The sequence below is a fragment of the Exercitatus varius genome (assembly GCF_029577735.1).
GTDB classification, from domain to species: Bacteria; Pseudomonadota; Gammaproteobacteria; order Enterobacterales; family Pasteurellaceae; genus Exercitatus; species Exercitatus varius.
The window spans coordinates 57,672-164,361 of sequence record NZ_JARQTO010000003.1 but is presented as its reverse complement, the minus strand read 5'-3'; the positions used below and the strand labels follow the sequence as shown (position 1 = coordinate 164,361).

The following is a 106,690-nucleotide window of genomic DNA, read 5'->3' as shown; positions in this document are numbered from 1 at the left end:
TTTTAGCCGCCTTTGCAAGTGGTTTTTGTAAAAAAATGTCAAAAAAGATTCAACTGTTTATCTATTGTTCACTTTTGTTGTGATTTTAATCAATTTTCAATAATTCCAATTCATTAAATCCCCATCTTTTTAGCACTTGATGAAATTGTTGTTCAAAATTAAAGTGCTTCGTATAAAAAACACAATTATTCTTCTCTTTTTTCGACCGCACTTTACTGTTTTCTAACAATGATTTTACCCTTTTAGCAATAGCGCAACCCGGGTCTAAAAAATTTTTTACCTGCGGTAAGCACATTTGAATTTCTTCTTTAATTAGCGGGAAATGGGTGCATCCTAAAATCACGGTATCGAGATCATGCAGACTCTCCCAAGCTTGCAATTCCTTTTTTAACAATAATAAATCAACCGAGTTGCCCTTGATTTTTTGTTCGGCGATTTCGGGCAAAACAGTCGAACCTAATCGCTCCACCCGGCAGTTTGAGGCGTATTGCGCAATCAATATATCGACATACTCACGTTTAACCGTGCCCTTGGTTGCAAGCAACCCGATATGTTTGGTTTGTGAAACTGTCGCCGCCGGTTTAACGGCCGGTACCGTACCGACGATAGGAATAGAAAAGGTTTGACGTAGACTTGGTAACACTACGGTGCTTGCCGTATTACATGCAATAACGATGAGATCGAGCGGATAACGCCTATCGATTGTTGTACAAATTTTTAGTACCCGTTCAATTAACATTTCTTCGCTTCTTTCGGAATAAGGGAAAAATGCGTTATCAAAGCAATACAGATAATGGCAATCAGGCAGCAAGGATTTGACTTCGCTGTAAACACTAAATCCTCCAACGCCCGAATCAAAAAATAAGATGGTCGGCTTCATTTATTTGAGATCAAAAACAAAATTTTGTGAAGTATGCTACGCCTTAATTTTCTTGAATTCAAGTACAGGATTCTTGAATAAAATGCCGCAATTTACTGCGGCATTTCTAAAATTCATCCTTGATTACCAAGGATAGTGATGATATCGGTGACCATATCGCCCAATACCCACGCCCACCCCGATATGAGGTTGAACCCGGGCGGTTCCTTGTGAAACCCGCGGATATTTATCACTTTGATTAAGCGGATTATCTACGCGTTTAGGCGTTGTTACCCGCTGATCTTTCGGCACGGTATTGCCGGAATAAACTTTGTTATTGTATTCCTGCACGGCTTGCATATCTAGCGGCGCTTGCGGATGATTTTCAACCGGTGACGAACAGGCCGCACATAACCAAATCGCTCCCAAGATAAAATAATTACGCATAACTTTCTCCTTACTGACACACGATTTCAGATAAGACATCCGCACGTTCCCGTGCATTGATTTTCGCTTTATATTCACCGGTTTCCGCTTCATCCTGACGGAGCTTGTCTAAAATATCTTTCGCCTTAATATTAAAAACCGTCGTATATTGCATGCCTTTAATTTTATTTAAAATCGAAACGTTAGCCCGAATAATGATGGCATAGTATTCTTCGGGATCAGGAAGATAATAAGTGGTCGAATCCGTCAAATCCACGCCCGCCTGATTACGATATCCGCGACAAATACCGGCACCGGACTGATATACCGTATGGGAATAATAATCTTCATGTATATTATAGACTTCCAACTCGATACTCTCCGCCATTCGTTTCATATCTTCGGAACGCTTCGGGTCCAGCTTCTCCACGCTGCCTTTTGCAATGAAAGTACATTCCGTCGGATTAGTTTGGCCCATGCTCGACATAGGGAATAAAATTAACGAAGCAAGAATAATTTTTACACCCGACTTCATTTTCCATCCTTATTTTTTCTCTTCAGTTTGTTCTGCAATGGCATCTCGAGCGGAACGAATCGATTTTTCAATCAGCTCGCGACGCGTATCGTCTTCCGGCATCAGTTTAAGCATCATCGTCCATGTGACCGCCGCCATTTTGTAATCTTCCCTGGAGAAATAGTAAAAAGCCAGCAAACTCAGTGCCTGCATATTGGTATGATCACGGCGAATCACCTCTTTCAGTAATTCTTCCCCGCGCATTTTCTCATTCGTATCATCAGACATCATGAGAATTCTAGCATAAGAAAGCTTATATTCCGTATTTTCGGGTTCTAATTTTGCCGCTTTTCCGTAAGCGTCGAAAGCTAAATTGCCGTTATTCAAAGACATACCGATTTGTCCGAGTAGCCACCAGCTTTTCGCATCATTCGGCTCGTTCTGCAATTTTATCCGCAACGCCGTGGCAAATTGCTGTAATTCCTGATCCGTTAACGGATTATTATCTTCGTCTTTCACTCGCTCATAAAAATAAGGCAGTTTCTCATAAGTTTTAGCGAACATATCCTGCGCCTGCCAGGCTCCAATTTTAAAATAAATCGCGCCGGCAATAATCAGCAAACTCAAAAAACCTGAAACAAACCATAATTTGCCGTAAAATTTGTCCTCAAAATTGACCGCACTTTCCGGCGGAATATCTTCCAACAAATTTTTCTGCAATTCAATTTTAACCTGTTCGGGATCATCCACCAACCCTTGCTGCGCATCACGTTCGATTTCCCGTAAACGATCCAGGTAAAACGCTTTGTTCAGCGTATCACGTTTCGGCTGTGAAGTTCGGGTTGTTCTTCGCAGCAAAGGATAAAAACAAATCAGCGCAATCACCAACGTCAGCAATACGCCGCTCAGCCAAAAATTCATATTATTCCTTCCCGTTTAAAATAGATTGTAAACGCCGGCGTTCCGAATCATCCAAATTCTCCGGATTTTTGACCGCACTTTGCTGCACCGTTTTGCCCGTCGAACGGACTTTTTTCCGGCGCATTACAAACCATGCGCCCGATACCACAAACGCACAAGGCAATATCCAAAGCAACAGAGTTGCCGGCGTCAGCGGCGGGTTGTAAGTGACAAAATGACCGTAACGTTCCACCATGTAGTCTACTACGTCCCGTTTGGTTTTGCCTTCCTGTAAAAGCTCGAAAACCTTGGCGCGCATGTCCACGGCAATTTGCGCATTACTGTCGGCAATATTATTGTTCTGACATTGCGGGCAGCGCAATTCCTGCGTAAGCGTGTGATAATCCTCTTCCTGCCGAGCCGATTGAAAATTCAGCGCATCGATGGCGCCAAATCCCGTACAGGACAGCAAAAGTGCGGTCAAAAAAATCATTATTTTTTGCATTAGTTTTCTCCCGCCAATTTATCGTACAGAGGCTTTAAAGTCTGCGTCCAGACTTTCTCGTTAACATCGCCGGCATAACGATAATGAATCACTCCGTTGCCGTCCAGCACGAAGGTTTCCGGTGCGCCGTATACGCCGAGATCCAGCCCCAGTGCGCCTTTTTCGTCGTTAATCACAATCTGATAAGGATTGTTCAAATCTTTCAACCATTTAATGGCTTTATCGGATTGATCTTTATAATTGATGCCGATAATGGTTACATTCTGTTTCGCCAGTTCGTTCAGATACTGATGTTCCGCATAACAAGTCGGACACCAGGTGGCCCATACGTTAACTAAAATCGGTTTGCCCTGTTGGAATATTTCGCTGCCCAACGGTTTGTTATCAAATAAATCCGTCATTTGACGGAGCGGCATCGGTTTTCCCACCAGCGCACTTTCCAACGCTTTGGGATCGTCTCCCTGCGCATTACGCTGTAATTGCACCACAAAAGCGATAACCAGCCCCAGAAAAATAATGAGAGGTAAGAACAGTTTTTTATTCATTTGTTTTTTCTTTTACAATTTTTGAGAAACGGTAACGACGATCGCTCATGCAAAGCAATCCGCCCAAGGCCATAAACAGACCGCCGAACCAAATCCAGCGGACAAAAGGTTTGTAATACAAGCGCAATGCCCAGGAACCGTCTCCCAGACTTTCACCTAAGGCCACATAAAGATCGCGGGTAAATCCCCAATCAATCGCCGCTTCCGTCATCGTCATTTTGCTGACGGTATAAAAGCGTTTTTCGGCAAACAACGCGGCTTCCTGCTTATCGCCGACAAAAATATCCACTTGCGCTTTGCCGCCGGCATAGTTCGGACCGTTCGCTTCGGTAACGCCTTTGAATTCAAAACGATAATCTTCAATTTGCACGCTGTCTCCCACTTTCATGCGCACATCACGCTCAACGCTGTAATTCTGGCTGAAAGCAACGCCCCAGATAGTCATCGCCACGCCTAAATGAGCGGCGATCATTCCCCAGTGAGAGCGAGATAATTTGGTCAGCCCCGTCCAGAATCCGCAACGATGAGTCGCGCGTTGATGCAATTCATACAAACTGAGTAACACAATAATGACCGCCATCATCACGCCTAACACGGCGGAAACCGTTAATTTATGTTGCAGCAGTAACGGCAAACCGAAACCCAATAATGTCATGAGAATAACGCTGACAACCACCGGTATGCGAATAGCCGAGAACTGATCCCGTCGCCATTTCACCAGTGGACCGATTCCCAACAGCAACGCAAACGGCGTACAGATAATCAGGAACATTTGATCAAAAAACGGCGCGCCGATCGAAATGGTGCCTAATCCCAATTGCTTATGCACCAATGGCAATAACGTTCCTAGCAACACCACGGAAAGTGCGGTCATTAAAAGGATATTATTGAGTAACAACATGCTTTCGCGCGAATAACGTTCCGAATTATCGCGGGAGCGAATCCGATTGCCTTTAAACGCATATAAGGTTAACGAACCGCCGATCACCACCACGAGATAGGCCAAAATATACAGTCCGCGGGTCGGATCCGAAGCAAAGGCATGCACGGAAACCAAAATGCCGGAACGCACTAAAAACGTACCGAGCAAACAAAGGGAAAAAGCTAAAATCGCCAATAACACGGTCCACGCCTTGAAAGCGCCGCGTTTTTCCGTTACCGCCAGGCTGTGTAATAAGGCCGTTCCCGCCAACCAAGGCATCAGCGAGGCGTTTTCCACCGGATCCCAGAACCACCAGCCGCCCCAGCCGAGTTCGTAATACGCCCACCAGGAACCAAGCACGATACCTAAAGTTAAAAAGATCCAGGCCGCCATCGTCCACGGACGGGACCAGCGCGCCCAGGCGGTATCCAGTTTTCCCGTCATTAATGAGGCAATGGAAAAAGCAAAGGCCACAGAAAAGCCCACATAGCCCATATACAGCAAAGGCGGATGGAAAATTAATCCCACATCCTGCAGCAACGGATTCAACTCACGCCCGTCAACCGGAAAATCCGGAAAGGTTCGGGTAAACGGATTGGAAGTAAACAACACAAATAACAGGAAACCGATACTGATAAGTCCCATAATGCCCAATACCCGCGCCACCGCTTCCTGCGGCAACCGTTTACTGAACGACGCAACGGCGGCGCCCCATAAGGTCAGCATCCAAATCCAAAGTAACAATGAACCTTCGTGCGCCCCCCATACCGCGGACAAACGATATTGCAACGGTAAGTTGGAATTGGAGTTATTCACCACATATTGCACGCTGAAATCATTCACGGCGAACGCATAAAATAATGCGCCGAAAGCCACGCTAAGCGACAAAAACAAGCCGTATGTCATCGGACGCGCCAATGCCATAAATTGAACGTTGCCTCTCTCGGCTCCCCACAAAGGAAGAATCGCCAGGAAAACCGACACGGCTAAACTGAGCGCAAGCGCATAATTACCTAATTCCGCAATCATTATTGGTTCTCTTTTTGTTGTTGATCCCGCTCGCTTTCCCCTTTCAGGTCGGCACTGCTGACACCCATCGGCTTATGTACTTTTTCCATTTGTTCGCCCAATTCCGGCGGAACATAGTTTTCATCATGCTTAGCCAACACTTCGGAAGCCTGCAGAACCGTCGGTTCAATTAAGGTGCCTTGGGCAACAATACCCTGTCCTTCACGGAATAAATCCGGCAAAATGCCTTCATATTCCACGGTAATGGAAGGACCGATATCATTCACATCAAACCGCACTTTAAGGCTTTCCGCATCACGTTTCACCGTACCGGCAACCACCATACCGCCCACTCGGATACGCTGGCCGACTTCCGGTTTCTGACTTGCATCGTTTTGTTTGCCGTTCACCACTTCCGACGGCGTATAGAACAAATCGATATTCGAACGCAGCGCATACATCATCAATCCCGCGGCGACAGACACGCCGAGCAAAATAAACAATACGACTTTCAATCTGGATTTACGTCTCGGATTCATAGACCGCCTCTCGTTTTATTCGCCTGTAATCGTTGTTCGCGCGCCAGTTCGCGTTTCACTTCCGCAAGAATGTTTTTTTTGCCCCGATAACTCTGCACAATCAAGCCGACAATCGCCGCCAGCGACACCCCGTAGGACAGCCAAACGTAAAATCCGTAACCGCCCATATTTAAAAAATCACTCCAAGATTGGAAAAACATAGTTCTCTCCAAAAAACGTTTAAAATTTTATGCGTAATCGCCGGTGCGATTACTTATGGCTTCGCCACCGTTGGCAAAGCCAACGTTCAAAAAGCGTTGCTTTTTGTGACCGCACTTTTATTTCACCAGCGCGCGTACCCACGGACGTTTAATGTCTTCGCGCAATAAAGCGTTTCGATAACGCACCAATGTCAGCCAAACGGTTAACGCCATAAATCCGAAAATACTGAAAATCAACGGAATCAACATCGGCGTGGCAATAGAAGGCTTCTCAAATTTCGTAATGCTGGCGCCTTGATGCAAGGTGTTCCACCATTCTACCGAAAAATGAATAATCGGGATATTGATAACCCCGACAATACACAAAATAGCAGTGGCTTTCATGCCGGCGTTGCGATCCTGAAACGAAGAATACAGCGCCATAACGCCAAGATATAGAAAAAACAAAATCAATGAAGCGGTTAAACGCGCATCCCACACCCACCAAGTTCCCCACATCGGTTTCCCCCAAATTGAGCCGGTTGCCAGCGCCAAAAAGTTAAACACCGCGCCAATCGGGGCCATCGCTATAATGGACAGGTGTGCCTGTTTAATCTGCCAGACTAAACCGATCACGCCCGCCAGCGCCATGGCGACGTAAATACTCATCGACCAAATCGCCGACGGCACATGCACGTACATAATCCGGAAACTGTTACCCTGTTGATAATCGGCGGGCGCAAACGCCAGGCCCCATACCAGACCGATACCGAGCAGCAACGCGGTCAGAACCGCAAAAAACGGGCTCAGCTTGCCGCACAGGCGGTACTGAGTTTCAGGTTTCGCATAAGGATGTAACCATTTCCACATGAACATTTTTCCTTTTAATTATCTAAACTTACGCGTAACGCCGCCGCAACGGCAAAAGGCGCAAGCGTTAACGAAGCGACCGCCATCGCAGCGAGAATCGCAAGTTGTCCCCGATAAGGCAAATTTAACGTTGCGGCATCCAATACGGAGGCCGAAAAAATCAAAACCGGGATAAACAGCGGAACCACCAGCAGGCTTAACAATACGCCGCCCTTGCGTAATCCCACGGTTAATGCCACGCCGATCGCCCCGATACAACTCAGCACCGGCGTACCAACGAATAAAGTCAATGCCAACGCCCACCAAATATGCGCATCCAAAGACAGCAATAAAGCCGCAACCGGCGACAGCAAAATCAACGGAAATCCCGTCAACATCCAATGCGCCGCCACCTTTGCCAACGCCACCAGCGCCAGGGGCTGCGAAGTTAACATCAACTGTTCCAGCGAGCCGTCGATAAAATCGTCCCGAAACAAACGCTCAAAGGACAGCAAAGCGGAAAGCAATGCCGCCACCCAAGCCACGCCGCCCGCAATTTTGGCAAGCAAATTGGGATCCGGCCCGACAACCAGCGGAAACAAAGTAATCACGATCAAAAAAAACCATAACGGATTTAGAATTTCCGCCTGTTTCCGCATGGCTATACGCAGTTCCCGCTTGATAATTTCAGCAAATAGCATGGCTTATTCCAAAAACTTGTAAAAATCTAACCGCACTTTATCCAGTATCCGGCTCGGCACGTCCTGATGACTGGTTAAAATCACGATACCGCCGTTTTTCACATGCCGTTCAAAATGTTCCGTCAGCACAGTTACGCCGTGTTTATCAATGGCATTAAAAGGCTCGTCCAAAATCCACAACGGCGCTTGCGATAACCACAAACGGGCTAGCCCAATACGTTTTTGCTGCCCGGCGGAAAGCCGGCCGGCGGCAATATCTTCACGTCCCGCCAATCCCACCGTTTCCAGCGCCTGCCATAATGCCGATTCGCTTTGCTCACAGGCGGAAATTTTTTGGTAAAAGCGCAAATTTTCCCACGCGGTTAATTCGGGTTTCACACCGGAAAGATGACCTAAATACAATAAATCCGCGTGAAATTGTTCGCGACACAAAGAAATGTCCTCACCGTTCCATTGCACACGGCCCGTTAACGGCTGCGTCAATCCCGTAATTATGCGTAACAGACTGGTTTTACCAATTCCGTTATATCCTTCAATTTGCACGAAATCGCCCGATTTAAAGGTTAAAGACAAATCGGTAAATAAAACTTTATCGCCCCGTTGGCAAGCAATTTGTTCTAATTGAAGTTGATGAAGCATAAAAAATCCGATCATAAAATAATGATAGATTCTAACATAAGCTATTAGGAAGTCGTAGGAAATTGAGGCGGAAGAGTTTAACCATTTAGGGGTAATGAGCGCAAAAATTGCGTTAAATCAAAAAGATCGGACAAGCCGATCTTTAGGTTAATAACCGTCTTCACTCATATTCGGTAAGAAACTGGCTTGCTGAATACGGCGAACGTAGGTTTCAATTCGCCCGTCGCCGTGCAGAATAATTTCACGCCAGCCGGGTTGCAGCGTATCCAGCTCAAAATGATTGCTATCCGGCTTAAACTGAATACAGGTGGAAGGCGTCGACATCACGCGGTATCCGTTCCAAATACCGTCCACCGCCTGATGAATATGCCCGTAAACAATACCTTTCACATTGTTGAATTCCGCCAATATCTGCGCCAATTCATTGGCGTTGCGCAGGTTATGTTGATCCAACCAGGCGGAATGGGTTGAAAGCAAATGATGATGCAGCGCAATCAGCGCATAACGAGCCGGTTCCGCTTTCAGTTTATCGTGTAGCCAATCCAACTGATATTCCGTCAAACTGCCGTGCGGCACGCCGAAAACCTGACTGTCCAGTAACAGCACCTGCCATTTTTCACCTGCCAGAATCTGCTTTTTTGCGCAAATGTTACCGTGACTTTTATTCAGCAATTCATTCATTTTCGGCTGAAAATCATGATTACCCGGCAACCAGAAAACCGGTTTTCCCAGCGATTGCACCATCTCGCAAAAGCGCAAATAACCTTCGTCCGAACTGTCCTGCACCAAATCACCCGTTGCCAAAACCAGATCCGCCTGAAACGGCGAAGCCTGAATTTCCGTTAAGACCTGGTTAAAGCTGGCGCAAGTATTTATCCCCAATAACTCGCTGCCGGCGTCCTTAAATAAATGCGGATCGGTGATTTGTAGAATGCGTATCTCATCCGAATCCGTGTCATATTGATACGTGTTAATCATGGGATTCTCCTGTTCCCCATCCAATATCGCAATCGCAAGATTATCCGCTTCAAAAAAATTTGCACCTGTTAAAATGCTAAAATGTTACAGAGATCATATTTCTGTACAAAATTTTTGCTAAAAATGCCACATTCGTCACATTTTACAACCAAGCCTGTTGCAATTTTTTATAATTGAGTTGCAACCACAACAAGCCTAACACGGCAATGCTGTTATCCACTTTGCCCCGTTCAGCCCATTCATAAGCGGTTTCCCGGGCCACTACATGCACTTTAATGTCTTCGTGCTCTTCCGCTAATCCGTGCAAACCTTTAGCTTTCGAACTATCCACTTTGCCGGCAAACAAATGAATACGTTCCACCGTGCCTCCCGGACTGTCCCACACGCTCAAGGCATGGGTCAAATTCGTCACCTCGACGCCGGCCTCTTCCTGACTTTCACGCACGGCAACCTCTTGCGGCATTTCGCCTTCTTCCACCATACCGGCAATCAGCTCCAGCAACCAGGGCGAACCGGATAAAGCCGGATTATAGGCCCCGATACGAACCTGTTCTACTAAAATCACCGTGTCCCGCTCGGGATCATAAGCGATAACGGCAGAAGCGGCGCCTTTCACCAATAATTCACGAACCACTTCGCCGCTCATGCCGCCGGCAAACAGTTTATGGCGGAAATGCACCCGTTTTAATTGAAAAAAGCCATCATAAAGTGGCTTCTCATTAAGAATTTCAATATCATTCTGACTAAATTGTTGGATATCTGCCATGATTTTTCCTTATTTGAGAACGGTTCTAAGAATACTAAAAAATCGTGCGTATTTTGATAATTTTTATTGAAAAATTTGAGGTGCGTCACAAATTTTTTGCCTATTCGGTTAAAAATTGACTAAATATTCGACCGCACTTTTGAGCGAATACGAGCAAAGCCCCTGCGGCGACCAGTAAAAATATTGCGCCTCGTTTAATTCGTTTCCCGCGGCAAACGCTGCGAGGTAAAACGGCAGTTCTTCGAAAAAAAACAAGCGACCGGCAGGGCAATGCGCCGAACGGATTTGTAACCGCTCCGGCCAATGTTGCACTTCGCTCAGTTTCATAATGCCAACGCCCTGGGATTTCAACACCGCTTCGCGCAGGCACCAGCAACGATAAAATCCCGCGGCAACATCATTCTGTCGCGCCAGCCAACGCTGTTCCGCCGGCGGCGCGAAATGCGCCAAAAGTGCGGTAAAATTTCGTTCCGTTTTTGGCATTTCAATATCAATGCCCACTATCGGTTTGGCGGACGAAACCGATAATATCACCGCCACCCAATCGCCGGAATGAGAAATGTTAAAATCGACATGTTCCGACGGAAATTCAGGGCGACCGCTGTCGGTATAATAAATCTGCGGCAAAAATGCGGTATCGATTTGCGCCTGCCGGCATAACCGCCATAACAGAAAATGGGCGAGCCGGCGGCAGCGATGACGTTGCCGAACGCGCGCGTTTCCTTGGAGCGGATGCTCAACCGATTGACGCAAACGTTCGGGAATCAACTCCGGCGGCAGCAGTTGAAACGGGTAATCCTGCCGAATATTGCCCCAAGCGATGAAAGTTGCCATTATTTTACCTGATGACGCAAAGTCAATAAGCCGTTTTGGACGGCTTTGGCTTGCGTGTTTTGAATTTGAATCGGCATTTTATTCTTTGTCGTCGTCTGGCGGGCATGAACGCGACGGCGATTTTTTTCATCCCGAATATCCGTCATACGCTCATCCGTTTCCATGAAAAATTTTTGACATGCAAAAGGAAACGCCCGCGCATTTTTCATACGCAGCAACATAGCCGTCACACAGAAAAATTGCTTCATTAAATTACCCGTTCAAATCTAAAAAACATCGAAAAAAATGACCGCACTTTACTGCAAACAGCGGCAAAGTGCGGTCATATAATGCGCTAAATCTAGCCGGCAAGCAAGGTATTCACGCGTTTAATAAAGGCCGCCGGATTGTCCAACGTGCCGCGTTCCGACAACATGGCTTGTTCCAACAGCAATTCCACCCAGTTGGCGAAAGCGGATTCATCCGTCAATTCCGCCACTTTTTTCACTAAATCGTGATCCGGATTTAATTCAAAGGTGTATTTCACTTCCGGCACCGGCTGACCGCTCATCGCAAACAATTTCGCCATTTGCGTGGTCATTTGATCGTTATCCGTTGACACCACCGCCGGCGTATCGGTTAAACGATGGGTTAAACGCACATTTTTTACTCGTTCGCCCAGCAAGGTTTTCACCCGTTCTACAAAACCGCCTAAGGCTTCGTCCTGCGCTTTCTCTTTTTCTTCTTCGGCTTTATCCGCCAAATCGCCTAAATCCAAATCCGCTTTGGTAACGGATTGCAGCGGTTTGCCGTCGAATTCCGTTAAATAGCTCAACATCCATTCGTCGATACGATCGGAAAGCAGCAACACTTCAATGCCTTTTTTATTGAATAATTCCAGGTGCGGGCTGTTTTTCGCCGCCACATAACTGTCGGCGGTAATGTAATAAACGGCTTTTTGCCCTTCTTTCATGCGGGCGATGTAATCTTCCAGCGACACAGTTTGTTCGCTGCTGTCCGTATGCGTGGAAGCGAAGCGGAATAATTTGGCGATTTGTTCGCGGTTGGCAAAATCTTCGCCTACGCCTTCCTTCAAGACCAAACCGAATTCTTTCCAGAACAAAGCGTATTTTTCCGGTTCGTCTTTCGCCAGTTTTTCCAGCATTTGCAAAGCGCGTTTCGTCAAAGCTTTGCGCAACGCCGCCGTGGTTTTATTGTCCTGCAGAATTTCACGGGAAACGTTTAGCGGCAGATCATTGCTGTCTAACAAACCGCGCATAAAACGCAGATAATTCGGCATGAACACTTCCGCGTCATCCATGATAAAAACCCGTTGTACATAAAGCTTCAAACCGTGTTTTTGATCGCGGTTGAACAAATCCCACGGCGCTTTGGACGGCACATAAAGCAAGCTGGTATATTCCTGATTACCTTCCACTTTATTATGTTGCCACACCAAAGGATCGGCAAAATCGTGGCTGATATGTTTATAAAATTCTTTGTATTCCTCGTCGGAAATCTCGCCTTTTGCGCGCGTCCACAACGCCTGCGCCTTATTGATTTTTTCCCATTTTACGCCGGTTTCTTTGCCTTCGTCGTCGAGTTCTTTGGTCAGAATTTCCACCGGCAACCCGATGTGATCGGAATATTTTCCGATAATTTCACGCAAACGCCATTCGTTTAAAAATTCTTTTTCGTCTTCTCGCAAAAACAGCGTAATTTCCGTGCCGCGATCTTTTTTCTCAATATCTTCAACGGAATATTCGCCTTCGCCGGCTGAAGTCCAAAGTACACCCTGCTCCGCCGGCACGCCTGCGGCGCGGCTGCGCACTTCCACTTTATCCGCCACAATGAAAGCGGAATAAAAACCCACGCCAAACTGACCGATTAACTGGCTGTCTTTAGCCTGATCCTGCCCAAGTGCGGTCAAAAATTCCTTCGTTCCCGATTTCGCAATGGTGCCGAGATGTTCCATCGCCTGTTCGCGCGTCATACCGATACCGTTATCGCTTACGGTAAGCGTGCCTTTTTTCTCATCAAAACGAATGCGCACTTTTAAATCGCCGTCGCCTTCATACAATTCCGGCGCGGAAAGGGCTTTGAAGCGCAATTTATCCGCTGCGTCCGAAGCATTGGAAATCAATTCGCGTAAGAAAATTTCCTTGTTGGAATACAGGGAATGAATCATTAATTGCAGAAGCTGTTTCACTTCCGTTTGAAAACCAAGAGTTTGCTGATTATTGCTCATATTAGTTGTCCTATTCGTTCAAGGTCTTTAAATTGACTTTGTTGATATAGGCATTATTTCGCAAATTTCAACCGCACTTTGAGGAAAAATGTGAGGGTTTGGCTAAATTTCCGGCAAAAAAGAAAAAGTGCGGTCAAAAAAACTCACGTTTTTTTCCCGCACTTTACACAACAATTAAGATCGACGTTAAAACTTAGAATGTGTAACGTACACCGATTTTTGCACCGTATTGATTAAGTTTTACGTCGTCCACTTCGCCAAGACGGTTATATTCCGCGGCGACATTCAAATCCCAACTCGGCGCCAGATTATAAGTGACCCCGACCACGGCGCCGTAGCCGAATTCGGTATCCGAATCAGAATAGTGGAAATAATCGGAAACTTCGTTAAAGTCATCGTTAACTTTGATGTGGTTAGCCGAGAGACGTACGCCGACATAAGGTTTCAGGGCGGTATTCAGATCAAAATCATAATAAGCCGACACGCCGAAACCATAAGCTTTCACTTCGGTTTCTCCCGAACCGTAATTACCGCCTTCGGACCAACCGTAATTATCGTCGCCTTTACCGTAATAAGTGTAGTCTAAGGCAAAGCGCCAATCGTTGATTTTATAACCGACGGCAACGCTTGGAGAAAATGAGCCGTCACTGATTTCATCAAAATCCAAACCGGACGTTTTTAATCTGGAATAACCCGCATTACCTTCAACATACCAGTTCGCGCTGGCAACGCCGCTGAATAATAATGCGCCTAATGCCATGGCTAATGTTGTCTTTTTCATAAATCCCCCTTCGTTATTATGTTAAAAAGTTCAGCTAAATATAACACACCCCCGCTGAAATTTCACGGACAAATTTCATCCGCCGGTACCAATCGTCCTTGGCAGATCTGGCATAAATAAACCGCACGTTCCCGTTGAATTTTATTGTGGCGTCGCACGGAAAGCCGATGAATACGGCAGGCGCAACGGTAAGCGAAGGTTTTGCCCTGCACGGATGCGACATCAAACCGATGATAGGTTTCGGCGGGCAGCTGAAAGACTTTTGTCATCACCGATTGCCATTCTTCGCCGTGAGGCTTCACTCTGCCAAACAGTTGATACACAATCAAATGCGCCAATTCGTGCGGCACCACTTGATTCACAAATTCCGTCGGATTTTCCAACAGTAAAGTGCGGTTAAATTTTATCGTGTTTTTTTGCAGATACGCCACGCCCGCTTTCACACCGCGCACCTCATAACTCACCGTCGGCACGGCAAAAGTGCGGTCAAAAAATTGCTCGGATTTTTGTAAACAGTCGTTCAGTTTACGTTGAACCTGCATTTTCAAATGACGAAATCGGGTTTGTTGGTCCATGGAAAATATTTTAGTTTTACAGAAAACAAAGGCACGCGTTAAAAACGCGCGCCGTTCATTTATTTCGGTTGAAAATTAGAAGCTGTAACGCACACCCACTTTCGCACCGTATTGATTATATTTCACATCATCGTATTTCGCTAAACGGTTATATTCCGCCGCTACGTTTAAATCCCATTGTGGCGCAAAATTGTAGCTCACCCCCACAATCGCCCCATAACCGAATTTCGTGTCGGAATCCGAATAACTGCCGCTCTCTACCATATTACCGGTGTTGTCGGAATAAATAGCGTAATTTTGTTCGGTCTTAATATGATTAGTTGAAAGACGGACACCCACATAAGGTTTCAAAGCGGTATTAGTATTGAAATCATAATAAGCGGAAACCCCGAAACCGTATGCTTTGATTTCTTCATCCCCTACTTCATGCTCTTGGTAATACTGCCAGCGGTAGTCTTCATTGGCTTTACCGTAATAAGTATAATCTACGGCAAAACGCCAATCGTTAATTTTGTAACCAAGTGCAATGCTTGGTGAAAATGAATTGTCTTTGAGATCATAACCGTCACCACCTGATGTTTTCAGTCTGGAATAACCGGCATTCCCCTCAACATACCAATTTGCACTGGCAACACCACTGAAAACCAATGCCCCTAGTACCATAGCTAATGTTGTCTTTTTCATGGATTACTCCTTGTTATTTATGTTAAAAATCCGATGTCAATATATCACAATCCCACAAGGTTTTCACAAGTATTTATACACGACATTGCAAACAAAAAAGCACGCGCCTAAACACGTGCTTTTCATCAATTACGGTTAAATTTATAACCCGGCGGCCGCTCTTAATTCGGCGGCGCGATCGATTTTTTCCCACGGGAACTGTTCGCGGCCGAAGTGACCGTAAGCGGCGGTTTCGCGGTAAATCGGTTGAATTAAATTCAACATTTTGATTAAACCGTACGGACGTAAATCAAAGAATTCGCGTACCAGTTTCACCAATAATTCGTTTGCCACTTTTCCGGTTCCGAAGGTTTCCAACATAATGGACGTCGGCTCCGCTATGCCGATGGCATAAGAAAGCTGAATTTCACAGCGATCCGCCAGACCTGCCGCAACGATATTTTTCGCTACATAACGGGCGGCATAAGCGGCGGAACGGTCGACTTTTGACGGATCTTTACCGGAGAAAGCGCCGCCGCCGTGACGCGCCGCGCCGCCGTAAGTATCGACGATGATTTTACGTCCGGTTAAACCGCAGTCGCCCATTGGGCCGCCAATGACGAAACGCCCGGTAGGGTTGATAAAATATTTGGTGTCTTTATCCAACCATTTCGCCGGCAATACCGGTTTGATGATCTCTTCCATCACGCCTTCGTGCACTTCTTTTTGGCTGACGTATTCCGCGTGCTGAGTGGAAAGTACCACGGCGTCAATGCCCACAATTTTATTGTTTTCGTATTTGAAAGTGAGCTGACTTTTGGCATCCGGACGCAACCAGTCAAGCGTGCCGTCTTTACGCACTTTTGTCTGACGTTCCATCAGGCGGTGAGCGTAAGTGATCGGCGCAGGCATCAATACTTCGGTTTCATTGGTGGCGTAACCGAACATAATTCCCTGGTCGCCGGCGCCTTGCGCGAGCGGATCTTCACGATCCACCCCCTGATTAATATCGGAAGACTGTTTGCCGATACCGTTTAACACTGCGCAAGAATGCCCGTCGAATCCCATATCCGAATGTCGGTAACCGATGTCGCAAATAACCTGACGGGTAATATTTTCAATATCCACCCAGGCAGAGGTGGTAATTTCGCCGCCGACCAGCGCCATGCCGGTTTTTACGTAAGTTTCACAGGCGACACGCGCTTTCGGGTCCTGTTTGAGAATTTCGTCTAATACCGCGTCTGAAATTTGGTCCGCAATCTTATCCGGATGGCCTTCTGACACGGATTCGGAAGTAAATAAATAGGTTGACATGTTCTTTCCTTAAAAATGAGTTTAGCCGTTTAGACGGCTATAATACGCATTTTTACCTGAATTTCAATCTAAAAATAAAAAATCCCCCGGACAAGGTAGCCAAGGGATCATTTTCAGCCGTTTCTAGCGCCCGCAGATTTCGGTATCCACAAAAAAATAAGCGATTTCTCTGACCGCACTTTCTACGCTGTCCGAGCCGTGAACCGAGTTCCGCTGCCGGCTTTCGGCAAAATCTTTGCGAATCGTCCCTTCCGCCGCCTGCGCCGGATCGGTAGCGCCAATCAAAGTGCGGTAATCTTTTACCGCATTTTCTTTTTCCAGTACGGAAACCACCACCGGCGCCGACGTCATATATTCCACCAAGCCGTCAAAAAACGGTTTGCCCTGATGTTCCGCGTAAAAACCTTCCGCCTGCGGTTTGGTTAAATGCAACATTTTGATTGCCGCAATCCGAAAGCCGCTTTGTTCGAAACGGGCCAGAATTTGCCCGATTAAATGACGTTCCACCGCATCGGGTTTGATGATCGATAATGTTCTTTCTAATGCCATAATAAATTCCTATAAATTCGCTTTTGTCACTAATAAATTGGCCAGCGTTTGCACGCCGATTCCCGTAGCGCCCGCCGCCCACAAATCACCGGCGGATTTGCGGAAGGTGGCGGAACAATCGATGTGCAGCCAGTTTCGCTGATAATCTTTCACAAAATAAGATAAAAAGGCGGTGGCCGTACTCGCCCCCGCGCCGGATCCCGCCGGCACCGAACCCACGTTAGCAATATCGGCGAACTGCGAATTCACCTGCGAACGGTGGAAATCTTCAAACGGCAAACGCCAGAACGGTTCCCGCTCTTCTTTCGCCGCCTGAAACAAATCGGAAATTAAGTCTTCGTCCATAGACAACACGGAATGATAGTCGTTGCCCACCGCCACTTTCGCCGCACCGGTTAGGGTTGCCGCGTCGATGATGAATTCCGCCCGTTGCGCATCGGCGTCAATCAAACCGTCCGCCAACACCAGGCGTCCTTCCGCATCCGTATTCAGAATTTCAGCGCTGACGCCGTTGCGGTATGAAATAATATCACCCAGTTTCAAGGCGCGGCCGCTCACCATATTTTCCGCGCAGCATAAAAACAGTTTCACCCGCCGGTTCAAACCGTGAGCAATCGCCATGCCCAGCGCGCCGGTTAACAATGCTGCGCCGCCCATGTCCGAACGCATGGAATCCATGCTGTTGCTCGGTTTAATGCTGTAACCGCCGCTGTCGAAGGTGATACCTTTACCCACCAGACAAGCCAGCACCGGCGCCTCGGCATCGCCGGTCGGGTTAAAATCCAGCTGCAATAATGCAGGCGGATTCGCCGCGCCTTTGCCCACCTGCCAGATTCCCGCATAACCCTGTTCGCGCAAATCCTCCCCAAAAACGATGGAAAATTTGACCGCACTTTTCGCCGAATAAGCCTCCGCCTGAGCCTGAATAAACGCCGCGGCGCGGGTTGCCAGCTCCGTCGGCGTAATCACATCCGCCGGCAAATTGATGATTTCCCGCACAAAATCACCGCATTGAATACGCGCCAACAGCTCTTCGTGAGCCTCGCCCAATTCCGGAAATTCCACCGCCCAATCCTGTTTTGCGGTATAGAATCCCTGATAAAACGCCCAACAATTTTCCAGATTCCAGTTTTCGCCGCTCAACACCGCCTCTTTAATGCCCTGCCCGCGCAATTTACGCGCCGCTTTTTGCACTAAAGTGCGGTCAAAATTTTCATTGTTTTTTGACAAATGAATGACGGCCTGATTGTGGTTGAAACTGAGCGGCGCATTTTCGCCCCAAACATCGGGAGCGGGTTGCGCGGAAAGTAAAATATCCATGATTTTCTCCATAAAAAAACCGATATAGCTGCGTCACTATATCAGTTTTTCAGAATTTTGCATGCGTTTCGGCTGATTTCTGTTTGGCGCGCGTCGCCTAATCAAATAAAACGGCATCCGCCAGCAATTTTCCCGCCAAATCCTTGGCGGACAGATTCGGCTCGCCGGTCAGATTCCATTTGATGCCGATGTCGGGATCGTTCCAAAGCAAAGAATGTTCCGCTTTCGGATTGTAATAATCCGTGCATTTATAGGTAAATTCCGCCGTGTCCGTTAACACGTAAAAACCGTGAGCAAAACCTTCAGGAATCCATAACTGGCGCTTATTATCCGCCGATAAAATCTCGCCGATCCATTGCCCGAAGGTCGCCGAACTTTTACGCAAATCCACCGCCACATCAAACACTGCGCCTTGTACCACGCGCACCAGTTTACCTTGGGTGTTTTCCGTTTGATAGTGCAAACCGCGCAGCACGCCTTTCACGGATTCCGAATGATTTTCCTGCACAAAAGTGCGGTTTGCCACATTTCGGCGAAACCATTCATCACGAAAAGTTTCCATAAAGAAACCGCGTTCGTCGCCGAAAACCGTTGGCTCTAATAATTTTACTTCCGGAATTTTCGTATCGATAATTTTCATGATGAATACGCCTTAATGTTTTTGAGTGCTTTTCGCCAGTCGCTCGGTTCAATTCCAAATACCGCTTTGATTTTGCTTAAATCCAAACGGGAATTGGCGGGACGTTTGGCCGGCGTGGGATAATCGACGCTGGAAATTCGGTTTAAGTGCGGTCAGAATTTGCAAAGTTTTCTTAAATTTTGACTTCTCGTTACTTATGTATGCCCAGCCGCTCACGATTATAAGAACCATCCAACACACGGCTCCACCATTTTTTATTGGTCAAATACCATTCCACCGTTTTACGAATACCGCTTTCGAACGTTTCTTGCGGTTTCCAGCCGAGTTCGCGGCCAATTTTAGTTGCGTCAATGGCATAACGCACATCATGGCCCGGTCGGTCCGCCACATAAGTGATTAAATCTTCGTATTTTGTTATGCCTGCCGGTTTATTTGGCGCGAGTTCTTCTAATAAAGCGCAGATGATGCGAACTACCTCGATGTTCGATTTCTCATTGTGTCCGCCAATATTGTAAGTTTCACCAATTTTGCCTTCGGTTACGACTTTATAAAGTGCCCGGGCATGATCTTCAACAAAAAGCCAATCACGAATCTGCTGACCATTGCCATAAATCGGTAAAGGTTTGCCGTCCAAAGCATTCAGAATCATTAATGGAATGAGTTTTTCAGGAAAATGAAATGGACCATAATTATTAGAACAATTAGTCACAATCGTTGGCAAACCGTATGTACGTAGCCAAGCTCTGACCAAATGATCGCTTGATGCTTTTGAAGCCGAATAAGGACTAGAAGGTGCGTAAGGGGTAGTTTCCGTAAATAAATCATCGGTGCCTTCTAAATCACCATATACTTCATCCGTTGAAATATGATGAAAACGGAATTTTTTCTTTTTATCTTCCGGCAACCCATTCCAATAACTGCGCGCCGCTTCTAATAAAGTGTAAGTACCGATAATATTGGTTTCAATAAAATCAGCCGGACCGTCAATTGAACGGTCTACGTGACTTTCCGCCGCCAAATGCATAACGGCGTCAGGCTGATATTCGGTAAATACACGATCCAATTCCGCCCGATTGCAAATATCCACCCGTTCAAAAGCATAACGTGGACTATCGGAAACGGATTCGAGAGATTCAAGATTTCCCGCATAAGTGAGTTTATCCACATTCACCACGCTGTCCGGGGTATTGCGGATAATATGACGAATAACGGCAGACCCGATAAAACCGGCTCCACCGGTGATGAGGATGGTTTTAGGAGTTGTATTAAAGCGCTTACTGTTTAAATGAATATCCATTTGTTTCAATTAATCTATTTCTTTTTCTTTCTGCTACCGCCACAAATACTTTCACATGGAATGCCGTCATTATCTCTATCTAATCTAGACAAACCGCATTGTTCTAGATGATAACGAGCCTCAGAACAGCTATCCATTTCTTTACACGTTCTCTTAGAACAATCAAATTCTTTCGCCGAACTAAAGGAACACAAAGAGCAAAGTATAATAAGAAAGAAATATTTTTTCACTTGATCACCTGAAACAATCGTACTAATTAATAAGCTCCATCTCTATTCAAAACGACATTCACCGTTTTAAACAGAATCGCAATATCGTTCCATAGTGACCAGTTTTTAACATACCACGAATCAAAATAAACTCGGGTATCGTAATCGACATCATTTCGACCGCTCACCTGCCAAAGCCCGGTCATGCCCGGTTTAGCCATAAGATAGTAATCCACATCCTCCTGATAACGCTCCAATTCTTCTTTAACAATCGGGCGAGGACCAACAAGGGACATTTCGCCTTTTAATACGTTAAATAATTGAGGGAGTTCATCTAAACTGGTTTTGCGGATGAAAGCACCAATCTTAGTAATTCGAGGATCGTTTTTTAATTTAAAGTCCTTTTCCCATTCGGCTCGCGCTTCCGGATCTTTTGCCAGTAATTCTTCCAGTACTTCTTTAGAATTTACAACCATTGATCTGAATTTAAGACATTTAAAGGTTCTTCCGTTGCGACCGATACGAGGATGACCATAGATTGCATTACCGCCATCTTTTTTAACAGAAAAATATAAATAAAGTAAAACTGGAGATAACAGAGTAATAATTATCAAAGAACCTAAAATATCCATTGTTCTTTTCATAAAACGAGAGGAGCGTTTAGCTAAATTATTATTAACGCGCAATAACATGACTTCATAGCTAAAAATAAATGACATATCCGTGCTATATAACGGTAATCCGCGTAAAGTCGGGATTACTGAAACAGAACGATATTTATGAGTCGAAAAATATCTTAACCAGGAATCGCGTAATTCGTTTTCGTCTTCTTCCAAAGCAATAATAAATTGATCCGATTTTTTTGTTACCGATTTCCAAAGGCTTTGGCGATTTTCACTTAAAATTGGTATGTTAAGCTCTTTCAGTCGTGAATTCTCATTTGAAGCAATAAAATATTTTATTTTAAGTCCTAAATAAGATTCACTGGTTAAAGCATGATAAGCATCAATAGCGTTTTGCCCGCTGCCAATAATAATTGTATTGCGTAGATATAATCCTGATTTAATCAGGATTTTCTTTACACAAATCCGTCCCAAAGGCACAAAAATTAATGCTATCCCCCAAGTCAGCACCCATAAATAACGAGAAAAATACAGTTTAGAAAAAGCGACGGTCGCCAATTCAATAACAGCTAAAACAACTAAAGTACGTAATACCTCTTTTAACTCAAACCAAAACGGTTTGCGGTAAGTGTAATGACGTAATCGCATCCAATACCAGGCCACACCAAACACGGATAAAGCGATATGAATATAAAAACGTTGTTCTAATTGTTCTATGGGAACATAACGGCTTAGCTCACCCGTCCATAATTCGAGCATATAAAAAGCCAAAACAATGGACAAACTCAGAAATAAGAAATCAGTTAAAGCAAGTATAAATTTGCAAACAAGGCTTCTTTTCATTAAAAAATACTCAATTATTTATCATATATCCCATTTAAAAACAGTTTTAAATGATGTTGTTAAATCCGTGTCAAATGCGCGATAAATATCATTAATATTTTGAACGGGCTTATCCTCAAAAATAATATTTTTCAAACGGTTTTGAATACGCTTATTAGACATCATCTCTACTGCTCTTTCAAAATCTATTCGGCCAGAACGCGAAGAACCAATTACACTTAAACCCTTTTCAAGAATATCTCTAGTATTAACTGCGATTTTATTATCACTTACTCCCATTAAAATAACCGTTCCTTGTGGATTAATATAGTTAATAATGTCATCGATCGCATATTCACTTCCAGTTCCACCACAACATTCAAAAGCATGATCAAAAGATAAATCAGCAGGCAAATTAGTCGTTAAATGGGTTGAATCGACAAAATTAAACATATTAAGCTTTTCATAATTTCGGCCAATTACAGTAATTTTGATTTCAGGAAATAAATAATTTAATACCGTAGCTGTAATATAGCTTAAACTTCCATCGCCAAGAATAGCTATTCTTTCACGTCGAGAATGAGCAATTACGTCAAAACGTGCAACTGCATGCATGCATACACTTACAAATTCAGAAATGACTGCAACTTGATCTTCTATACCATCATATTTCACGACCCTATCCGGCGGTAATTGAACAACCTCTTGCATAAATCCATCAAAACCACTGGAAAGAAACTTAGTACCTTTCATATAGTTTTCATAGAAATCTTCATTACTTGCTTGAGGAGGTTGATTTGGAATCATTACAACCTTCTGTCCAACAGAAAAAGTTTTTGTCGGATCAGAAACAACAATACCACAAGATTCATGAATTAATGCCATAGGAAGCTTTTTTGCTAAAATTTTAGGATCTCGTTTTCCTTGGAAATAACGCTGATCTGCATGACACAGAGCCATATATAATGGCTTTATCAAAACCTTATTATTCTCATTAATTGAAATATCTTCATATTTAATTGTGATATTCTTTGGTCTAACAAGTTGAAATACTTGATTAAGCATTTACGCCTCCTCGAGCATACTTCGAGCAATTTTAAGATCCGTAATGGTCGTAATTTTAATATTTGAATATTCACCTTTTGCCAAAGCGACTTGTTTCCCACTAATTACAAAGATTTTACAAGCATCTGTTAGAATATTTTTTTGTTCTACTGAAAGTGCATTATAGAGCGATAGAAATTCCTGACATTTAAAGGTTTGCGGCGTTTGACCTTGATAAAGATATTTACGATCAGGAATATCCGTAATAATAGAATTATTCTTACTCTCTACAATTGTATCCGTTGCTTCAACAACCGTATCAACTGCATCATACTTTTTAGCTAATTCAATATTTTCTTTAATTGTTCGCAAGGTGACAAACGGACGTACCGAATCATGAGTAACAATAATATCTTCATTGCTAATTGGATGGAATGCTTGAATACTATTGATTACATTTTCGATTGTAGAATTACGATCAATACCACCTTCAGCAATAATAATACGAGATTTATGTTCACGTAGATATTTTTCAACTAAGTCTTCAGTATAGCCAACCCAGTCAGGATGAACACCAATCACAACTTTCTCAAATTCAGGAATTAGAAGAAATTTTTCAACTGTATGAATAAGAATAGGCTTAGCACCTAATTCTAAAAATTGCTTAGGCATATCCGTTATACCCATACGCGTGCCTTTGCCACCAGCTAAAATACCTGCGTAAATCATTATTATTTATCCTCTAATTCTTCTGAATGAAATGTCTATTAAGGAAACTCATTAAACCAAAAGTGAGATAATTTGTTGCTCTCAAAATCTTTAACTTTTTACCTAAGCTATTTTCAGAAAATAATTTATTACGACTTAAAATTTCATGCTCAAATGATAAAAACTCTTTTTTAGAAGTTTCTACATCCTTCATAGATAAGTGAATATTGGTATGAATTGTAATAATTTCCTCAATTAGACTCTCTAACAATCTTTTCTCAATAGCCGTTGCCTTTTCATATTGATTATAAAACCTGATCAGAGCAAAAATAACTGTTTTATGCATTTTTACATTCTTAATATAACTGGCCATACTCACACTTTGCGTTGGAGAACCAAGTCTATATCGATAGACCGGCTTATCAAAATAAGAGATAGTCTTAATATATGGCATTGGAAAAGTGTTATATTCTAAGTCCACATAGAAACAATTTTCATCAATATGAATTTGATTATCACGCAAAATATTCGTTTTTATGGTAATTGCATGCATTTTGGGTAATTCATTAATTTCAGATAAGAAAGATTCGTAATTATAGGTTGCTCTAGACTTGCTTACATTGTATGAATACACATCTTCACGTTTTGTATCTGTATATACTTTAACAAATGGAGAAATCACTTCATCATCATCAATTGTTGATAAATAATCAATCAATAAAGATAAATTTTCAGTATTTACCCAATCATCCGCATCCACAACTTTAAAATATTTACCTGTTGCGACCTTAATACCTGCATTAATAGTGGAACCATGCCCACCATTTTCTTTATCAACTATAACAATAGTATCAGAATAGTCTGATTTCAACTTACTAGCTATGGCTAATGTATTGTCTTGTGAACCATCATTCACAATAATAACTTCTAACTTATCTAAATTAGAAATAGATAACATTGTTGGAATAGTTTCAGGAAGATAGAGCCCAGCATTATAAGATGGGACTACAATACTCAATACTTTTCTATTCATTTATAAGCTCTCTATTAAATTTAACCATTGATCTAAAATCATATCTTTAGAAAACTTTTCAACATCTAAATTAGATTTGCTAGAAAATTCTTCTCTTAGAGTTTTATTCTCAATTAATTGACTAATTTTAGTTACCATTTTTTCCACATCAAATTCATCTATGATAAACCCATTTACCCCATTGCGAATTATATCTGAAGGACCTGTTGGGCAATTAAAGCTAACTATAGGTAATTTGAACTGTTTTGCTTCCAATAAAACTAACGGCAATCCTTCAAAATAAGATGTCATGACATAAATAGAGTGACCAGGGAATATATTTTCAGTTCCCTTAACTATACCCTTTAAGCAGATATTAGGTATGTCTTGTAATTTTTCTTTTATTTCTAGATTTCCATCTCCATAAATGTCCCATACCCAATCAGGATACTTATCATAAATCTTAGACGCAACAATAGCTAAAATATCATAGCCTTTTTGGAATGTAAATCGACCAACTGTTAATATTTTCTTAATACTTGGATCATATATTTCATTGACAACGCTGGTATCTATCCAATTATAAATAAATCCTATTTTGTCTTCAGGCACTCCATACTCAGTAATATAGTTTTCTCTATCTTCTTTTGTTAAAGTAATTATCTTTGTTGAATATTTGGCACCTAAATATCGTTGGAATAGATGTATAAGTCCTGGCTGCTTAAATTTTGTATTAGTATGTTCACAAAATACTGTTTTAATGCCTAAAAAAAGGCTAGATAGCAACATAAATAAATTTGTTGACACGCCAATAGAAAAAATAATATCAATTTTATTAGAAATAATGAACTTTCTTAATTTCATAATGTTAGATAAAAAACCATCTCTGATTCTTTTCCTACCTGAACCTAAATTAACATAATGAACTTTATCACTAACAGGATAAAAAGGTAATTTAGATGAATTTAGGCTTACTAAATACACATCATTATAATTTGCTAATTCATTAGCTAAATTTATAGCAACTTTTTCTCCACCATCAACATTATCAAATGTCCATTTTAAAAGAACTATCTTTTTCATATTATTTTTTTCTCAATAAAGAATGAAGGGAAGCAAACATAATTGCAATATTAATAACAAAATAAATTACTGTTAAATAATCTAGTGTTGTAGTCAAAATTGCAATAAAAAGAAATACCTGTGGAAGCCCCGTAATAGAAGTTAAATTTAAAGCTAAAATTTTTAATGGGCTAAATGTTTTTTTATCTTTTACACTCTCTGAAGCTGTATCAGTACCTACACTATTAATATATTTATGCATTACTAACCGTGGAAAAATCAAACTAATACTTGATAATGCACCTAAGATAATAAAATATTTAGACTCTAAACTAAGATTATCATAATTACTTGCAGCGACACCTGCTGATAAAAATGTAAAAGCCATACTTGCATATCCTGCCATTGCATCAATGACACTTCCATCTTTAGAAAATTGCTTTCTATAGCGTGCGAGATTTCCATCAACTCCATCTAGTAAATTCCATAAAAAAAACATAAACCAACCCAACATGAGCATTGATTTTGATTCAAAAAATGTCATCAATAGAAATCCAATAAAAATTGGAATAATTGAAATATACGATACTTGGTTTGGTGTTAAACTTGTTTTCAAAAAAGGAATAGTTAGCCAGTAAGACAATGGACGACCAATATAAAATGCAAAATAATCTTGCTTTGCAGATTCATATTTTTCTGGTGTCATGGTTTTATCTCGTAAATCACGATATTGCTCAATATAATTCATATATTATCCTTTAATTAATTTTTTAAACATCAATTCAATTTCACTCATTTGTCTTCTAATTGAAAATTTAGAAAGCAGTTTTTGATATGCGGCATTACCTAAATGTTCGCTCAATAGGGCATTATCCCTAAAAATCAAGGATTTCTTAACCGCACTTTCTAAATCCCCCTCATCAATTAATAGTCCTGTTACATTATCTTCAATAAGATCATTTATCCCACCAATATTAGTAGCTAATACTGGTTTCTTATGTTGCATATATTCAGCAACAGAGAGACATAATCCTTCCCATTTAGAGAATAAAACTGCTTGATCAAAAATAGCCAAATAATCTTGAGGATTGCTAACCCATCCAGTAATCAAAAAATTATCTTGCAATCCATACTCTAATATTTTATTTTCGATATCTGTTCTTAATTCACCATCTCCAACAATAATAAAAAAAGTATCATTTCTTAGCTCAAATACTTCTTTTGCAAACTCAATAAAAAACAATGGATTTTTCTGCTCACTAATTCGACCTACCATGCCAATAACATATTTTTCATTGATAGGGAAAACCATCCCATTATTTCTAGATGAATTAATTTCCACACCATTATAAATTAATGCCAATTTTTCCTTATTAAAGCAAACTTGTTTTGCCAAGTTATATTCAGATTGTGAAATCAAAATATATTTATCTGTAAAAAATGATAACACTGTTTCAATTAGCTTATAAAATAATTTTTTACCTAATGAAACATTCATTTTAAATGACCAACCATGTGGATTATAAACAACCTTACAGGGTAAAAAAATAGCCGCAAGCCTACCTATAACACCAGCAAAAGAGCTATGAAGATACAAAATATCTGGTTTACATTCTTTTAAAATACTTCTAATAAATAAGACATTCCTTACCAATTTAGGAAAAGAAAATGACTGTTCCATATTAAATTCATATAATTTTCTTATTTTCTCTTGATGACCCTTATAATTCCCAACATTTGGAGAAACAAGATAATTGATAAAACGTTCTGTATCTGAATATTTAAGGAACAATTTTATATATTGCTCTACTCCGCCACCTGAAACCTGAGATAAATGTAATATAGAGATCTTTCTCATCTAATGACCTTATCGATTTAATTCATTACGAACACATTTTAATGCCACGGCAATCACTTGATGCATATCAAAATAACGATACATCCCTAAACGTCCACCAAAAATAACATTTTTTTGTTCATCTGCAAGTTTTGTATATTGTGCATATAGACGGTTGTTTTCTTCATTATTCACAGGATAATAAGGTTCATCACCTTTTTGCCATGTTTTTGAATGTTCTTTGGTAATAATTGTTTTAGGTTGCGTACCAAATTCAAAATGCTTATGTTCAATAATACGGGTATAAGGCGTTTCTGAATCGGTATAATTTACCACAGCATTCCCTTGATAGTTTTCCATATCTAAAGTTTCAGTTTCAAAGCGTAAACTTCTGTATTCCAGTTCACCTAATTGATAATCAAAAAATTCATCAATCATACCTGTGAAAACAATCTTCGGATAAGCGGTTAAATATTCCTGTTTTTTTACAAAAAAATCGACATGAGTTTCAACATCAATATTTTCGTGATCAAGCATTTTCTCAACAATTTGTGTATAACCGCCAATTGGAATACCTTGATAAGTATCATTAAAATAATTGTTATCATAAGTTAAACGAACAGGCAAACGTTTAATAATAAAAGTGGGTAATTCTGTGCATGCTTTACCCCATTGCTTTTCCGTATAATCTTTAATGAGTTTTTTATAAATATCCGTTCCCACTAAAGAAATAGCCTGTTCTTCAAGGTTCTCTGGTTCTTTACCATTTAATACTTGACGTTGCTCATTAATTTTTGCTAATGCTTCCGCAGGTGTTACTACGCCCCAAAGTTTATTAAAGGTATTCATATTAAACGGTAAGTTATAAATTTCGCCTTTATAATTTGCAATAGGCGTATTGGTATAACGATTAAATACAGCAAATTGATTCACATAATCCCAAATTTCTTTATCGCTGGTATGGAAAATATGCGCACCATATTCGTGCACTTGAATACCTTCCACTTCTTTGGTATAGATATTTCCTGCAATGTGGTTACGTTTTTCAATCACTTTTACTTTTTTTCCTGCAAGAGCCGCTTCTCGTGCAAATACTGCACCGAATAAACCTGCACCTACTACTAAATAATCATATTTCATTGATATTCCTCATATCATTACATTAATGTTTTACTTTATGCTTTATTTGCATAAAGATATTTTCAAATAAAAATTTTTCTTTTGTCAGCACCAATAAGATTAGGTAGAGGCTAAAAAAGATAAATGCAGCTAATATAAGCACTAAAAGCTCTGAATAATTGACCGCACTTAATAACCACTTCGTAAAAAAGGCACTCACAATTAACGCTACAGTAATTTTTACATATTGAATATTACTAAATAGTACTTTCAAATAATTTTTTACAAAAATACACTGAATCAATAATACTATAAATTCCGCTGTTGTTGTTGAGATAGCCGCCCCAATTGCACCAAACTTAGGAATAAAAAAGAGATTTAAAATAATATCAACAATAGCGCCGCATATCACGGAAATCAATAACGCTCCATCTCTCTTTAGCGGCAATAAAATCTGAATGCCTAAAATATTAGTGATCCCAATAAATAAAACGGTACCCATCACTATTTGTAATGGGAAAACGGCTTCTAAATAGGCACTTCCTGCTAGAACCAAAATTGTTTCTTTTGCAAATAATACAAAAAATATTGCAACGGGTAATGCCATAAGCATAATAAAATTAACAGATTTATTTAATGCTGAGTTAAATTCTTCCGTCATATTGTGTTGAATGTAATAAGACAGTCTCGGCAATAAAACCACTCCTAATGAAGTTACGATGCTCAATAAAATAGCTTTAATTCTAATTGCTGCATTATAGTAGCCCACATCCGTATCGTTTCGCATAAACCCTAACATAGTCGCATCCGTATTTGTATAAACGGCAATGGCAAAACTAGTTAAAAAAAGTAAAAACATGGGTTTTATATGTCTTAGAACTTCATAATGATTATATAACTTAAAATCAATATATTTTCTAAGATTGATTAAATTAATAATACTCGAACCGACAGCTGCAAAAATACTAATAATAGCAAATGAAATATAATCTTCTTTTGAATTTATAAATATAAAAGTTGCAACGAGCGAAATTAATCTCAATACAATGGTTCTTATTGTAATATATTGATATTGTTCAACACCTTTATAAAACCACTCCACACCAATAATGGTAAAAAATATAAGTAATGATGAAATATTCAGCAATATTCTTTCTTGCCACAATTTATCTGAAAAAAATAAAGTTAATGCAAAAATTACATATGCAAAAAACATCATTATAATGTTAATGAATAAAATTTCATGTGTGACTTTAGTTAAAGTATTTTTATTATCTCTGGCTTGTGCTATTGCCCTTACACCATAGTTAGCAACCCCAAAGGAAGCAAACATAACAAAATATGTAACAAATGAAGTTGCGAATGCTACTTTCCCTGTTCCTTCCGGCTGTAAAATTCTTGATACGTAAGGAAACGTGATCAATGGAAATAAAAAATTAGAACCAGTTAAAATTAGGTTCATTATAAAGTTAAACTTAACAGATCTAATTTTTTGCATAATTAATCGGTAACTTAAAATTATTATAATATGCCAACATTAATACCCAATACACATTTATTGAAATATCCAATAAACGATCTTCAATCATACTACTAAATGAAAGCATAAAAATAACGGCGATAAATCTGTAATCGTTTAATTTTAAGCGTTTATAGGTTAATCTCATAAAACTTATGATCGAAATAACGGTGAAAACGACACCGTATCGCATCATAAACTGTAGATAAGATGAATCAACATAATTATAATCTTCTGACATTTCTTGTACCGCACCACCTAAGCCAATAAACTCAACTTCTTGCCCCAACAAAGGAATTGAGTATTCTTGTAATGCTTTATAGCCTAAAAATAATCGTCCGCTTAAAGCGTTATTAATCTGTGCAAAAATTTCCTTTTCAGGATCATAATAATAAGAAAGATAAAATATCGTGATAAAGCCTATTAAATAGGTTAATGTAATAAGTAATATCATTAATTTATGTTTACAAATATTTCTAAATAAACAAATACTGAAATAATAAATTAATAGAAAAAGAAGAATGCTATATCCAGACATCCTTGCATCAGCCAAATCTAAAGCAAGATATGAACATAAAGAAGCTAACAATAATAAAAAGAAGTGATTTATTAATTTATTTGGATTCATTAAATAGGCATACGCAATCACAATACTTTGTAAATATGCAGCAAAAACTGTTGGATAAATAGTTCCAAAAGAATTCCGGATTTTCAATTCCCCATCTCTGATTCTGGAATATTGAAGATTTGGGATAATATCTACCAACGTTGAAATATATGTAAATACTAATAATAAAATTATTGTAGTAAGAAAAACTATTAATACATATTTAAAATCCACATTTTTTGCTCCTAAAACAAGAGCAATTAACGTGATTAATTGTCGGTCACCGGTTTTTAGGCTGATAAGACACATTAATAAGAAAAGAAAAGAGTAAATTATAATTTCTTTAAACGAAAAAGAATCAATCAAAATTATTTTCAGCAGTAAAAATAAAATTACCGCTGAAAATAATATCACTTTGATCAAAACATAGGATGAGAGTTGAGCAAACATTGAATGATTTAAAAAAGTATTAATCAGGTAAAAGCAAAAACTTACTAAATAAAAAGAATTAGCAAGATTTTGGTTGCCTTTAATACTTTTTAGCTTGGTCATAATATAACCTACTCAACTTTGAATTATTCTTTAGAACTTAAGAAAAATTTTACTAAAACTACTGCACAACCCACAATACCACCTAACACAGCTCCCACAATCAACAAAATCGCACGTTTAGGCCAGTCGCGTTGAACCGGGTAACTTGGTGAAGCCTGATAAGTGTAGGTTTGTGCTTTTAATCCTTTAACTTCATTCTGTAACGCTTTCAGTTGATCAACTTGTCCTGTGATAATTCTTAACTGCATTCGGGAATAATCGTCACCATAAACTAATAACGCCATTGCAGGATCTAAAGCTGAGTCTTGAGCAGATTGAGAGGATGAATTTGAACTGGTTTGAGGCAGAGACTGGGGAATAACGTTTAACGGTTTAGAATCGTCTTTATTTTGTTCTTTTTGCACCATTAAAGATTCTTCAATTTCTTTTTTTTCATTAGTTAAATTATCAATTTGTTGTGCAATTTCCATTTGAAACTCATTCTTATCTAATTCGAATGCTTTCTCATTAATGAAGTCAATAAATTGAGTTAATGTTTCTTGCGCATTTTCAGGCGTCTGAGCAGAAAAAGTAATTCTATTACCAAACATATCGGTATTTTTCTTCGGATCAGGACGAACCACTGCGGTATCCTCAGTGATTAAATCAGACAAAATTTTGCGTTTCCCTTTTTCATCTTGATCTTGAATTAACCCTTTATATTCATCCGATTGAGCGAAGAAATTTCTTCGTTCATTTAGGGAAAATGCAAGGCGATCAAACTTAGCATATAGGCTTTTTGATATCGTATCGATTGTGATATCGGGTAATTTCGAAATCTGCGCAAAACGTAATTTTGCATTCCCATAAGCTCCCATATCAACAATAGTCGGCTCAATAACTTCGGTCGTCGAAGTCCATTTTTCCTTAGCCGTAAAAGCATAAATAGCCGCAACAATCGTAAATAAAAAAGCTGACAGAATAACCGTCAGTTTCTTTTTCCATAAAACCTTAATTAAATCAATGAGATCAATCTCATCGTTTTTCGCTAATTCTGAATTTGCCATACTTGTCTCTTTTTATTAATAAGTTGAATTATTCATCTTCCAAAACCACTTTTCCGATAAACCCTAAATTACGGTAACGTTGCGCGTAATCAATGCCGTAACCCACAACAAATTCATCGGGTATTTCAAAACCGACCCATTCTACGGACACCGAAACTTCCCGACGGGAAGGTTTATCAAGTAAAGTACAAATCGAAAGGCTCGCAGGCTCGCGCAGAGCTAAAATGGCACGCACTTTATCCAGTGTGTAACCAGTGTCGATAATGTCTTCCACAATCAATACGTGTTCGCCTTTGATATCGCCGGTTAAATCCTGACTGATTTTCACATCGTGAGTAGAGGTCATACCTGTGCCATAACTGGAAGTCGTTAAAAATTCAATTTCCACCGGCAATTTCAGCTCCCGCACCAAATCCGCCATAAACATAAACGAACCGCGCAGCAAACCTATCACGATTAATTTATCAACTTGTTTTTGCTGGTAAAATTCAGTGATTTCTTTGCCTAAAGATTGAATTTTTGACCGCACTTCCCGCTCGGAAATCAGGACATCAACATGATGTTTTTTCATTCAATTTACCTTTGTTAAAATTTTTAAGATTATAGCAAAAAAAAAACTGAAGTCATACAACTTCAGTTTTTGCCCTAACGAATTTACTTTCTACTCTACCTGTCGGAGCATCTATGCCTTAACAGATGACACTAAGATTAAGCTAAATGAGAATTATTGTCAACAACTCTTTTTTATATTTTAGTTAATTCCCTGAAATTTTCATATTTTCCAATAAGATAGATCCAGTTTGAATATTGGAACGATATTCGATGTCATCGGCAACCGCTACGATACGATTTAACATTTCCGACAAATTACCGGCAATGGTGATTTCGGATACCGGATAGCGGATTTCGCCGTTTTCCACCCAAAAACCTGAGGCGCCGCGGCTGTAGTCGCCCGTGACCATATTCACGCCTTGTCCCATCAAATCCGTGACAAGCAAGCCTGTGCCCATTTGACGTAAAAGTGCGGGCAATTTTTCGTGAGAATTTGATTTAACCAACCAGTTGTGAATACCGCCGGCATGCCCCGTGGTTTGCATGCCCATTTTCTTCGCGCTGTAGCTGGTGAGCAAATAGGTCTGCAACACGCCGTTTTCGATAATTTCACGCGCTTGCGTACGCACGCCTTCGCTGTCAAAAGGGGTGGAAGCCAAACGCCCGATTAGGTGCGGTCGTTCGCTGATTTGAAACCAGTCGGGTAGAATTTTTTGGCCTAATTTATCGAGCAAAAAACTGTTTTTACGATACAAACTGCCGCCGCTGATTGCCGCCGCCAGATGTCCTATTAATCCCGTCGCCACATCGTTCATAAAAATCACCGGACATTGTTGTGTGGCAATTTTTTGCGGTTTCAAGTGAGAAATGGTTTTCTCGGCGGCATGCCGTCCCACCCATTCCGGGCTTTCCAACTCGACAAGTTTGCGGGAAACCGTGTACTCATAATCGGTTTCCAATTCATCGTCCGCGCCGCCCAATACGGAACAGGAAACGGAATAACGGCTGGATAAATAACTCTGCAACATGCCATAACTATTGCCGTATACGCGCACGCCTTGATGAGAATTAAAGGATGCGCCGTTGCTGTTTACGATACGTTCGTCGTAATCCAGGGCGGCGGATTCCGCCTGTAAAGCCAATTCGACAGCGGTATCCACATTGATGTCCGCCGGGTGATACAAATCCAAATCCGGCGCGTCAAACGCCATCAGCTCTTTCGGCGCCAAGCCTGCGCAATCGTCGAGCGAAGTATATTTGGCAATCGCCAACGCGGACTCCACCGCATTTTTAATGGCTTCGCGACTTAAATCCGAGGTGGACGCACTGCCTTTTCTCTGCTCTGAATACACCGAAATACCCAAGGCGCCGTCGTTATTGAATTCCACATTTTCCACTTCCCGCAAACGAGTGGAAACGGACAAGCCGCTGACTTTAGTTACGGCAACCTCCGCCGTCGCGCCGGCTCTGGCGGCAATTTCTACCGCATAACTCACCGCATCGCGCAATTCCTGTTCCAGCGCTTTCAAAAGTGCGGTCGAATTTTGTTCTGTTTTCACTGTTTTTCCTTAAAACGTAGAGTGGACTTGCTAGCCCACCGTTAACCTAAAGTTAAGTGGTGGGCTAGCAAGCCCACCCTACCGAATATTTGTCGCATTGTAGCTTATTTGCTAGAATGTCGCAAAATTTCACATTAAAGGAATAACAATGAAAAAACGGGGCAAAAAACCGGAACTGGACTGGACGGACGACGAACAGGAAGAAATCATCTGGGTGAGCAAAAGCGAGATCAAGCGTGACGCGGAAGAATTGAAAAAACTGGGCGCAAAATTAGTCGAATTAACCCAGACCAATTTAGACAAAATCCCATTAAACGAGCGCTTGCTGGACGCCGTAAATCTGGCTCGTCGTTCGGAGAGAGAAGCCAAACGCCGCCAGTTGCAATTTATCGGCAAATTACTGCGTTCGGCGACAGAAGATGAAATTAATCATATTCGTGAAAGTTTGGATAAAATTGAGAATAAGCACAACCAACAACAAGCTATGTTGCATAAGCTTGAACAGCTACGCGATGAACTGGTTGCCGGCGACGATGCGGTATTAACAAAATTTTACGATGGCTATCCGCAAGCGGATCGCCAGCATTTGCGTAATCTGGTGCGCGCGGCGAAAAAAGAAAAAGAGCAAGACAAAGCGCCTAAAGCCTACCGCGAGATTTATCAATATTTGAAAGAATTGATTCTGGAAGATTAAACGTAGGTTGGGCTTGAACGTAGGGTGGGCTTGCCAGCCCACCATTAGAAACTTTTTGGTGGGCAAGCATGCCCACCCTACCTGTCACAAACATGCCCCCTACCTGTCATACGAAATACCGTTCAAAAATCTCATCTAAATGTTCAATTAAACAATCTTTGCCACCGATTTCTTCCGTTTCCCAGGCGGAAATCAAAAGCTCCGACGTAAACTGATTCTGCGCTTGTTCCGCCAAAGGCCAATAGCTAATATGCCAAGGCTCGCGCCCTACTTCGATTGACTTTTCGGATTGCATAAACGGCAAGGTAAAATCGAAGATCGCCAGATTATCCGCTAACCATGCGCTTAAATCCGCAAAATAGCCGCCTTGTTCGTATTCCCAGGGTTCAAGCTGAAGCGACTGATTTTCGGGAATGCGATCAGGATCCCAAAAATCAATTTCCGTGCCCCAATGATGGCGGCTGGCGCCCGGCAAAGCCGACCAACGCAAAATGGCCTGGCATTTTTCCCATGAAGAAAGTGCGGTCAGATTTACCGCAGTTCCGTGATCGTCGTGCACCTTGCGTTCGCCGTTGAATTTTCCGTTCCAAATCAGCTGCTGCCGCCAAAAATCACGAAAACTGCTGGCGGGTTGTAAATTGAAGCCGTTTTTTACCGCACTTTGCTGTAACGCCTGAAACGCCCGCACCGCCTGCGCTTGCAGAAAATGGTTCGACGAATAAGGGCAAGGCAACGGCAGCAAATGCGTGCGGGATTTACCGGTTAGTTGTTCGGGTGTTAATTTCATTTTTGGTTACATTGTCGGGCAATTATGAACGTTCGTTAAGATCGAAAAAAAACGCACCTAATATGCCCGGATAAATTGAGGTCAATCCAAAAGATTAACCAGCATTCGTTGATAAACGGCGCCCAGCGCCACTAAATCCGCCACGGGAACGCATTCGTTCACTTTATGAATGGTGGCGTTTAACGGACCGAGTTCCACCACTTCCGCACCCATTAGCGCGATAAACCGTCCGTCTGATGTGCCGCCGCCGGTATCCAGTTTAGGTTTAATACCAACGATCGATTCTAAACCGTTTACCACTGCGTCTACCAATTTTCCCACTTCAGTGAGAAAGGGTTTGCCGGATAAATCCCAGTTAATACGATACTTCAAGCCGTGTTTTTTCAGCATCTCCGCCACAGTATTTTTGATGAGCTCATCCGTCACTTCCGTGCAATAACGCAAATTGAACTGCACATATAATTCGCCCGGAATCACGTTATTAGAACCGGTTCCCGCCCGAATATTGGCGATCTGCAGGCTGGTCGGCGGAAAAAATGCATTACCCTTATCCCATTGATATGCGGTTAATTCCTGTAAAAACGGTAACGCTTTATGCACCGGATTTTCCGCTAAATGAGGATATGCCACGTGCCCCTGAATGCCTTCAATATAAAGATTACCCGTAATGGAGCCGCGCCGTCCGTTTTTCACCACATCGCCCAAGGTGTTTGAGCTGGAAGGTTCGCCAACCATGCAGAAATCAATATTTTCGCCGCGCGCCATCAGGGTTTCCACCACGCGCACCGTGCCGTCTTTAGCGGCGGCTTCTTCATCCGACGTAATCAAAAACGCGATCGTGCCGGCGTGATTCGGATTGGCTTTCACATATTCTTCCGCCGCCGCTACCATCGCCGCCAACGAGCCTTTCATATCCGCCGCGCCGCGCCCGTACAAGATATCATCCACGATTTTGGCTTCAAAAGGCGGATAAGTCCATTGACTTTCATCTCCGGGCGGCACCACGTCCGTATGCCCGGCAAAGGCCACAACCGGCGCACCGGAACCGTGTTTCGCCCACAGATTCAGAGTATCGTTAAAGGGCATCCATTCAATGACGAATCCTAATTGTTCCAGTCGTTGCGCAATAACTTGCTGGCAACCCTGATCATCCGGCGAAACGGACGGACGACGGATTAAATTTTGCGCTAATTCGATAATGTTATGATTCATAAATTTTTTTTTATGCCATCTGTAGGGTGGGCTTGCCAGCCCACCAATAAGTTATTATTCAAAATCAAGACAGGAAATTTCATGACAAATATCTCCGCCCCAATCTTCATCAAAAAAACCAAGTCTAACATCACGATGAAATGATGAATATTCCCAATCACTAACCTTCGCTACATATCCATGTTTAACAGGATTATAATAAATATAATCAATATGATTGTTCAAATCTCGATCATCTCGAATCAGATGCTCCCAAAACCGCCTTTGTCAGATACCACTTTCTCTTTTTCTTTAATTGACTTGCTGTTTTATCCGTTCGATTCTGTATACGCCTCGAAAAATTTGTTTTAATTGCACCAATTCTTCGGGAATAATTACTATCACCTTCAGGCAACTGCATAATAACATGAAAATGATCAGGCAATACTACAATCGCAATAGTTTCAAAGGGATAATAAGATTGAACTTCACGATAGGCTTCACGAAAATCACCAATAAAATCAGTTAACAATGTACTTTTACGATCTAATAATACTATCGTAAAAAATACATTGCACCTTCAGTAAAATCACGACGATAGTTAGACATTCTCGATATTCTGTTTATTGGTGGGCTGGCAAGCCCACCCTACATATATTCATTTTATTTGGGAAAACGCTGCCGTGTAATCTTGCTCATTAAAACCAATTAATGCAATTCCGTCTTGCAGGATGATGGGGCGTTTGATGAGCGTAGGTTGCTCCGCCAGCACGCAAAGTGCGGTCGATTTTTTCAATGTTTTTTTCGTGTTTTCATCCAGATTACGCCAACTGGTGCTGCGTTTATTGACTAATTCCCGCCAGCCGAATTGCGCTTCGGCACGCACCAGAAAATCGGGTTCCAAGCCGTCTACACTGTAATCGTGCAAGCGGTGTTCGATGCCGTGTTCCGTCAACCATTTCAACGCTTTTTTCACGGTATCACAATTTTTAATGCCGTAAACAATGATCATTTTAAGAAGTCCTTATCCGAAATTACGCGAAGCGGTTGCATATCGCTGTCGCCCACAATAACACGCGTCGGATCGGAACGCAAACAGCTGCCGCCGTAATGCCCGCCCACCGTAAACGTGCAGATTTGGGTGTATTGTTCCTCCACTTTCGGCAGGCACCAAAGACGTTGATAAATGTTGGTCTGGCTGTCGAATTTGCCAAAAGTGCGGTCAGAAATTTCACCGTTTTCGCCGATAAGCTGCACATTGTCGCCGCGGCGTCCGCCAATCGGTTTTTGCGCATAACCGTCTTTGCGTAAAGCGTCCGTCAATTCAAAAGTCGCTTCCAGCAAATAACGGTGATTCGGGAATAATGACCACAGCACCGGCAAAATCGCTTTGTTGCTCGGAATGGCCGTCCATAACGGTTCGTACACCAGCACTTCCGGACGCAGCAGAACGTCAATCAAACGCACGGTATCGCCCGGATAACCCGTGCGAATCGGCGGCGCCACTTCTTTGCCCTTCGCATCTTCGCGCAGCTGTTCCAGCACGGTTTCCCACGCCCAGGTTTTCCACACCGTCCGAACGGGATTGCCGTCATCGTCCAGCAAATTGCCGCGCGTATCCCAATGCAAGCCTTCCGTGCCGTGAATAATTTTGGTTTGAAACTCCGCTTGCTTTAAGGCTTTCTGCATAAACATGGCGTGATAATCTTCTTCAAAATCATTATCCTGCATGATATGCACCAACGGCGTCGCCTGACTGTGTTTCCAGCAATCCGTCAACACATTACGCAAATCCGCCCCCGGATTTTTGCCCGCCGTTAGCCCCGCCTGCATCGCCCATTGATTCAGAATATCGCCCGCTTCCGCGTGGCAGGACGCGCTGTCCGCGTTGTATTCGTAAACCTTCAGCCCGTTTTTATCCATACAGAAATCCAACCGTCCGCTAATGGTTTGATAACGACGGTTCTGCCAGGACAAACGCAGACGCGGCCACAGCAATTTCGGGATATTGAACAGTTGCAACAGATTATCGTCTTTCAGCACTTTATCGGTGGCATGCAAATACATCAAATGTAATTCGTTGGTGGCGCGAATCAATTCCTGATGAGCGGATTCGGAAATCGTAAAATAGCGATATTGATCGGTGCGACTGACGCAATGTCCCTTCATCGCCGTAACAAAAGCTTTCTCGAAATCGTTATTTTCGTTCAGCCATTTGCCGTCGAACTGACCGCGGTTTTCCAGATGATTCGGTCTGATTTCCAGCAAAGCCGGTTCCGGCATCGGTTGCGAAATGCTGTAAGCGGTGTCGTCCGTTTGAATCATCCAGCCCAGAATTTCCGTGTCGTCAAAAGTGTCGTGCAAAAAATAGCCGTTTTCATCGGCGGTCATCGGCAATTCCCGAGTCCATTGCTGGCCGCGCGGTAAGCGGGAATGCAACACGTTTTGTTCCGCAATTCGGATTTTATGTTCAAACACTTCCGTGATAATCGCCACATGTCCGGTATGCTTAAACTCGCCGCCTTCCTGCCAAATCAGTAAGGCGCCGGCTTCAGGCTTTTTTTTACTGCCGTTGGCAAAGGCCTGCAACGGCAAAATCGTATCGTTCACCACTTGGCGCAAAAATCGCAAAGAGAAAATTTCATAGGCCATGCCCACATCCGTAAACACCCAGCCGTGATTAAGATAAAGATAGCGACGGGCGAATTCCACACACTGCCATTTATATCCCATATACTCATGCCCGATATAGCTACGAAACGCCGCATCGTCAGGATATTCCCGCTTGTCCGCGGTTTCATAATCCGACGAATAAATCGCGATGCCGCCCGGCGCGTACCCGAGCAGACTGCCAAAAGGATCGTGAGTGGTAATATTAGGCGAAATGTCAGGCATACTGCGCTCCTAACCGAAATGAATAAAAGAAAGGCGTTAGTATAGATCCAATTAAACGGGAAAACAAAAGTGCGGTCAAAAAACGTTTCATTTTTTGACCGCACTTTACACAGGAATCTCTACGCGATTATTTCAGCAAATAAGCGCGTAATGTGGCGAAATCCGCCTCCATTTCGTCGGAAAGCAACGGCAATTTATTGTGCTTGTCCAGAGCTTGCGGTAACGGCAGTTCAATATTCAGAATGCGTTCTACGCTTTCTTTGAATTTCGCCGGATGAGCGGTGCATAAGAAAATGCCCGTTTCGCCCGGTTGAAGTTGATTTTTCAACGCCTGATAGGCAATCGCGCCGTGCGGTTCGCACAGATAACCTTCCGCATATTCCGCTTTTAAGGCGGCTTCCGTTTGCGCATCGGTTAAGCTGGCGGAGGCCAAATCTTTCAGGCTCCACCCGTTGCGTTTAAACAATTCTTCCACTCGCGGCCAGTTGTTCGGACGACTGACGTCCATGGCGTTGGAAAGGGTGGCAATCGTTGCCTTCGGATCCCATTTTCCGCCGGCTAAATAACGCGGCACGGTATCGTTGGCATTGGTGGAAGCGATAAAGCGCTTAATCGGCAATCCCAAGGTTTTGGCGATTAATCCGGCGGTCAGGTTGCCGAAATTGCCGCTCGGCACGGACACGACCAGATCTTTGCGTTTTTCTTTCGGTAATTGCGCCACCGCTTCAAAATAGTAACAAATTTGCGCCAATAAACGGCTGATGTTAATGGAATTGGCGGAATTCAAGCCGATTGTTCGCCGTAATTCTTCGTCGTCAAAGGCTTGTTTGACTAACGCCTGACAAGCGTCAAAATCCGAATGAACGGCGACGGTGCGGATATTACCGCCAAGGGTACAGAACAATTTTTCCTGCAACGGACTGATTTTGCCTTTCGGATAAAGAATCACCACATTAATGTTTTCCAATCCGTAAAAGGCGTGCGCCACCGCCGCACCGGTATCGCCCGAGGTTGCCGTCAAAATGGTGATTTTGCCGTCGCCGCGCACCGTGGCCAAGGCTTGCGCCATAAAGCGTCCGCCGAAATCTTTGAAAGCCAGCGTCGGGCCATGAAACAATTCCAGCGCGTAAATATTTTCATTCACTTTCGCCAACGGCGCCGGAAACGTGAAAGCATTTTTCACCATGGCATTTAATTTTTCCGTCGGAATTTCGTCGCCGATAATCGCGCCCAGAATTTTCTGGCTGCGTTCCACCAACGGCAGATCCAGCAAAGCGTCAATATCGTCTAACTGCGGAATCACTTCGGGGAAAAACAAGCCCTGGTCTTTTCCCAGCCCCTGACGCACCGCTTGGGCAAAGTTAACTCGTTCTTCAGGGTGTTTGATGTTGTATAGATTCATGTCTGTGTCCAATTTCTTGTTCAATTTCGACCGCACTTTACACCAATTCCGGCATTTGCACAAAAAGTGCGGTCAATTTTTTCGTTGTTTTTTAATCCAATGCTCTGGCGCCTTGATTGTCCACTTTGCAAATATGCACGAAGCCTTCGTTATTTTGCAGATAATGTTGCTCCAGATATTTTGCCACTTTGGTCGCCGTTTGCAAATCCGGCGCGATGGCAAACATGGTCGGACCGGAACCGGAAATACCGCAGGCCAACGCGCCGAGATCCCTTGTTGCCTGTTTCACTTCGGCAAAATTCGGCAGCAAGGCGGCGCGATACGGTTCGGCGATAACATCCTGCATCATCATTGCGGCCAATGCTTCCTGATGGGTGTGGCAGGCATGCACGAAGCTGCCGAGATGGCGACCGTGGTCAATCACGTCCTTGCGGGTATAGCTTTTCGGCAAAATAGCGCGCGCTTCGGCGGTGGAAACTTCAATGCCCGGATAGGCCAGCACCCAGTACCAGTGATCGAAAAAAGGCAAGGTCTGGCTAATATTGCCCAGACTTTCCACCATTAACTGCAAGCCGCCCAGGTAGCAGGGCGCCACGTTGTCGTAATGGATTGAACCGGAAATCCGTCCTTCCAGTTTGCCCATCATTTCTAACAATTCCATTTTGGAAAAAGGTTCGTTATGGAATCGATTTAACGCCACTAACGCGGCCACGATAGAACAGGCGCTGGATCCCAGACCCGAACCGATCGGCATATTTTTTTCCAGCGTTAAGCGTAACGGTTTGACGCCGATACCCCGTAATTTCAAGCGTTCGCTGAACAACACGTACGCCTGATAAACAATATTTTTTTGCGGCTCTTTCGGCAGTTTGCGGACAAAATAACCGACGCTTTCCAGTTCAAAACCGTTTGCGATTTCATCAATTTGAACCACATCGCCCAATAAGGAACCGTCGATGGGCGAAATCGCCGCGCCTAAGGTATCGAAACCCACACTGACATTAGCGCTGGAAGCCGGTGCATAAATTCGTAAGGACATCATATACCTCCGTGCAACGTACGAAGAATATCGGCAAATACGCCGGCGGCCGTGACATCCGTTCCCGCGCCGTAACCGCGCAATAACAGCGGAATCGGGCTGTAATAACGGGTTAAGAACGCTAAGGCGTTTTCGCCGTCTTTCACTTTATAGAGCGGATGATTTTCATCTACCGCCTCAATGGCGACACGGCATTTAGAACCGTTAATGGAGCCGACGTAACGCAATACTTTGCCTTCTTTTTTCGCCGCCTGAACCCGTTGGTCGAATTCCGCATCCAAATCAGGCAGAACGGCTAAGAATTCATCGCGGCTCATGCCGTCGGAGAAACCGCGCGGCAATACGCCTTCCACTTCGATATCTTCAAACTCGAGCGGCAACCCGGTTTCACGGGCTAAAATCAGCAATTTCCGCGCTACATCGGCGCCGGATAAATCATCGCGCGGATCCGGTTCGGTAAAGCCTTTTTCTTTCGCTAACAACGTGGCTTGCGAAAGCGTTAAACCTTCTTCCAGTTTACCGAAAATGAAAGAAAGCGAGCCGGACAGAATGCCTTCGAATTTTTCCACTTCATCGCCGGCAGCCAGCAGATTTTGCAGATTTTCAATTACCGGCAAACCTGCGCCCACATTGGTTTCATATAAAAATTTATGGCTCCCCTGACGCGCCGCTTCGCGCAACTCCTGATAATAGGCATAACTTGAAGTATTGGCTTTTTTGTTCGGAGTAACCACATGAAAACCTTCGCGCAACGCTCGCACATAAAGATTTGAAACGGATTGCGCCGAAGTACAGTCTACAAACACCGGGTTCACCACATGATGCAGTTTAATGAAAGATAACAGCACATCGAAATCCGACGGTTGAATGGCATTTTGCAGGTCGTTTTTCCAGTCGTCCAAATCTAAACCGTTTTCGTTCAACAGCATTTTATTCACATTCGCTAAGGCGCAAACGCGGATTTCAATGTCTTTTTTGGCTAAAAACGCCTTTTGTTGTTTGATCTGCTCGATCAGCGCACCGCCAACACCGCCAACACCAACGAGGAAGACGTCAATGGACTTTTTATTGCTGAATAATCCCTGATGCGTAGCTTTTACCGCTTCAATCGCTTTATTCATCGGCACCACGGCGGAAATGGAGCGCTCAGAGGAACCTTGCGCAATGGCCACAATGCTGATATTAGCCTGAGCCAGGGAAGAGAAGAAACGCGCCGCAATACCTTTGGCGGTACGCATACCGTCGCCCACCACGGAAACAATGGATAAATCTTTAATGATATCCACCGGATCAAGGGCGCCGGATTGCAGTTCCCGGGCAAATTCCGTATTTAATACGCTCAGGGCGTGATCCGCCAATTTAGCCGGCACACAAAAACTGATGCTGTATTCGGAGGAAGATTGGGTAATCAAAATCACGGAAATTCCCGCTTTCGACATAGTTGAGAAGACGCGCGCCGCCATGCCGACCATGCCTTGCATGCCCGGGCCGGACACATTAAACATCGCCACATTGTCTAAATTGGTAATGCCTTTCACCTGTAAACCTTCAGCGGCATTTTCGTCGCTGTCGATCACCGAACCCGGTGCGTCTGGATTGCCGGTATTTTTAATCAGACAAGGAATATTGGTTTGCACCAACGGACCGATAGTCCGGGGATGAATCACTTTCGCGCCGAAATAAGACAACTCCATAGCTTCGCGATAAGATAAATGCGGTAAGAGACGAGCGTCCGGTACCAAACGCGGATCACAGGTAAACACGCCATCCACATCCGTCCAGATTTCGCAGGCGCTGGCTTTCAGGCAGGCGGCCAGACAGGCGGCGGAATAATCGGAACCGTTGCGTCCCAGCAGAACCAACTCCCCCTTTTCGTTTCCTGCTGTGAATCCAGCCATTAACACCAGGTTCCGTTTCGGGATGGACGCCACATCCACCCGTTTGGCGGATTCTGCAATATCCACGGAAGATTCCAAATAAGTGCCGTGCGCCAGTAATTTTTCCACCGGGTCAATCACCGTCACCGCATAGCCGTTGGCTTCAAACCAGGCTTTCATCATGGCAATGGATAATTTTTCGCCTCGGCAATCGATGGTCGCTTTCACCGCGTCTTCCACTTTACCGGCGGCACGGATTTGTTCCAGTAATTCGGCGATTTGAGCGAATTCCCGGTCGATCAAAGCCTGAGTGCCGGCAAGGTCGAAATTGTTATTTTCAGCGTGTAATCCTTTGATGATGTTATAAAAAATATTAACGGCTTCATCAAAATGGCAATCGGTAGGTTGGTTCAGACTCGCTTTTTCGGACAGGGCGACAAGGTGGTTGGTAATTTTGGCGGGAGCCGAAAGCACGCCGGCGGCTTGTTCTTCCAAATGAGCTTTTTCGATTAACCGGGCGGCTTGCAAAAACCGTTCGGGATTCGCCAGAGATGTGCCGCCAAATTTGAGTACACGCATAGGTTTTCCTTCTTAATATGTTGTGATTTGTGAATTGAGTTCCGTTGTAAAAAAGCCCGCACTTTTTCAGTTGCGGGCTTGATTGAATACCTTTCGTTCGCACTATCCCGCCGTTATGATGGTCATAATGGTGGTCATCGTCATGATTGTGAAAGTGCGGTCGAATTTCATGATATTTTTTCCGTAAAAACGAATGTGGTTAGAAATACCTAAAAAGATTTTATTTGTCAAATAGAAATTGCGTTAAAACCTATTTAATCACACCGCAAGCCATTCTGGCGCCGCCACCGCCCAACGGTTTCGGATGATCGGAATGATTATCGCCGCCGGCATGAATCATCAACGAACGGCCTTTAATTTCGGACAACGCTTTCAAGCGCGGCGCCAATACCGGATTCGCCGCATGACCGTCAGCCTCGACATAAAGCGCCGGCAAATCGCCTAAGTGAGCGACATCAGACCAAGGATAACCGTGACCTTCCGCTTTAGTCGGATTCCAATGGCCGCCGGCAGCCAAACCCGCCGTAAGTTTGCCGTCTTTCTCCTGCGGTTCGCAGCTTGGATTTTCATGAATATGGAAACCGTGCAACCCTGCGGAAAGTCCTTTCAATTCCGGTGTAAACACCAATCCGTAAGGCGATTCGGTTATCACCACTTTTCCGACGGAACGGTTCCCTTTCACCGGATCCAATAATTGCATGTCGACGGTTAAATTTTCAGCGGACGTCGCCGTTTGGTGTCCGGTTTCCGCCGCATTCGCCGCCGCAGAAACGCCTAACGTTGCTAAACCTAATGCCAATAATGTTTTTCGCATAATTTCACCTACTAGAAAAAAACGAATTAAGTTAAAATAAGCTTTGCGACACTCAGATCGAAAGCAATTCCAATATAAAGACTATTCAAAAAATATTCAATGAAAACGGCTTGGACGGAAAAAAATGACAATTCGGCAAAATCTTGAACATATTCACCAACAAATCGAAAACGCATGTCTGGCGGCGGGACGCAACAAAAGTGCGGTCAAATTATTAGCAGTTTCCAAAACCAAACCGGTGACGGACATTCAGACGGCAATTGACGCCGGGCAACGGGCTTTCGGTGAAAATTACGTTCAGGAAGGCGTGGAAAAAATTCAGTTTTTTGCGACAAAACATCCGGAACTGGAATGGCATTTTATCGGTCCGTTGCAATCCAATAAAACCCGTTTGGTGGCGGAACATTTCGATTGGATGCAAACGGTGGATCGCGCCAAAATTGCCGATCGGCTGAACGACCAGCGCCCTGCAGACAAAGCGCCGTTAAATGTGCTGATTCAAATCAATATCAGCGACGAAGCCAGCAAATCCGGGATTCGCCCCGAAGAAATGGCGGCGTTGGCAAAACACATCGAAAATCGCCCGCACTTACGGCTGCGCGGGTTAATGGCGATTCCCGCGCCCAGCGACGATATCGGCGAGCAGGAAAAAGCCTTAAACGCCATGAAAAATCTGTTCGAACAACTGCAGGCGCTCTGTCCGAACCAACAAATCGACACGCTTTCCATGGGCATGACGGACGATATGGCAAGCGCCATTAAATGCGGTTCCACCATGGTGCGTATCGGCACGGCGATTTTCGGCGCGCGCAATTACGGCTAACCGCATTATTTCACGCCGACGAAACGCACTTTGCCGTGTTGCAGCAGCGTGTTCATTAAATCCGCGTCCTGTGCGGCATTGTTCACTTTGCCTTTCAACGCGATCAGCTGCAACCGCAGATGATCGAGTTCATGAATGCGTTTCACCACGTCGCGAATATGGCGATCCAACAACTCGCTCATTTCGTCTTTAGCCGCCGGCGCATTTTTCAGCTCCAGCAACTGTTTGATTTCATGCAGCGAAATATCCAACGAACGGCAATAACAAATAAACGTCAGCCGTTCCAAATGTTCGTCGTTATACAGACGAAAATTACCGGATGTCCGTTGCGGCGGCGGCAACAATCCTTGTTTTTCATAAAACCGAACGGTTTCCACCGTACATCCTGCGACTTGCGCCAATTTACCGATTTTCATTTTTCTTCCTTAACATGATCTACCTCAAAAAAGTGGTATTTATACCTTGACCCTGAAGTTACTTCATATTTTACACTATACGCCCGTTGAACAGGAGCCGTATTTGGAATGATCACATGAAAAAAACCGTATTTATTTTGACCGCACTTTTCGCCCTTCCGGCGACGGCGCATAACGTCTGGCTACAAAAAGACCCGCAACATAACGACAATTACGTGTTGAAATTCGGTCACGAAACCGCAGAAAACTATCCCGAATCCAAGGTTAAATCCGTACGAGCGATAACCGGCGACGGCAAAGACGGCAAAGTGACGTTAAGTTTTCGCCCGGCACAGAACGGCAAAGGCGAAACTCACATCAAAGCGAATAACGCCGCCATAATTTATATGCAATTCGACAACGGCGTTTGGTCGAAATTAGCAAGCGGCAAATTCGTGGAAAAAAGCAAAAAATACGCGCCCGATGCGGAATTTTCCCTTAATCCGGTGAAACTCGGTAAAGCCATTTTAAGCTGGAACGAACAGGCGACCAAACCGCACAATATGAGCTATGAACTGGTTCCGCAAAGCAAACCTGCGGCGGGAAAACCGCTGGCGATTTTAGTCCTGCGTAACGGCAGCCCCGTTGCCGGCATTAAAGTAGGATTGGGTGAAGACCAACCGGCGAACTTAAGCGATGCAAACGGCATAGCGCAATTCACGCCAAGCCGCGGCTTCAATAAAGTGTGGGCGGAATTCAACGAAAAAGTGACGGACAATCCCGATTATACCGATCGAAGCATCGAATATCTGTTGACCTTTGACGCGGACGAAAACCAATAATGAAAACTCGAATAATTTTGACCGCACTTTTACTGAGTTTCGCCGCCTCCGTCGGCGCCCACGGCCTATCGATTTTCGCCCAATACGATGGAACGGAAATCAGCGGCAAAGCCTATTATTCCGACCAAACGCCGGCGGCGGAAACCTATGTGGAAGCGGTTCGCACCGGTGAAACGGAACCGGCGGTTTACGGCAAAACGGACAAACAGGGCGCATTTCGCTTACCGATTCATGAAAACGCCGATTTCAGCGTAAATATTGAAGGCATGGAAGGCCACAAAGCCACCGCTAAAGTTAACCGCATTGAAAGTGCGGTCAATTCCGGCGCCGTTTCCAATGAAGCCGTTCTTGCCTTACGGGAAGATATCAACCGCCTGAAAGATAAACTGTATTTCCACGATATTCTCGGCGGAATCGGCTATATTTTCGGTCTTGCGGGCATGGCGGCGTGGTTACGCTCGCGTCAATCTAAAGGAAAAGATTAATGCATATTTCCGAAGGAATTCTACATAGCCAAACGCTGATTATCGGGGCGACGGCGGCGGTTATCGGCGTGAGTGTCGGTTTGCGCAAAACCGATTACGAACGATTGCCGCTTACCGCTTTATTTGCCGCCGCGTTTTTTGTCGCCGGCACGATTCACGTGCCTGTGGGAATCGGTTCCGTGCATTTAATTCTGAACGGCATGGCGGGATTGTTTCTCGGCTGGGCGGTGTTTCCCGCTTTTCTTATTGCCTTGTTGTTACAAGTTATCTTCTTTTCCTTCGGCGGCTTTGCCGTGCTCGGCGTTAATCTGTGCGTGATGGCGCTGCCCGCCGTTTTGGTGCACTTGTTGTTAGGACGTTGTTTGCAGCAATCTTTAAGTCGCGCCCGCTTAATCCTGTTGGGCGTCTCGGCGGGCGTAATCGGCGTGGGCGGCGCCGCGCTGCTCGCCTCGCTGATCCTGGCGTTTGACGGCGGCAAAGCTTATTACGATCTCATCCGCTTGCTGATAGTCACGCACATTCCGGTCTTTTTTATCGACGGAATCATTAGCGCGGGCGTTTTACTCACGCTAAACAAAATGTCACCCGCGCTATTACGGACAACGCCATGAAACCGGCCATTTTTCAACCGCACTTTCGCCTCATTTTCACCTTTGTTTTAGGCTTAAGCGTGAGCGCCATTCAAAATCCGCAATGGTTGCTGAGCTTGCTCTGTCTTACGGCGGGCGCGCTGCTGGTTGTGCTGATTCGACAGGGAAAACCGCTGGCATTCTATCTTCGGCGTGCGCTGATATTTAACCTGTTCACTCTGTTAATTTGGTTGACGCTCAGCTGGAAAATAAGCGAAAACGGCCTAGAATGGCACGCGGCGGGCATGCACACGGCGTTACTTATCACCTTGCGTATGAACCTGATTTTATGCACGATTTGGTTATGTTTAATCAATATGACCGACAGTATTTTGGTGCAGGCGGTGAGCAAATTACCGTTGCCGGACAAACTGATTCATCTGTTTATTCTGACGGTGCGTTATATTTCGCTGCTCGGCGAACTGAACCGGCAAATGACGCAAGCCATGAAAGCCCGCGGATTTCAGCCGAAATTTAACCGACGCACCTTTTCCGTCATCGCTCAACGAGTGGCGTTATTGCTGATTCAGGCGATGGTGCAAGTGGAAAAAAGCGAAATGGCGTTAAAAGCGCGCGGTTTTCGCTTTGCTTCCCGTTCGTCGTTGCTGGATAAACCTTGGTGGAAAACAGTGGAAATTTCTACCGCACTTTTACTTATTATCGGGATTTATTATGCTCAGCGTTAATCATCTTTCCGTTCGGCGGGGCGATCAATGGATTATTCGGGATCTCAGCTTTCGGCTTGAAGGAATCCGGCGCCTGTTCTTACAAGGCGAAATCGGGACGGGAAAAAGCACGTTATTGCAAGCGTTGCTGGGTTTTATTCCCGCCCAACAAGGGGAAATCCGATTATTCGGCGCGCTTTGCCAAACGGAAAAAGATTTTCGGCCGTTTCGCGGTCGGATAGGATTTTGTTTTCAGAATCCGGACGATCAACTATTCGGCCCGACCGTTTTGGACGATGTGGCGTTCGGCCCGCTTAATCAAGGTTTATCCAAACCCGAAGCCTATACCGTTGCGCGGCGACAGCTGGAAAAACTGGGAATGGATTACCTGAAAGATCGCTCGGTTAACGTGCTGTCCGGCGGCGAGAAAAATTTCGTCGCGTTGGCGGGCGTATTGGCGATGCGGCCGGAAATGTTGTTGTTAGACGAACCCACCAACGGCCTGGACAGTAAAAATATCAAAAAACTCACCGCACTTTTGCGCGATTTAAACCTGCCTATGTTGATTGCCTCCCACGATTCCGCCTTTACGGAACAACTGGCGGATTCGGTGCTGTGGCTGCGAAAACCGGAAAACGGCTAAGAAACGGCGTCCGCGGGCAAATAACCTGAAAAGTGCGGTCAATTTTGGTGAAGTTTTTAAATGCCGCGCTTTTATTCGTGCTTATCTTTTTGTTTTATGATTTTCATCATTTCCATAATATGCGGTCTTAACCGGCTGAATAACGGATTGTCTTTATCTTCCATCATCGGCTCGGTCATGAGTTTTAGCCCGACCGCAAAACGTTCGGCGATGTTGTCGCTCATTCCTTCACGCTCTTTGGTGCGCTCTATAATCTCAAAAATATCATCGTGGTTAGGTGCGTCAAACCGCAGCGCTTTGCGTTCAACTGCATTGCCGTCTTTGTCGGCAAGATGTTCTACAGTAATACGATATTGATGTTGTTTCATCTCTGTGTTGAGTTCGATTTCAAACCGCCCGAAAAGTGCGGTAGATTTTACCGCACTTTTACCTGCCGCTTATTCACTGATGCTATCCGCCCAGTTGAACAATTCCTCAAATCGTAATCGTCCGAATGCGGCACATTCCACGGCATTTGATAATCCGCCCGTTTGCCGCTCATTTGCAATTTAACGGCAAGCATAGCGGCGATAGCGTGCGAAGTGTCGCGGTCGGCCGTACCGGCCCGAATGCGCCAATGTCGGGCGGCGTCAGGGTTGTTCACATAATTCATGGCGTTCATCATTTTAATGATGTCAGACGGCGCGATGGTGCTTTTTGGGTTTCACCGTTTCAACTATTCGGAAAAACGTTCGATTCGAGCGCCTAAGCCGCGTAATTTGTCTTCGATATGTTCGTAACCGCGATCAATGTGATAAATCCGATCCACCACGGTTTCGCCGTTTGCAATACAGCCGGCCAGTACCAAACTGATGGATGCCCGTAAATCCGTCGCCATCACCTGCGCGCCGGACAAACGTTCCACGCCGTGGATAATCGCCGTATTGCCCTCGATTTCCCCTTTTGCGCCCATGCGGATTAATTCCGGCACGTGCATAAAGCGGTTTTCGAAAATGGTTTCGGTGATTTTACTGGTTCCCTCCGCCACAACGTTCAGCAAAGTAAACTGCGCCTGCATATCCGTCGGAAAACCCGGGTGCGGCATGGTGCGGATATTTACCGCTTTCGGACGCTGTCCGCACGAATCCAGCGTAATGGTGTTTTCCGTCACTTCCACCTGCATACCCGCTTCACGCAATTTTTCAATCACCGCATCAAGGGTATCCGCTTTGGTGTTATGACAAGTAATGCGGCCGCCGGAAATCGCCGCGGCGATTAAGAACGTCCCGGTTTCGATACGATCTGGCACAATGCTGTGCTCGCAACCGCCTAAACGGCTCACGCCTTCGATCGTAATGGTATCGGTACCGGCGCCTGAAATTTTCGCGCCCATTTTATTCAGGAAATCCGCCGTATCCACAATTTCAGGCTCGCGTGCGGCATTTTCAATGGTGGTGGTTCCCTTCGCCAGGGTTGCCGCCATAATCAGCGATAACGTAGCGCCAACGCTGACTTTATCCATATAAATACGAGTGCCGGTTAAACAACCGCTGACCGTCGCTTTCACATAACCTTCATCCAGTTCGATGGTCGCGCCCATTTTTTCCAAGCCGGAAATATGCATATCCACCGGACGGGCGCCGATGGTACAACCGCCCGGCAAAGACACCTGTCCTTCATGAAAACGGGTAAGCAACGGCGCTAACGCCCAGATTGAGGCGCGCATGGTTTTCACCAATTCGTAAGGCGCAACGTAACGATCGATTTTAGACGCATCAATTAACACGGTTTTATCGTCTCTGCGCTCAACGGTGACGCCGAGTTTTCGCAGAATTTCAAAAGTGGTGTCGACGTCTTTTAATTCGGGAACATTAATTAACTTAACGGGTTCTTCCGCCAGAATTGCGGCAAAAAGAATGGGAAGCGCAGCATTTTTCGCCCCGGAAATCCGCACTTCACCGCTTAATGTTGATTGGCCATATACACGGAATTTTTCCATTTTCATTACCTCCTAATTTAATACGTTCAGAACGCGATCACGCGCCCATTTCGCTTTATCGTAGGTTTTAATGGTTAACGCATGAATTTCACCGGTTTGAAAATACGACATCAGCGGCGCATAAATCGTTTGTTGTTGTTTAATGCGCGACAATTTTGCGATATCGTCATTTACCACGATGACGCTGAAGTGCGCGTCTTCGCCTTGCGCATATACTTCATCAAGATTAAGGGATTCTTTTAAAATACGTTCGATTTCTTGCGGTTCCATTCCAGAATTCCGTTGTAAGGTTAATGAGTTTGAAGAAAACCACTCAGCCACTGATCTAAATCAAACAGTTCGGCCAGGGTAAGTAATTGTGAAGGCGCATGTTCAATGGTCAGAGTTTTATCCGGCTCCTGAACCCGGCGCACTTGATAAATGAGATCACAAAGCAGCGCAAAACCCGCACTATCCATTCGAGTAATCGTTGATAAATCAAAAATTACGTTTTGGCGAGCAATTTGCTTGTCCGATAAAACGGCAAAACGCTGCTGCCACAAAGGCAACAACGTATCGCGCGAAAGCTCTCCAATTAATCGGAAAGCCATTTTATCATCATTTTGCGCTGTCGACCACGTGAGTTTTTCAGCTTGAGTCATAACATTATTTTTTGCTAAAAGTGACCGGAACGGCCGCTGCTTTCTGTACTTGCGCGGTTAAAGCGTCGATACCTTCTTTACGCAAAATGTTGCTCCATTCCTGTTTTTTGGTTTCAACCATGCTCACGCCTTCCGCCGTCATATCATAAACCTGCCATTGTCCGGTTTTACTGTTTTTACGCCATTGGAAAGTAAGATTCAGCGGTTGCGCCTGGATCAGTTTTACCTTGACGCTGGCCTGACTGTCACCGTTTAATTGAGCTTTCTGAACTTGTACGTCTTGTCCGTTGTACATGGTTAACGCCTGAGCATAAGCCTGCTCGATAAATTTATCGAAAGCGGCAAAGAACGTTTCGCGCTGCTGCGGCGTGGTCGAACGGAAATACTGTCCCAATACTAACGATCCCGCATAATTCACGTGCACGTAAGGCATTAAATCGTTACGCACGATATTTTTCAGCATATTCGGATTGGATTTGATTGCCGCATTATTGGCTTTCAAATCGGCAAACAACTTATCCGCCGCCCGCTGCGTTAATTCATAAGGACCTTCCGCCGCCGTCACGGTTTGCACGGCCAAAAGTGCGGTCGCCAATACGACCATTTTTGATAACCACGTTTTAAATAAAAGCTTCATGATTACTCCTAAACTTTGCTTTCCTAATAAAATTACTGAGCTGCCGGCGTTTCGCCCGTCGTCGCTCCGTCTTTTTTGTCCTTATCGCCGTACAAGAACTGGCCGATAAGATCTTCCAACACCATCGCCGATTTGGTATCTACAATTTTGCTTCCCTCTTTCAGCATGGCGGTTTCACCGTCATCAAAACCCACATTCAAAGAAATATACTGCTCGCCCAGCAATCCCGAAGTTTTAATGGAAAGTGAGCTGTTGTCGGGGATTTGATTGTATTCGTCATTCACCGCAATCGTCACTTGCGGCAAATAGGTTTTTTCGTCCAACGAAATGTCCGTTACACGACCAATCACCACGCCGCCCACTTTCATCGGCGCACGAACTTTAAGACCGCCGATATTATCGAAAGTTGCAGTGATATGATAGGATTTTGTTTCGTTAAACCCTTGCACGTTGGCGACTTTCAGGCACATAAACACTAAAGCCGCAATGCCCAGCAATAAGAAAAAACCTACCCAGAATTCATATTTAATTGTTTGTCGCATAATTTTTTAACCTAATTTTTAACTATTCCGCACGGGCTTGCCAGCCCCAAAAAACTGTTCCGTTTTTGACCGCACTTTTACGCCGCAAAGCCGATCCGAGTTTTATCAGCCGCCGAACATGATGGCGGTTAACACGAAGTCTAATCCCAATACCAATAAGGAGGCGTGCACCACGGTTTGAGTCGTCGCCTGACTGATGCCTTCCGCGGTCGGCACGCAGTCGTACCCGTTAAACAACGCCACCCATACGACGGTGAACGCAAAAACCAGACTTTTAATAAACCCGTAAACCAAATCTTTGGTGGCGACCGCATTTTGCATCACCGACCAAAAACTGCCGCCGTCTATGCCCTTCCAGTCCACGCCGATTAAGGAACCGCCAATCACGCCCACCGCCGTAAACAGCACGGCTAAAATCGGCATGGCAATCACACCCGCCCAAAAACGCGGGGCAATCACACGTCGGAGTGGATCCACCGCCATCATTTCCAAACTGGAAAGCTGTTCCGTCGCTTTCATCAGACCGATTTCGGCCGTCAACGCGGAACCCGCCCGACCGGCGAATAAAAGCGCAGTCACCACCGGCCCTAATTCGCGCAATAACGCCAATGCCACCAGCTGACCGACATTCGCTTCCGCCGCGAAATCCACCAGTACGACATAACCTTGCAAACCCAGCACCATGCCGATAAAAAAGCCCGACATCAAAATAATCAGCAAAGATTGGACGCCAAGCACATGCAACTGTTTAAGCAATAACGGCGTGTGCTTGCGAAATTGCGGTTTGCCCACCAGCGCACCGAACAACATAAAGCCCGAACGTCCGAGCGCCTGCACGGATTTGATAGCGGCCGCGCCGAAGTCAGAGATTAATTTCACAATCATTGGAACAAATCCCCCAAATAATCATCGGCGGGATAATGAAAACGCACGGGGCCGTCTTCTTTCCCTTGAATAAACTGCACCACTTGCGGATCTTCGCTTTTCAGTAAATCCGCCGGTTTGCCTTCCGCCACGACCCGTTTATTCGCAATAATGTAAGCGTAATCGGCAATACTCAATACTTCCTGCACATCGTGGGAAACTACGATAGAGGTCAGATTCAACGCTTCGTTCAAACGTTTGATTAAGCTGATAATCACGCCCATGCTGATGGGATCCTGGCCGGTAAAGGGTTCGTCATACATGATTAATTCAGGATCCAGCGCAATGGTTCGCGCCAAAGCCGCACGTCGCGCCATGCCGCCCGATAATTCCGACGGCATTAAATCCGCCGCACCGCGCAATCCCACGGCTTCCAGCTTCATCAGCACCATTTTGCGGATAATGGATTCCGGCAAGCGGGTATGTTCGCGAATGGGAAACGCCACATTCTCAAAGGTCGAAATATCGGTAAACAAGGCGCCGGACTGAAACAGCATTCCCATGCGTTGACGGATTTTATACAATTCCGAACGAGACATTTTGCAAATGTCGGCGCCTTCGAACAGAATTTCCCCTTGTTCCGGGTGCAGTTGCCCGCCAATCAGTTTTAACAGCGTGGTTTTACCAATTCCCGACGGCCCCATAATTGCCGTGATCTTGCCTTTTTCCACGCGCAAATTTAGGTTGTCATAAATGGTTCGTTCACCACGTTTGAACGTGAGATTGTTCACTTCAATCAGTGTGTTCTCACTCATTGTAATTTTCCATTTAATTTTCTCAAAAATAAAAGGCGGATTCTGTCAAACCCACCTGTTTGCCCTTGTATTTATACGAACGCATTTAAATTATAGACTGTCAAAATGCCGAAATGTTCGCCGCAGTAAAAAACCTTCATTTTTTTGACCGCACTTTTATTCCGCTTACGCCCCGATTACGGCAAAACTAATCTGTTCCAGCAAACGTTTATACAAATTGGTGGCATCGTTCGGACCGGCTTTAATTTCAATCACTGTCGCTTCTTTGCGCATATACGCCTGTTTCAGCACGGAACCCAAATCCGCCCAGGTGTAAGGGCGGGCGTATTTGAGATCGAAAACCGACGCCGCTTCCGCAAAACCGAGATTATGCGGCAGCCGATAATAAGCGTTTTTCGCATCGGCATCCACCGGCAGCATATCGAAAATTGCACCGCCGTTATTATTAATCACAAACAGCACGAACGGCTGCGTCACTTTTTTCAGTAACGCCAAAGAATTCAAATCATGCAGCGCGGACATATCGCCAATCACGGCCGCAACCGCCTGATTCGCGCCGATGCCGACGCCGACGGCGGTGGCGATTAAACCGTCGATGCCACTGGCGCCGCGATTGGTATAAATCGGATAATTTTCGGTACGCTTGGTTAAGGCGTCCACTAATCGCACAAATAAACTGTTGCCGAGGAATAAGGCCGCATTTTTCGGAAAAGCCCGCTCAATGTGATGAGCCAACGAGGCTTCGTTCAAACTGCCGCCCACTTGTTGCTCGATGAAACTAGCGCAGAAATTCGATAACGCCACCGCTTCCAGCAGCCAAGGTTTTTGCCGCAACGGCGGATGCGCGCGCAGCCATAAATGCGCTTTGGCGTTAAAACGGGTTTGAATATGGTGATAAGGATCAATCCGCTTCGGCGATTCGTCCACCAGCCAAAACTCGCCTTTAAAATCCGATAAAAACTGATTAATGCGTTTGCTGACAAAATGCGAACCCAGTTGAACCACCAAATCCGCCTGCAATAATTTTTCCCGCACGGTTTTGTTAGCAAGCCAGATGTCGGCGTAAGGCAACGTCGGTTCCACGCCGGATTGCACATCGGTTAACAGCACCCAGCCCATGGTTTCCACCCAAAGTTTCAGCCCCATGCCGTGCCCTTGCGGCAATTTGCCCGCCACAATCACACCGCGCTTGGTGCGCCAGTCGTCCCAATGTTCGTGCATTAACACTTCCAGCTGCGGTTCCTGATATTCCGCCCATTTTTTGTTTTGCCCTAACCAGCGACGAACCGGCCCCAGCCAGACGTGTTCGTCAATTTCGTTCACATCGGCTTCATATAAAGGCTCGGCGAAAGGCACATTGATATGCACCACGCCTTTCTCTACAAACTGGCGGTGACAAGCCTGATCCAACGTGGAAATCAGCCATTTCGCGGCGTAACTCTGACTCGGTTTCGGTAAATTCACGGTCGCGACAGGATAATGCGCGAACATATTTTCCTGCAAAATCGCCTGATTGGCTCCGCATTCCAATAATTCGGGCGGACGATCCGCCGTTAAGACGATCAGTTTTTCACCGCTTTGACGCGCTTCCACAATCGCCGGATATAAATTGGCCGCCGCCGTGCCGGACGTCACAATCACCGCCGCCGGCGAATTGGAGGATTTCGCCATGCCCAAGGCTAAAAAGCCCAAACCGCGCTCATCAAAATGGGTATGGCAATGTACTTTGCCGCGTTCCTGTAAACGGACAGCTTCAAGAGTTAACGGAGTTGAACGCGATCCCGGCGCGATACACACGTGTTTCACGTTATGACGAACCAAAGTTTCCAAAATCACTTTTGACCAACAACGGTTAAAGGTGCTGATTGACATAGTTACTCTCCGTGATGTGTTAATAAGGTTAATAAGCCCGAGGCTTTGCGTTCTATTTCCCGCCATTCTAACAGGGGGACGGAACCCGCCACAATGCCCGCGCCGGCAAAAACGCGGATTTTATTCGATTCAATAAATGCGGAACGAATAGTTACGCAGAATTCGCTGTGATTTTTGGTCATAACGCCCAATGTTCCCGCATACCAAGTGCGGTCAAAATTTTCCGTGTTTTTTAAAAAATCCAACGCTTTTTTTTGCGGCAAACCGGAAACCGCCGCGGTAGGATGAATCGCCTGTAAACAAGCGGCGTCGGAAAACGGCGGTTTTAATTCCGCCTGAATCCGACGACGCAAATGTTGCACGCGGCGAAGCTGTTTCAACCCCACTTCGCCCACATCCAGCCGCCGGACATAATTTGCTAAGTTATCACAAATATCCTGAACCACCAGCAGATTTTCGTTGTCATTTTTCGGATCGCTCAGTAACCATGCGGCTTCCCGCTGATTTTGAATCGGATCTTCGCTCATGGCGGCGGTGCCGGCTAACGCTTCCGTTTGAATAGAACCGTTGTGCCGGGCAAACAGACGTTCCGGCGTCGATCCCACAAAAGTCCGCTGCGGATTTTCCGCGTATAAAAAATGATAACATCCGGTATTTTGCTTTTCGCTTTCGGCTAAAAAATCTTTACCGTCAATGGGATTTGACGCAACAAAACAGGTTTCGTTCGCCAGAACGACTTTGGTGAAATCTCCGCACTCAATGGCGTCGACCGCTTTTTGCACCCAGGCGCGCCAGCGGTTTTCATCCGCTTTTTGCGTATCGATTCGCAACGGTTGCCGCACCGGCGAAAGTGCGGTCGAATTTGACAACGTTTTTATCGCATCCAGCGCCGCCTGACGTTCGCTTTGCGGGTTTTGTGCGCCGTCCGCATAAAGCGTGGCGTACAGCTTATTATCCGTCTGCTCCAATACCATTCGCGGCAACCAGAATGTCGCCCGTTTGTCAAAAGTTAAACCGCCCACCACAAGCAAATCCGTTTGGCGGACAAATTCCTGCGCCGAAATCTCGCTGGAAAACGACCGCACTTTACCGATAGCGGCAATGCAGCGGGCGCTGTCGCGAAAGTTCAAATAATATTGCGGGAACATCGTCTGCCCTTTCAGCCACGGCAACAGCGAACCGACTGCCGGCATTTCCGCCCGAAATGCGGTGATCGTCGGAGATTGTGGGGTGAACGGGTGCGTTTTGACTTGTTCTGACAACGCGTGCTGTAATTGTTCCATTTGCCTGCGACAGAGGTTAATCCATAAAAATGGCGGCTATTTTACCGCAAATAAAAAAATTTTTTTAGCAAATCTTTTATTCCGCCCGAAATGGGGGTAAAGTGCGGTTAATTTTCCGCAAGTTTTTTATTTTAGCAGTAAGGAACGTTTAATGACTTTTTTTCCTAAATCCGACAAACTCGAGCACGTTTGTTACGATATTCGCGGTCCCGTTCATCAGGAAGCGTTACGCCTTGAAGAAGAAGGTAACAAAATTTTAAAACTTAACATCGGTAATACGGCGGCATTCGGTTTTGAAGCGCCTGACGAGGTGCTGGTGGATATTATGCGCAATATCGCCACTTCGCAGGGTTATTGCGACTCGAAAGGCTTATATTCGGCGCGTAAAGCGATTGTGCAATATTATCAATCCAAAGGCATTATGGGCGCGACGGTGAACGACGTATATATCGGCAACGGAGCGTCGGAACTGATTACGATGTCCATGCAGGCATTATTAAACAATGACGACGAAGTGTTGGTGCCGATGCCGGATTATCCGTTATGGACGGCCGCCGTCACCTTGGCCGGCGGTAAAGCGGTGCATTATTTATGCGATGAAGAACAGGATTGGTTTCCGTCCATTGAAGATATTAAATCCAAAGTCACGCCGCGAACCAAAGCGATTGTAATCATTAACCCTAACAATCCGACAGGCGCCGTTTACAGCAAGGAACTGTTGGAAGACATCGTGGAAGTGGCGCGCCAGAACGATTTGTTGATTTTTGCCGATGAAATTTACGATAAAATCACTTACGACGATGCGGTGCACTATCATATTGCGGCACTGGCGCCCGATTTACTCACGATTACTCTGAACGGTTTATCCAAAGCTTACCGCGTATGCGGTTTCCGCCAGGGTTGGATGATTTTAAACGGCCCGAAAGCGCGGGCAAAAGGTTATATCGAAGGGTTGGATATGATTGCGTCCATGCGTTTATGCGCTAATGTGCCGATGCAGCACGCGATTCAAACCGCATTGGGCGGCTATCAAAGTATCAATGAATTTATTGTGCCGGGCGGGCGCTTATATGACCAACGGGAACGCGCCTATCAGCTGTTAAACGATATTCCGGGCGTCAGTTGCGTAAAACCGAAAGGAGCGTTATACATGTTCCCGAAAATCGATATTGAACGATTCAATATTTACGACGATGAAAAAATGGTGCTGGATTTATTGCGTCAGGAAAAAGTGCTGCTGGTACACGGTCGCGGTTTTAACTGGCATAAACCGGATCATTTCCGATTGGTCTTTCTGCCACATATTCAAACACTGGACGACGCACTGAGTAAATTTGCCCGTTTCTTAAAAAACTACCGCCAATAAGCGGAGAATCAGATATAAGGTAAAAAAAAGCATCGATTGATGCTTTTTATTTTGCCTGAATAACGTTATTTTTCCGTCGCAAGCGGCAACTCCATTACAATCCGTAAACCGCCGAAAGGACTTTTTTCCGCCCAAACCCGGCCCTGATGCTGCTGCACGGTATTGACGACAATCGCTAATCCTAAGCCGGTTCCTCCGGTCGTTCGGGTGCGCGCTTCATCAACACGATAAAAAGGTTTAAAGATTCGCTCATATTCCTGTTCCGATACGCCGGCGCCGTTGTCGTCCACAATAATCATCATAAGATCGCTTTTCTTCAGCGTCATCAAGGCGACAATTTTATTATTCGTATACTTTAATGCGTTCCGCAAAATATTTTCCAACGCACTGGCTAAGGCTTCTTTATCACCTAAGATTAAATAGCGTTCGGGATGTTTAATTAATTGAATAAAAGTAAAATCGATCTTACGATGTTCCGCTTCGAATTCAGCATCTTCAATCACTTCATTCCAGATGGAATCGACGGTCAGGTAATCCCGCTCCAACTGCAAACGTAACTGGTTTCTGGAAAGCAACAACAAATCGTTGATCATTTTATCCAAACGTTCGGATTCCATCTCAATCCGCTTGGTTTCCGGATATTCGCCCACACGGCGACGCAATAAGGCCACCGCCAACTGCAAGCGGGTTAACGGCGTACGCAGCTCATGAGAAATAGAGGAAACCAATCGTTGATGGGTATCCAATAATTCCGCCAACGAGGTGGTCATATGGTTTAAACTCTTTCCTACCTGGCGTAATTCAATCGGCCCTTTATTCTCCAAATCGGGATTGGTGACAAACTGCCCGAGAGAAACCAATTCCGCCGCCTGTCTGAAACGCGTGATAGGTATACCGATTCTCCAGGCCAACAGCAACAAGACGGGCGTAGAGGCTAACGCAATAATCAACATGACCAGAAACGGATGAGCGAACAAATAAGAAAGAAAGACAAGATGCGTATCCACCGGAGAGACGAAATACATTAAATAAGCCACATCCTTAGGCTCATTATGTTCATTAATAAGATTCACGTTAACGGAAAAAGGCCCGACAATGCGTCTTTCATTAACCACCTGTACCATTGGATTGGAGAAATCGTTAGAACGAAAAATAAAATTTTGAACATCAGGGTATTCGTCGGCCGAAGTTCCCGCAATTTCTTTCGTATCCGGATTAAACAATACGGCATGCAAATCACTCGTTTCTTCAGTAGGCAACGAATTTTTGGCAAATCCTAAAATACGATAGATTTGATTTGTCCGGTAAACGGAAAGAATTTGTTTGTGATAGGTGCGCAACTCCTCACTTTCCAGTTTCTCGGGCCCATGGCTGTCCAGAAAGTGCAAAAGAACGAATGTAATACTCAAGGTGGTAAAAATAACCAGCCAAAACGACGCAAGCAACTGAAAGGAAAGGCGATTAATGCGTCGGTAAAAAAAGGAAAGCAAGACTTCCGCCTTATTATTCGTTATTCGGTCAATAAAATATAACCCCGTCCGCGCACGGTTTTAAACCAAGGCAAACCATGTTCGCGCTCAGGTAATTTTTTTCGTAAGTTTGACATATGCATATCAATAGTGCGATCAAACGGTACCAGTTCTTTACCCAACGCTTCAAGACAAAGTCGCTCGCGGGAAATAATCTGTCCCTGATATTTAACCAGAACATATAACAACGCAAATTCCGAACTGGTCAGTTCCAACGTCGAATCATGATAAACCACTTGCTGACGGGTCGGATAAATTTTCAGACCGAAAAACTCCATATCCTGCATTTCATCCATTTTGGATGATAAACCCGAAATCGGGGCGGCATTGGTTGTCCGGCGCAAAATCGCTTTAATTCGCGCAACCAGTTCTCTATCATTAAACGGTTTCGGCAGATAATCGTCCGCGCCCAGTTCCAAACCGATAATACGATCAATATCGTCACCGCGGGCGGTCAACATCAGAACCGGCACGACCGATTTCTGACGGATTTGTTTAAGGGTTTCGATACCGTTCAATCCCGGCATCATGACGTCAAGTAAAACCAGACAAATACTATCATCCAGTTTTTCCAGCGCTTCCAGACCGTTTTGCGCCGTCACGACTTCAAACCCTTCCAGTGACAGCAGTTCCCCTAAAAGATCCGTTAATTCGACGTCGTCATCAACTAATAAAATTTTCGTCATTAAAGTATCCTATGTATTTGATCAACGTTCCGGCTGAAAAATCATTTCCAGAACTGCCACCAACTACCCGATTCCTGCGGGGTAGCTTCAATAATGGCGTTATTTACCACTTCCCTTTTGGTTTCAGGTAACGGTTTATCCAGATTAAAATCCGTGACATTGCCCGCCTGATTAAAATTCACCGTTAAAGTATGTTGCTGCGGCGCTTCATACGCATTTTGCTGCAAGTAAACGTAATACCAGGTTTGCGTACTGAAAGGATCCTGCAACACCGGCGTGCCCAGTAAATATTTCACCTGCTCGCGCGTCATCCCCACTTGCAGTTTATCAACCGCAGATTTTTCCAGATAGTTACCTTGCGGTACATCGATGCGATACACGACTTTTTCCACCGTTGAACATGCAGACACCACAAATGACATGCAAAGTGCGGTCAAAATTAGTTTAATTTTCATTATGCTAGCCAGCCTTGTTGTTTTAATTTATAGATAATGATGATACAGAAACTTCAGAAAATTGCCAAATTAATTATCATGCTTCAAATTCCGTTGTAATTGATCGCGCAGGTTTACCGGCAATCCGTGAATCGTTAAACTGTCCGCTTCTTCGTCCCAGATAATGCGCTGATTCATTAACGCCGCATCAAAACTGATAGTGATGCCTTTTCCCGAACCGGAAAATTTGGTCAGCGCTTTTAAGGTCGAACGCACCGGCGGAATTGTCTCTTCCAGACCGTAATCCCGTTCATGGGTAAAGGAGGCGAAAGACCGTTCATTTAGAGTGGGCAATTCCGCAGAAAGTTCCGCTAAAGCGATGTCATCGCCGGCATGAATTTGTCCTTTACAATAATCGAATACTTGTTTTTTCACCGCTTGGGTCTGTTCTTTATTCAACTCGCCCTGAACGCAGTAATCGCTCACTGCCTGCAATAAACACTGATTTTGCACTTGTGGGTTTAAACCTTCGTCCGCTCCTAAGAAATCCATAAAAAAATCACCGACTTTGCGCCCGACTCGGCCTTTAATAAACGTTAAGTAACGGTTTGACTGCGCGTTTAACTGTAAATCCGTTAAATTAATCCGTGCCGCAAGATCAAATTGATTAATGTTCAGATATTGGGTCCGGTGAATCTCCAGATTTTCATCCACTAACATGCTGATTCGGCTGTCCAGCAATGCGATAAACAGATAATCCGTCGCTAAAAAGTTATATTGGCATAAAACCAGCGTACCGCTTTCCGCGAAGGCATATTTACCAAGCTCGGCTGCCAGTAATTGCGCGGATTCATAACTAAACGGTAGAAAATCCGTTTCCCGCTCCAATAACCGATTTAATTGCTGAGCAAACAACGATTCCCGCTTAAACACGCCGTAGCCTTTGGCTTTACCTTGATAAGCCCGATGCAGTTCGAGCATTAACTGTTCCACTTCCGGACTGATTTGCAAAAGATCGTCGCGTAATACGGTATCTAACTGAAAATTTCCGTCTTCCGCAGTTTGCTTAACCAGCTGATGTAACACAATTTGATTGACTGTAATGCTCATTTTACCGCCCGAATAAAAAGAAATTTATAAAACGTCGCTAATTATAACCGCACTTTACACGAAAATGTGATAGGATCGCGAAATTAAATCCACAGAAAATTCAGATCTGATTATGGCTAAAAACTCAAAATACCCGGACAAACAAGTTGATGCGGTTTTACACGACATGATCGCCGTGCTGGAAAAGCACCAGGCGCCCGTGGAACTGTCGCTTATCGTCATGGGCAATATGGTCACCAATTTACTCACCAGCAGCGTGGGAACCCACCAGCAAGTCGCATTGGCGCAGGCATTTTCCGATGCGTTAATGAATTCGGTAAAAAAATAAGTCTGGCGCCGGAATGCTATGCTTTGGTTGAAAAACGGTAAAATCAAATTCGATCGGCAATATCGAGAGCAAACCTCCCAGAAAATATCCTGGGGGCATTGGTTTGCTTTCTTTAATATTATTTGGGCGGTTTTAATCGGTTCCCGCTACGCTTTCATTATCGACTGGCCGCATACGTTTTTTGGTAAGCTGTACTTTTTCATCAGTCTGCTCGGGCATTTCAGCTTTGTCTGTTTCTCGCTTTATTTGCTGGTTATCTTTCCGCTCAGTTTCATCATCAAAAACGAACGCACTTTTCGCGGAATTTCCGTAATTTTCGCGACCCTTGCCACTACCTTGTTACTGGTGGATACCGAAGTTTTCGCCCGTTTTAACCTGCATCTTTCCTCCGTCGTCTGGAATCTGCTGGTAAACCCCGAAAACGGAGAATTATCCCGTGACTGGCAGATTTTCTTCACGCCGATGCCGTTTCTGCTATTGGTACAGATGGTCTTTTCCCGCTGGGCATGGTACAAGTTACGCAGTCTGGAACGCCAAAAATGGATCCGTCATGTGGGTTTCGGCTTAACCGCATTATTTATTTTTTCTCATTTGATTTATGCCTGGGCGGACGCCACCATTTACCGCCCGATTACCATGCAAAAATCCAATTTCCCGTTATCTTATCCGATGACGGCGCGCTCGTTTCTGGAAAAACACGGTTTCTTGGATAAAGAAGAACATCAGGCAAAAATTAATCAGGAAGGCAACGCCGACGCGCCCGCCATTCAGTATCCGAAAAATACATTAACTTACGAAACGACGGCGGAAAAACCGAATGTGTTAATCATCACCGTTAACGGTTTGCGGCAAGATGCGATTCAAGCGGAAAAAATGCCGGCCTTGTATGAATTTGCCTCTCGCGCAACCCGGTTTAACAATCATTACACCACCGGATTAACGGGCAATGGCGCCGTCACCGGTTTATTCTACGGTTTAACCGCCAACTACACCGACAGTTTATTGAATCAAAAACTGTCTTCCGTACTGGTGGACAAATTACGCCGGGATCAATATCAATTCGGCTTATTTTCCGCAACGAACTTCAACGACAGCATTTTCCGGCAAGCGCTGTTTTCGCAAGTCAGAATGAAGCAAGGTAAGAAAAATAACGAAAGTGCGGTCAAAAATTGGCAACAATGGTTTAATCGCCGGTTAGCGGATACGCCGTGGTTCAGTTATCTCAGCTTAAATTTAACTCAACCGATGAAAGAGAAAAACTATAAGGATCTCGCTGCGGAACAACAGGCTTACGAACAACTGCTGAAACAAACGGATCAATTGTTAAATCTTGTATTGTCCCAATTACAGGCGCAGAATCAGTTGGAAAATACGGCGGTGATTATCACCTCGGAACGCGGATATGTCTTCCGGAAAACGGAAAAAGAACAGCTGGAATATTTCGCGCCGGAAGCCATAAAAGTACCGATGATTGTTTCCTGGAAAGAGTTGAATACGGGTATCGAAAACAAATTAACCAGCCATATCGATGTGGTGCCGGCGCTGATGTACAACCTGTTCTGGGTAAAAAATCCGAACTCGGATTATACGTTAGGGCATAATCTGTTCGATCATACTCAACGTCCGACGGAATGGGTTCTGCTGGCGGATAGCCGTCAGAATGTCATTGTTGTGCCGGATGGTACGCAATATCACCTTGACCGCAAAGGAAACTATCAAAAATTTGACCGCACTTACGAAAAAACTTCATCAACCCGACCGCCGCTCGGCCTGTTCCTTGATGTTTTTACGCAAAGTCGATCTTTTATTGAAAAATAACGCTTGGACGATTATACTAGCGACCTAGCATCCATAGAGACTAGACGACAATGTTATTAATGAAAAATCAGAGAGTTTTTTATAACATTCCTTTCAATGCAGCCGGCTTGGCAATACTGGTTAGCACCTTTTTTCATACACCCATCTGTCTATCGCTAATCTCATTTATTTCACCGATTTGTTCTTTTTACGGAGTTATATATGAAGAATCACGTTCGTAGTTTTAAAACCTACATCCGGGACGAAATCATTAAAAAAGGCGGTTGGGTTAACGCTCACGCTCATGCTGACCGGGCATTCACCATGACCCCCGAAAAAATCAGCATTTACCATAACAGTAATCTTCAACAGAAATGGGATTTAGTGGATGAAGTTAAACGAACATCAACCGTAGAAGATTATTACGCCCGTTTTTGTCAGGCTATCGAATTAATGATTTCCCAGGGCGTGACGGCATTCGGTACTTTTGTGGACATCGATCCGGTTTGTGAAGATCGTGCAATTATCGCCGCCCATAAAGCCCGTGAAGTTTATAAAAATGACATTACGCTAAAATTCGCCAATCAGACATTAAAAGGCGTAATTGAACCGACCGCCAGAAAATGGTTTGATATCGGTTCGGAAATGGTGGATATGATCGGCGGTTTGCCTTATCGCGATGAGCTGGATTACGGGCGCGGACTGGAAGCCATGGATATTTTGCTGGATAAAGCCAAATCTCTTGGGATTATGTGCCATGTGCATGTGGACCAATTCAATACGCCGAAAGAAAAAGAAACGGAACAACTTTGCGATAAAACTATCGAGCACGGCATGGAAGGCCGTGTGGTGGCCATTCACGGCATTTCCATCGGCGCGCATTCGAAAGAATACCGCTATGCCTTATACGAAAAAATGCGACAGGCTAAAATGATGATGATCGCCTGTCCGATGGCCTGGATCGACAGCAACCGTAAAGAAGAGCTTATGCCGTTTCACAATGCATTAACCCCGGCGGACGAAATGATCCCGGCTGGCATCACGGTCGCACTGGGTACGGATAATATCTGTGACTATATGGTTCCGTTATGCGAAGGGGATTTATGGCAGGAATTAAGTCTGCTGGCGGCGGGTTGCCGTTTCCCTAATCTGGACGAAATGGTGAATATTGCCAGTATCAACGGCCGCAAAGTCCTCGGCTTAGACGTTTAAAATTAATTCATCAATAAAAAACCACCTTACGGTGGTTTTTATTTTTCTGAAACGATTTTCGACTAGATGACCAAAAACATAATAAGCGAAGCTTTGTTTTAATAACGGAGTGCTTTTATAACCATTCCGTCTGCAATAAAAAAGCAGGCGCTAAGCCTGCTTTTAGGAAGTTTTCCATAAATTGAGAATTAAGCGTTGCCGCCTGTGATTTTCGCTACTTCGGCCGCAAAATCTTCTTCCACTTTCTCAATACCTTCGCCCACTTCAAAACGGACGAAACCGGATACTGTCGCGCCGGCTGCTTTTAAGAAATCACCGACGGACTGTGCAGGATCCATAACAAACGGTTGACCGGTTAATGAAACTTCACCGGTGAATTTTCTCATACGACCTTCAACCATTTTTTCTGCGATTTCGCGCGGTTTACCGGATTGCATTGCGATATCCACTTGGATGTTACGCTCATGTTCAACAACATCCGCAGGCACGTCCGTCGGATTCACATAATCCGGACGGCTTGCCGCAACGTGCATTGCCACTTTTTTGAACAATTCTTCGTCACCGCCCTGACCGGCAACCAATACGCCGATTTTCGCACCGTGCAAGTAAGATGCGCGCGCGTCATCCAAGTATTGAACACGACGAATAGTCATGTTTTCACCGATTTTAGCCACTAACGCCGCACGTTTTTCTTCAAATTGCGCCGCTAACGCTTCAATTTCAGTGCCTTTGTTAGCCGCCGCATAATCCGCCACTTCATTTGCCAAGCCTAAGAAACCGGAATCTTTTGCAACGAAGTCGGTTTCACAGTTCATTTCGACTAACACACCGAAACCGTTTGCAATACGTGCAATGATCACACCTTCAGCCGCTACGCGACCCGCTTTTTTCGCTGCTTTAGCCTGACCGGACTTACGCATGTTGTCGATTGCCAATTCGATATCGCCGTTCGCTTCAACTAACGCTTTTTTACATTCCATCATACCTGCGCCGGTACGTTCACGAAGTTCTTTAACTAATGATGCTGTAATTTCAGCCATTTTCTTGCCCTCTAAAATTGAGTTGGAATTTGATTGAAATGCGATGTTGTAAAAACAACGTAAAAAAACACCGCACTTTAGAATTTGAAATAAAACAGGGAACCTTCGCCCCCTGTTTTTTATGCCGGATTACTCTGCCGCTTCTTCAGCAAATTTTTCTTCAACCGCTGCTTCGGCTTTGCGACCTTCTTTCACTGCCGCGGCTGCAGCAGTTAAGTATAATTGAATCGCACGAGTGGCGTCGTCATTACCCGGGATAACATAATCAATATTATCCGGGCTTGAGTTAGTATCAACAATCGCGAATACCGGAATACCTAAATTGTTCGCTTCTTTGATGGCAATGTGTTCGTAATCGGCACCGATAACGAAAATTGCATCCGGAAGGCCCGCCATATCTTTGATACCGCCAAGGCTTAATTCCAATTTAGCCATTTCGCGTGAACGATCTAACGCTTCTTTTTTGGTTAATTTTTCAAATGTACCGTCTTGAGATTGCGTTTCCAAATCTTTCAAACGTTTGATTGACTGACGAACCGTTTTCCAGTTAGTCAGCATACCACCTAACCAACGATGGTTTACATAGAATTGCTGGCAATCTAACGCCGCCGCTTTAACCGCTTCGCTTGCCGCACGTTTTGTACCGACGAACAAAACTTTACCGTTGTTGTTTGCGATACGGGTTAATTCGGCTAATGCTTCGTTGAATAACGGAAGGGTTTTTTCCAAATTCACGATATGAACGCCGTTACGCGCACCGAAAATGAACGGTTTCATTTTTGGATTCCAGTAACGGGTTTGGTGACCGAAATGTACGCCTGCGTTAATCATTTCACGCATTGAAACTTGTGCCATAATATTTTCCTTTTATTGGGGTTGAGCCTCCACATACCAAGTAAACCGACCGTTTGGCACCCCGATTTACCCGAACGATATGTGTGTGTTGTTAATAAAGTTAATCGATTATTTTTGAAAGCCAAAAATAACCGCGACTTTATATCATAAAGTGCGGTCAAAAACCAGCGAATTTTTTCCGAAATAAAAAACAGGGCTTCGAAAGCCCCGTTTTCAGTCCGATTACCACTGATACATATAACCTGCGCCGGTCATACCGTAACCGCGGGTATCCGCACCTGCGCTGAGCTTAATAATATGTTTGCCGTTATCGGACAAGCGGGAATATCCCACCGCAATTGCATTTTCGTTGCGATAATTAGCCACACCGACGCCGACGCCGCTACCGCCGTTTTTCGTCACTTGCGGAATATTTGCCATCGCACCGGCTTGGGCAATTCCCGCCCGCAGTTTTTTGTCCACCCGGCGTACGTTTGCATTGGCATTATTCATGCTGTTACGCAATTGACTGACGTTAACCGCGTCGGTATCCGCCGTTCCCGGCGCTACATTGCTAATTTTCTTGTCGTTCATGTTAATACCGTCGCTGTTTATTGTCGGACCGTTATTCACTTGAACCGTATCAGCCGTCACCGTATTAAATTTCGGATTATCCGACACCGCTACATTGATTGTTTTGCCCGAACCGCTGATTTCCACATTACGACCGGCATTAATCGCTACCGTGTCGCCGGCTTTCACGCTATTATCCGTTGCCGTATAAGTGTTCTGAGTGGCGCCGTTTGCCGTTGCATTATCCACAGACGATGTCACATTCCAGCTGACATTATTCACGGCATCAATCACGTTCTGCACTTTTGCAATACTGTTAGGCGTCACATTACCGTCCGCAACGGCTTTACCGTTTGCCGTGGTCATATTTCCCGTGTTCACGTCCACTGTCACATTACCGTTATCAACGGTGATATTCGCCGTAGTGCTGTTCACAAAATTTAACGTATTACCATCAATCGGCGTGGCTTTTTTGTTAATTTCATCCGTCAATGTTTTTGCAACCAGATAAAGCTGGGAACCGTTAATCGCATCGGTGGACGCCATCGAAATGTTACCCGCCGCCACATTTTTGATCTGGCGATACGTATTATTATCCGATTTACCTACTGACACTACGAGCCCGTCGCGTTCCGGTTGCCCCGCAAAACCGCTGTAAGTAATGCCGTTAATCGTGGCCGACGTTTCCGTGGTTGCCGTTTCACCCGTTGCCGACCCCGAACCCAAGGCGACGGATTCATTCAATGTCGCGCTGGAATAACGCCCCAACGCCGTCGAATAGATTGCATTGGCAACGGCATGCGAACCTAGAGAAACGGCGTCAATCCCGCTTGAGTCGGACTGATAGCCCAGCGAAACGGAGGCATTTCCGGAAGAAACCGATTCAACGCCGATAGCGATTGCCGCACCGTCTTCGGTAACGCCGCTTACATTCGCTAAATGGCCGATGGCGATCCCCGCTACGGATGAAACCGTTGTCGCATTACCGATGGCGACGGCGTTTCTGGTTGAAATGGTAATTCCCTGACCAAGTGCGGTCGAATTTTGAGTAGAATTTGTATCGGAATTAATCGTGTTGTTCGTCCCGATCGCAACGGAATTATGGGAGTTAACCCAGTTATTCGAACCGACCGCCGTCGCATTATCCGAGGCGACTGTCGAAACGGTGTTTAAGCCCGTAATATTATTCGAAGAAGCCGCGCCGATAAAGGTACCAACCGTATTATGATAACCATAACCGATAGATTGAGAACCGTTGACGTTATTGGTATCGCCGTATGCCTGTGCATATTCGCCCAGCGCCTGGTTGCCGTCACCAAATGCATTGGCGTGACTGCCGTTTACGCTGTTTTGATTACCAAAAACACTGGAACTGTTTGATGTCGTCAATACTTCATTGTATTGCCCCACCACCGAATTACCGTAACCGGTGCCGGCTATCGGTGCGACATATGTCGAACCGTTGCTCGTCGGCGAATCCGCCGGTGTGGAATATGCCGGAGCAATAGCGTTGTTTTGGCTAACGCCATTGGCCGCGTCATTCTCCGCATAAATGAGTGTTGTTGTATCGGATGCGGTTGCAGTTGAGGCTGCGAACGCAGCAACCATTCCCATGGTTAACGTATTAATTTTCATAGTACCCCCTTATTGGTTCCAAAATAACATCAAGACAAAAAATAACTTATCTTTACAAAGATATTTATTAGAATAGACTTAATTTACAATTTTATTGGTACGACCACAGTCAAAATCAGGTCTAACCACTTATTAATCCGACCGCACTTTCAAGATAAAAAAAACCGCTGAGAAATCCCAGCGGTTTATTTTTAACTTTTATCTGTTAATTATCTTCGTTCTGCTTCATAAAAGATTCATTCACTTCAATCTTCGCTTTCACCCGTAATGACTGCAACAAATGGATCTGAGCATCACGCATTTTATCCTGTAACACTTGCGCGTCGAAACGCTGACGTAAGGTATCGTCTACCTGCCCGTCTTCCACTTTGTCTAATGCTACGATCATCACATCGCCGTTATTGGCTTTTGCCGCCTTATAAGCGGTCCGGTTTTCTTTCGGCTGCATCGTGAAAATAATATTGTTTAAGGCCGGATCTTTATTTTCCGCATAAACCCATTTTTCTTCCGCGCCGAAGCTAATACCCGCCGGTAACGGTTTATCGGCTTCCAACTCTTTAACAATATTCTCGGCCTGCGCCAAAACGGCGGTTTCCGCTTTCTGACGTTTTAAGAAATCGGTAATTTCCTGACGGGCCTCCTCCAGACTTCTGGTGCCTTCCGCTTTATGATCCACTACGCGAACGACGATGGAATGTTGATCGCCCACATTCATCGGTTCGGAATTCACATTGCCTTGCGACACGTCACCGTCAAACATTGCATTCACCACAGACGGGAAATTCAATTCCGCCGGCACGCCGTTACGCGGAAAATAATCGGTTTCTTTGACTTCCACACCGGCCGCTTTCGCCGCAGCGGTTAATGAAGTGCGATCTTCGAAGGCTTTCTCCGCCACCTGTTTTTCCAGCGAATAAAATTGGTTACTGACCAAATCCCGACGAATAGCCTGAGTAATCTGTTCTCTCACTTGTTCAAGCGGCAATAACGCGGAATCTTTGCGATCCAATACCCGAATAATATGGAACTGACCGTCCACATTGACCGGCGTACTGTAACGGCCGACTTCAAGAATTGTTGCCGCATCCTCAAATTCTTTCGGTAAATCGCCGGCGTTCAACCATCCCAAATCGCCGCCGTTTGCGGCAGAAACTTTATCATTGGATTTCTCTTTTGCTACAGTAGCGAAATCCGCACCTTTTTGTAAGGCTTCATACGCATCCAAAGCCTCTTTTTCGTTTGCCAGTTGAATATGAGCGAGGCGTTCTTGGCCCTTTGTGGTGAAATCCGCTTTATGATCCTGATAATATTGCTGAATTTCCACATCAGTCACTTTCACCGCTTTTTCCGCAATCGCCGGCGTTAAATCCAGATATTGCACTTTAATTAATTCCGGAACGGTAAATGCCGATTTATTCGAATCGTAATAATTCCGGATTTCTTCTTCCGTCACCGTTTGCTTCGCAATTTCGGCCGCTAACGGTAAATGCGCCAAACGCACGGTGCGGGACTGAAAGAATCCTTTGGCGAAGGTATCCTGACTGGCCGGCACTAAAAAAGCGGTATCCGTCAATGCACTTTGCAGTTGCGCCAAACGTAACGCTTCGCGCAAATATTGCGCATAAGCGTCCGAGCTCAAATTATTGTTACGCAGGAATAATTGGTAAGTTTCATTGCTGAATTTGCCGTCCACCTGAAACTCCGGCGTACGCACAATTTCCCGTTTAATCTGTTCATCGCTCACGGCGATATTCAGTTCGTCACCATATTGGCGCAATAATTCCTGATCAATCAAACGGTTAAGCACGGTCTGGCGTAATCCCGCGGTAAATTCCGGCGTATCCGATAAAGCGGCGAACTGCGGGCCTAACTGTTGTTCCAGACGTTGAAATTCATTGTTATATTGCTGTTGAAAGTTTTGTTGGGAAATTTCTTCACCGTTCACTTTTACGGCCGAGGTATCGGAAGACGAACCCAGATAGCCGTACATTCCCGAAATCACGAATGAAACGGCAATAGCGCCTAAAATGGCTTTCGAAACCCAGCTATTGGCGGCATGGTGCAATTTTTCCATTAACATGGCGGTTAATCCTATATTTAAAAATAAAAATCTCGTCGATTATAAAATAAAGTGCGGTGAAAAATAAGCAAATTTTTCACCGCACTTTTAACTTATCGGGAAGTTCGTCCGCCGAAGCGTTAATTTGCTACGCGCTCAATCAGCTGCTCGAATGCCATTTCGTCGTAACCTTCTTCATAAAGCGCATCGTCGCCGGAATTACGTAATTCCCGGTTATTCAAGGTGAGACAACCGTATTGTTCAAGTTTACTTTTCGTAAACGCCGAACGGAACGCGGAACTGGTATTATTCAAACTGATCACGCCGATGGTGGATTGGTGGCATTGAAATTTATTAACGAACACCAGATTATATCCCGATTCGCGAATGTAACCCGTTTTATTCAGGGCGGCGCCGAAAATTTCTTCTCGCACCAGTTTGTTGGTATTTTTCACAAAAACATTGCGCCCGCCCGCGCGGATATAAGCCGCCGAAGTATTGGACAACGCCTGAATCTGCGGCTTATTCAAAGAATATTTGGCGAGCTTCACCAAATCCATGGCACTCGAAACATTATTACTGGACAATCCCGAGCTGTCGCTGAAACGCGTGGATTTCATGCCTAATTCTTTTGCTTTTTCATTCATCTTGCCGATAAATTGAATACGCGACATCCCCGCCGAACGCGCCAGCGCATGGGCCGCATAGTTATCGGAATGCACCAGCATGGCTTTCAATAATTCACCGCAAGGCATCGGCGTATATTTCGGCAATTTGGTGTGCGTGCCCTTAATGTAATCGTTATCTTCATCCGTAATCGATGCCGTACAGTTTCGATTACGGTTATTTTCCAAAAATACGTTTGCCGTCATCAATTTCGTCACCGAGGCGATAGGCTGCACGGAATAAGGCGAACGGCTTTCCAATATTTTGTCGTGGGTAAAATCATAAACCACATAAGATTGCGCCATCGCAAAAGACGGAAGAAGCAAAAGAATCGAAAAGGCTTTTTTAACATAACTTGCGAACTGGATAAGAAATAAACGATTTATTCTAGCAGTTTTTTTACGGGCTTACTATTCTCACAAGCGTTTAAATATTAAATATTTCCCGGCTTTCTTACATAAAAGTGCGGTCAAAAAATCTTATGTTTTTTCGACCGCACTTTATGCTTTTATCTGATGACGGTTTTCATCGTCTTCGGCGATTAGTTCACCGTCGGTTTGTGTTTCGAAGTTTTACGCGGACGCGGCACTTTCACCGACCCCACCGGCGCCAATTTCACAAACTCTACGCCCTGCGGCGGATTTTCCAAGGCGATCGTTAACACTTCGTCAATGGTTTCCACTGCATGAATGGTCAGACTTTGTTTGGCGTTTTCCGGGATTTCCTCCAAATCTTTCACATTATCTTTCGGAATAATCACCGTTTTAATCCCGCCGCGATGGGCCGCCAAAAGTTTTTCCTTTAATCCGCCAATCGGCAACACTTTACCGCGCAGACTGATTTCGCCTGTCATCGCCACGTCGGCACGCACCGGATTTCCCGTTAAACAGGAAACCAATGCCGTACACATGGCAATCCCCGCGCTCGGGCCGTCTTTCGGCGTGGCGCCGTCCGGCACGTGAATATGGATATCGCGTTTTTCGTGGAAATCAGTAGCGATCCCTAATTTTTCCGCGCGGGAACGCACCACCGTCATCGCCGCCTGGATGGATTCTTTCATCACATCTCCCAGCGAGCCGGTGAAAGTCAGTTTACCTTTGCCGACCACGGAAGCGGTTTCAATGGTGAGCAAATCACCGCCCACTTCCGTCCAGGCCAGACCGGTCACTTCGCCTACACGATTTTGCGTATCCGCCAGACCGAAGTCAAAACGTTTCACCCCGAGATAATCATGTAAATTATCGGCATTCACCACCAATGTTTTCACTTTCTTATCCAACAGTAAATTTTTCACTGCTTTACGGCAGATTTTTGAAATTTCGCGTTCAAGCCCGCGCACACCGGCTTCACGAGTGTAATAGCGGATAATGTCTAAAATAGCGCTGTCTTCAATGGTCAGTTCGCCTTTTTTCAATCCGTTGCGTTCCATTTGTTTTTGTAACAAATGGCGAGTGGCGATATTGAGCTTTTCATCTTCGGTATAGCCGGAAAGACGAATCACTTCCATACGATCCAGTAACGGCCCCGGAATATTCATGGAATTTGAGGTCGCCACAAACATTACATCGGATAAATCATAATCCACTTCCAGATAATGATCGTTAAATTTTGAGTTTTGTTCCGGATCAAGCACTTCCAATAATGCAGCCGCCGGATCACCGCGGTAATCCATCGCCATCTTATCAATTTCATCCAGCAGGAATAACGGATTTTTTACTCCGACTTTTGCCATTTTCTGAATCAGTTTGCCCGGCAACGAACCGATATAGGTTTTGCGGTGACCGCGGATTTCCGCTTCATCACGCACGCCGCCTAATGCCATACGCACGTATTTACGTCCGGTCGCATTGGCAATGGATTGCCCTAAAGAGGTTTTTCCCACCCCCGGCGGTCCGACTAAACAAAGAATCGGCCCCTTGATTTGGTTCAAACGGCTTTGCACCGCAAGATATTCCAGAATGCGCTCTTTCACCCGTTCCAGACCGTAATGATCCGCGTCTAAAATTTCCTGCGCTTTCAAAATGTCTTTTTTCACTTTAGTGCGTTTATGCCAAGGCACCTGCAACATCCAGTCGATATAACCGCGAATAACCGTCGCTTCCGAAGACATCGGCGACATCATTTTCAGTTTTTTCAACTCGCTTTCCACTTTTTCTTTCGCTTCCGCAGGCAGCTTCGCTTCATCCAGTTTTTTACGCAGCTGATCGATTTCGTTATCCGCTTCCGCTTCTTCGTCACCGTCCAGTTCTTTGCGAATCACTTTAAGCTGTTCGTTCAGGTAATAATCGCGCTGCGTTTTTTCCATGCGCTCTTTCACCTTGGAACGAATCCGTTTTTCCACTTGCAGCAAGTCCGTTTCGCTTTCCATTGTGCCAAGCAAATATTCCAAACGTTCCTGAACGTTAGCGCGCGCTAAAATTTCCTGTTTATGACGCACCGCCACCGGCAAATGCGCCGCTAGCGTATCCGCAAAGCGATCCGCATCATCAATTACTGAAAGCGCATTCAACACTTCGGGTTGAATCTTTTTATTCTGCTTAACGTAGTTTTCAAATTCTCTAAATGCCATTTGACGCACGACATCAATTTCTTTGGCATCGCTCCAAACCGTATCCACCAATTCGACGGTCGCCGTAAAAGCATCCGTATCGCTGATGCTGACGATATTGGCGCGTTGCTGACCTTCCACCAGCACTTTTACCGTGCCGTCAGGCAGTTTCAGCATTTGAATAATGTTCACGATTGTGCCGACGTTGTATAAATCCTTGGCTTCGGGATCTTCAATTTCCGCCTGTTTTTGCGCCACAAGCAACAGCTGTTTGCCGGATTCCATCGCTTGATCCAAGCTGCGAATGGATTTATCGCGACCGACAAACAACGGCATCACCATATAAGGAAAAACCACCACGTCACGAAGTGGAAGAAGCGGTAATTCCCGGCGTTCAATTTGTTTTGCGTTCATATTTATATACTCTTTCTTCTCTTTAAATCTGTAGATTAACAGGTAAGTGGGGGCAAAAAACGAAAGTTCAAGCTTAGACTAAAAAGTGCGGTCAAATTTAACCGCACTTTTTTAACGCTAAATGAGAGACTATTTGAAAATTAATTTCGGCTTCTCGCCTTTTTCAATCACATCTTCATCTACGATAACTTTGGCTAAATTTTCTTGCGACGGTAAATCGTACATGGTATCCAGCAAAACGCCTTCTACAATGGAACGCAAGCCGCGCGCGCCGGTTTTACGCGCCAAGGCTTTTTTCGCCATCGCTTTTAAGGATGCCGGGGTAAATTCCAGCTCGACCTCTTCCAGCCCGAATAACGCCTGATATTGCTTGGTCAGCGCATTTTTCGGTTCGGTTAAAATTGAAATTAACGCATTTTCATCTAATTCGCTTAACGGCGCAATCACCGGCAGACGGCCGATAAACTCCGGAATCATACCGAATTTGATTAAATCTTCCGTTTCAATTTGTTTGAACAAATCCGTCAGCGTAAGTTCATCCCGTTCGCCTTTAACTTCCGCATTAAAACCGATGCCGCTGCCCACATGTACACGTTTTTCGATGATTTTGTCCAGTCCCGCAAACGCACCGCCGCAGATAAACAGAATTTTCGAGGTATCCACTCGCACCATCTCTTGTTGCGGATGTTTACGTCCGCCCTGCGGCGGAACGGCGGCAATCGTGCCTTCAATCATTTTCAGTAACGCCTGCTGTACGCCTTCGCCGGACACATCGCGGGTAATGGACGGGTTAGCGGATTTGCGGGTAATTTTATCGATTTCATCGATATAAATAATTCCCTGTTCCGCTTTTTCCGTATCGTAATCGCAGTTCTGCAGCAATTTTTGAATGATGTTTTCCACATCTTCGCCCACATAACCGGCTTCCGTCAACGTGGTGGCATCCGCCATGGCAAACGGTACATTCAGCATACGGGCAAGGGTTTGCGCCAATAAGGTTTTTCCGCTTCCGGTCGGTCCGATTAACAACACGTTACTTTTGCTTAATTCCACTTCATCGGTTTTATGCCCGGAGCGCAAACGTTTGTAATGGTTATACAGCGCAACCGCCAGCACTTTTTTAGCATAATCCTGACCGATAACATAATCGTCCAAATGCGCGCGGATTTCGTGAGGCGTCGGCAATTTCTCTTCAATTTTGTCCGCACTTTCTTCCTCTTCCGCTTCAATTTCTTCATGCAACAAAGTATGGCATAAATCAATGCAGTCGCCGCAAATATAACCCGATGTGCCGGCGATGAGCTTGCCCACTTCGTCCTGCGACTTGCCGCAAAACGAACAACGTGTATCTTTTTCGTCTGTCATGTTATCTCTCAATCCTTAGCCGCGTTTTACCAAAACGCTGTCGATTAGTCCGTAATTTTTCGCTTCTTCCGCAGACATAAAATTGTCGCGATCGGTGTCTTTTTCGATTTGTTCCAACGGTTGACCGGAATGGAAAGCCAGGCGTTCATTCAAAGTATGTTTGATTTTTAAAATTTCCTGCGCATGAATCTGAATATCCGACGCCTGGCCGCGGAATCCGCCTAAAGGCTGATGAATCATCACCCGGGCATGCGGTAACGCCGCCCGCTTGCCCGCCGCCCCGCCGGCTAATAAAAACGCGCCCATGGAACAGGCCTGACCGATACAAAGCGTGCGTATATCCGGTTTGATAAACTGCATGGTGTCGTAAATCGCCATCCCCGCCGTTACGGAACCGCCCGGGCTATTAATGTACAGATTAATGTCTTTATCCGGATCTTCCGATTCCAAAAACAAAAGCTGGGCGACGATCAAATTCGCCATGTTGTCTTCCACTTCGCCGCTTAAAAAAATGACGCGCTCTTTTAAAAGACGCGAATAAATATCGTACGAACGTTCGCCGCGCGAAGTCTGTTCAATCACCATTGGAACCAATGCCATAAAGTTCTCCGTTAAATTCGGTTAAAAAATCGTTCGGTTATTCTACCTGAAATTCGTTCGAAATGAAAAAGTGCGGTCAATTTTCGGCAAGTTTTTAAAACTCACGTAAAATCGACCGCACTTTACGAATCAGTCAGTCAAATTATGCTTGCGGATTCATGATTTCATCGAACGAAGCTTTTTTCTCAGTCACTTGCGCTTTCGCTAATACCGCGTCAACCGCTTGTTCTTCCAATACCACATTACGTAAGTTTTTCATCAACTCGTTGTTTTTATTGTAGTATTCGATAACTTCAGCCGGTTGTTCGTAAGCGGAGGCAATATCCTCAATCATGGCTTTTACGCGATCTTCATCGGCTTTTAATTCGTTTGAAGCAATGATTTCGCCGAACAGTAAGCCCACTTGAACGCGACGTTTCGCTTGCTCCTCGAACAGTTCGCGCGGTAATTGCGCCGCTTGTTGCGCATTGCCGCCGAAACGTTGCGCCGCCTGTCCGCGTAATACTTCGATTTCCTGATCAACCGCTACGAAAGGCACTTCGATCGCATTTTCAGCTAATAAACCGTCGATAACCTGTTGTTTTACGCGTGAAGTCAATGCGTTTTTCAATTCGCGTTGCATATTTTTGCGGATTTCATTGCGTAAATCCGCTACGGTTTTGGTATTCGGACCGAATTTTGCTACGAATTCGTCAGTTAGTTCAGGTAACACCATCACTTCCACTTTTTTCAGGGTAATAGCGAATTTTGCCGCTTTTCCTTTTAAGTTTTCGGCGTGATATTCTGCCGGGAAAGTGACATCGATATCGAACTGTTCGCCGGCTTTGTGACCGACAATACCGTCTTCAAAGCCCGGAATCATACGGCCTTGACCCATGAGTAATACGAAATCGGACGCCTTGCCGCCTTCAAATTCTTCACCGTCGATAGTGCCGGTGAAATCGATAGTTACGCGATCGTCCGCTTTCGCCGCATCCTGACTTTCAGTCCAAGTCGCCTGTTGTTTGCGTAACACTTCGACCATGTTGTCCACGTCCGCTTCAGTGATTTCAACAACCGGTTTTTCAACTTTAATGTTTTCCAAACCTTTTAATTCAACTTCAGGATACACTTCGAACGTCGCGGTGAATACAACGTCTTTGCCGCTTTCTGCGTTTTCAACGGCAAAAGTCGGGCGACCGGCAAGGTTTAATTTTTCTTTAAACGCTAAATCGAAGAAATGACGCGGCAACAGGTCGTTTAACGCTTCGGAACGTGCGGATGCGCCGAAACGCTGTGCGATGATGTGATGAGGCACTTTACCTTTGCGGAAACCGTCTACGCGCGCGTTTTTGGCAAAACCTTTTAATTGCTCGCGAACGGCCGTTTCAACTTCATTAGCAGGAATAGTGATAGAAACACGACGTTCTAAACCTTGAGTTGTTTCAATTGTTGACATTCTTGTTTTCCTTTAAGTAAATTTGAATGAATTTAGCTATATTTGGCTATAAAACTGGCGAATTATAGCGAAAGATTCAGATTTCGTCGAGAAAAAAAATTTGTACATAAAAAATCCCGTCTCAACGGACGGGATTGCATAAAAAACCGGATTTTACAGTGATTTCGGTAAGCGAATTTTTTGCCCCGGGAAGATTTTATTTTCGTCTTTAATCACTTCTTTATTAGCTGCCACGATTGCCGTATATTTCGCGCCGTTACCATAGGTTTTTTCCGCAATTTTCCACAGCGAATCGCCTTTCTGGATGGTATAAAACTCGTCATCGCCACCCAGCGAACCGTTCAATACTTTAATGGCGTCGATATTCACCGACTCGATACCTTCAATGTTGCCCGCCATCAAAATGGCTTTTTCCGCCGCTTCCGCCGTTGCGGCCACACCGGAAAGTTTTGCCACGCCGTTTTCAACGGTTACGGCCACATTATCGATACCCGGATTATCTTCGGCGATGTGATTCGTCACAGCCTGAGATGCGTCTTCTTCTTTATTGAAGATTTTTTTACCGATGTTTCCTACAAAATCAAATAAGCCCATTTTTCTTTCCTCTGTTAATTGTGCAAGCGAACGGTGAAACCGTACGATTTTTACGACGCGGTTGTCACGCCAAAAACTGCATAAATTCCGACCGCACTTTGCTATTTTAGTTCAGATTATTCATCGATGTAAATCGGCCTGACCAAGTTATGCGTTTAAATGTTGTTCATAAGCCGTCAATGTGTTCGCCATTAGCATCGCGACCGTCATCGGCCCGACGCCGCCGGGAACCGGGGTAATAAAGGCGGCTTGTTCCGCCGCTTTGGCATATTGCACGTCACCGCGCAATTTGCCGTCTTCGCCGCGGTTAATGCCGACGTCGATAACGATTGCGCCCGGTTTCACCCAATCGCCGTCGATAAATTCCGCTTTGCCTACCGCCACCACCAGAATATCCGCTTGCCGAACGTGACTTTCCAAATCTTTGGTAAAACGATGGGTCACGGTGACGGTGCAACCGGCAAGCAGCAATTCCATAGCCATCGGGCGGCCGACAATATTCGAAGCGCCCACAATCACGGCGTGTTGACCATGCAGATCCCGCCCGGTGGTTTCCAGCAGTTTCATAATTCCGTACGGCGTGCAGGCGCGTAAAGTCGGGATGCGTTGGCATAAACGTCCCACATTGTACGGATGAAAACCGTCCACGTCTTTATTCGGCGCAATCCGTTCAATCACTTTGGTGCTGTCAATGTGTTTCGGTAACGGTAATTGAACTAAAATGCCGTCTACATCGGGATCCCGATTTAACTCGTCGATAACGGACAATAATTCCGCTTCCGTTGTGGTTTCCGGCAGATCATAAGATTTGGAGCGAATCCCGATTTCCGTACAGCTTTTCCGTTTGCTGCCCACATAAACCTGCGATGCGGGATCGGATCCCACCAGAATCACCGCCAATCCGGGAGCCCGTCGCTCCTGTGAAATATATTGCTGAATTTTCTGAGTCAGTTCCGATTTGATTCTTTTCGCCAGTTCCGTACCCGAAATTACTTCTGCCGCCATGAATTTTTCCTTTAAATTAAAATAAGTCACGAAAACGTTTGCTATTGTCGCAAAAATTCCGTGCGAATGTAAGTCTCTCTCGGTGAAATTGGCACAATTTTGAGCGTTCAACGAAAAAAACGAAAAAAATGATTGACTGAAATGGAAAGAAACTTATAATGCACACATCTTGTCGGCGAGTAGCGCAGCTTGGTAGCGCAACTGGTTTGGGACCAGTGGGTCGTAGGTTCAAATCCTATCTCGCCGACCATTTCTTTTTATGTTTCCTTTGAATTTTCTTAACAGAAATATCCATTTGAATTGCGCCCTTAGCTCAGCTGGATAGAGCAACGCCCTTCTAAGGCGTGGGTCAAAGGTTCGAATCCTTTAGGGCGTGCCATTTCAATCCTCAAAAACAACGAAAAATTCGCCCGCACTTTTACTTTATCGTTCGATTCGTTAAAATGGTCGCATCTTTTTTCTGTTATCGGGTTATCTTTGAAAGGTTTAGTTATTCGAATCAGTGTGGCTCTGGCGCTTTTACTGTGGGCGGTGGATATGGTTTTTCCGTGGCAGCAGATTATTCGTTCTGAAGCCAATCACTATGAGGCAATTCAGGAACGCGGCGCATTAGTGGTGGGCACCGTCAATAATTCCGTCTCTTATTTTATCGATCCCAACGGTAATCCTGCAGGCCTGGAATACGATTTAAGCAAAGCCTTTGCCGATTATCTGGGCGTAAAATTAGAGGTGAAATCGCTGGATAACAGCGATGCGCTATTCGAAGCGTTACAAAATAACGAAATCGATATCGCCGCCGCCAATCTGTTACATCAACAACGTTATCAGAACCAATTCCAATTCGGCCCGGCTTACACTTCCGCTTCGTGGCAATTGGTTTACCGCAAAGGGAAAGACAAACCTCGTTCATTGGCGCAATTATCGGCAAAAGATAAATTGGTCATCGCCAAAAGCGAAGAATTGCTTAATATTCTGTCCGCCGAACAAAAAAAACAACCGGCTTTAAGTTGGCAAACCAGTTCTCAGCTGAGCCAGGAAGCCTTATTGTTACAAGTGGCGGAAGGCAAAATCGATTATACCATTGCCAATTCCATCGACGTTTCGGCGGCACAGCAAATCAAACCGGAAATCGCGGTGGCGTTCGACATTACGGATGAAGCGGATGTGCATTGGTATTTGCCGTCCAGTTCGTACAGCGAACTGCAGGCCGCCTTGCTGGATTTTATGAACGGCGCCATTGAAAACGGTCTGATTGCCCGCATTGAAGAAAAATATTTCAGCCATATCGCGCAATTTGATTACGTGGATATTAAATCCTATACCGACGCCATTGAAAAAACTCTGCCGAAATACACCGCACTTTTTGAGAAATACAAAGGCGAGTTGGATTGGCGGTTACTCGCGGCGGTCGCCTACCAGGAATCTCACTGGAATGAAGACGCCACTTCGCCAACCGGCGTTCGAGGCATTATGATGCTCACCAAAGCCACCGCGGATCGCATGAACATCAATGACCGCACCGACGCCGAACAAAGTATTAAAGCGGGATCCGAATATTTACACTGGTTGATTTCTCAAGTACCGAACAGCGTCCCGCAGGAAGATAAAATCTGGTATGCCTTAACGGCGTACAATATGGGATTGGGCCACATGCTGGACGTCCGCCGTTTAACCAAAACCCTGGGCGGCGATCCGGACAATTGGCTGGACGTGAAAAAAAATCTCCCGTTACTGGCGGAAAAACAGCATTACAGCAAGCTGAAATACGGTTACGCCAGAGGATACGAAGCCTTTCAATACGTGGAAAACATCCGCCGTTACATGAACAGCATCACCAATTATCATCGAGTGCAGGAAGATCAGATTTCGCAACCGCTTGAAAATGTGACGGATTCCATTATGATGACACCGCAGGAATCGCAGAATTAAGGAAAAAATATGGCATTAAAACGCAGAACGTTTTTACGCAAAACGTCGAAATTATCGCATCTCGCCCAAGTCCATCGCGCACTGCGTCTTCATCGTTTAAAACGACACAAACGCAAAATCGCCGATCGCAAAGCGCTCCATTTTATGAGTCTGGAAAACGATTAAATTTTTATGCGTAATCGCCGGGGCGATTACTTATGGCTTCGCCACCGTTGGCAAAGCCAACGTTCAAAAAGCGTTGCTTTTTGTGACCGCACTTTTCCCAAAAAGCGAGCGGTTTTTATCCAATTTTCACTTGTTTTTCCAATGAATTTCTGTATAATTCGCGCTCTACAGTCACATCCATTTTTTAGTTCCTTGCTTCCGCAGACTGGTGACTGGTCTATCGTCGGAGGCTGATTAACCCGTAAGGAGCAGTAATGCGTCACTACGAAATCGTTTTTATGGTTCATCCGGACCAAAGCGAACAAGTACCAGGTATGATTGAACGCTACACCGGTTCTGTAAAAGAAGCCGGCGGTCAGATTCATCGCCTAGAAGATTGGGGTCGTCGTCAATTGGCATACCCAATCAATAAATTACATAAAGCACATTATGTGCTTATGAATGTAGAAGCGCCTCAAGAAGTCATCGACGAGCTGGAAACAACTTTCCGTTACAACGACGCCGTTCTTCGTAACGTGATTATTCGTACTAAGCACGCCGTAACCGAAGCGTCCCCAATGGCTAAAGCAAAAGACGAGCGTAAAGCTGCTGTAGCTGAAGTTGAAACCAACGATTTTGAGGATGCTGAAGAGTAATTTGAACATTGAGAATCGTTTATCGTTAATCGGTATCGCCGACAGCATTAAACGAAGTAAAAGCCCTAATGGCGTCGAACATTGCCGTATTTGGCTCGAGCATCGTTCCGAACAACAAGAAGCGGGATTGGCTCGCCAGGCATGGTGTAAAATGCCGATACAAATTAGTGGCAATCAATTAATTCATAGCACTCAAGGCATTACGGTCGGTAGTAAAATTCTGGTTGTCGGATTCATTAGTTCCCACAAACAAGCCAACGGCTTAAATCAGTTGGTTTTACATGCCGAGCATATCGAATTATTAGATTAGGAGACTAGCCAAATGGCACGTTATTTCCGTCGTCGCAAGTTCTGCCGTTTCACCGCGGAAAACGTAGTTGAGATTGATTATAAAGATATCGCTACATTAAAGAACTACATTACAGAAAGCGGCAAAATTGTTCCAAGCCGTATCACCGGTACTCGTGCGAAGTATCAACGTCAATTAGCGCGTGCAATCAAACGTGCTCGCTACCTTGCGTTACTTCCGTACACTGACAATCATCAGTAATTAAGGAGATCGGTAATGCAAGTTATTTTATTAGACAAAATTGCTCACCTCGGTAACGTCGGTGATCAAGTAAATGTTAAATCAGGTTTCGCCCGTAACTTCTTAATCCCTCAAGGTAAAGCGGTTATGGCGACTAAAGCTAACATTGAATTCTTTGAAGCCCGCCGTGCTGAATTCGAAGCAAAAGCAGCGGCTGAATTGGCCGAAGCGCAAGCTCGTGCAGCGAAAATCACTGCATTGGAATCTGTTACTATTGTTTCTAAAGCCGGTGACGAAGGTCGTTTATTCGGTTCGATTACAACTCGCGACATCGCGGACGCAGTGACTGCCGCCGGTGTTGAAGTGGTGAAATCGGAAGTTCGTTTATCAACCGGTCCGTTACGTACTATCGGTGAACACGAAGTTCGTTTCCAACTTCACGGTGAAGTATTCGCGGCATTAAACGTTGTTGTGATTGCAGAATAATTTATTCTTCAATGAAAATGCGAAAACCCGGTTCAAACCGGGTTTTTTATTGCCTATTTTTTGGCAATGGTTGAAATTAAAATCAGAATAAATAATCCGTCTGAACGGCAAGTTAACAGAAAAGTAAAATGGTATATCTATAATGCGATTTGCGGAGAGAATTGTTCGGTTAACGTAACAAATTCCGACATCGAAATCAGATTAATAAATGGAGGAATCATGTTTTTTAACCCCCGCGCCAGAATATCATCTTCCATGACATAACAGGGCGCACCGTTTTTGGTAAATAGATGAGGGTATTTTAATAACAAAACCACGCCGTTCTGCCATAAGACTACGGCATCGCGATCTGTTAACAGTTGAAAATAGCGTTCCAGTTCAACGCTGTCGTAAACGGATTCGGAAAATGTATAAAGCATGAAAAATATTAAAAAGTCATCACTTTTTCGGCCGATTGTAATTTCTTCAATAATTCATCACGTTCCAGCGGTTCGCAAACCAATGCGCATTCTTTATCCGACACACCGAAATCCATGATTGAATCAAGGCATAAATAACGATTGTTAATATCGTAAACATCCAACACCTTAAACGCTTCGGCCACATCTCTTTGCAAGATATTTTCGGGCTCTTGCTCCACTAATAAATTCAATACGCCTTCGCCCATGAAAAAGACATCAATATCTTCTTCCTTGGTAAAAGCCGTGGCGGCCAATAACGCATCCAGGCCTTCTCTCGCTCTGGCCGTTCCATGGGGCGCCGATTTAAACACAAAAGCTAATTTGCTCATAAAGTAATCACTCGTTCAGATTCTAAAGTTGCCCGAATAAATTCACCTAATCCGGCAATCAAAAAACCATCGGCAAGATTAGTTAATTCAGGGTTAAGTGCGGTCAGATTATCAACGATTCCGCGTCGTTGGCCGGCAGAAACACAAAGATGTAAAGGGATCCCACAATCCCGACTTAACTTCTGCCAGGCTTTTTGTAAATTAAATTCATCGGTGGCGGGATAAACAAAAGCGTTACCGTTTGTTACTCCGTCCTGAAAAAAAAATACTTGCGTAATTTCGTGTCCGGCGGCAAGCAAGGCTACGGCAAGCTGATATGCGGTGAATGCGCCCTGATGTCCGTAAACCGGACGACTGACCGCAATAACATAACGCATTACTCATGCTCCTGCTTAATTTGACGAATATACAGATAAACCGTATGGCGGGAAATATTTAATCGTTCCGCGACCAGATTGATTGCGTCTTTAATATCAAAAATTCCTTTTTCATATAAAGACATGACAATTTGACGGTTTTTATTATTATTGGCAACCAAACGATCCGCCGTAATCTCCTCGATGGTTTGCTCGACGGTCTGCGCCACCAAGTCTTCGACCGAACTGGCAAAATTCACCGATGAAGTTTCATTTGATTCCGCCGTCGGCATCAATGCCCGGATAAACTGGGAAACCGGCACGTCCAGATTAATATTGATGCACAGCAAACCGATAATCTTTTGCGACTTATTTCGGATAGCAATTGTGACGGATTTCATCAACCCGTTACTTTTCGCCCGGGTGAAATAAGGCTTTGAAACGCTGTCCGTTTTCATATTGTGCAAAGACTGCAACGCGCGATCCGTAATGGGCGCACCTTCCTGACGATTGGTATTATGCCCGTTCGCAATATAAATGGCAGAACGCTCCAAATCTTCCAAGGAATGCAGGACAATCTCGCAATACTCCCCGATTAATGCGCTCACACCGTCCACAACAGCGCAATAAGAATTCAGAATAGCCCGATCATCATCAGTAAACGGCCGTTTATCATTCAACATCATCATTAATGTAATTTTAAATTATCGTTATTATTTTCGTTTAAAAAATCAGGATAAGGCAAAAAACTCAGTAAAATTTGCCCGCACTTTTCAATGTGCTAACGTTTACCCAACATTCCGGCTAATCCGCCCATTCCGCCACCCATTAAACCTTTCATGCCGCGCATCATTTTTGCCATACCGCCGTTACGCATTTTTTTCATCATGCGTTGCATTTCGTCAAACTGTTTTAGTAATTTATTCACGTCCTGCACTTGAGTGCCGGAACCCAATGCAATACGACGGCGTCGCGAACCCTTGATAATATCGGGATTCGCACGCTCTTTCAGGGTCATGGAATTAATCATGGCTTCCATTTTGACAAACATTTTATCGTCCACTTGATTTTTCACATGATCCGGTAAATTCTTCATCCCCGGTAATTTATCAAGCATAGACATCATGCCACCCATTTTTTTCATTTCGACCAGCTGCTCGCGAAAATCATCCAAGGTAAATTGATCACCTTTTTTGAATTTCTGCGCCATTTTTTCGGCTTTTTCCTTATCGACGGAACGTTCGAGATCTTCGATTAAAGAAAGAACATCGCCCATGCCGAGAATACGGGAAGCCACACGATCCGGGTGAAACGGTTCAAGCGCCTCGGTTTTCTCACCTACACCTAAGAATTTAATCGGTTTTCCCGTAATCTGACGAATAGACAATGCCGCGCCGCCGCGTGCATCGCCGTCGACTTTGGTTAAAATAACGCCGGTTAAAGGCAACGCTTCATTAAAGGCTTTTGCCGTGTTCGCGGCATCCTGGCCTGTCATGGCGTCCACCGTGAAAAGCGTTTCCACCGGATTCAGCGCGACATGGATTTGCTTGATTTCATCCATCATCTCGCTATCCACATGCAAACGCCCCGCGGTATCCACGATCAGCACATCATAAAATTTTAATTTTGCTTGCGCAACCGCCGCTTTAACAATATCCACCGGATTTTGATTTACTTCCGAAGGAAAAAAATCCGCATGGACGGTTTGCGCTAACGTCTCCAATTGTTTGATCGCCGCCGGACGATAAACGTCGGCGGAAACCACTAAAACTTTTTTCTTATGGCGTTCGCGCAGAAATTTTGCCAATTTAGCGACAGAGGTGGTTTTCCCCGCCCCCTGCAATCCCGCCATTAAAATAACGGCCGGCGGTTGTACGGCTAAATTTAAGTTTTCATTACTTTCGCCCATGGCGGCTTCAAGCTCGGCCCGAACGATTTTTAAAAATTCCTGTCCCGGCGTTAAGCTCTTATTTACTTCCTCGCCGATTGCGCATTCTTTGACTTTATTGATAAATTCACGCACCACCGGCAACGCCACATCGGCTTCCAGCAACGCCATACGCACTTCGCGTAACGTATCTTTAATATTATCTTCGGTCAATCGCCCTTTTCCTGTGATATTACGCAGGGTTTTCGACAGGCGATCCGATAAATTCTCAAACATGGTTTGTTCTCTTTAAAGTCGAAAAATTGGGTTGATTATACCTGAATAATTGCGTGAATTGAAATTTTTGCTGCAGATCGATAAAATAAAAACAATTCTCAAATTGAGGCGGGCTTTATATTTATGTCGTATGCAATTTTTTCCATAATTTTTTATGTTATCAATATTCTGCTGATTACACCGATGCTGGCGAAAGCGCAAAGCGGCGAACAAATCCCAAAAGTCAATAAAACGTTCTTTATTTTGACCGCACTTTTAGCGATGATTTTGCATCACTTATCCTTTCGTGAAAGCGCGGTGCACACTTCGGAAGGAACCAGTTTTTCTCTGCTCGCCGTCAGTTCCATGATCAGCCTGGTTATCGCGTTATTAGTAACGGTTCCCGCGATATTCAGAGTTAAAACCCTCGCTTTTTTACTGCCCTTGGTTTACAGTTTCGCCATTATCAATTTATTTCTGACGGAATTTTTATCAAGCCAAGCGGTGCAATGGCATCGTCAAGTCTTGTTCCATATTGCGTTGTCATTATTAACTTATGCCGTCTGTTTTATCGCCATGCTTTACAGTATGCAGATTGTCTGGCTGGACAATAAACTCAAACAGAAAAAAATGATGCCGTCTCCCGCCATTCCGCCGTTAATGATGGTGGAACGCCATTTTTTCCGCGTAATGTTAACCGGTTTTATTTTGCTCACCGCGACGCTGATTTCAGGCTCCATTTATTTATTGAACGCCCCGGATTCCTCCAATTTACATAAAGCGTTGTTTTCTTTTCTCAGCTGGATAGTGTTCGGCATTTTATTAATCGGCCATTGGAAATACCACTGGCGCGGAAAAAGAATGATCATTTATACGATTTCAGGTATGATCCTGCTTACTATCGCTTATTTCGGCAGTCGAATTATGCTGTAAATATGCGTCCGAGACGAACGCCGGCAATAATCGAAACATAAACGAATTGGTCTGCCGAGTCTATTTCTACTTTACAAAAGGACAACAAGTTGGACAGTATTCCCCTTAGTACCCTGATTATTTCGCTTGTCATCTGTTTAATTTTATCCGCCTATTTCTCCGGTTCCGAAACGGGGCTGCTTGCCGCTAATCGTTATCGTACCCGCCATCTTGCCGAAAAAGGGCATTCCGGCGCAAAAAAAACAGAAAATTTATTAAAAAAAACGGATAAATTGCTCAGTTTGATTCTTATCTGTAACAACCTGGTGAATATTTCCGCTTCCGCCATCGCTACCATTATCGGTATGCGTCTGTACGGCGATGCCGGTGTGGCTATCGCAACCGGAACATTAACTTTTGTCATGTTGGTGTTTTCCGAAATTTATCCGAAAACCATTGCGGCCATTTACCCCGAAAAAGTAGCGTTTCTGAGCAGCCATCTTCTCACTCCGTTGATGAAAATATGCACGCCGTTGGTGTTTTTGATGAATATCATCATAAAAGGGTTGATTAAAATCACCGGTTTAAAATCGGAAGCCAAAAATACCAATCTCAGCCCGGAAGAATTGCGCGCCATCGTCAATGAAAGCGGCAAATTCATTCCTTCCGCTCACCAGGAAATGCTGCTTTCCATCCTGGATTTGGAAGAAGTCACAGTAGACGACATCATGGTTCCACGCAACGATATTTCGGGGATTGATATTAACGACGACTGGAAAGCCATCATGCGCCAGCTCAACCACGCTCCGCACGGCCGCGTAGTATTGTATAAAGACAATATGGACGAAAACGTGATCGGATTCCTGCGCATTCGCGAGGCTTTCCGTTTAATGCTGGACAAAAACGAATTCACCAAAGAAGTGTTATTGCGTGCCGCCGACGAAATTTACTACATTCCCGAAGGAACGGCGTTGAACGCTCAATTATTGAATTTCCGCAACAATAAAGAACGCATCGGTTTGGTTGTGGATGAATACGGCGACATCAAAGGTTTAGTCACGCTGGAAGATATTCTGGAAGAAATCGTCGGTGAATTCACCACCTCCACGACGCCTTCCATCGATGAAGAAGTGGTGCCGCAATCCGACGGTTCCGTTATCATTGACGGCGCAGCGAATCTGCGAGACATCAACAAACTTTTCGACTGGAATCTCAATACCGACGACGTGCGGACTTTCAACGGATTTATTCTCGAATATTTGGAAGAAATCCCGGAAGAAGGCACGGAATTTGAGTTGGACGGCTTACGGATTACCATTCTGGAAGTTGCCGACAACATGGTGAAACAGGCAAAAGTCGTCAAAATCTGACCGCACTTTGCTCTACCTCCCAAAGGTTGGACAGGTTAGTTAGTTAAATACTGAGCTCTGTATTGTGCAGGGCTCAAGTTTTTTAAATCCGTTTTTGATTGACTTCCGTCACGCTGAAATCACGATTCAGTAAATTCGACGCAATATACGACGTTTTCCGTGTCTTTTCTTGCACAATATGGAATGAATATTCAGTTCGTTTTATAAAGCGATAACAGACTCGCTTTCGCCTTCGCATAATTTCACTTAACCTGTTGATAATAAAAGGTTAAATGCGACATTTAGGCGACCTTAAGTAAATCGCCTAAAGCATGATGCGGCTTCAACTTGCGGATGACGTCTCTTCTTTCCGCCGCCGTTTTTGCCGGTCGAGCTCCTCCAACTTTTTTAAGTACGCATTCTCCGCATGTAAATAAGCCGGTTCGCGCTGCAACTTTTTGAACGCTTGCCGCTCAGTGACAAGTTTGCAACGCGTAAACAAAATTGATAAGAATAAGCCACGTTCTGCACCTCAATTTGGGTGTCCGGGGTTTTGGATATGAATAAAAGTGCGGTCGATTTTTGTCACGTTTTTTGATGTTTTTTCTTGCCGGATTTTGTTCTAGAATAGGCGTCACCGAGGTAAATTCACAATGCAAAACGCCCTTCAAAAATATTACGATTATTTGCGGATAGAACGCCGGCTCAGCCCGTACACGCTGCTCAATTACCGACGTCAATTGACGGCCGTCACCGACATGCTGACGCAAAACGGCATTCATTCCTGGCAACAAGTTACGTCGAGCGTGGTGCGCTTTATTCTGGCGGAAAGCCGCAAATCGGGTTTGCATGAAAAAAGCCTGGCGTTGCGTTTGTCGGCGCTGCGTCGGTTTTTAGCCTATTTGGTCGTTCAGGGCGAACTGAAAGTGAATCCCGCCACCGGCATTTCTGCGCCGAAACAGGGAAAACATTTGCCGAAAAATATCGATCAGGAACAAATCGGTAAACTGCTGGATAATCACAGTAACGAACCCATTGACATCCGCGATCGCGCCATGCTGGAGCTGATGTACAGCTCAGGTTTGCGGCTGTCGGAGCTGCAAGGATTAGATCTCAACCACGTGAATCTGCAATCCCGCGAAGTGCGCGTGCTGGGGAAAGGCTCGAAAGAACGCATTCTGCCTGTGGGACATCAGGCGTTAGAAGCGATTAGAGACTGGTTGCGGGTGCGTTTGCGGTTCAATCCCACGGACGACGCGTTATTTGTCAGTTCTCAAGGCGGGCGCTTAACTCAGCGCGCCATTCAAAAACGCATGGAAATCTGGGGCGTAAAACAAGGATTGAGCACCCATCTTAATCCGCACAAACTGCGCCACAGTTTCGCCACCCATATGCTGGAAGCCAGTTCCGATTTACGCGCCGTGCAGGAACTGCTCGGACACAGCAATCTGGCCACCACACAAATTTACACCCATTTGGATTTCAAACATCTTGCGGATGTATACGATCAGGCGCATCCGCGTGCTAAACGAAAAGGTTAAAAAACAGCATGAAATTTTACCGCACTTTTCTACCGTTTAAGGTTATCAGTTTTGATCTGGACGACACCCTTTACGATAACCGCGAAGTCATTCGTACCGCCAATCAGGAATTTTTGTCGCGGTTACAGCAAACCAGTCAAATCTCCGACCTGAACGAAGAAACCTGGCAGGCGTGGAAAGATCGCGTCGCGCAACAGGAACCCGTTTTATGCGAAGATGTCACGGCCTGGCGCAAATTAGCCATGCAGCGCATGCTCGAGCATCACGGCAAAAGTGCGGTAGAAATTCAGTATATTTCTCAGGGCGTTATGCAACATTTCCTGGAATTTCGCCATGAAATTAGCGTGCCGTCCAAAACTATCGCCATTCTCAACCTGCTCAAACAGCGTTATCGCCTGGCGGCAATCACTAACGGCAATGTTACGCCGCGCCGCATAGGGTTGAACCAGTTTGACGTCGTCTATTGCGGCGGTTTACAGGGCAGAGCCAAACCTCATCAGGATTTATTTCATCGAACCGCCGAATATTTCGGCGTTCGGCCTGATGAAATTTTACACATCGGCGATAATCTGATCACCGATGTGCGAGGCGCTATTCAGGCGGGATGTCAGGCGGGCTGGATTAATTTATCCGATAAAAGCATACGGGAATTCAGCGACGCCACTTTATTGCCGACCATGGAAATCTCGGATTTACTACAGTTACTTGACTTGATATAAAGGCATAGTAGACAAAATGGTTGCTAATGAATCTTTTTAATTATCCTTAGCCGCTCTTTTAAAAAATCTTTATGTTTTCAATACCAGTGATGTAACCGTAATAAAATACTTTTTAGGCGCTCTTTTTAAGAGTCGGCGCCATTATTTTTAATTCCTCACGCTGTCAATCCAGCGCCTTACCTTTCAATTCCGGAATTAAGAATAAAGTGGCGACCATATCCAACAGATAAATCGCCGCTAAAAAGCCAATAGCGATTTGGAAAGAATAAGCGGAAACCACCGCGCCCACCACAATGGGACCAAAACCGCCCACGGCTCGTCCCAAATTAAACAGTACATTCTGTGCCGTGGCGCGGGCTTCCGTCGGATAAGCTTCCGACATTAACGCACCGTAACCGCCCATCATCCCGTTCACAAAAGCACCGAGCGCCGCGCCGGCAAACAGCATAACGGTCGGATGAGTTAATTGGGAATAAACGATAATACTGATAACCGCACCGGCTTGAAACAGCAGAAAACTCGGCTTGCGTCCGATTTTATCCGCCAGGCGGCCGAAAATCCAAATTCCCGCCATCATGCCGAAAATCGTCACCGCCGTCCACACGCCGGATTTAGTCAGGCTAAAACCGAGTTGCTTGGATAAAAAATTCGGCAGCCAAATCATAATACCGTAATAACCGAAATTTTGTACCGAAGTTAACACCACCACGCCCAAACTGACTTTCGCCGTCGCCTTGTCTTTCACTAATAATTTGAACGGCGAACCTTTCGGTTTATCCGCTACGGTCTGTTTTTTCACAAAAACTTCCGGTTCATGTAAACGGGCACGCAGAAACCAAGCGACAAAAGCCGGAAAAATCCCCACTAAAAACATGCCGCGCCAACCGATAATCGGTAAGAATAATGGGGTTAATAATGCCGCCGCCAATACGCCGACCTGCCAACCCAACGCCACATAGGAAGAAGCTTTAGCACGATGGCGCGCCGGCCAGGCTTCCGCCGCCAGCGCCATACCGATACCGAATTCGCCGCCTAAACCGATGCCGGCAATGGTGCGATAAATTAACAGATCCCAATAGCCTTGAGCAAAAGCGCACAATCCGGTAAATACGGCGAATAACAGAATAGTCCAGGTAAGCACCCGCACACGCCCGTATTTATCGCTCAATGCGCCAAAGACAATTCCGCCCGCTACGGCGCCAATCAGCGTCCAGGTGACTAAAGAACCCGCCTGAGCCGGCGACAACGCGAGATCGGCGGAAATGGCGGAAAGCATAAAACCGAGAATTAAAAGATCGAAGCCGTCCATGGCGTAGCCCACGGCAGAGCCCATTAGCGCTTTCCAGCCGTAGCTGTTTACTTTATTTGACATGATGAAGTCCTTTTGTTGCTCGCAGGCAACCTTTAAAGTCAAAGAAGAGAAAAAAGACACTTTCCCATCGGGAAATTGAGGCGTAGTTTAGGAAATTCCGCCTGATTTGACAATAAAATTTCGTAAAAAATGACCGCACTTACATAAAGTGCGGTCGATTTTCAGCAAGTTTTTTACGGATTATTCCACCGTCACCGCTTTCGCCAGGTTACGCGGTTGGTCAACGTCGGTACCTTTGATTAACGCAATGTGATACGACAACAATTGTAACGGCACGGTATAGAAAATCGGCGCGGTCACTTCGTCTACTTTCGGTAACACGATGGTTTTGAAGTTATCGGCGTCGGTAAAACCGGCGTCGCTATCGGCAAACACATACAACTGACCGCCGCGGGCGCGCACTTCCTCGATATTGGATTTCACTTTTTCCAATAAATCGTTTTCCGGCGCCACCACTACAACCGGCATTTCGCTGTCGATTAACGCCAACGGACCGTGTTTTAATTCGCCCGCCGCATAAGCTTCCGCATGAATATATGAAATTTCTTTCAATTTCAGAGCGGATTCCATCGCAATCGGATAATATTCACCGCGCCCCAAGAACAAGGTGTGGTGTTTTTCCGCAAAATCTTCCGACAACATTTCAATTTGTTTATTGAACACCAAAGCGCTTTCAATCTGAGCCGGTAAGCGTTGTAACGATTGAATGATGTGATGTTCCTGTTCTTCGCTTAAATTGCCTTTCAAACGACCGAGCGCCGCGGTTAACAACAACAGACAGGTTAATTGAGTGGTGAACGCTTTGGTTGACGCAACACCGATTTCCACGCCCGCACGCGTTAAGAAAGCGAAATCCGATTCGCGCACCAACGAAGAACTTGCCACGTTACAGATTGTCATTGCCGACATATAACCGGATTCTTTTGCCAAACGTAACGCCGCCAGGGTGTCCGCCGTTTCACCGGATTGCGAAAGGGTGATCAACAAACTGTTCGGACGGGTCACGAATTTACGATAACGGAATTCCGATGCGATTTCCACATCACAACTTACGCCTGCAATGGCTTCGAACCAATAACGCGCCACCATACCCGCATTATACGAAGTACCGCAAGCCACAATTTGAATATGTTCCGTTTTAGCCAGAATTTCCGCCGCATTCGGACCGATAGCGTCAATGTTGACTTTACCTTCTTTGATACGACCGTCCAAAGTGTTCATAATGGCAACCGGCTGTTCAAAAATTTCTTTTTGCATGTAATGACGGTAAGGACCTTTATCCGCGGCATCCGCTTCAAAGTTACCTTCATGGATTTCGCGTTGCACTTTTTGACCGTCGCGGGTATAGATTTGCACGGATTTGCGGGTAATTTCCGCCACATCGCCTTCTTCCAGATAAGTGAAACGGCGGGTTACGCTTAATAACGCCAATGGATCGGAGGCAATAAAGTTTTCACCTACGCCGTAACCGATAACTAACGGACTGCCGGAACGGGCAACGATTAAATGTTCGGGTTCTTCTTCGTTTAATACCACCGTACCGTATGCACCGCGCAGTTGTTTTACGGTTTTCTGTACCGCTTCCAACAATGAACCTGAAGTACGCAATTCCCATTCCACTAAGTGTGCGATAACTTCGGTATCGGTTTGAGATTTAAACACATAACCGCGTTCCTGCAGAAGCGCTCTTAATTCTTCATAGTTTTCGATGATGCCGTTATGCACGACCGCAATTTTGCCCGAACGGTGCGGGTGTGCGTTGGCTTCCGTCGGTTCGCCGTGAGTCGCCCAGCGGGTATGCGCAATACCGGTTCCGCCCAACAGCGGTTTTTCCGCCATGGCGTCATCCAAGGCTTTGACTTTGCCCACACGACGCAGGATTTGCATATTTTTATCGGCACCTAATACCGCAACACCGGCTGAATCATAACCGCGATATTCCAAACGATGTAAACCATCGACTAAAATTTCCGCCACATCACGTTGCGCTACCGCACCAACAATACCACACATAATTTTTTCCTCTTAGTTGCAGTGAGATTTCCCCACTAAATGGTTAAATATAAACTTTTCAATTATTTCGCAATAATCACTTCGACATGATGTCCTTCGATAACCGCTTTATCTTTATCGGACAGCAAATCATCCGTCACCAACACGTCAATTTGCGCCCAATTCAATTCCAAATTCGGCATTTTGCGCCCGATTTTCTGGCTTTCCACCATCACGATCACTTCCCGGCTGACTTCCGCCATCACCTGACTTAATCCCACCAATTCGTTGAAAGTCGTCGTGCCCCGTTCCAAATCAATACCGTCGGCACCGATAAAAAGCTGGTCAAAATCGTAAGAACGCAACACCTGCTCCGCCACCTTCCCCTGGAAGGATTCCGAACGGGTGTCCCAAGTACCGCCGGTCATCAGCAAAGTCGGTTCGTTTTCCAGCGAACGCAATTCGCTTGCCACCGACAAAGAATTAGTCATCACCACCAATCCTTGTTTACTGTTCAACTGCTTAATGAGCGCCGCCGTCGTACTGCCGCTGTCAATAATAATACGATGATGATCCTTAATCCTTTCAGCCGCCGCTTTCGCTATAGACAACTTTCGTTTCGAAAGGTTCTCATCCTGCGATTCATCAATGAAATCTTTCGGCATTAAAATTGCTCCGCCGTAACGGCGAACCAAAAAACCGTTGATTTCAAGTGCGGTCAAATCTTTACGGATCGTGACTTCGGAAGTATCAAAAAGTTGAACCAACTGTTCTACGCTCACTTCGCCCTTATCCTGCAACAACTGCATAATGGCGTGACGGCGTTGTTGGGTATTGCGCACGGGGGAATTTCGTTTTGTCATTTCCATGGTTAATGTTCGCCCTAAAGTTTCGTTTCGGAATTATAAGTTAATTTTTCGAAATGTAAACAATAAAAAAGCCGCAATCAGCATTGCGGCTTTGAACTGAGTTTATTAAGAATTATCCGTCATACGCGGACATTAAAAAACGTTGCGGTTTTTATGCGTAATCGTCGGTGCGATCACTTATGGCTTCGCCACCGTTGGCAAATCCAACATCCAAAAAACATTGCGTTTTTTGACCGCACTTTTTAGATTTCTTCGTCAAGATCGCCGCGGGCCATGCGACGGAAATAATCGCGGGTTTCCTCTACAATCACTTTACGCAAGCCGATTAACGCAATTAAATTCGGGAACGCCATCAAACCGTTTACGATATCGGCCAGAATCCAGATTAAATCCAGTTTCAGGAACGCTCCGCAAGCCACCAATAAAATAAAAATCGAACGATAAATTTTAATGCCGCGAATATCAAACAAATATACGAAACAACGTTCGCCGTAATAACACCAGCCTAAAATCGTGGTGAAAGCAAAAAACAGCAAACCGACCGTAACGATGGTCGCCCCAAACTGCGTGCCAAGCCCTAGGGAAAACGCCGCATTAGTCGCGGCCGCACCTTCTACCTCGGCGTTCCATACGCCCGTAATCACCAAAACCAATCCCGTCATGGAACACACAATAATGGTATCCAGGAAGGTTCCGGTCATAGAAATCAAGCCCTGACGCACGGGCTCTTTAGTATGCGCCGCAGCGGCCGCAATCGGCGCCGAACCCAAGCCGGATTCGTTGGAAAAAATCCCGCGCGCCACCCCCGATTGAATCGCTTTCATAACAGTAATGCCCAGCACACCGCCTAAGGCCGCTTCCGGATTAAAGGCGCTTGCGACGATTAACGCCAAAGCGGCGGGCACTTTATCCGCATTAATCATCAGAATAACCACGGAAGTCGCCACATACAAAATCGCCATAAACGGCACGATGAAGGTGGATACCGAGGCAATCCGTTTCACGCCGCCCAATACGATTAAGGCGACCAAAACGGTCATCACCGCCGCCGAGGCTTCAATCGGCACGTTAAAGCTATCGTGCATGGCGTGAGTAATGGCGTTAATCTGCGGAAAAGTTCCGATACCGAAGAACGCAACCAAAACGCCGAAAACGGCAAACAATTTCGCCAGCCATTTAATGCCCAATCCGTTTTCAATGTAATACATCGGGCCGCCCGCCATAAAGCCGTTTTTATCGCGTACACGATATTTTACCGCCAACAAACCTTCCGCGTATTTAGTTGCCATACCGAGCAACGCCACCAACCACATCCAGAACAAAGCGCCCGGTCCGCCCGCTTTAATCGCCGTAGCGACCCCGACGATATTGCCGGTGCCGATCGTCGCGGACAATGCGGTACAAAGCGCCGCAAAAGCGGAAACGTCGCCCGCCTGTCCCGCGCCGCTTTCGCGTTTAAACATATACACAAAAGCCCGCGGCAAATGGCGGAATTGAATAAAGCCCAATCTCAGCGTTAAATATAATCCGGTGCCGGATAATAAAATCAGTAAAGGCGGCCCCCAAATAAAAGAGTCGACGGCAGATAAAATTGATTCCATTTGTAAATTCCCGAAAATTGAAAAATACAAAGGCAGAAGAGATAAAAATGATAGGTAAAATGAATCTCTCGCCCCTGTCCTTTTGCCTGAGCGTTTCAAGTGTCGCCACTTTTTCGCCTTCGGCGTCCGCGCATAAAATGCGAACGGATCTCTCCAAGGGTTCGTCCAGTAACAGTCCCCGCGACGGATGTCGCACCTGAAAGATTTTGCTTCTTCGGTGTGAAGTTAATTCTCCACTCTCCAGCTACCTTCGTCCGAACGGTTTTTATCGGTCGCTACCAATAAAAAGTGCGGTCGATTTTATCAAAGTTTTTGAAAAATTCAACCGTAGTTTAAATACCAAAAAATATATGCCGGTCCGACCTTATTTGCCCTGCGCAATTTTCACCGAAATATCCGCCAGCCGATCCCAAATATCGGCGCCGAAATCCAGTTTCGCCGTGCGTTCCAAATCCGCCAGCTGTTGGATAATTCGATACAATTTGCGATAAGTTAAGCGTTGAAAGGTTAACACATAAAGATTCCGGCGGTTTTGCCACACTTTGAGACGGTCGAAACCTTCCCGCAGCTGAGCGGCAGGCAACGGCGCATCAATGGCGGGCAAACCTTGTGCCGGTTTGGACAGTTCCAACAAAGTCATCAACTCACGTTGTAACGTCCGCAACAACACCACCGGTTGCACATCTTCCGCCTGTAAACCGGTCAGAATCCGTCTGGCGCGCGCTTCTTTGCCTTCCAGTACGGCATCAATCCATTGAAAAGGTGTGAACGTCGAAGATTGCTCCACCACTTTCTGCACCCGCGCAAAGGTGAGTTTTTTGTCCGAATGCAATAACGCCAGCAGCTCTAACGCCTGCTTCAGCGCCAGAAGATTGTTTTCATAACTGTAACACAACAACTGCAGCGCATCCTGCTCAATGGTTAATCCCATGGCTTTCACGCGATTCGCCAGCCAGCGCGGCAACTGCTCGGCGGTCGGCGTTTGGCAGTTCACCTGAACAATCGACGGTTCATAATTTATCGCCCGTTTATGCCATTCGCTCTTTTCGAACAGTTTGGAAAACTTGGCGAATTGTACAATCAACAACACGTCCTCATTCAACACCGATATCAATTCCGCCAGATTTTTCTGTAAAAGTGCGGTCAGATTTTCCGGTAAATTTAGGCTGATAACTTGCTTGTTAAAAAACAATCCGCGGGACTGGCAACGTTCCTGCAAATCAACCCAATCCGTCGAATTATCCGCCGTCACTTCCAGCCGCTCGTCAAAACCTTGTGCGGCGGCGGTTTTGATAATCAGATCGCGGCTTTCCGCCAGCAACAGCGGATCCTGTCCGACCAAATAATAAAGGCTCGCTAAGCGTTGACTTAGCGAGCTGGTCAGTTGTTCGGGGAAAATACGGGTTAACGCCATTTATTTTGTTTTGACCGAAGAATCCGGTTTAGCTTCGACTTGATGCTGTAGCGCGACCATTTTGGAAATAAGCTGGCGCGCCGCCTGTTCGCGCATGTCGCGCCACATGATTTCCTTTTCGGAAGATTTGGCAAGCGCCGCACGCGAGTTATCGAAGAAGGTTCGGTTCACACGAGTGGAAATCGGATAAGCGTCTTTATTCGGAAAACGAACGGTCGCACTGACATCCAACATCAGCATTTTTTCCGCTTCCCGCCCTTGTTTGAACACCGACACGACTTCGTCATCCGTGGTAATTTTGGTAATTCTCAGCACCGGCACATCTTTCGCTGCGTCCACCAGTTTAATATTGTTTAACTGCAACTGTCTGCGCATCGCCATGGACATATCGCTGTACGGATCGCCGCTTTCGAAAGTCAGCGTTTGCAATTCGGCGGGCACTAATTGTCCGGTCTGAAAATGAAAACCGCAGGCGGAAAGACCGAAAAGTGCGGTCAAAAATAACGCATTTTTGATATGTTTAAGCATAGAATTCGTCTCTATTTACAAATAATATTGAATAAAATACTGGCTTTTTCCTGAATATTCAATAGCGCAATATTTTTGCCCCGTTTCGCTTCGTCGGCTTTCAGTTCACCTTGCAAAGCCGCATCGGAACCGGTAAAACTCGGGGTATAACCAATCTCTTTCGGCGCTTCGTCATGGCGCAGATTGACATTAATCAGGCCGGTATAAAAATCCGTGAAACTGTTGTGCGGATAATAATTGGTGGTCATCAGCAAATCCACGCCGGTTTTGCTTTTGAAATCCCGGCAAAGAGCATTTTTTCCAGCAAATCTGGCATGCGTCAAACGGAATTTGCCGAATTCATAAAAATCCACCGTACGAGATTCGGCCATTTGCTTGACATCCTGCGCCGCATAAGGGCTGAGCGACTTACCTTGCGCCCGGAAAATCGCCGCCGCAGCGTTTTTCTTCGTATCGAACAAATAATACAAATCACCCAAACGTTCCCGTCCGCCAAGGCTTTGGCTAATCGCTTCGCCCTGCGGTTGGTCGAGGGTTTTGGCGCGTTGCGTGTTCGATGAATAAACCCGTCGCGCAAACGCCATTTTTTTCACTTGCCCGTCAATATCTTTATAAGGACGCCATTCCAATCCGTCATGATCAGCCAGACTACAACCGCAAAGTGCGGTCAAAATCAGCGACATTTTTGCCCATTTCACGATATTCATAACGTCCTTAGCAAACGATTCCGGCGGCCTATTTCGCGACGAAGCTGAACAATTTGCCCGGCACGTAAATGGTTTTCACAATGTTTAATCCGTTCAGGAATTTTTGCACGTTTTCATCGGCAAGGGCGACTTGTTTGATGTCTTCTTCCGCCATGTCCGCCGGCACGGTAATTTTGCCGCGGACTTTGCCGTTTACTTGCACCACCACGAGTTTTTCGTCTTCCACCATGGCCGCTTCGTCTGCTTGCACCCAAGGCGCAAAGTCGATGATATTTTCGTTCCCCAGATCTTTCCATAATTGGAAACAGATATGCGGGGTAATTGGGTAAAGCATACGCACGACCGCACTCAGCGCTTCGCCCATTATTGCGCGATCCTGCTCGTCCGCTAACGGCGCACGGGTTAATTTGTTCATTAATTCCATAATTGCCGCAATCGCCGTGTTGAAAGTTTGGCGGCGACCGATGTCATCGGACACTTTGGCAATGGTTTTATGCACATCGCGGCGTAACGCTTTTTGCGCACTTGAAAGTGCGGTCGGATTTAGCGAAGTTTTTGCCGGATTTTTATTGTATTCGAACGCCAGGTTCCATAAACGGCCTAAAAAACGTTTCGCGCCTTCCACGCCGGATTCCTGCCATTCCAGCGTCATTTCCGCCGGAGAAGCGAACATCATAAACAGGCGAACGGTGTCAGCGCCGTATTTTTCCACCATTTCCTGCGGGTCGATGCCGTTGTTTTTGGATTTCGACATTTTCGTCATACCGGCGTGAACAAGTTCGTGGCCTTCGTCGTCCGTGGCTTTCAGAATTCGGCCTTTTTCATCGCGTTCTAAAATCACTTTGGTCGGCGACACCCAAATCCGTTCGTTGCCCTCTCCGGTGTAATAGAAGGCGTCCGCCAACACCATGCCCTGGCAAAGTAATTTTTTGGTCGGTTCGTCCGTCGCAACCAAGCCTGCGTCACGCAATAATTTGTGGAAGAAACGGAAATAAAGCAAATGCATAGTGGCGTGTTCGATACCGCCGATATATTGATCGACGGGCAGCCAGTAATTCGCTTCTTCCGAATCCAGCATGCCTTCATGATATTGCGGGCTGGTGTAGCGCGCATAGTACCAGGAAGATTCCATAAAAGTGTCGAAAGTATCGGTTTCTTTTAAGGCCGGCTGACCGTTATAACGGGTTTTCGCCCAGTTCGGATCCGCTTTAATCGGGCTTTTTACTCCGTCCATGACAACGTCTTCGGGAAGAACGATCGGTAAATCCTGCAACGGCGCCGGCACCACATCGCCGTTTTCCAGTGTCAGCATCGGAATCGGCGCGCCCCAGTAACGCTGGCGGGAAACACCCCAATCGCGTAAACGGTAATTAACCTGGCGTTTGCCTACACCCATGCGTTCCAGTTTATCCGCGATGCCGTTAAATGCAGCATCGAAATCCAAACCGTCGAATTCCGCCGAATTCACCAGCTTGCCATGTTCGGTAAACGCCGCTTTGGTTAAATCGATTTCTTCACCGTTTATCGGCGCAATAACCTGGTTAATCGGTAAACCGTATTTGACGGCGAATTCAAAGTCGCGCTGATCATGGGCCGGCACCGCCATCACGGCACCCGTACCGTAATGCATTAACACAAAGTTCGCCACCCACACCGGCACCGGTTTGCCGGTAATCGGGTGAATCGCATTAATGCCGGTCGGCATGCCTTTTTTCTCCATAGTGGCCAGTTCCGCTTCCGCTACTTTGGTATTTTTACATTCCTGAATAAAACGGGTTAATTCGGGATTATTTTGCGCCGCTTTTTCCGCTAACGGATGACCGGCCGCCACCGCTATATAAGATACGCCGTAGAAAGTGTCCGGACGAGTGGTGTAAACCGTAACGGTCTCGTCGCCGTTTTCGATTTTGAAGGTAATTTCCACCCCTTTGGAACGACCGATCCAATTGCGTTGCATGGTTTTTACCATATCCGGCCATTCCGGAAGCGTATTCAGTCCGTCCAATAATTGTTCTGCATAATCGGTGATTTTAATAAACCATTGCGGAATTTCCTTTTGTTCCACCGGCGTGTCGCAACGCCAGCAGCAACCTTCGTGAACCTGTTCGTTGGCTAGCACGGTTTCGTCGTTCGGACACCAGTTCACCACCGACGTTTTTTTATAAACCAGACCTTTTTTATAAAGCTCGGTAAAAAACCATTGTTCCCATTTATAATATTCCGGCTTACAAGTGGCGATTTCACGATCCCAGTCGTATGAAAAACCCAACATTTTCAGTTGTTTTTTCATGTAATCGATGTTTTCGTAAGTCCATTTCGCCGGTGCGGTTTTATTTTTTACCGCCGCCCCTTCCGCCGGCAGACCGAAGGCGTCCCAACCTACCGGTTGTAACACGTTTTTGCCGTTCATTCGTTGATAACGGGAAACCACATCCGCAATCGTATAGTTTCGCACGTGTCCCATATGCAAACGACCGGACGGATAAGGGAACATCGATAAACAATAATATTTTTCTTTACTGGTGTCTTTGACTGCTTTGAAGGTCTGATTATCCTGCCAGTATTTTTGGACTTCCTGTTCAAGCAAATCAGGACGATATTGTTCTTGCATAGTATTACCTTAAAAAATAACGAATTTTTTGACCGCACTTTGGCGGCGAAATCGGTTCTGAAAAATGAGGTATAGAATAGCGTAAAATGGGGGAAATTAACAGATTTTTTGCGGGCTATCGCGACGCTTTATCACCGAAAATCGGTTTATATCGCCTATTTCCGAAGCAATCGCAAATCCGCTTACGGCGTTATTTCAAACCGAACATAAACCGCGTTAACGGCATACTGTTAACGATGAGATAGCAAATAAAAGACAACAGGTAACCGGCCGTCACCAATAACATGAAATAAACGAACGGTGTCATGCCGGGAACGTCAAAATAATAGCCTAAAACAATCAAAACCGGATGATGAAACAAATACACGATGATTGCGGAACGCACTAAAAACGCGACGGCGCGGGAAGGCGGAAAAGACGAACTAAAAAAGAAATCGAATAATAACAAACTGACTGAAATGGCCGACGCATGCTGAATACAAATATTGATTGCCCGCATGGCGAACGGCAGATTTTCTTTTACTTCACTCACGCTAAAGGTTTGATAGCTTAAGCCCGCTATGGCGATAATCCACAAAAAAGTTTTAACCGATTTTTTATGAAAAAATCCGCGAATCGCTTCATTGCGATAAATCAGATAACCGATGAAAAAGTAAATGCTGTAATACAGCGTTTTTTCTATCAGATAGCCGTACAATGAATAAAACAACGAATGCTCCGCCATAGGAACGAACATATTCAAAACGAACTTAACGCTGAAAGGCAGATACATATAAAAAACCAATAATCCCAGTTTTACAAACCCGTTAAATCGGCTTAAATAAGCGAAGAATTTATCTATCGGCAATAAACAAATTAACGAAATTATCATTAAGGTTAATAAAAACCAGGAATGCACAATAAAATTCCCGATACCGATATTTTCCCGGGAAGTAATGCCATGCCCGACCACAAACCAAACTTCAAAAGAATTGATTAACAGAATAGAAAAAATCAGCGGCATCAATACCCGCAAATAGCGGCCTTTTAAAAAATAACGCTTGCCTTTTTTCACTAACACCATGGCCGAAAAGAAACCGGCAATTAAGAAAAACGCTTCTACTCGGAAGAAATGCGTGACATGCACGATATTATGAATTAACGCATCCTGATATCGTTCGCTGTGATAATTCCATTGATAAAAAGGACTGATGATCGACGCCGCATGAGTCAACACGCCAATTAACATCAACAACGCTCTGAGTTGATCTAATCCGTAATAATATTCTTTCCTGGCAATCATTAAAACCGGCTTCCCAATTTAACGTTTTATCTTTAAACGGATAAAAACGAGGTCATTAATCAGCTTTGTTTACCTTTCGTCATAATGACTTCTGCCGAATAGGACAGAACAAAGTTGTTCCAGTTTAATGAATCGAAATGCTTTTTCGAGTAAATTTGCCTAATATTACTCAAGCCTTACCGGATGAATATTAATCTTACAAAGAATAACCAAGGCTTACATTATTCTTTCACTACCGCATGATAATGCAACTTATCAATGGCGTTGATCATCATTTCGTCGGTGGCTTTTTCATCGGCGACCACTTTCACCAGACGCGTGTTGAAATCGGCTT

General features: G+C 45.0%; 110 protein-coding genes, 2 tRNA genes, 2 pseudogenes, 1 riboswitch and 1 other annotated feature (1 of these 116 running past the window's edge). Of the genes and pseudogenes, 23 read left to right on the top strand and 91 right to left on the bottom strand.

Going from position 1 to position 106,690, the window contains the following annotated elements; genetic code table 11:
• Window positions 1-85: 85 nt before the first annotated feature.
• From murI to pmbA, 40 genes and pseudogenes are all read right to left on the bottom strand, one after another.
• Complete coding sequence (gene murI, locus P7M01_RS04995) at window positions 86-880, bottom strand: glutamate racemase (RefSeq protein ID WP_317483193.1); 795 nt, start codon at window positions 878-880, stop codon at window positions 86-88.
• Between the two features lie 123 nt (window positions 881-1,003).
• Window positions 1,004-1,306: a hypothetical protein gene (locus P7M01_RS04990; RefSeq protein ID WP_202935935.1), complete on the bottom strand. Its 303-nt coding sequence runs from the start codon at window positions 1,304-1,306 to the stop codon at window positions 1,004-1,006.
• Between the two features lie 10 nt (window positions 1,307-1,316).
• Window positions 1,317-1,820, bottom strand: a complete 504-nt coding sequence (locus P7M01_RS04985; protein WP_317483194.1) for a hypothetical protein — start codon at window positions 1,818-1,820, stop codon at window positions 1,317-1,319.
• Window positions 1,821-1,829: 9 nt separating this feature from the next.
• Window positions 1,830-2,720: a c-type cytochrome biogenesis protein CcmI gene (gene ccmI / locus P7M01_RS04980; protein ID WP_317474882.1), complete on the bottom strand. Its 891-nt coding sequence runs from the start codon at window positions 2,718-2,720 to the stop codon at window positions 1,830-1,832.
• A 1-nt stretch (window position 2,721) separates the two neighbouring features.
• Complete coding sequence (locus tag P7M01_RS04975) at window positions 2,722-3,204, bottom strand: cytochrome c-type biogenesis protein (RefSeq protein ID WP_317483195.1); 483 nt, start codon at window positions 3,202-3,204, stop codon at window positions 2,722-2,724.
• Window positions 3,204-3,749: a DsbE family thiol:disulfide interchange protein gene (locus P7M01_RS04970; RefSeq protein ID WP_202935939.1), complete on the bottom strand. Its 546-nt coding sequence runs from the start codon at window positions 3,747-3,749 to the stop codon at window positions 3,204-3,206. The genes P7M01_RS04975 and P7M01_RS04970 overlap by 1 nt, the downstream gene beginning before the upstream one ends.
• The gene (locus P7M01_RS04965; protein WP_317483196.1) at window positions 3,742-5,700 is read right to left on the bottom strand and encodes a heme lyase CcmF/NrfE family subunit; all 1,959 of its coding nucleotides are present in this window, start codon (window positions 5,698-5,700) and stop codon (window positions 3,742-3,744) included. Before P7M01_RS04965 ends, P7M01_RS04970 begins: the two co-directional genes overlap by 8 nt.
• Window positions 5,700-6,218 carry a cytochrome c maturation protein CcmE gene (ccmE, locus tag P7M01_RS04960; RefSeq protein WP_202935941.1) on the bottom strand — a complete coding sequence of 173 codons (519 nt, stop codon included), beginning with the start codon at window positions 6,216-6,218 and terminating at the stop codon, window positions 5,700-5,702. The genes P7M01_RS04965 and ccmE overlap by 1 nt, the downstream gene beginning before the upstream one ends.
• On the bottom strand, window positions 6,215-6,418 hold the full coding sequence (ccmD, locus tag P7M01_RS04955) for a heme exporter protein CcmD (protein ID WP_317474886.1): 204 nt from the start codon (window positions 6,416-6,418) through the stop codon (window positions 6,215-6,217). The genes ccmE and ccmD overlap by 4 nt, the downstream gene beginning before the upstream one ends.
• 117 nt (window positions 6,419-6,535) lie before the next feature.
• Window positions 6,536-7,267, bottom strand: a complete 732-nt coding sequence (locus tag P7M01_RS04950) for a heme ABC transporter permease (protein WP_202935943.1) — start codon at window positions 7,265-7,267, stop codon at window positions 6,536-6,538.
• A 14-nt stretch (window positions 7,268-7,281) separates the two neighbouring features.
• Window positions 7,282-7,947: a heme exporter protein CcmB gene (gene ccmB, locus P7M01_RS04945; protein ID WP_317483197.1), complete on the bottom strand. Its 666-nt coding sequence runs from the start codon at window positions 7,945-7,947 to the stop codon at window positions 7,282-7,284.
• 3 nt (window positions 7,948-7,950) lie between these two features.
• Window positions 7,951-8,586 carry a cytochrome c biogenesis heme-transporting ATPase CcmA gene (gene ccmA, locus P7M01_RS04940; protein WP_317483198.1) on the bottom strand — a complete coding sequence of 212 codons (636 nt, stop codon included), beginning with the start codon at window positions 8,584-8,586 and terminating at the stop codon, window positions 7,951-7,953.
• A gap of 147 nt (window positions 8,587-8,733) precedes the next feature.
• Window positions 8,734-9,564 (bottom strand): 3',5'-cyclic-AMP phosphodiesterase, encoded by an 831-nt coding sequence (gene cpdA / locus P7M01_RS04935; protein ID WP_202935946.1) that lies wholly within the window; start codon window positions 9,562-9,564, stop codon window positions 8,734-8,736.
• A gap of 142 nt (window positions 9,565-9,706) precedes the next feature.
• Window positions 9,707-10,330 carry an ADP-ribose diphosphatase gene (gene nudF, locus P7M01_RS04930; RefSeq protein ID WP_317483199.1) on the bottom strand — a complete coding sequence of 208 codons (624 nt, stop codon included), beginning with the start codon at window positions 10,328-10,330 and terminating at the stop codon, window positions 9,707-9,709.
• Window positions 10,331-10,438: 108 nt separating this feature from the next.
• A complete protein-coding gene (locus P7M01_RS04925) occupies window positions 10,439-11,164 on the bottom strand; it encodes a 4'-phosphopantetheinyl transferase family protein (RefSeq protein WP_317483200.1) in 726 nt (241 codons plus the stop codon).
• The gene (locus P7M01_RS04920; protein ID WP_317483201.1) at window positions 11,164-11,412 is read right to left on the bottom strand and encodes a hypothetical protein; all 249 of its coding nucleotides are present in this window, start codon (window positions 11,410-11,412) and stop codon (window positions 11,164-11,166) included. Before P7M01_RS04920 ends, P7M01_RS04925 begins: the two co-directional genes overlap by 1 nt.
• 92 nt (window positions 11,413-11,504) lie before the next feature.
• Window positions 11,505-13,391, bottom strand: a complete 1,887-nt coding sequence (gene htpG / locus P7M01_RS04915; RefSeq protein WP_317483202.1) for a molecular chaperone HtpG — start codon at window positions 13,389-13,391, stop codon at window positions 11,505-11,507.
• Between the two features lie 193 nt (window positions 13,392-13,584).
• Window positions 13,585-14,172: an opacity family porin gene (locus P7M01_RS04910; protein WP_317483203.1), complete on the bottom strand. Its 588-nt coding sequence runs from the start codon at window positions 14,170-14,172 to the stop codon at window positions 13,585-13,587.
• Window positions 14,173-14,234: 62 nt separating this feature from the next.
• Window positions 14,235-14,747 carry a SprT family zinc-dependent metalloprotease gene (locus P7M01_RS04905; RefSeq protein WP_317483204.1) on the bottom strand — a complete coding sequence of 171 codons (513 nt, stop codon included), beginning with the start codon at window positions 14,745-14,747 and terminating at the stop codon, window positions 14,235-14,237.
• Window positions 14,748-14,822: 75 nt separating this feature from the next.
• Complete coding sequence (locus P7M01_RS04900) at window positions 14,823-15,431, bottom strand: opacity family porin (RefSeq protein ID WP_317483205.1); 609 nt, start codon at window positions 15,429-15,431, stop codon at window positions 14,823-14,825.
• Between the two features lie 141 nt (window positions 15,432-15,572).
• On the bottom strand, window positions 15,573-16,724 hold the full coding sequence (gene metK / locus P7M01_RS04895) for a methionine adenosyltransferase (RefSeq protein WP_202935953.1): 1,152 nt from the start codon (window positions 16,722-16,724) through the stop codon (window positions 15,573-15,575).
• 123 nt (window positions 16,725-16,847) lie between these two features.
• Window positions 16,848-17,273 (bottom strand): nucleoside-diphosphate kinase, encoded by a 426-nt coding sequence (ndk, locus tag P7M01_RS04890; RefSeq protein WP_317483206.1) that lies wholly within the window; start codon window positions 17,271-17,273, stop codon window positions 16,848-16,850.
• 9 nt (window positions 17,274-17,282) lie between these two features.
• Complete coding sequence (gene pepB / locus P7M01_RS04885) at window positions 17,283-18,593, bottom strand: aminopeptidase PepB (RefSeq protein WP_317483299.1); 1,311 nt, start codon at window positions 18,591-18,593, stop codon at window positions 17,283-17,285.
• 97 nt (window positions 18,594-18,690) lie between these two features.
• Window positions 18,691-19,233, bottom strand: coding sequence for a dTDP-4-dehydrorhamnose 3,5-epimerase (gene rfbC / locus P7M01_RS04880; RefSeq protein ID WP_317483207.1), 543 nt, complete (start codon window positions 19,231-19,233; stop codon window positions 18,691-18,693).
• A pseudogene (locus P7M01_RS04875) lies at window positions 19,230-19,370 on the bottom strand (sugar nucleotide-binding protein); the annotation flags it as partial. The gene rfbC and the pseudogene P7M01_RS04875, both read right to left, overlap by 4 nt.
• Before the next feature lie 53 nt (window positions 19,371-19,423).
• Complete coding sequence (gene rffG / locus P7M01_RS04870; RefSeq protein WP_317483300.1) at window positions 19,424-20,530, bottom strand: dTDP-glucose 4,6-dehydratase; 1,107 nt, start codon at window positions 20,528-20,530, stop codon at window positions 19,424-19,426.
• Between the two features lie 14 nt (window positions 20,531-20,544).
• Window positions 20,545-20,739 carry an excalibur calcium-binding domain-containing protein gene (locus P7M01_RS04865; protein ID WP_394853430.1) on the bottom strand — a complete coding sequence of 65 codons (195 nt, stop codon included), beginning with the start codon at window positions 20,737-20,739 and terminating at the stop codon, window positions 20,545-20,547.
• A gap of 47 nt (window positions 20,740-20,786) precedes the next feature.
• Window positions 20,787-22,205 carry an undecaprenyl-phosphate galactose phosphotransferase WbaP gene (gene wbaP, locus P7M01_RS04860; RefSeq protein ID WP_317482143.1) on the bottom strand — a complete coding sequence of 473 codons (1,419 nt, stop codon included), beginning with the start codon at window positions 22,203-22,205 and terminating at the stop codon, window positions 20,787-20,789.
• 21 nt (window positions 22,206-22,226) lie between these two features.
• Window positions 22,227-23,249 (bottom strand): alcohol dehydrogenase catalytic domain-containing protein, encoded by a 1,023-nt coding sequence (locus tag P7M01_RS04855; RefSeq protein ID WP_317482144.1) that lies wholly within the window; start codon window positions 23,247-23,249, stop codon window positions 22,227-22,229.
• Window positions 23,250-23,957, bottom strand: coding sequence for an IspD/TarI family cytidylyltransferase (locus P7M01_RS04850; RefSeq protein WP_317483209.1), 708 nt, complete (start codon window positions 23,955-23,957; stop codon window positions 23,250-23,252).
• A gap of 13 nt (window positions 23,958-23,970) precedes the next feature.
• Complete coding sequence (locus tag P7M01_RS04845; protein ID WP_317483210.1) at window positions 23,971-24,969, bottom strand: glycosyltransferase family 2 protein; 999 nt, start codon at window positions 24,967-24,969, stop codon at window positions 23,971-23,973.
• Complete coding sequence (locus P7M01_RS04840; RefSeq protein WP_317483211.1) at window positions 24,970-26,031, bottom strand: glycosyltransferase family 4 protein; 1,062 nt, start codon at window positions 26,029-26,031, stop codon at window positions 24,970-24,972.
• Window position 26,032: 1 nt separating this feature from the next.
• Entirely contained in the window at window positions 26,033-26,758 is a 726-nt protein-coding gene (locus tag P7M01_RS04835) for a CDP-alcohol phosphatidyltransferase family protein (RefSeq protein ID WP_317483212.1), read from the bottom strand.
• A gap of 3 nt (window positions 26,759-26,761) precedes the next feature.
• Window positions 26,762-27,868, bottom strand: a complete 1,107-nt coding sequence (locus P7M01_RS04830; protein WP_317483213.1) for a glycosyltransferase family 4 protein — start codon at window positions 27,866-27,868, stop codon at window positions 26,762-26,764.
• Between the two features lie 9 nt (window positions 27,869-27,877).
• Window positions 27,878-28,987, bottom strand: coding sequence for a UDP-galactopyranose mutase (glf, locus tag P7M01_RS04825; protein WP_317483214.1), 1,110 nt, complete (start codon window positions 28,985-28,987; stop codon window positions 27,878-27,880).
• A gap of 22 nt (window positions 28,988-29,009) precedes the next feature.
• Window positions 29,010-30,464, bottom strand: a complete 1,455-nt coding sequence (locus tag P7M01_RS04820) for a flippase (protein WP_317483215.1) — start codon at window positions 30,462-30,464, stop codon at window positions 29,010-29,012.
• On the bottom strand, window positions 30,451-31,644 hold the full coding sequence (locus P7M01_RS04815) for a hypothetical protein (protein WP_317474909.1): 1,194 nt from the start codon (window positions 31,642-31,644) through the stop codon (window positions 30,451-30,453). The genes P7M01_RS04820 and P7M01_RS04815 overlap by 14 nt, the downstream gene beginning before the upstream one ends.
• A gap of 23 nt (window positions 31,645-31,667) precedes the next feature.
• Complete coding sequence (locus P7M01_RS04810; protein ID WP_317483216.1) at window positions 31,668-32,690, bottom strand: LPS O-antigen chain length determinant protein WzzB; 1,023 nt, start codon at window positions 32,688-32,690, stop codon at window positions 31,668-31,670.
• A gap of 28 nt (window positions 32,691-32,718) precedes the next feature.
• Window positions 32,719-33,261 (bottom strand): hypoxanthine phosphoribosyltransferase, encoded by a 543-nt coding sequence (gene hpt / locus P7M01_RS04805; RefSeq protein ID WP_317483217.1) that lies wholly within the window; start codon window positions 33,259-33,261, stop codon window positions 32,719-32,721.
• Window positions 33,262-33,445: 184 nt separating this feature from the next.
• On the bottom strand, window positions 33,446-34,801 hold the full coding sequence (pmbA, locus tag P7M01_RS04800) for a metalloprotease PmbA (RefSeq protein ID WP_317483218.1): 1,356 nt from the start codon (window positions 34,799-34,801) through the stop codon (window positions 33,446-33,448).
• Between the two features lie 148 nt (window positions 34,802-34,949).
• Between pmbA and yjgA the strand changes: the two genes are divergently transcribed.
• A complete protein-coding gene (gene yjgA / locus P7M01_RS04795; protein ID WP_317483219.1) occupies window positions 34,950-35,495 on the top strand; it encodes a ribosome biogenesis factor YjgA in 546 nt (181 codons plus the stop codon).
• 106 nt (window positions 35,496-35,601) lie between these two features.
• Here yjgA and P7M01_RS04790 read toward each other — a convergent pair whose 3' ends face one another.
• From P7M01_RS04790 to sodC, 9 genes are all read right to left on the bottom strand, one after another.
• Complete coding sequence (locus P7M01_RS04790) at window positions 35,602-36,282, bottom strand: M15 family metallopeptidase (protein ID WP_317483220.1); 681 nt, start codon at window positions 36,280-36,282, stop codon at window positions 35,602-35,604.
• 81 nt (window positions 36,283-36,363) lie between these two features.
• Entirely contained in the window at window positions 36,364-37,494 is a 1,131-nt protein-coding gene (dapE, locus tag P7M01_RS04785) for a succinyl-diaminopimelate desuccinylase (RefSeq protein WP_317483221.1), read from the bottom strand.
• Window positions 37,495-37,726: 232 nt separating this feature from the next.
• Window positions 37,727-38,005 (bottom strand): transposase, encoded by a 279-nt coding sequence (locus tag P7M01_RS04780; protein ID WP_317483222.1) that lies wholly within the window; start codon window positions 38,003-38,005, stop codon window positions 37,727-37,729.
• Between the two features lie 126 nt (window positions 38,006-38,131).
• A complete protein-coding gene (locus tag P7M01_RS04775) occupies window positions 38,132-38,485 on the bottom strand; it encodes an arsenate reductase (RefSeq protein ID WP_317483223.1) in 354 nt (117 codons plus the stop codon).
• The gene (gene gss / locus P7M01_RS04770) at window positions 38,482-40,368 is read right to left on the bottom strand and encodes a bifunctional glutathionylspermidine amidase/synthase (protein WP_317483224.1); all 1,887 of its coding nucleotides are present in this window, start codon (window positions 40,366-40,368) and stop codon (window positions 38,482-38,484) included. The genes P7M01_RS04775 and gss overlap by 4 nt, the downstream gene beginning before the upstream one ends.
• Window positions 40,369-40,495: 127 nt before the next feature.
• On the bottom strand, window positions 40,496-41,770 hold the full coding sequence (gene thrC / locus P7M01_RS04765) for a threonine synthase (RefSeq protein WP_317483225.1): 1,275 nt from the start codon (window positions 41,768-41,770) through the stop codon (window positions 40,496-40,498).
• Window positions 41,771-41,861: 91 nt separating this feature from the next.
• Window positions 41,862-42,809, bottom strand: coding sequence for a homoserine kinase (thrB, locus tag P7M01_RS04760; protein ID WP_317483301.1), 948 nt, complete (start codon window positions 42,807-42,809; stop codon window positions 41,862-41,864).
• A complete protein-coding gene (thrA, locus tag P7M01_RS04755; RefSeq protein ID WP_202935980.1) occupies window positions 42,809-45,265 on the bottom strand; it encodes a bifunctional aspartate kinase/homoserine dehydrogenase I in 2,457 nt (818 codons plus the stop codon). The genes thrB and thrA overlap by 1 nt, the downstream gene beginning before the upstream one ends.
• A 45-nt stretch (window positions 45,266-45,310) precedes the next feature.
• Window positions 45,311-45,429: a sequence feature (Thr leader region), on the bottom strand.
• Window positions 45,430-45,515: 86 nt separating this feature from the next.
• Complete coding sequence (gene sodC / locus P7M01_RS04750; RefSeq protein ID WP_317479741.1) at window positions 45,516-46,079, bottom strand: superoxide dismutase [Cu-Zn] SodC; 564 nt, start codon at window positions 46,077-46,079, stop codon at window positions 45,516-45,518.
• A gap of 124 nt (window positions 46,080-46,203) precedes the next feature.
• Between sodC and P7M01_RS04745 the strand changes: the two genes are divergently transcribed.
• Window positions 46,204-46,902: a YggS family pyridoxal phosphate-dependent enzyme gene (locus tag P7M01_RS04745; RefSeq protein ID WP_317483227.1), complete on the top strand. Its 699-nt coding sequence runs from the start codon at window positions 46,204-46,206 to the stop codon at window positions 46,900-46,902.
• 5 nt (window positions 46,903-46,907) lie between these two features.
• Here P7M01_RS04745 and P7M01_RS04740 read toward each other — a convergent pair whose 3' ends face one another.
• The gene (locus tag P7M01_RS04740) at window positions 46,908-47,318 is read right to left on the bottom strand and encodes a Cd(II)/Pb(II)-responsive transcriptional regulator (protein WP_317483228.1); all 411 of its coding nucleotides are present in this window, start codon (window positions 47,316-47,318) and stop codon (window positions 46,908-46,910) included.
• 116 nt (window positions 47,319-47,434) lie between these two features.
• On the opposite strand from P7M01_RS04740, the gene P7M01_RS04735 reads away from it, so the two are divergent.
• The 5 genes and pseudogenes from P7M01_RS04735 to P7M01_RS04715 all read left to right on the top strand — a co-directional run.
• Complete coding sequence (locus P7M01_RS04735) at window positions 47,435-48,139, top strand: DUF4198 domain-containing protein (protein ID WP_317483229.1); 705 nt, start codon at window positions 47,435-47,437, stop codon at window positions 48,137-48,139.
• Entirely contained in the window at window positions 48,139-48,624 is a 486-nt protein-coding gene (locus P7M01_RS04730) for a carboxypeptidase regulatory-like domain-containing protein (RefSeq protein WP_317483230.1), read from the top strand. The genes P7M01_RS04735 and P7M01_RS04730 overlap by 1 nt, the downstream gene beginning before the upstream one ends.
• The gene (gene cbiM, locus P7M01_RS04725; RefSeq protein WP_202935986.1) at window positions 48,624-49,235 is read left to right on the top strand and encodes a cobalt transporter CbiM; all 612 of its coding nucleotides are present in this window, start codon (window positions 48,624-48,626) and stop codon (window positions 49,233-49,235) included. The genes P7M01_RS04730 and cbiM overlap by 1 nt, the downstream gene beginning before the upstream one ends.
• Entirely contained in the window at window positions 49,232-49,939 is a 708-nt protein-coding gene (locus P7M01_RS04720) for an energy-coupling factor transporter transmembrane component T family protein (RefSeq protein ID WP_317477054.1), read from the top strand. The genes cbiM and P7M01_RS04720 overlap by 4 nt, the downstream gene beginning before the upstream one ends.
• Window positions 49,926-50,427 (top strand): annotated as a pseudogene (locus P7M01_RS04715) (energy-coupling factor ABC transporter ATP-binding protein); the annotation flags it as partial. The gene P7M01_RS04720 and the pseudogene P7M01_RS04715, both read left to right, overlap by 14 nt.
• A gap of 205 nt (window positions 50,428-50,632) precedes the next feature.
• On the opposite strand, the gene P7M01_RS04710 reads toward P7M01_RS04715, so the two are convergent.
• The 11 genes from P7M01_RS04710 to P7M01_RS04660 form a co-directional block, all read right to left on the bottom strand.
• Window positions 50,633-50,929 carry a DUF3861 domain-containing protein gene (locus tag P7M01_RS04710; RefSeq protein WP_317483231.1) on the bottom strand — a complete coding sequence of 99 codons (297 nt, stop codon included), beginning with the start codon at window positions 50,927-50,929 and terminating at the stop codon, window positions 50,633-50,635.
• Window positions 50,930-50,976: 47 nt separating this feature from the next.
• Window positions 50,977-51,213, bottom strand: a complete 237-nt coding sequence (locus tag P7M01_RS04705) for a hypothetical protein (RefSeq protein ID WP_317485662.1) — start codon at window positions 51,211-51,213, stop codon at window positions 50,977-50,979.
• Between the two features lie 63 nt (window positions 51,214-51,276).
• Window positions 51,277-52,539: a UDP-N-acetylglucosamine 1-carboxyvinyltransferase gene (gene murA, locus P7M01_RS04700; protein WP_317483233.1), complete on the bottom strand. Its 1,263-nt coding sequence runs from the start codon at window positions 52,537-52,539 to the stop codon at window positions 51,277-51,279.
• Between the two features lie 12 nt (window positions 52,540-52,551).
• On the bottom strand, window positions 52,552-52,809 hold the full coding sequence (locus P7M01_RS04695) for a BolA family protein (RefSeq protein ID WP_202935991.1): 258 nt from the start codon (window positions 52,807-52,809) through the stop codon (window positions 52,552-52,554).
• A gap of 20 nt (window positions 52,810-52,829) precedes the next feature.
• Window positions 52,830-53,180, bottom strand: a complete 351-nt coding sequence (locus P7M01_RS04690; RefSeq protein WP_317482164.1) for an STAS domain-containing protein — start codon at window positions 53,178-53,180, stop codon at window positions 52,830-52,832.
• A 4-nt stretch (window positions 53,181-53,184) separates the two neighbouring features.
• Window positions 53,185-53,820 carry a phospholipid-binding protein MlaC gene (gene mlaC, locus P7M01_RS04685; RefSeq protein ID WP_317482294.1) on the bottom strand — a complete coding sequence of 212 codons (636 nt, stop codon included), beginning with the start codon at window positions 53,818-53,820 and terminating at the stop codon, window positions 53,185-53,187.
• Between the two features lie 29 nt (window positions 53,821-53,849).
• A complete protein-coding gene (mlaD, locus tag P7M01_RS04680; protein WP_317483234.1) occupies window positions 53,850-54,359 on the bottom strand; it encodes an outer membrane lipid asymmetry maintenance protein MlaD in 510 nt (169 codons plus the stop codon).
• Between the two features lie 105 nt (window positions 54,360-54,464).
• The gene (gene mlaE / locus P7M01_RS04675; RefSeq protein WP_394853219.1) at window positions 54,465-55,244 is read right to left on the bottom strand and encodes a lipid asymmetry maintenance ABC transporter permease subunit MlaE; all 780 of its coding nucleotides are present in this window, start codon (window positions 55,242-55,244) and stop codon (window positions 54,465-54,467) included.
• A complete protein-coding gene (locus P7M01_RS04670; protein ID WP_317477046.1) occupies window positions 55,241-56,038 on the bottom strand; it encodes an ATP-binding cassette domain-containing protein in 798 nt (265 codons plus the stop codon). Before P7M01_RS04670 ends, mlaE begins: the two co-directional genes overlap by 4 nt.
• Before the next feature lie 165 nt (window positions 56,039-56,203).
• A complete protein-coding gene (menD, locus tag P7M01_RS04665) occupies window positions 56,204-57,910 on the bottom strand; it encodes a 2-succinyl-5-enolpyruvyl-6-hydroxy-3-cyclohexene-1-carboxylic-acid synthase (RefSeq protein WP_317482165.1) in 1,707 nt (568 codons plus the stop codon).
• 2 nt (window positions 57,911-57,912) lie between these two features.
• Window positions 57,913-59,193, bottom strand: a complete 1,281-nt coding sequence (locus P7M01_RS04660) for an isochorismate synthase (protein ID WP_317483235.1) — start codon at window positions 59,191-59,193, stop codon at window positions 57,913-57,915.
• 151 nt (window positions 59,194-59,344) lie between these two features.
• Here P7M01_RS04660 and P7M01_RS04655 point away from each other — a divergent pair, with 151 nt between their 5' ends.
• Entirely contained in the window at window positions 59,345-60,559 is a 1,215-nt protein-coding gene (locus P7M01_RS04655; protein WP_317477043.1) for a pyridoxal phosphate-dependent aminotransferase, read from the top strand.
• Between the two features lie 65 nt (window positions 60,560-60,624).
• Here P7M01_RS04655 and cpxA read toward each other — a convergent pair whose 3' ends face one another.
• The 4 genes from cpxA to yejK form a co-directional block, all read right to left on the bottom strand.
• The gene (gene cpxA / locus P7M01_RS04650; RefSeq protein WP_317480795.1) at window positions 60,625-62,049 is read right to left on the bottom strand and encodes an envelope stress sensor histidine kinase CpxA; all 1,425 of its coding nucleotides are present in this window, start codon (window positions 62,047-62,049) and stop codon (window positions 60,625-60,627) included.
• A 20-nt stretch (window positions 62,050-62,069) separates the two neighbouring features.
• Window positions 62,070-62,774, bottom strand: a complete 705-nt coding sequence (locus tag P7M01_RS04645) for a response regulator (protein WP_202935999.1) — start codon at window positions 62,772-62,774, stop codon at window positions 62,070-62,072.
• A 41-nt stretch (window positions 62,775-62,815) separates the two neighbouring features.
• Complete coding sequence (gene bamE, locus P7M01_RS04640) at window positions 62,816-63,229, bottom strand: outer membrane protein assembly factor BamE (protein ID WP_317483236.1); 414 nt, start codon at window positions 63,227-63,229, stop codon at window positions 62,816-62,818.
• Between the two features lie 69 nt (window positions 63,230-63,298).
• Window positions 63,299-64,318: a nucleoid-associated protein YejK gene (gene yejK, locus P7M01_RS04635; protein ID WP_317483237.1), complete on the bottom strand. Its 1,020-nt coding sequence runs from the start codon at window positions 64,316-64,318 to the stop codon at window positions 63,299-63,301.
• Window positions 64,319-64,430: 112 nt separating this feature from the next.
• Here yejK and P7M01_RS04630 point away from each other — a divergent pair, with 112 nt between their 5' ends.
• From P7M01_RS04630 to P7M01_RS04620, 3 genes are all read left to right on the top strand, one after another.
• Entirely contained in the window at window positions 64,431-64,646 is a 216-nt protein-coding gene (locus P7M01_RS04630) for a YejL family protein (RefSeq protein ID WP_317483238.1), read from the top strand.
• An 18-nt stretch (window positions 64,647-64,664) separates the two neighbouring features.
• The gene (locus P7M01_RS04625) at window positions 64,665-66,464 is read left to right on the top strand and encodes a DUF3413 domain-containing protein (protein WP_317483239.1); all 1,800 of its coding nucleotides are present in this window, start codon (window positions 64,665-64,667) and stop codon (window positions 66,462-66,464) included.
• 201 nt (window positions 66,465-66,665) lie between these two features.
• A complete protein-coding gene (locus P7M01_RS04620; RefSeq protein ID WP_202936004.1) occupies window positions 66,666-67,655 on the top strand; it encodes an amidohydrolase family protein in 990 nt (329 codons plus the stop codon).
• Between the two features lie 188 nt (window positions 67,656-67,843).
• Here P7M01_RS04620 and tsf read toward each other — a convergent pair whose 3' ends face one another.
• The 11 genes from tsf to folD all read right to left on the bottom strand — a co-directional run bounded on the left by tsf (window position 67,844) and on the right by folD (window position 82,426).
• Window positions 67,844-68,695 (bottom strand): translation elongation factor Ts, encoded by an 852-nt coding sequence (gene tsf / locus P7M01_RS04615; protein WP_202936005.1) that lies wholly within the window; start codon window positions 68,693-68,695, stop codon window positions 67,844-67,846.
• Window positions 68,696-68,824: 129 nt separating this feature from the next.
• Window positions 68,825-69,550, bottom strand: a complete 726-nt coding sequence (gene rpsB / locus P7M01_RS04610; protein ID WP_202936006.1) for a 30S ribosomal protein S2 — start codon at window positions 69,548-69,550, stop codon at window positions 68,825-68,827.
• 222 nt (window positions 69,551-69,772) lie between these two features.
• Window positions 69,773-71,737, bottom strand: a complete 1,965-nt coding sequence (locus P7M01_RS04605; RefSeq protein WP_317483240.1) for a YadA family autotransporter adhesin — start codon at window positions 71,735-71,737, stop codon at window positions 69,773-69,775.
• Between the two features lie 205 nt (window positions 71,738-71,942).
• Window positions 71,943-73,817, bottom strand: a complete 1,875-nt coding sequence (gene ppiD, locus P7M01_RS04600) for a peptidylprolyl isomerase (RefSeq protein WP_317483241.1) — start codon at window positions 73,815-73,817, stop codon at window positions 71,943-71,945.
• A gap of 119 nt (window positions 73,818-73,936) precedes the next feature.
• Window positions 73,937-74,767, bottom strand: a complete 831-nt coding sequence (locus tag P7M01_RS04595; RefSeq protein ID WP_317483242.1) for a D-alanyl-D-alanine carboxypeptidase family protein — start codon at window positions 74,765-74,767, stop codon at window positions 73,937-73,939.
• Window positions 74,768-75,003: 236 nt separating this feature from the next.
• On the bottom strand, window positions 75,004-77,424 hold the full coding sequence (lon, locus tag P7M01_RS04590) for an endopeptidase La (RefSeq protein WP_317483243.1): 2,421 nt from the start codon (window positions 77,422-77,424) through the stop codon (window positions 75,004-75,006).
• A gap of 129 nt (window positions 77,425-77,553) precedes the next feature.
• Entirely contained in the window at window positions 77,554-78,789 is a 1,236-nt protein-coding gene (gene clpX, locus P7M01_RS04585; protein ID WP_202936011.1) for an ATP-dependent protease ATP-binding subunit ClpX, read from the bottom strand.
• A gap of 15 nt (window positions 78,790-78,804) precedes the next feature.
• The gene (clpP, locus tag P7M01_RS04580) at window positions 78,805-79,389 is read right to left on the bottom strand and encodes an ATP-dependent Clp endopeptidase proteolytic subunit ClpP (protein WP_202936012.1); all 585 of its coding nucleotides are present in this window, start codon (window positions 79,387-79,389) and stop codon (window positions 78,805-78,807) included.
• Window positions 79,390-79,531: 142 nt separating this feature from the next.
• A complete protein-coding gene (gene tig / locus P7M01_RS04575; RefSeq protein ID WP_317483244.1) occupies window positions 79,532-80,827 on the bottom strand; it encodes a trigger factor in 1,296 nt (431 codons plus the stop codon).
• 153 nt (window positions 80,828-80,980) lie between these two features.
• Window positions 80,981-81,421 carry a peptidoglycan-binding protein LysM gene (gene lysM / locus P7M01_RS04570; RefSeq protein WP_202936014.1) on the bottom strand — a complete coding sequence of 147 codons (441 nt, stop codon included), beginning with the start codon at window positions 81,419-81,421 and terminating at the stop codon, window positions 80,981-80,983.
• A gap of 147 nt (window positions 81,422-81,568) precedes the next feature.
• Window positions 81,569-82,426, bottom strand: a complete 858-nt coding sequence (gene folD / locus P7M01_RS04565) for a bifunctional methylenetetrahydrofolate dehydrogenase/methenyltetrahydrofolate cyclohydrolase FolD (protein WP_317483245.1) — start codon at window positions 82,424-82,426, stop codon at window positions 81,569-81,571.
• Window positions 82,427-82,599: 173 nt separating this feature from the next.
• On the opposite strand from folD, the gene P7M01_RS04560 reads away from it, so the two are divergent.
• From P7M01_RS04560 to rplI, 8 genes are all read left to right on the top strand, one after another.
• Window positions 82,600-82,676: transfer RNA gene (locus tag P7M01_RS04560), tRNA-Pro, on the top strand.
• 52 nt (window positions 82,677-82,728) lie between these two features.
• Window positions 82,729-82,805, top strand: a tRNA-Arg gene (locus P7M01_RS04555).
• 98 nt (window positions 82,806-82,903) lie between these two features.
• Window positions 82,904-84,355, top strand: a complete 1,452-nt coding sequence (mltF, locus tag P7M01_RS04550) for a membrane-bound lytic murein transglycosylase MltF (protein WP_202936016.1) — start codon at window positions 82,904-82,906, stop codon at window positions 84,353-84,355.
• A 9-nt stretch (window positions 84,356-84,364) separates the two neighbouring features.
• Window positions 84,365-84,520: a hypothetical protein gene (locus P7M01_RS04545; protein WP_317474939.1), complete on the top strand. Its 156-nt coding sequence runs from the start codon at window positions 84,365-84,367 to the stop codon at window positions 84,518-84,520.
• Window positions 84,521-84,774: 254 nt separating this feature from the next.
• Window positions 84,775-85,155 carry a 30S ribosomal protein S6 gene (gene rpsF, locus P7M01_RS04540; RefSeq protein ID WP_202936018.1) on the top strand — a complete coding sequence of 127 codons (381 nt, stop codon included), beginning with the start codon at window positions 84,775-84,777 and terminating at the stop codon, window positions 85,153-85,155.
• Entirely contained in the window at window positions 85,142-85,465 is a 324-nt protein-coding gene (priB, locus tag P7M01_RS04535; RefSeq protein WP_202936019.1) for a primosomal replication protein N, read from the top strand. The genes rpsF and priB overlap by 14 nt, the downstream gene beginning before the upstream one ends.
• A gap of 12 nt (window positions 85,466-85,477) precedes the next feature.
• Window positions 85,478-85,705, top strand: coding sequence for a 30S ribosomal protein S18 (gene rpsR / locus P7M01_RS04530; protein ID WP_005759927.1), 228 nt, complete (start codon window positions 85,478-85,480; stop codon window positions 85,703-85,705).
• Between the two features lie 15 nt (window positions 85,706-85,720).
• On the top strand, window positions 85,721-86,170 hold the full coding sequence (gene rplI, locus P7M01_RS04525; protein ID WP_202936020.1) for a 50S ribosomal protein L9: 450 nt from the start codon (window positions 85,721-85,723) through the stop codon (window positions 86,168-86,170).
• A 137-nt stretch (window positions 86,171-86,307) separates the two neighbouring features.
• Here rplI and tusB read toward each other — a convergent pair whose 3' ends face one another.
• The 5 genes from tusB to ffh form a co-directional block, all read right to left on the bottom strand.
• Complete coding sequence (tusB, locus tag P7M01_RS04520) at window positions 86,308-86,589, bottom strand: sulfurtransferase complex subunit TusB (protein ID WP_317483246.1); 282 nt, start codon at window positions 86,587-86,589, stop codon at window positions 86,308-86,310.
• A gap of 8 nt (window positions 86,590-86,597) precedes the next feature.
• Window positions 86,598-86,960 carry a sulfurtransferase complex subunit TusC gene (gene tusC / locus P7M01_RS04515; RefSeq protein ID WP_317483247.1) on the bottom strand — a complete coding sequence of 121 codons (363 nt, stop codon included), beginning with the start codon at window positions 86,958-86,960 and terminating at the stop codon, window positions 86,598-86,600.
• Complete coding sequence (gene tusD, locus P7M01_RS04510; protein WP_317474942.1) at window positions 86,957-87,337, bottom strand: sulfurtransferase complex subunit TusD; 381 nt, start codon at window positions 87,335-87,337, stop codon at window positions 86,957-86,959. Before tusD ends, tusC begins: the two co-directional genes overlap by 4 nt.
• Complete coding sequence (locus P7M01_RS04505; RefSeq protein WP_317483302.1) at window positions 87,337-88,002, bottom strand: helix-turn-helix transcriptional regulator; 666 nt, start codon at window positions 88,000-88,002, stop codon at window positions 87,337-87,339. The genes tusD and P7M01_RS04505 overlap by 1 nt, the downstream gene beginning before the upstream one ends.
• Before the next feature lie 95 nt (window positions 88,003-88,097).
• On the bottom strand, window positions 88,098-89,480 hold the full coding sequence (gene ffh / locus P7M01_RS04500; protein ID WP_317483248.1) for a signal recognition particle protein: 1,383 nt from the start codon (window positions 89,478-89,480) through the stop codon (window positions 88,098-88,100).
• A 123-nt stretch (window positions 89,481-89,603) separates the two neighbouring features.
• Here ffh and P7M01_RS04495 point away from each other — a divergent pair, with 123 nt between their 5' ends.
• From P7M01_RS04495 to P7M01_RS04475, 4 genes are all read left to right on the top strand, one after another.
• A complete protein-coding gene (locus P7M01_RS04495; RefSeq protein WP_317483249.1) occupies window positions 89,604-90,392 on the top strand; it encodes a cytochrome C assembly family protein in 789 nt (262 codons plus the stop codon).
• Between the two features lie 89 nt (window positions 90,393-90,481).
• Window positions 90,482-91,741: an HlyC/CorC family transporter gene (locus tag P7M01_RS04490; protein ID WP_202936026.1), complete on the top strand. Its 1,260-nt coding sequence runs from the start codon at window positions 90,482-90,484 to the stop codon at window positions 91,739-91,741.
• Between the two features lie 632 nt (window positions 91,742-92,373).
• Window positions 92,374-93,261, top strand: a complete 888-nt coding sequence (gene xerC, locus P7M01_RS04480; protein ID WP_317476233.1) for a tyrosine recombinase XerC — start codon at window positions 92,374-92,376, stop codon at window positions 93,259-93,261.
• 8 nt (window positions 93,262-93,269) lie between these two features.
• Window positions 93,270-93,980 (top strand): HAD-IA family hydrolase, encoded by a 711-nt coding sequence (locus P7M01_RS04475; RefSeq protein WP_202936028.1) that lies wholly within the window; start codon window positions 93,270-93,272, stop codon window positions 93,978-93,980.
• Window positions 93,981-94,143: 163 nt separating this feature from the next.
• Here the strand turns inward: P7M01_RS04475 and P7M01_RS04470 are convergent, their stop codons facing one another.
• The 10 genes from P7M01_RS04470 to P7M01_RS04425 all read right to left on the bottom strand — a co-directional run.
• Window positions 94,144-95,352 carry an MFS transporter gene (locus P7M01_RS04470; protein ID WP_317483250.1) on the bottom strand — a complete coding sequence of 403 codons (1,209 nt, stop codon included), beginning with the start codon at window positions 95,350-95,352 and terminating at the stop codon, window positions 94,144-94,146.
• A 180-nt stretch (window positions 95,353-95,532) separates the two neighbouring features.
• The gene (gene glmS / locus P7M01_RS04465; protein WP_317483251.1) at window positions 95,533-97,365 is read right to left on the bottom strand and encodes a glutamine--fructose-6-phosphate transaminase (isomerizing); all 1,833 of its coding nucleotides are present in this window, start codon (window positions 97,363-97,365) and stop codon (window positions 95,533-95,535) included.
• A 62-nt stretch (window positions 97,366-97,427) separates the two neighbouring features.
• Window positions 97,428-98,207 carry a DeoR/GlpR family DNA-binding transcription regulator gene (locus tag P7M01_RS04460; protein WP_202936031.1) on the bottom strand — a complete coding sequence of 260 codons (780 nt, stop codon included), beginning with the start codon at window positions 98,205-98,207 and terminating at the stop codon, window positions 97,428-97,430.
• Between the two features lie 248 nt (window positions 98,208-98,455).
• Window positions 98,456-99,814, bottom strand: a complete 1,359-nt coding sequence (locus P7M01_RS04455; RefSeq protein WP_317479718.1) for an alanine/glycine:cation symporter family protein — start codon at window positions 99,812-99,814, stop codon at window positions 98,456-98,458.
• Window positions 99,815-99,878: 64 nt separating this feature from the next.
• Window positions 99,879-99,981, bottom strand: a riboswitch (glycine riboswitch).
• A gap of 197 nt (window positions 99,982-100,178) precedes the next feature.
• Complete coding sequence (holA, locus tag P7M01_RS04450; RefSeq protein WP_317483252.1) at window positions 100,179-101,228, bottom strand: DNA polymerase III subunit delta; 1,050 nt, start codon at window positions 101,226-101,228, stop codon at window positions 100,179-100,181.
• Window positions 101,229-101,756: an LPS-assembly lipoprotein LptE gene (locus P7M01_RS04445; protein ID WP_317477022.1), complete on the bottom strand. Its 528-nt coding sequence runs from the start codon at window positions 101,754-101,756 to the stop codon at window positions 101,229-101,231.
• 11 nt (window positions 101,757-101,767) lie between these two features.
• Complete coding sequence (locus P7M01_RS04440) at window positions 101,768-102,463, bottom strand: hypothetical protein (protein WP_317480783.1); 696 nt, start codon at window positions 102,461-102,463, stop codon at window positions 101,768-101,770.
• Window positions 102,464-102,491: 28 nt separating this feature from the next.
• Window positions 102,492-105,074, bottom strand: coding sequence for a leucine--tRNA ligase (leuS, locus tag P7M01_RS04435; RefSeq protein ID WP_317483253.1), 2,583 nt, complete (start codon window positions 105,072-105,074; stop codon window positions 102,492-102,494).
• Between the two features lie 190 nt (window positions 105,075-105,264).
• Window positions 105,265-106,356, bottom strand: coding sequence for an acyltransferase family protein (locus P7M01_RS04430; RefSeq protein WP_317483254.1), 1,092 nt, complete (start codon window positions 106,354-106,356; stop codon window positions 105,265-105,267).
• Window positions 106,357-106,577: 221 nt separating this feature from the next.
• Window positions 106,578-106,690 carry the final stretch of a heavy-metal-associated domain-containing protein gene (locus P7M01_RS04425; RefSeq protein WP_317483255.1) on the bottom strand. It continues 160 nt past the right edge of the window, so the window shows 113 of its 273 coding nt (coding positions 161-273); its start codon lies off the right edge, out of view; its stop codon occupies window positions 106,578-106,580.

What these genes read in the sequence shown, in the direction of transcription:
- murI (WP_317483193.1), bottom strand. Translation starts at nt 880, where the DNA reads ATGAAGCCGACCATCTTATTTTTTGATTCGGGCGTTGGAGGATTTAGT.
- P7M01_RS04990 (WP_202935935.1), bottom strand. Translation starts at nt 1,306, where the DNA reads ATGCGTAATTATTTTATCTTGGGAGCGATTTGGTTATGTGCGGCCTGT.
- P7M01_RS04985 (WP_317483194.1), bottom strand. Translation starts at nt 1,820, where the DNA reads ATGAAGTCGGGTGTAAAAATTATTCTTGCTTCGTTAATTTTATTCCCT.
- ccmI (WP_317474882.1), bottom strand. Translation starts at nt 2,720, where the DNA reads ATGAATTTTTGGCTGAGCGGCGTATTGCTGACGTTGGTGATTGCGCTG.
- P7M01_RS04975 (WP_317483195.1), bottom strand. Translation starts at nt 3,204, where the DNA reads ATGCAAAAAATAATGATTTTTTTGACCGCACTTTTGCTGTCCTGTACG.
- P7M01_RS04970 (WP_202935939.1), bottom strand. Translation starts at nt 3,749, where the DNA reads ATGAATAAAAAACTGTTCTTACCTCTCATTATTTTTCTGGGGCTGGTT.
- P7M01_RS04965 (WP_317483196.1), bottom strand. Translation starts at nt 5,700, where the DNA reads ATGATTGCGGAATTAGGTAATTATGCGCTTGCGCTCAGTTTAGCCGTG.
- ccmE (WP_202935941.1), bottom strand. Translation starts at nt 6,218, where the DNA reads ATGAATCCGAGACGTAAATCCAGATTGAAAGTCGTATTGTTTATTTTG.
- ccmD (WP_317474886.1), bottom strand. Translation starts at nt 6,418, where the DNA reads ATGTTTTTCCAATCTTGGAGTGATTTTTTAAATATGGGCGGTTACGGA.
- P7M01_RS04950 (WP_202935943.1), bottom strand. Translation starts at nt 7,267, where the DNA reads ATGTGGAAATGGTTACATCCTTATGCGAAACCTGAAACTCAGTACCGC.
- ccmB (WP_317483197.1), bottom strand. Translation starts at nt 7,947, where the DNA reads ATGCTATTTGCTGAAATTATCAAGCGGGAACTGCGTATAGCCATGCGG.
- ccmA (WP_317483198.1), bottom strand. Translation starts at nt 8,586, where the DNA reads ATGCTTCATCAACTTCAATTAGAACAAATTGCTTGCCAACGGGGCGAT.
- cpdA (WP_202935946.1), bottom strand. Translation starts at nt 9,564, where the DNA reads ATGATTAACACGTATCAATATGACACGGATTCGGATGAGATACGCATT.
- nudF (WP_317483199.1), bottom strand. Translation starts at nt 10,330, where the DNA reads ATGGCAGATATCCAACAATTTAGTCAGAATGATATTGAAATTCTTAAT.
- P7M01_RS04925 (WP_317483200.1), bottom strand. Translation starts at nt 11,164, where the DNA reads ATGGCAACTTTCATCGCTTGGGGCAATATTCGGCAGGATTACCCGTTT.
- P7M01_RS04920 (WP_317483201.1), bottom strand. Translation starts at nt 11,412, where the DNA reads ATGAAGCAATTTTTCTGTGTGACGGCTATGTTGCTGCGTATGAAAAAT.
- htpG (WP_317483202.1), bottom strand. Translation starts at nt 13,391, where the DNA reads ATGAGCAATAATCAGCAAACTCTTGGTTTTCAAACGGAAGTGAAACAG.
- P7M01_RS04910 (WP_317483203.1), bottom strand. Translation starts at nt 14,172, where the DNA reads ATGAAAAAGACAACATTAGCCATGGCATTAGGCGCATTATTATTCAGC.
- P7M01_RS04905 (WP_317483204.1), bottom strand. Translation starts at nt 14,747, where the DNA reads ATGGACCAACAAACCCGATTTCGTCATTTGAAAATGCAGGTTCAACGT.
- P7M01_RS04900 (WP_317483205.1), bottom strand. Translation starts at nt 15,431, where the DNA reads ATGAAAAAGACAACATTAGCTATGGTACTAGGGGCATTGGTTTTCAGT.
- metK (WP_202935953.1), bottom strand. Translation starts at nt 16,724, where the DNA reads ATGTCAACCTATTTATTTACTTCCGAATCCGTGTCAGAAGGCCATCCG.
- ndk (WP_317483206.1), bottom strand. Translation starts at nt 17,273, where the DNA reads ATGGCATTAGAAAGAACATTATCGATCATCAAACCCGATGCGGTGGAA.
- pepB (WP_317483299.1), bottom strand. Translation starts at nt 18,593, where the DNA reads ATGGATATTTTACTTTCCGCGCAACCCGCTCCCGATGTTTGGGGCGAA.
- rfbC (WP_317483207.1), bottom strand. Translation starts at nt 19,233, where the DNA reads ATGAAAATTATCGATACGAAAATTCCGGAAGTAAAATTATTAGAGCCA.
- rffG (WP_317483300.1), bottom strand. Translation starts at nt 20,530, where the DNA reads ATGGATATTCATTTAAACAGTAAGCGCTTTAATACAACTCCTAAAACC.
- wbaP (WP_317482143.1), bottom strand. Translation starts at nt 22,205, where the DNA reads ATGAAAAGAAGCCTTGTTTGCAAATTTATACTTGCTTTAACTGATTTC.
- P7M01_RS04855 (WP_317482144.1), bottom strand. Translation starts at nt 23,249, where the DNA reads ATGCTTAATCAAGTATTTCAACTTGTTAGACCAAAGAATATCACAATT.
- P7M01_RS04850 (WP_317483209.1), bottom strand. Translation starts at nt 23,957, where the DNA reads ATGATTTACGCAGGTATTTTAGCTGGTGGCAAAGGCACGCGTATGGGT.
- P7M01_RS04845 (WP_317483210.1), bottom strand. Translation starts at nt 24,969, where the DNA reads ATGAATAGAAAAGTATTGAGTATTGTAGTCCCATCTTATAATGCTGGG.
- P7M01_RS04840 (WP_317483211.1), bottom strand. Translation starts at nt 26,031, where the DNA reads ATGAAAAAGATAGTTCTTTTAAAATGGACATTTGATAATGTTGATGGT.
- P7M01_RS04835 (WP_317483212.1), bottom strand. Translation starts at nt 26,758, where the DNA reads ATGAATTATATTGAGCAATATCGTGATTTACGAGATAAAACCATGACA.
- P7M01_RS04830 (WP_317483213.1), bottom strand. Translation starts at nt 27,868, where the DNA reads ATGAGAAAGATCTCTATATTACATTTATCTCAGGTTTCAGGTGGCGGA.
- glf (WP_317483214.1), bottom strand. Translation starts at nt 28,987, where the DNA reads ATGAAATATGATTATTTAGTAGTAGGTGCAGGTTTATTCGGTGCAGTA.
- P7M01_RS04820 (WP_317483215.1), bottom strand. Translation starts at nt 30,464, where the DNA reads ATGCAAAAAATTAGATCTGTTAAGTTTAACTTTATAATGAACCTAATT.
- P7M01_RS04815 (WP_317474909.1), bottom strand. Translation starts at nt 31,644, where the DNA reads ATGACCAAGCTAAAAAGTATTAAAGGCAACCAAAATCTTGCTAATTCT.
- P7M01_RS04810 (WP_317483216.1), bottom strand. Translation starts at nt 32,690, where the DNA reads ATGGCAAATTCAGAATTAGCGAAAAACGATGAGATTGATCTCATTGAT.
- hpt (WP_317483217.1), bottom strand. Translation starts at nt 33,261, where the DNA reads ATGAAAAAACATCATGTTGATGTCCTGATTTCCGAGCGGGAAGTGCGG.
- yjgA (WP_317483219.1), top strand. Translation starts at nt 34,950, where the DNA reads ATGAAAAAACGGGGCAAAAAACCGGAACTGGACTGGACGGACGACGAA.
- P7M01_RS04790 (WP_317483220.1), bottom strand. Translation starts at nt 36,282, where the DNA reads ATGAAATTAACACCCGAACAACTAACCGGTAAATCCCGCACGCATTTG.
- dapE (WP_317483221.1), bottom strand. Translation starts at nt 37,494, where the DNA reads ATGAATCATAACATTATCGAATTAGCGCAAAATTTAATCCGTCGTCCG.
- P7M01_RS04775 (WP_317483223.1), bottom strand. Translation starts at nt 38,485, where the DNA reads ATGATCATTGTTTACGGCATTAAAAATTGTGATACCGTGAAAAAAGCG.
- gss (WP_317483224.1), bottom strand. Translation starts at nt 40,368, where the DNA reads ATGCCTGACATTTCGCCTAATATTACCACTCACGATCCTTTTGGCAGT.
- thrC (WP_317483225.1), bottom strand. Translation starts at nt 41,770, where the DNA reads ATGAATCTATACAACATCAAACACCCTGAAGAACGAGTTAACTTTGCC.
- thrB (WP_317483301.1), bottom strand. Translation starts at nt 42,809, where the DNA reads ATGTCCTTACGAATTTATGCACCGGCTTCCAGCGCTAATGTCAGTGTG.
- thrA (WP_202935980.1), bottom strand. Translation starts at nt 45,265, where the DNA reads ATGCGTGTACTCAAATTTGGCGGCACATCTCTGGCGAATCCCGAACGG.
- sodC (WP_317479741.1), bottom strand. Translation starts at nt 46,079, where the DNA reads ATGCGAAAAACATTATTGGCATTAGGTTTAGCAACGTTAGGCGTTTCT.
- P7M01_RS04745 (WP_317483227.1), top strand. Translation starts at nt 46,204, where the DNA reads ATGACAATTCGGCAAAATCTTGAACATATTCACCAACAAATCGAAAAC.
- P7M01_RS04740 (WP_317483228.1), bottom strand. Translation starts at nt 47,318, where the DNA reads ATGAAAATCGGTAAATTGGCGCAAGTCGCAGGATGTACGGTGGAAACC.
- P7M01_RS04735 (WP_317483229.1), top strand. Translation starts at nt 47,435, where the DNA reads ATGAAAAAAACCGTATTTATTTTGACCGCACTTTTCGCCCTTCCGGCG.
- P7M01_RS04730 (WP_317483230.1), top strand. Translation starts at nt 48,139, where the DNA reads ATGAAAACTCGAATAATTTTGACCGCACTTTTACTGAGTTTCGCCGCC.
- cbiM (WP_202935986.1), top strand. Translation starts at nt 48,624, where the DNA reads ATGCATATTTCCGAAGGAATTCTACATAGCCAAACGCTGATTATCGGG.
- P7M01_RS04720 (WP_317477054.1), top strand. Translation starts at nt 49,232, where the DNA reads ATGAAACCGGCCATTTTTCAACCGCACTTTCGCCTCATTTTCACCTTT.
- P7M01_RS04710 (WP_317483231.1), bottom strand. Translation starts at nt 50,929, where the DNA reads ATGAAACAACATCAATATCGTATTACTGTAGAACATCTTGCCGACAAA.
- P7M01_RS04705 (WP_317485662.1), bottom strand. Translation starts at nt 51,213, where the DNA reads ATGAATTATGTGAACAACCCTGACGCCGCCCGACATTGGCGCATTCGG.
- murA (WP_317483233.1), bottom strand. Translation starts at nt 52,539, where the DNA reads ATGGAAAAATTCCGTGTATATGGCCAATCAACATTAAGCGGTGAAGTG.
- P7M01_RS04695 (WP_202935991.1), bottom strand. Translation starts at nt 52,809, where the DNA reads ATGGAACCGCAAGAAATCGAACGTATTTTAAAAGAATCCCTTAATCTT.
- P7M01_RS04690 (WP_317482164.1), bottom strand. Translation starts at nt 53,180, where the DNA reads ATGACTCAAGCTGAAAAACTCACGTGGTCGACAGCGCAAAATGATGAT.
- mlaD (WP_317483234.1), bottom strand. Translation starts at nt 54,359, where the DNA reads ATGCGACAAACAATTAAATATGAATTCTGGGTAGGTTTTTTCTTATTG.
- mlaE (WP_394853219.1), bottom strand. Translation starts at nt 55,244, where the DNA reads ATGATTGTGAAATTAATCTCTGACTTCGGCGCGGCCGCTATCAAATCC.
- P7M01_RS04670 (WP_317477046.1), bottom strand. Translation starts at nt 56,038, where the DNA reads ATGAGTGAGAACACACTGATTGAAGTGAACAATCTCACGTTCAAACGT.
- menD (WP_317482165.1), bottom strand. Translation starts at nt 57,910, where the DNA reads ATGTCAATCAGCACCTTTAACCGTTGTTGGTCAAAAGTGATTTTGGAA.
- P7M01_RS04660 (WP_317483235.1), bottom strand. Translation starts at nt 59,193, where the DNA reads ATGGAACAATTACAGCACGCGTTGTCAGAACAAGTCAAAACGCACCCG.
- P7M01_RS04655 (WP_317477043.1), top strand. Translation starts at nt 59,345, where the DNA reads ATGACTTTTTTTCCTAAATCCGACAAACTCGAGCACGTTTGTTACGAT.
- P7M01_RS04645 (WP_202935999.1), bottom strand. Translation starts at nt 62,774, where the DNA reads ATGACGAAAATTTTATTAGTTGATGACGACGTCGAATTAACGGATCTT.
- bamE (WP_317483236.1), bottom strand. Translation starts at nt 63,229, where the DNA reads ATGAAAATTAAACTAATTTTGACCGCACTTTGCATGTCATTTGTGGTG.
- yejK (WP_317483237.1), bottom strand. Translation starts at nt 64,318, where the DNA reads ATGAGCATTACAGTCAATCAAATTGTGTTACATCAGCTGGTTAAGCAA.
- P7M01_RS04630 (WP_317483238.1), top strand. Translation starts at nt 64,431, where the DNA reads ATGGCTAAAAACTCAAAATACCCGGACAAACAAGTTGATGCGGTTTTA.
- P7M01_RS04625 (WP_317483239.1), top strand. Translation starts at nt 64,665, where the DNA reads ATGCTTTGGTTGAAAAACGGTAAAATCAAATTCGATCGGCAATATCGA.
- P7M01_RS04620 (WP_202936004.1), top strand. Translation starts at nt 66,666, where the DNA reads ATGAAGAATCACGTTCGTAGTTTTAAAACCTACATCCGGGACGAAATC.
- tsf (WP_202936005.1), bottom strand. Translation starts at nt 68,695, where the DNA reads ATGGCTGAAATTACAGCATCATTAGTTAAAGAACTTCGTGAACGTACC.
- rpsB (WP_202936006.1), bottom strand. Translation starts at nt 69,550, where the DNA reads ATGGCACAAGTTTCAATGCGTGAAATGATTAACGCAGGCGTACATTTC.
- P7M01_RS04605 (WP_317483240.1), bottom strand. Translation starts at nt 71,737, where the DNA reads ATGAAAATTAATACGTTAACCATGGGAATGGTTGCTGCGTTCGCAGCC.
- ppiD (WP_317483241.1), bottom strand. Translation starts at nt 73,817, where the DNA reads ATGTTAATGGAAAAATTGCACCATGCCGCCAATAGCTGGGTTTCGAAA.
- P7M01_RS04595 (WP_317483242.1), bottom strand. Translation starts at nt 74,767, where the DNA reads ATGGCGCAATCTTATGTGGTTTATGATTTTACCCACGACAAAATATTG.
- lon (WP_317483243.1), bottom strand. Translation starts at nt 77,424, where the DNA reads ATGAACGCAAAACAAATTGAACGCCGGGAATTACCGCTTCTTCCACTT.
- clpX (WP_202936011.1), bottom strand. Translation starts at nt 78,789, where the DNA reads ATGACAGACGAAAAAGATACACGTTGTTCGTTTTGCGGCAAGTCGCAG.
- clpP (WP_202936012.1), bottom strand. Translation starts at nt 79,389, where the DNA reads ATGGCATTGGTTCCAATGGTGATTGAACAGACTTCGCGCGGCGAACGT.
- tig (WP_317483244.1), bottom strand. Translation starts at nt 80,827, where the DNA reads ATGTCAACAATTGAAACAACTCAAGGTTTAGAACGTCGTGTTTCTATC.
- lysM (WP_202936014.1), bottom strand. Translation starts at nt 81,421, where the DNA reads ATGGGCTTATTTGATTTTGTAGGAAACATCGGTAAAAAAATCTTCAAT.
- folD (WP_317483245.1), bottom strand. Translation starts at nt 82,426, where the DNA reads ATGGCGGCAGAAGTAATTTCGGGTACGGAACTGGCGAAAAGAATCAAA.
- P7M01_RS04545 (WP_317474939.1), top strand. Translation starts at nt 84,365, where the DNA reads ATGGCATTAAAACGCAGAACGTTTTTACGCAAAACGTCGAAATTATCG.
- rpsF (WP_202936018.1), top strand. Translation starts at nt 84,775, where the DNA reads ATGCGTCACTACGAAATCGTTTTTATGGTTCATCCGGACCAAAGCGAA.
- priB (WP_202936019.1), top strand. Translation starts at nt 85,142, where the DNA reads ATGCTGAAGAGTAATTTGAACATTGAGAATCGTTTATCGTTAATCGGT.
- rpsR (WP_005759927.1), top strand. Translation starts at nt 85,478, where the DNA reads ATGGCACGTTATTTCCGTCGTCGCAAGTTCTGCCGTTTCACCGCGGAA.
- rplI (WP_202936020.1), top strand. Translation starts at nt 85,721, where the DNA reads ATGCAAGTTATTTTATTAGACAAAATTGCTCACCTCGGTAACGTCGGT.
- tusB (WP_317483246.1), bottom strand. Translation starts at nt 86,589, where the DNA reads ATGCTTTATACATTTTCCGAATCCGTTTACGACAGCGTTGAACTGGAA.
- tusC (WP_317483247.1), bottom strand. Translation starts at nt 86,960, where the DNA reads ATGAGCAAATTAGCTTTTGTGTTTAAATCGGCGCCCCATGGAACGGCC.
- tusD (WP_317474942.1), bottom strand. Translation starts at nt 87,337, where the DNA reads ATGCGTTATGTTATTGCGGTCAGTCGTCCGGTTTACGGACATCAGGGC.
- P7M01_RS04505 (WP_317483302.1), bottom strand. Translation starts at nt 88,002, where the DNA reads ATGATGTTGAATGATAAACGGCCGTTTACTGATGATGATCGGGCTATT.
- ffh (WP_317483248.1), bottom strand. Translation starts at nt 89,480, where the DNA reads ATGTTTGAGAATTTATCGGATCGCCTGTCGAAAACCCTGCGTAATATC.
- P7M01_RS04495 (WP_317483249.1), top strand. Translation starts at nt 89,604, where the DNA reads ATGTCGTATGCAATTTTTTCCATAATTTTTTATGTTATCAATATTCTG.
- xerC (WP_317476233.1), top strand. Translation starts at nt 92,374, where the DNA reads ATGCAAAACGCCCTTCAAAAATATTACGATTATTTGCGGATAGAACGC.
- P7M01_RS04475 (WP_202936028.1), top strand. Translation starts at nt 93,270, where the DNA reads ATGAAATTTTACCGCACTTTTCTACCGTTTAAGGTTATCAGTTTTGAT.
- P7M01_RS04470 (WP_317483250.1), bottom strand. Translation starts at nt 95,352, where the DNA reads ATGTCAAATAAAGTAAACAGCTACGGCTGGAAAGCGCTAATGGGCTCT.
- glmS (WP_317483251.1), bottom strand. Translation starts at nt 97,365, where the DNA reads ATGTGTGGTATTGTTGGTGCGGTAGCGCAACGTGATGTGGCGGAAATT.
- P7M01_RS04460 (WP_202936031.1), bottom strand. Translation starts at nt 98,207, where the DNA reads ATGACAAAACGAAATTCCCCCGTGCGCAATACCCAACAACGCCGTCAC.
- P7M01_RS04455 (WP_317479718.1), bottom strand. Translation starts at nt 99,814, where the DNA reads ATGGAATCAATTTTATCTGCCGTCGACTCTTTTATTTGGGGGCCGCCT.
- holA (WP_317483252.1), bottom strand. Translation starts at nt 101,228, where the DNA reads ATGGCGTTAACCCGTATTTTCCCCGAACAACTGACCAGCTCGCTAAGT.
- P7M01_RS04445 (WP_317477022.1), bottom strand. Translation starts at nt 101,756, where the DNA reads ATGCTTAAACATATCAAAAATGCGTTATTTTTGACCGCACTTTTCGGT.
- P7M01_RS04440 (WP_317480783.1), bottom strand. Translation starts at nt 102,463, where the DNA reads ATGAATATCGTGAAATGGGCAAAAATGTCGCTGATTTTGACCGCACTT.
- leuS (WP_317483253.1), bottom strand. Translation starts at nt 105,074, where the DNA reads ATGCAAGAACAATATCGTCCTGATTTGCTTGAACAGGAAGTCCAAAAA.
- P7M01_RS04430 (WP_317483254.1), bottom strand. Translation starts at nt 106,356, where the DNA reads ATGATTGCCAGGAAAGAATATTATTACGGATTAGATCAACTCAGAGCG.